General features: G+C 45.3%; 113 protein-coding genes, 1 tRNA gene and 1 pseudogene (2 of these 115 cut by a window edge). 38 read left to right on the top strand and 77 right to left on the bottom strand.

Going from position 1 to position 115,343, the window contains the following annotated elements; all coding sequences use genetic code 11:
- Window positions 1-60, bottom strand: the beginning of a protein-coding gene (gene tnpA, locus BM122_RS00760) for an IS200/IS605 family transposase (protein ID WP_074902752.1). Its footprint begins 372 nt before the window's first position; only the first 60 of its 432 coding nucleotides appear in the window; its start codon is at window positions 58-60; its stop codon lies beyond the left edge, outside the window.
- 788 nt (window positions 61-848) lie between these two features.
- Here tnpA and BM122_RS00750 point away from each other — a divergent pair.
- Complete coding sequence (locus BM122_RS00750; protein ID WP_074902748.1) at window positions 849-1,598, top strand: DUF2490 domain-containing protein; 750 nt, start codon at window positions 849-851, stop codon at window positions 1,596-1,598.
- Between the two features lie 93 nt (window positions 1,599-1,691).
- Here the strand turns inward: BM122_RS00750 and ychF are convergent, their stop codons facing one another.
- From ychF to minC, 10 genes are all read right to left on the bottom strand, one after another.
- Window positions 1,692-2,783, bottom strand: a complete 1,092-nt coding sequence (gene ychF, locus BM122_RS00745) for a redox-regulated ATPase YchF (RefSeq protein WP_074902747.1) — start codon at window positions 2,781-2,783, stop codon at window positions 1,692-1,694.
- Between the two features lie 66 nt (window positions 2,784-2,849).
- Window positions 2,850-3,422, bottom strand: a complete 573-nt coding sequence (gene pth / locus BM122_RS00740) for an aminoacyl-tRNA hydrolase (protein ID WP_074902746.1) — start codon at window positions 3,420-3,422, stop codon at window positions 2,850-2,852.
- Between the two features lie 151 nt (window positions 3,423-3,573).
- Complete coding sequence (locus BM122_RS00735; protein ID WP_074902745.1) at window positions 3,574-4,170, bottom strand: 50S ribosomal protein L25/general stress protein Ctc; 597 nt, start codon at window positions 4,168-4,170, stop codon at window positions 3,574-3,576.
- A 62-nt stretch (window positions 4,171-4,232) separates the two neighbouring features.
- The gene (locus tag BM122_RS00730; protein ID WP_074902744.1) at window positions 4,233-5,183 is read right to left on the bottom strand and encodes a ribose-phosphate pyrophosphokinase; all 951 of its coding nucleotides are present in this window, start codon (window positions 5,181-5,183) and stop codon (window positions 4,233-4,235) included.
- A 147-nt stretch (window positions 5,184-5,330) separates the two neighbouring features.
- Window positions 5,331-5,405: transfer RNA gene (locus BM122_RS00725), tRNA-Gln, on the bottom strand.
- 6 nt (window positions 5,406-5,411) lie between these two features.
- Complete coding sequence (gene ispE, locus BM122_RS00720; protein WP_074902743.1) at window positions 5,412-6,254, bottom strand: 4-(cytidine 5'-diphospho)-2-C-methyl-D-erythritol kinase; 843 nt, start codon at window positions 6,252-6,254, stop codon at window positions 5,412-5,414.
- Window positions 6,255-6,297: 43 nt separating this feature from the next.
- Window positions 6,298-6,870, bottom strand: a complete 573-nt coding sequence (gene lolB, locus BM122_RS00715; protein ID WP_074902742.1) for a lipoprotein insertase outer membrane protein LolB — start codon at window positions 6,868-6,870, stop codon at window positions 6,298-6,300.
- Window positions 6,871-7,272: 402 nt separating this feature from the next.
- The gene (gene minE, locus BM122_RS00710) at window positions 7,273-7,548 is read right to left on the bottom strand and encodes a cell division topological specificity factor MinE (protein WP_074902741.1); all 276 of its coding nucleotides are present in this window, start codon (window positions 7,546-7,548) and stop codon (window positions 7,273-7,275) included.
- Window positions 7,548-8,357 (bottom strand): septum site-determining protein MinD, encoded by an 810-nt coding sequence (minD, locus tag BM122_RS00705; protein ID WP_074902740.1) that lies wholly within the window; start codon window positions 8,355-8,357, stop codon window positions 7,548-7,550. Before minD ends, minE begins: the two co-directional genes overlap by 1 nt.
- 25 nt (window positions 8,358-8,382) lie before the next feature.
- Window positions 8,383-9,117, bottom strand: a complete 735-nt coding sequence (minC, locus tag BM122_RS00700) for a septum site-determining protein MinC (RefSeq protein ID WP_074902739.1) — start codon at window positions 9,115-9,117, stop codon at window positions 8,383-8,385.
- Window positions 9,118-9,715: 598 nt separating this feature from the next.
- On the opposite strand from minC, the gene BM122_RS00695 reads away from it, so the two are divergent.
- Window positions 9,716-10,270: a Slp family lipoprotein gene (locus tag BM122_RS00695; RefSeq protein ID WP_074902737.1), complete on the top strand. Its 555-nt coding sequence runs from the start codon at window positions 9,716-9,718 to the stop codon at window positions 10,268-10,270.
- Between the two features lie 226 nt (window positions 10,271-10,496).
- Here BM122_RS00695 and BM122_RS00690 read toward each other — a convergent pair whose 3' ends face one another.
- From BM122_RS00690 to gspG, 12 genes are all read right to left on the bottom strand, one after another.
- Window positions 10,497-12,215 carry a tetratricopeptide repeat protein gene (locus tag BM122_RS00690; RefSeq protein WP_074902848.1) on the bottom strand — a complete coding sequence of 573 codons (1,719 nt, stop codon included), beginning with the start codon at window positions 12,213-12,215 and terminating at the stop codon, window positions 10,497-10,499.
- Between the two features lie 372 nt (window positions 12,216-12,587).
- Window positions 12,588-13,232: a hypothetical protein gene (locus BM122_RS00685; protein ID WP_074902735.1), complete on the bottom strand. Its 645-nt coding sequence runs from the start codon at window positions 13,230-13,232 to the stop codon at window positions 12,588-12,590.
- Window positions 13,226-13,615, bottom strand: a complete 390-nt coding sequence (locus BM122_RS00680; RefSeq protein ID WP_074902733.1) for a type II secretion system protein — start codon at window positions 13,613-13,615, stop codon at window positions 13,226-13,228. Before BM122_RS00680 ends, BM122_RS00685 begins: the two co-directional genes overlap by 7 nt.
- Window positions 13,616-14,119 carry a type II secretion system protein gene (locus BM122_RS00675; protein ID WP_074902731.1) on the bottom strand — a complete coding sequence of 168 codons (504 nt, stop codon included), beginning with the start codon at window positions 14,117-14,119 and terminating at the stop codon, window positions 13,616-13,618.
- Window positions 14,120-14,123: 4 nt separating this feature from the next.
- Entirely contained in the window at window positions 14,124-16,409 is a 2,286-nt protein-coding gene (locus BM122_RS00670; protein ID WP_074902729.1) for a FecR domain-containing protein, read from the bottom strand.
- The gene (locus BM122_RS00665; RefSeq protein WP_074902727.1) at window positions 16,409-16,996 is read right to left on the bottom strand and encodes a hypothetical protein; all 588 of its coding nucleotides are present in this window, start codon (window positions 16,994-16,996) and stop codon (window positions 16,409-16,411) included. Before BM122_RS00665 ends, BM122_RS00670 begins: the two co-directional genes overlap by 1 nt.
- A 1-nt stretch (window position 16,997) precedes the next feature.
- Complete coding sequence (locus BM122_RS00660) at window positions 16,998-17,552, bottom strand: hypothetical protein (protein WP_074902725.1); 555 nt, start codon at window positions 17,550-17,552, stop codon at window positions 16,998-17,000.
- Window positions 17,540-18,070: a hypothetical protein gene (locus BM122_RS00655; protein ID WP_074902723.1), complete on the bottom strand. Its 531-nt coding sequence runs from the start codon at window positions 18,068-18,070 to the stop codon at window positions 17,540-17,542. Before BM122_RS00655 ends, BM122_RS00660 begins: the two co-directional genes overlap by 13 nt.
- Window positions 18,063-18,908, bottom strand: coding sequence for a hypothetical protein (locus tag BM122_RS00650; protein ID WP_074902721.1), 846 nt, complete (start codon window positions 18,906-18,908; stop codon window positions 18,063-18,065). The genes BM122_RS00655 and BM122_RS00650 overlap by 8 nt, the downstream gene beginning before the upstream one ends.
- Entirely contained in the window at window positions 18,889-20,535 is a 1,647-nt protein-coding gene (locus BM122_RS00645; protein WP_074902845.1) for a GspE/PulE family protein, read from the bottom strand. Before BM122_RS00645 ends, BM122_RS00650 begins: the two co-directional genes overlap by 20 nt.
- Before the next feature lie 41 nt (window positions 20,536-20,576).
- A complete protein-coding gene (locus BM122_RS00640) occupies window positions 20,577-21,761 on the bottom strand; it encodes a type II secretion system F family protein (RefSeq protein WP_074902719.1) in 1,185 nt (394 codons plus the stop codon).
- Between the two features lie 9 nt (window positions 21,762-21,770).
- Window positions 21,771-22,205: a type II secretion system major pseudopilin GspG gene (gene gspG / locus BM122_RS00635; RefSeq protein WP_074902717.1), complete on the bottom strand. Its 435-nt coding sequence runs from the start codon at window positions 22,203-22,205 to the stop codon at window positions 21,771-21,773.
- A gap of 604 nt (window positions 22,206-22,809) precedes the next feature.
- On the opposite strand from gspG, the gene BM122_RS00630 reads away from it, so the two are divergent.
- The 6 genes from BM122_RS00630 to BM122_RS00605 all read left to right on the top strand — a co-directional run bounded on the left by BM122_RS00630 (window position 22,810) and on the right by BM122_RS00605 (window position 27,623).
- Window positions 22,810-23,325 carry a hypothetical protein gene (locus BM122_RS00630; protein WP_074902715.1) on the top strand — a complete coding sequence of 172 codons (516 nt, stop codon included), beginning with the start codon at window positions 22,810-22,812 and terminating at the stop codon, window positions 23,323-23,325.
- Between the two features lie 76 nt (window positions 23,326-23,401).
- Window positions 23,402-23,848 (top strand): glycine zipper family protein, encoded by a 447-nt coding sequence (locus BM122_RS00625; protein WP_074902714.1) that lies wholly within the window; start codon window positions 23,402-23,404, stop codon window positions 23,846-23,848.
- A 166-nt stretch (window positions 23,849-24,014) separates the two neighbouring features.
- Window positions 24,015-25,067, top strand: a complete 1,053-nt coding sequence (locus tag BM122_RS00620; protein WP_074902712.1) for an Lnb N-terminal periplasmic domain-containing protein — start codon at window positions 24,015-24,017, stop codon at window positions 25,065-25,067.
- Between the two features lie 477 nt (window positions 25,068-25,544).
- Window positions 25,545-26,876 carry a hypothetical protein gene (locus tag BM122_RS00615; RefSeq protein WP_218151940.1) on the top strand — a complete coding sequence of 444 codons (1,332 nt, stop codon included), beginning with the start codon at window positions 25,545-25,547 and terminating at the stop codon, window positions 26,874-26,876.
- 31 nt (window positions 26,877-26,907) lie between these two features.
- Window positions 26,908-27,297, top strand: coding sequence for a Rap1a/Tai family immunity protein (locus tag BM122_RS00610; RefSeq protein WP_074902841.1), 390 nt, complete (start codon window positions 26,908-26,910; stop codon window positions 27,295-27,297).
- A 47-nt stretch (window positions 27,298-27,344) separates the two neighbouring features.
- On the top strand, window positions 27,345-27,623 hold the full coding sequence (locus BM122_RS00605) for a YMGG-like glycine zipper-containing protein (RefSeq protein ID WP_074902711.1): 279 nt from the start codon (window positions 27,345-27,347) through the stop codon (window positions 27,621-27,623).
- Window positions 27,624-27,627: 4 nt separating this feature from the next.
- On the opposite strand, the gene BM122_RS00600 is transcribed toward BM122_RS00605, so the two are convergent.
- From BM122_RS00600 to BM122_RS00525, 18 genes are all read right to left on the bottom strand, one after another.
- Window positions 27,628-28,119 (bottom strand): hypothetical protein, encoded by a 492-nt coding sequence (locus BM122_RS00600; protein ID WP_143083261.1) that lies wholly within the window; start codon window positions 28,117-28,119, stop codon window positions 27,628-27,630.
- A 296-nt stretch (window positions 28,120-28,415) separates the two neighbouring features.
- On the bottom strand, window positions 28,416-28,901 hold the full coding sequence (locus tag BM122_RS00595; RefSeq protein WP_074902708.1) for a hypothetical protein: 486 nt from the start codon (window positions 28,899-28,901) through the stop codon (window positions 28,416-28,418).
- A 6-nt stretch (window positions 28,902-28,907) separates the two neighbouring features.
- Entirely contained in the window at window positions 28,908-29,237 is a 330-nt protein-coding gene (locus BM122_RS00590; RefSeq protein WP_074902706.1) for a hypothetical protein, read from the bottom strand.
- A 244-nt stretch (window positions 29,238-29,481) separates the two neighbouring features.
- Window positions 29,482-29,820: a hypothetical protein gene (locus BM122_RS00585; RefSeq protein WP_074902704.1), complete on the bottom strand. Its 339-nt coding sequence runs from the start codon at window positions 29,818-29,820 to the stop codon at window positions 29,482-29,484.
- Between the two features lie 36 nt (window positions 29,821-29,856).
- Window positions 29,857-31,344 carry an alpha-amylase family protein gene (locus tag BM122_RS00580; RefSeq protein WP_074902702.1) on the bottom strand — a complete coding sequence of 496 codons (1,488 nt, stop codon included), beginning with the start codon at window positions 31,342-31,344 and terminating at the stop codon, window positions 29,857-29,859.
- Window positions 31,341-31,562: a hypothetical protein gene (locus tag BM122_RS23870; RefSeq protein ID WP_218151939.1), complete on the bottom strand. Its 222-nt coding sequence runs from the start codon at window positions 31,560-31,562 to the stop codon at window positions 31,341-31,343. The genes BM122_RS00580 and BM122_RS23870 overlap by 4 nt, the downstream gene beginning before the upstream one ends.
- Window positions 31,563-31,642: 80 nt before the next feature.
- Window positions 31,643-32,962 (bottom strand): MGH1-like glycoside hydrolase domain-containing protein, encoded by a 1,320-nt coding sequence (locus BM122_RS23865; RefSeq protein WP_218151938.1) that lies wholly within the window; start codon window positions 32,960-32,962, stop codon window positions 31,643-31,645.
- 32 nt (window positions 32,963-32,994) lie between these two features.
- Window positions 32,995-34,104, bottom strand: coding sequence for a hypothetical protein (locus BM122_RS23860; protein ID WP_218151937.1), 1,110 nt, complete (start codon window positions 34,102-34,104; stop codon window positions 32,995-32,997).
- A gap of 73 nt (window positions 34,105-34,177) precedes the next feature.
- On the bottom strand, window positions 34,178-35,239 hold the full coding sequence (locus BM122_RS00570) for a sulfotransferase family protein (protein ID WP_074902701.1): 1,062 nt from the start codon (window positions 35,237-35,239) through the stop codon (window positions 34,178-34,180).
- Window positions 35,240-35,592: 353 nt separating this feature from the next.
- Complete coding sequence (locus BM122_RS00565) at window positions 35,593-36,474, bottom strand: transporter (RefSeq protein ID WP_218151936.1); 882 nt, start codon at window positions 36,472-36,474, stop codon at window positions 35,593-35,595.
- A gap of 232 nt (window positions 36,475-36,706) precedes the next feature.
- The gene (locus BM122_RS00560; protein ID WP_074902697.1) at window positions 36,707-37,483 is read right to left on the bottom strand and encodes a hypothetical protein; all 777 of its coding nucleotides are present in this window, start codon (window positions 37,481-37,483) and stop codon (window positions 36,707-36,709) included.
- Window positions 37,480-38,346: a DUF2092 domain-containing protein gene (locus tag BM122_RS00555; RefSeq protein WP_218151935.1), complete on the bottom strand. Its 867-nt coding sequence runs from the start codon at window positions 38,344-38,346 to the stop codon at window positions 37,480-37,482. Before BM122_RS00555 ends, BM122_RS00560 begins: the two co-directional genes overlap by 4 nt.
- A 31-nt stretch (window positions 38,347-38,377) precedes the next feature.
- Window positions 38,378-38,962: a lipid-binding SYLF domain-containing protein gene (locus BM122_RS00550; RefSeq protein ID WP_074902695.1), complete on the bottom strand. Its 585-nt coding sequence runs from the start codon at window positions 38,960-38,962 to the stop codon at window positions 38,378-38,380.
- 571 nt (window positions 38,963-39,533) lie between these two features.
- Window positions 39,534-40,331: a bestrophin-like domain gene (locus BM122_RS00545; protein ID WP_074902693.1), complete on the bottom strand. Its 798-nt coding sequence runs from the start codon at window positions 40,329-40,331 to the stop codon at window positions 39,534-39,536.
- A gap of 131 nt (window positions 40,332-40,462) precedes the next feature.
- Window positions 40,463-41,251 carry a hypothetical protein gene (locus BM122_RS00540; protein ID WP_074902691.1) on the bottom strand — a complete coding sequence of 263 codons (789 nt, stop codon included), beginning with the start codon at window positions 41,249-41,251 and terminating at the stop codon, window positions 40,463-40,465.
- A 207-nt stretch (window positions 41,252-41,458) separates the two neighbouring features.
- The gene (locus BM122_RS00535) at window positions 41,459-42,247 is read right to left on the bottom strand and encodes a TapB family protein (protein WP_074902689.1); all 789 of its coding nucleotides are present in this window, start codon (window positions 42,245-42,247) and stop codon (window positions 41,459-41,461) included.
- Window positions 42,248-42,367: 120 nt separating this feature from the next.
- Complete coding sequence (locus BM122_RS00530) at window positions 42,368-42,661, bottom strand: hypothetical protein (RefSeq protein WP_074902688.1); 294 nt, start codon at window positions 42,659-42,661, stop codon at window positions 42,368-42,370.
- Window positions 42,662-42,853: 192 nt separating this feature from the next.
- Window positions 42,854-43,879, bottom strand: a complete 1,026-nt coding sequence (locus BM122_RS00525; protein ID WP_218151934.1) for a hypothetical protein — start codon at window positions 43,877-43,879, stop codon at window positions 42,854-42,856.
- 822 nt (window positions 43,880-44,701) lie between these two features.
- Between BM122_RS00525 and BM122_RS00520 the strand changes: the two genes are divergently transcribed.
- The gene (locus BM122_RS00520; protein WP_074902686.1) at window positions 44,702-45,412 is read left to right on the top strand and encodes a DUF3313 domain-containing protein; all 711 of its coding nucleotides are present in this window, start codon (window positions 44,702-44,704) and stop codon (window positions 45,410-45,412) included.
- A 29-nt stretch (window positions 45,413-45,441) separates the two neighbouring features.
- Window positions 45,442-45,750, top strand: a complete 309-nt coding sequence (locus tag BM122_RS00515; RefSeq protein WP_074902685.1) for an IS3 family transposase — start codon at window positions 45,442-45,444, stop codon at window positions 45,748-45,750.
- Window positions 45,751-45,951: 201 nt separating this feature from the next.
- Here BM122_RS00515 and pgi read toward each other — a convergent pair whose 3' ends face one another.
- The 13 genes from pgi to BM122_RS00450 all read right to left on the bottom strand — a co-directional run bounded on the left by pgi (window position 45,952) and on the right by BM122_RS00450 (window position 68,608).
- Window positions 45,952-47,607 carry a glucose-6-phosphate isomerase gene (gene pgi, locus BM122_RS00510; protein WP_074902683.1) on the bottom strand — a complete coding sequence of 552 codons (1,656 nt, stop codon included), beginning with the start codon at window positions 47,605-47,607 and terminating at the stop codon, window positions 45,952-45,954.
- A 338-nt stretch (window positions 47,608-47,945) separates the two neighbouring features.
- A complete protein-coding gene (gene pgm, locus BM122_RS00505; protein WP_074902682.1) occupies window positions 47,946-49,589 on the bottom strand; it encodes a phosphoglucomutase (alpha-D-glucose-1,6-bisphosphate-dependent) in 1,644 nt (547 codons plus the stop codon).
- 273 nt (window positions 49,590-49,862) lie between these two features.
- On the bottom strand, window positions 49,863-51,323 hold the full coding sequence (locus BM122_RS00500; protein WP_074902680.1) for an efflux transporter outer membrane subunit: 1,461 nt from the start codon (window positions 51,321-51,323) through the stop codon (window positions 49,863-49,865).
- Window position 51,324: 1 nt separating this feature from the next.
- Window positions 51,325-54,543, bottom strand: coding sequence for an efflux RND transporter permease subunit (locus tag BM122_RS00495; protein ID WP_074902679.1), 3,219 nt, complete (start codon window positions 54,541-54,543; stop codon window positions 51,325-51,327).
- A gap of 12 nt (window positions 54,544-54,555) precedes the next feature.
- Window positions 54,556-55,740 carry an efflux RND transporter periplasmic adaptor subunit gene (locus BM122_RS00490; protein ID WP_074902677.1) on the bottom strand — a complete coding sequence of 395 codons (1,185 nt, stop codon included), beginning with the start codon at window positions 55,738-55,740 and terminating at the stop codon, window positions 54,556-54,558.
- A gap of 145 nt (window positions 55,741-55,885) precedes the next feature.
- Window positions 55,886-56,734 (bottom strand): polyphosphate kinase 2, encoded by an 849-nt coding sequence (gene ppk2 / locus BM122_RS00485; protein WP_083398260.1) that lies wholly within the window; start codon window positions 56,732-56,734, stop codon window positions 55,886-55,888.
- 32 nt (window positions 56,735-56,766) lie between these two features.
- Window positions 56,767-58,479 (bottom strand): SulP family inorganic anion transporter, encoded by a 1,713-nt coding sequence (locus tag BM122_RS00480; protein ID WP_074902676.1) that lies wholly within the window; start codon window positions 58,477-58,479, stop codon window positions 56,767-56,769.
- Window positions 58,469-59,677: an acetate/propionate family kinase gene (locus BM122_RS00475; protein ID WP_074902674.1), complete on the bottom strand. Its 1,209-nt coding sequence runs from the start codon at window positions 59,675-59,677 to the stop codon at window positions 58,469-58,471. Before BM122_RS00475 ends, BM122_RS00480 begins: the two co-directional genes overlap by 11 nt.
- Window positions 59,674-61,842 carry a glycogen debranching protein GlgX gene (glgX, locus tag BM122_RS00470; protein ID WP_083398259.1) on the bottom strand — a complete coding sequence of 723 codons (2,169 nt, stop codon included), beginning with the start codon at window positions 61,840-61,842 and terminating at the stop codon, window positions 59,674-59,676. Before glgX ends, BM122_RS00475 begins: the two co-directional genes overlap by 4 nt.
- 11 nt (window positions 61,843-61,853) lie before the next feature.
- Window positions 61,854-64,373 (bottom strand): glycogen/starch/alpha-glucan phosphorylase, encoded by a 2,520-nt coding sequence (locus tag BM122_RS00465; protein ID WP_083398258.1) that lies wholly within the window; start codon window positions 64,371-64,373, stop codon window positions 61,854-61,856.
- Window positions 64,374-64,586: 213 nt separating this feature from the next.
- Complete coding sequence (locus BM122_RS00460) at window positions 64,587-65,360, bottom strand: LOG family protein (RefSeq protein WP_218151933.1); 774 nt, start codon at window positions 65,358-65,360, stop codon at window positions 64,587-64,589.
- Complete coding sequence (locus BM122_RS00455; protein WP_074902671.1) at window positions 65,348-67,744, bottom strand: phosphoketolase family protein; 2,397 nt, start codon at window positions 67,742-67,744, stop codon at window positions 65,348-65,350. The genes BM122_RS00460 and BM122_RS00455 overlap by 13 nt, the downstream gene beginning before the upstream one ends.
- Window positions 67,745-68,005: 261 nt before the next feature.
- On the bottom strand, window positions 68,006-68,608 hold the full coding sequence (locus BM122_RS00450) for a hypothetical protein (protein WP_074902670.1): 603 nt from the start codon (window positions 68,606-68,608) through the stop codon (window positions 68,006-68,008).
- Window positions 68,609-69,119: 511 nt separating this feature from the next.
- Between BM122_RS00450 and BM122_RS00445 the strand changes: the two genes are divergently transcribed.
- The 3 genes from BM122_RS00445 to BM122_RS00435 all read left to right on the top strand — a co-directional run bounded on the left by BM122_RS00445 (window position 69,120) and on the right by BM122_RS00435 (window position 71,532).
- A complete protein-coding gene (locus BM122_RS00445; protein WP_177198007.1) occupies window positions 69,120-69,971 on the top strand; it encodes a glycerophosphodiester phosphodiesterase in 852 nt (283 codons plus the stop codon).
- A gap of 251 nt (window positions 69,972-70,222) precedes the next feature.
- Entirely contained in the window at window positions 70,223-70,489 is a 267-nt protein-coding gene (locus tag BM122_RS00440; protein ID WP_074902665.1) for a hypothetical protein, read from the top strand.
- A 359-nt stretch (window positions 70,490-70,848) separates the two neighbouring features.
- The gene (locus tag BM122_RS00435; RefSeq protein ID WP_074902662.1) at window positions 70,849-71,532 is read left to right on the top strand and encodes a hypothetical protein; all 684 of its coding nucleotides are present in this window, start codon (window positions 70,849-70,851) and stop codon (window positions 71,530-71,532) included.
- Between the two features lie 48 nt (window positions 71,533-71,580).
- On the opposite strand, the gene BM122_RS00430 is transcribed toward BM122_RS00435, so the two are convergent.
- From BM122_RS00430 to lptC, 6 genes are all read right to left on the bottom strand, one after another.
- Window positions 71,581-72,687: an AI-2E family transporter gene (locus tag BM122_RS00430; RefSeq protein ID WP_083398257.1), complete on the bottom strand. Its 1,107-nt coding sequence runs from the start codon at window positions 72,685-72,687 to the stop codon at window positions 71,581-71,583.
- Window positions 72,688-72,714: 27 nt separating this feature from the next.
- On the bottom strand, window positions 72,715-73,737 hold the full coding sequence (locus tag BM122_RS00425) for a ketopantoate reductase family protein (protein WP_083398256.1): 1,023 nt from the start codon (window positions 73,735-73,737) through the stop codon (window positions 72,715-72,717).
- A 363-nt stretch (window positions 73,738-74,100) separates the two neighbouring features.
- Entirely contained in the window at window positions 74,101-75,558 is a 1,458-nt protein-coding gene (locus tag BM122_RS00420) for an RNA polymerase factor sigma-54 (RefSeq protein WP_074902655.1), read from the bottom strand.
- A 54-nt stretch (window positions 75,559-75,612) separates the two neighbouring features.
- Window positions 75,613-76,335, bottom strand: coding sequence for an LPS export ABC transporter ATP-binding protein (gene lptB / locus BM122_RS00415; RefSeq protein WP_074902651.1), 723 nt, complete (start codon window positions 76,333-76,335; stop codon window positions 75,613-75,615).
- A gap of 38 nt (window positions 76,336-76,373) precedes the next feature.
- On the bottom strand, window positions 76,374-76,928 hold the full coding sequence (gene lptA / locus BM122_RS00410; RefSeq protein WP_074902648.1) for a lipopolysaccharide transport periplasmic protein LptA: 555 nt from the start codon (window positions 76,926-76,928) through the stop codon (window positions 76,374-76,376).
- Complete coding sequence (gene lptC, locus BM122_RS00405; protein WP_256211812.1) at window positions 76,925-77,575, bottom strand: LPS export ABC transporter periplasmic protein LptC; 651 nt, start codon at window positions 77,573-77,575, stop codon at window positions 76,925-76,927. Before lptC ends, lptA begins: the two co-directional genes overlap by 4 nt.
- Window positions 77,576-77,938: 363 nt before the next feature.
- On the opposite strand from lptC, the gene nadA reads away from it, so the two are divergent.
- The 3 genes from nadA to clsB all read left to right on the top strand — a co-directional run bounded on the left by nadA (window position 77,939) and on the right by clsB (window position 81,024).
- On the top strand, window positions 77,939-79,039 hold the full coding sequence (gene nadA, locus BM122_RS00400) for a quinolinate synthase NadA (protein ID WP_074902643.1): 1,101 nt from the start codon (window positions 77,939-77,941) through the stop codon (window positions 79,037-79,039).
- A gap of 66 nt (window positions 79,040-79,105) precedes the next feature.
- The gene (locus BM122_RS00395; RefSeq protein WP_074902640.1) at window positions 79,106-79,858 is read left to right on the top strand and encodes an endonuclease/exonuclease/phosphatase family protein; all 753 of its coding nucleotides are present in this window, start codon (window positions 79,106-79,108) and stop codon (window positions 79,856-79,858) included.
- Window positions 79,855-81,024, top strand: a complete 1,170-nt coding sequence (gene clsB / locus BM122_RS00390) for a cardiolipin synthase ClsB (RefSeq protein WP_074902638.1) — start codon at window positions 79,855-79,857, stop codon at window positions 81,022-81,024. The genes BM122_RS00395 and clsB overlap by 4 nt, the downstream gene beginning before the upstream one ends.
- 186 nt (window positions 81,025-81,210) lie before the next feature.
- Here the strand turns inward: clsB and BM122_RS00385 are convergent, their stop codons facing one another.
- Window positions 81,211-81,987: a DUF3750 domain-containing protein gene (locus BM122_RS00385; protein WP_143083258.1), complete on the bottom strand. Its 777-nt coding sequence runs from the start codon at window positions 81,985-81,987 to the stop codon at window positions 81,211-81,213.
- Window positions 81,988-82,207: 220 nt separating this feature from the next.
- Entirely contained in the window at window positions 82,208-82,510 is a 303-nt protein-coding gene (locus BM122_RS00380; protein ID WP_074902632.1) for a DUF4389 domain-containing protein, read from the bottom strand.
- Window positions 82,511-82,892: 382 nt separating this feature from the next.
- On the opposite strand from BM122_RS00380, the gene BM122_RS23855 reads away from it, so the two are divergent.
- Window positions 82,893-83,408, top strand: coding sequence for a hypothetical protein (locus BM122_RS23855; RefSeq protein WP_218151932.1), 516 nt, complete (start codon window positions 82,893-82,895; stop codon window positions 83,406-83,408).
- Here the strand turns inward: BM122_RS23855 and BM122_RS24690 are convergent.
- Together BM122_RS24690 and BM122_RS23850 are read right to left on the bottom strand one after the other, a co-directional pair.
- A complete protein-coding gene (locus BM122_RS24690) occupies window positions 83,392-83,520 on the bottom strand; it encodes a hypothetical protein (protein ID WP_256211811.1) in 129 nt (42 codons plus the stop codon). The genes BM122_RS23855 and BM122_RS24690 overlap by 17 nt on opposite strands.
- A 90-nt stretch (window positions 83,521-83,610) precedes the next feature.
- Window positions 83,611-83,838, bottom strand: coding sequence for a hypothetical protein (locus BM122_RS23850; protein WP_218151931.1), 228 nt, complete (start codon window positions 83,836-83,838; stop codon window positions 83,611-83,613).
- A gap of 11 nt (window positions 83,839-83,849) precedes the next feature.
- Here BM122_RS23850 and BM122_RS00370 point away from each other — a divergent pair, with 11 nt between their 5' ends.
- The 6 genes from BM122_RS00370 (at window position 83,850) to BM122_RS23015 (ending at window position 86,292) form a co-directional block, all read left to right on the top strand.
- Window positions 83,850-84,458 carry a DNA methyltransferase gene (locus BM122_RS00370; RefSeq protein ID WP_074902630.1) on the top strand — a complete coding sequence of 203 codons (609 nt, stop codon included), beginning with the start codon at window positions 83,850-83,852 and terminating at the stop codon, window positions 84,456-84,458.
- A 373-nt stretch (window positions 84,459-84,831) separates the two neighbouring features.
- Window positions 84,832-85,068 (top strand): DNA methyltransferase, encoded by a 237-nt coding sequence (locus BM122_RS23845; RefSeq protein WP_218151930.1) that lies wholly within the window; start codon window positions 84,832-84,834, stop codon window positions 85,066-85,068.
- Window positions 85,069-85,104: 36 nt separating this feature from the next.
- Window positions 85,105-85,323, top strand: a complete 219-nt coding sequence (locus BM122_RS23840; RefSeq protein WP_218151929.1) for a hypothetical protein — start codon at window positions 85,105-85,107, stop codon at window positions 85,321-85,323.
- Between the two features lie 340 nt (window positions 85,324-85,663).
- Window positions 85,664-85,822, top strand: coding sequence for a hypothetical protein (locus tag BM122_RS23025; RefSeq protein WP_177198006.1), 159 nt, complete (start codon window positions 85,664-85,666; stop codon window positions 85,820-85,822).
- A gap of 3 nt (window positions 85,823-85,825) precedes the next feature.
- On the top strand, window positions 85,826-86,041 hold the full coding sequence (locus BM122_RS23020) for a hypothetical protein (protein ID WP_177198005.1): 216 nt from the start codon (window positions 85,826-85,828) through the stop codon (window positions 86,039-86,041).
- Window positions 86,038-86,292, top strand: coding sequence for a hypothetical protein (locus BM122_RS23015; RefSeq protein WP_177198004.1), 255 nt, complete (start codon window positions 86,038-86,040; stop codon window positions 86,290-86,292). Before BM122_RS23020 ends, BM122_RS23015 begins: the two co-directional genes overlap by 4 nt.
- A gap of 445 nt (window positions 86,293-86,737) precedes the next feature.
- Here the strand turns inward: BM122_RS23015 and ppc are convergent, their stop codons facing one another.
- Complete coding sequence (ppc, locus tag BM122_RS00355; RefSeq protein WP_074902626.1) at window positions 86,738-89,536, bottom strand: phosphoenolpyruvate carboxylase; 2,799 nt, start codon at window positions 89,534-89,536, stop codon at window positions 86,738-86,740.
- 122 nt (window positions 89,537-89,658) lie between these two features.
- On the opposite strand from ppc, the gene hemC reads away from it, so the two are divergent.
- From hemC to BM122_RS00335, 4 genes are read left to right on the top strand one after another with little or no spacing between them, the layout of a single operon-like run.
- Complete coding sequence (hemC, locus tag BM122_RS00350) at window positions 89,659-90,609, top strand: hydroxymethylbilane synthase (protein WP_074902621.1); 951 nt, start codon at window positions 89,659-89,661, stop codon at window positions 90,607-90,609.
- Between the two features lie 9 nt (window positions 90,610-90,618).
- Window positions 90,619-91,407, top strand: a complete 789-nt coding sequence (locus BM122_RS00345; protein ID WP_074902619.1) for a uroporphyrinogen-III synthase — start codon at window positions 90,619-90,621, stop codon at window positions 91,405-91,407.
- A 13-nt stretch (window positions 91,408-91,420) separates the two neighbouring features.
- Window positions 91,421-92,197 (top strand): uroporphyrinogen-III C-methyltransferase, encoded by a 777-nt coding sequence (locus BM122_RS00340; RefSeq protein ID WP_074902616.1) that lies wholly within the window; start codon window positions 91,421-91,423, stop codon window positions 92,195-92,197.
- Window positions 92,194-93,372, top strand: coding sequence for a heme biosynthesis protein HemY (locus BM122_RS00335; protein WP_074902613.1), 1,179 nt, complete (start codon window positions 92,194-92,196; stop codon window positions 93,370-93,372). Before BM122_RS00340 ends, BM122_RS00335 begins: the two co-directional genes overlap by 4 nt.
- Window positions 93,373-93,374: 2 nt before the next feature.
- Here BM122_RS00335 and BM122_RS00330 read toward each other — a convergent pair whose 3' ends face one another.
- Window positions 93,375-94,418, bottom strand: coding sequence for a CDP-6-deoxy-delta-3,4-glucoseen reductase (locus BM122_RS00330; protein ID WP_074902610.1), 1,044 nt, complete (start codon window positions 94,416-94,418; stop codon window positions 93,375-93,377).
- Window positions 94,419-94,462: 44 nt separating this feature from the next.
- Here BM122_RS00330 and BM122_RS00325 point away from each other — a divergent pair, with 44 nt between their 5' ends.
- The 6 genes from BM122_RS00325 to BM122_RS00300 all read left to right on the top strand — a co-directional run bounded on the left by BM122_RS00325 (window position 94,463) and on the right by BM122_RS00300 (window position 99,375).
- Window positions 94,463-95,380, top strand: coding sequence for an SDR family oxidoreductase (locus BM122_RS00325; protein WP_074902606.1), 918 nt, complete (start codon window positions 94,463-94,465; stop codon window positions 95,378-95,380).
- Between the two features lie 181 nt (window positions 95,381-95,561).
- Window positions 95,562-96,785, top strand: a complete 1,224-nt coding sequence (locus BM122_RS00320; protein WP_074902601.1) for a type II secretion system F family protein — start codon at window positions 95,562-95,564, stop codon at window positions 96,783-96,785.
- Window positions 96,786-96,817: 32 nt separating this feature from the next.
- Window positions 96,818-97,678, top strand: a complete 861-nt coding sequence (locus BM122_RS00315; RefSeq protein WP_074902599.1) for a prepilin peptidase — start codon at window positions 96,818-96,820, stop codon at window positions 97,676-97,678.
- Between the two features lie 3 nt (window positions 97,679-97,681).
- Window positions 97,682-98,302 (top strand): dephospho-CoA kinase, encoded by a 621-nt coding sequence (gene coaE, locus BM122_RS00310; RefSeq protein ID WP_074902598.1) that lies wholly within the window; start codon window positions 97,682-97,684, stop codon window positions 98,300-98,302.
- Between the two features lie 104 nt (window positions 98,303-98,406).
- The gene (gene zapD / locus BM122_RS00305) at window positions 98,407-99,162 is read left to right on the top strand and encodes a cell division protein ZapD (RefSeq protein ID WP_074902595.1); all 756 of its coding nucleotides are present in this window, start codon (window positions 98,407-98,409) and stop codon (window positions 99,160-99,162) included.
- Between the two features lie 12 nt (window positions 99,163-99,174).
- Entirely contained in the window at window positions 99,175-99,375 is a 201-nt protein-coding gene (locus BM122_RS00300; protein ID WP_074902593.1) for a DNA gyrase inhibitor YacG, read from the top strand.
- Between the two features lie 42 nt (window positions 99,376-99,417).
- Here the strand turns inward: BM122_RS00300 and BM122_RS00295 are convergent, their stop codons facing one another.
- Genes BM122_RS00295 through argJ form a run of 3 tightly spaced genes read right to left on the bottom strand, consistent with a single transcriptional unit; the run spans window position 99,418 to window position 102,511 of the window.
- Window positions 99,418-100,368 (bottom strand): Nudix family hydrolase, encoded by a 951-nt coding sequence (locus tag BM122_RS00295; protein WP_074902590.1) that lies wholly within the window; start codon window positions 100,366-100,368, stop codon window positions 99,418-99,420.
- Window positions 100,369-100,387: 19 nt separating this feature from the next.
- Window positions 100,388-101,275, bottom strand: a complete 888-nt coding sequence (locus BM122_RS00290; protein WP_074902587.1) for an ATP-binding protein — start codon at window positions 101,273-101,275, stop codon at window positions 100,388-100,390.
- A gap of 6 nt (window positions 101,276-101,281) precedes the next feature.
- A complete protein-coding gene (gene argJ, locus BM122_RS00285) occupies window positions 101,282-102,511 on the bottom strand; it encodes a bifunctional glutamate N-acetyltransferase/amino-acid acetyltransferase ArgJ (RefSeq protein WP_074902584.1) in 1,230 nt (409 codons plus the stop codon).
- Between the two features lie 238 nt (window positions 102,512-102,749).
- On the opposite strand from argJ, the gene BM122_RS00280 reads away from it, so the two are divergent.
- On the top strand, window positions 102,750-102,977 hold the full coding sequence (locus tag BM122_RS00280) for a sulfurtransferase TusA family protein (RefSeq protein ID WP_074902582.1): 228 nt from the start codon (window positions 102,750-102,752) through the stop codon (window positions 102,975-102,977).
- 321 nt (window positions 102,978-103,298) lie between these two features.
- Here the strand turns inward: BM122_RS00280 and pmbA are convergent, their stop codons facing one another.
- Window positions 103,299-104,657, bottom strand: a complete 1,359-nt coding sequence (gene pmbA, locus BM122_RS00275; RefSeq protein WP_074902579.1) for a metalloprotease PmbA — start codon at window positions 104,655-104,657, stop codon at window positions 103,299-103,301.
- Between the two features lie 128 nt (window positions 104,658-104,785).
- Here pmbA and yjgA point away from each other — a divergent pair, with 128 nt between their 5' ends.
- Window positions 104,786-105,310 (top strand): ribosome biogenesis factor YjgA, encoded by a 525-nt coding sequence (yjgA, locus tag BM122_RS00270; protein WP_074902577.1) that lies wholly within the window; start codon window positions 104,786-104,788, stop codon window positions 105,308-105,310.
- A 58-nt stretch (window positions 105,311-105,368) separates the two neighbouring features.
- Here the strand turns inward: yjgA and BM122_RS00265 are convergent, their stop codons facing one another.
- The 4 genes from BM122_RS00265 to cysK all read right to left on the bottom strand — a co-directional run bounded on the left by BM122_RS00265 (window position 105,369) and on the right by cysK (window position 109,345).
- On the bottom strand, window positions 105,369-106,376 hold the full coding sequence (locus BM122_RS00265) for a metal-dependent hydrolase (protein ID WP_074902826.1): 1,008 nt from the start codon (window positions 106,374-106,376) through the stop codon (window positions 105,369-105,371).
- Window positions 106,377-106,979: 603 nt separating this feature from the next.
- Window positions 106,980-107,396 carry a GlcG/HbpS family heme-binding protein gene (locus BM122_RS00260; protein ID WP_074902574.1) on the bottom strand — a complete coding sequence of 139 codons (417 nt, stop codon included), beginning with the start codon at window positions 107,394-107,396 and terminating at the stop codon, window positions 106,980-106,982.
- A gap of 21 nt (window positions 107,397-107,417) precedes the next feature.
- Window positions 107,418-108,368, bottom strand: a complete 951-nt coding sequence (epsC, locus tag BM122_RS00255) for a serine O-acetyltransferase EpsC (RefSeq protein ID WP_074902571.1) — start codon at window positions 108,366-108,368, stop codon at window positions 107,418-107,420.
- Complete coding sequence (gene cysK / locus BM122_RS00250; protein ID WP_074902568.1) at window positions 108,365-109,345, bottom strand: cysteine synthase A; 981 nt, start codon at window positions 109,343-109,345, stop codon at window positions 108,365-108,367. The genes epsC and cysK overlap by 4 nt, the downstream gene beginning before the upstream one ends.
- Before the next feature lie 528 nt (window positions 109,346-109,873).
- On the opposite strand from cysK, the gene BM122_RS25775 reads away from it, so the two are divergent.
- The 3 genes and pseudogenes from BM122_RS25775 (at window position 109,874) to BM122_RS00230 (ending at window position 112,548) form a co-directional block, all read left to right on the top strand.
- The gene (locus BM122_RS25775) at window positions 109,874-110,104 is read left to right on the top strand and encodes an MASE1 domain-containing protein (RefSeq protein WP_083398255.1); all 231 of its coding nucleotides are present in this window, start codon (window positions 109,874-109,876) and stop codon (window positions 110,102-110,104) included.
- Between the two features lie 40 nt (window positions 110,105-110,144).
- A pseudogene (locus BM122_RS00235) lies at window positions 110,145-111,696 on the top strand (IS3 family transposase).
- 3 nt (window positions 111,697-111,699) lie between these two features.
- Entirely contained in the window at window positions 111,700-112,548 is an 849-nt protein-coding gene (locus tag BM122_RS00230; protein WP_083398254.1) for an EAL domain-containing protein, read from the top strand.
- Between the two features lie 17 nt (window positions 112,549-112,565).
- On the opposite strand, the gene BM122_RS00225 is transcribed toward BM122_RS00230, so the two are convergent.
- The 3 genes in view from BM122_RS00225 to BM122_RS00215 are tightly spaced (at most 29 nt apart) and all read right to left on the bottom strand, a layout consistent with a single transcriptional unit that may run on beyond the window.
- Window positions 112,566-112,844, bottom strand: a complete 279-nt coding sequence (locus BM122_RS00225) for a metal-sensitive transcriptional regulator (RefSeq protein WP_074902824.1) — start codon at window positions 112,842-112,844, stop codon at window positions 112,566-112,568.
- Window positions 112,845-112,866: 22 nt separating this feature from the next.
- Entirely contained in the window at window positions 112,867-113,076 is a 210-nt protein-coding gene (locus BM122_RS00220) for a heavy-metal-associated domain-containing protein (RefSeq protein WP_074902559.1), read from the bottom strand.
- Between the two features lie 29 nt (window positions 113,077-113,105).
- Window positions 113,106-115,343 carry the 3' portion of a heavy metal translocating P-type ATPase gene (locus BM122_RS00215; RefSeq protein WP_074902557.1) on the bottom strand. It continues 156 nt past the right edge of the window, so only the last 2,238 of its 2,394 coding nucleotides appear in the window; its start codon lies off the right edge, out of view — the gene reads right to left on this strand; its stop codon occupies window positions 113,106-113,108.

The raw sequence follows: 115,343 nt of genomic DNA, 5'->3' as shown, positions 1-115,343 counted from the left end.
AAATACGATATGGTACTTACAGTCCCATGTTATATGCGTCAAACTCTGATAATCTCTCATTTGATTCTCCTAGCTCTTGATCAAGCTAAAAGAATCACGGTGACCGTATCACACGGTCAAACCTTTAATAGTCCCCCGGCATAGCCAGGGGATTACCTTATTTATTTATACTGTCTGCGGCTCGCCTTCGCGTCATTTTTGATTTAGAAATGGAATTATCACCATACCGCCGTCGAAGAAGTTGCTAGTCGACAAAGGATATGACAGCAAGGCATGACGAGAATAGCTTGCGTAAAGGGGAACAACGTCTGTCATTCTATATCGCAGATACAGGAAAATCGACTCGACTACAGCTATGACAAGACCATCTATAAACAGTGAAATATCATCGAACGCCCGTTTGGCAGAATGAAAAATTTCCGCCACATTGCCATCCACTTCGATAGCAACGCAAAAAACTTCCTTACTGCTTCCTGCATTGAGGCTACCGTAGAACTAAACACCTAACTAACTTTATCAGCCTTTATTAGTTGAATAATAAGCAAATTTTATATGTACTATAAAGTAAATTGCTGATTTAGTTGTTTTCTTGCAACAATACCCAATGGTTGTTAAGGCTTTTCTATCACTAGCGGCTTTTTTAACACTTTCTTGACATTTTCTATGGTAGGCTTCGCTCTCAAAGTCTCTACTTTGTAGCATCATATTGTTTAGGAACAAATATAAATTATCAAATTAAGTTACTAAATTTATTTTTTAATGCTCAACGTAATTTATTTTTGAGTGAAATTAATTTGTAAACACAAAGAAAATTAAAAAGTTTCTACCAACGAAGGAAGGGAAAAAATATGTTTAAAAAATTTAAGATTTTTACGGCATTCGCTGCATTCAGTATGCTATCGGCTCCCGCAATAGCTGAGGATGTCGTCACTGACTTCCAAACTTGGGGCCAAATTATGGCGAATGTAAATTTAGGTAATGTAACAGGTAATGAAAATCTGAAGAACTGGAGGCTCTGGCTCGAAGGCCAAGGGCGTTTTGGTAATGATTCTTCTCAATTTACTCAATCCCTTATCCGCCCCGGGATTGGCTATGCCCTTAATGATAAAGTGTCTATCTGGGCAGGTTATGCCTGGGCACCAACGGCCGAACCGATTTCTGGGGCACAAGGCCCTTTTGATGAGCACCGGATCTGGCAACAATTAATCTATGCAGATACATTCTCCTGGGGCAAATTTCAATGGCGCAGCCGTTTTGAGCAACGCTTTTTTGATCATGATGTTCCTGATCCTGGTAAAAACGATGTAGCCTACCGGTTTCGTCAATTAATAAAATTTGCGTTTCCCATGCAATTTATTTCACCCAATCTTAGTTTTATAGTACAGGATGAAATATTTATCGCGATGAATACGCCTCAAAAAGGATGGATTACCAATGGCTTTGATCAGAACAGGGGTTTTGTTGGGCTAGGTTGGAAATTCAATCAAATGGCTAACGCGGAAATTGGCTATATGAATCAATATATCAATAGACCACATAATGCCCGTCCAGATCAAATGATGCATATTCTGGGGGTCAATTTGTTTTTGACTTTCTAGTTAGCAAGATCTCTCCCCTTATGTTTGAATTACTCAAACATAAGGGGAATCGTATAAAATAATTTTCATTCTACGATAATGTAGAGAAGCAATTTATACATTGAAGCGGAAATGGATGACATCACCATCATTAACAACATATTCTTTACCCTCTAGGCGCATTTTCCCAGCCTCTTTAGCACCTTGCTCACCGTTATAAGCAACAAAGTCATCATAAGATATGACTTCGGCACGGATAAAGCCTCTTTCAAAGTCTGTATGAATCACACCGGCTGCTTGTGGAGCAGTATTTCCCTTGTGAATTGTCCATGCTCGTACCTCCTTGACACCGGCAGTGAAATAAGTCTGAAGCCCGAGTAGCTGATAAGCAGCACGAATCAAGCGATTTAAGCCCGGTTCTTCTAAATGAATATCAGCCAAAAATACGTGCTTGTCTTCATCAGACAGATCTGCAATTTCTGCTTCGAGGGACGCACAGATTGCTACAACAGGTGCTCCTTCCCGTGCCGCATATTCATGAATGCTTTGCAATAATGGATTATTTTCAAAACCATCATCCGTAACATTTGCAACATATATAACGGGCTTTGAGGTCAACAGGCACAATGGCTTTACTAGCGGCTGTTGCTCTTTCTCTAAAGCCAGACTACGCGCGGGCCGGCCTTGGTCAAGATGGGCATGTAATTTCTCCATTAGACTCACACACCGGATACTTTCCTTGTTGCCTGATTTAGCCAGCTTGGCTTCTCGTTGCAGTGCCTTCTCCACTGTGGCCATATCAGACAATGCAAGTTCAGTTTGAATGACTTCAATATCCGAAATGGGATCTACCTTTCCTGCCACATGAACCACATTGTCATCAGCAAAACAACGCACCATATGAACAATACCATCCGTTTCACGGATATTTGCCAGAAATTTGTTGCCTAGCCCCTCACCTTTAGAGGCACCCGCTACCAGACCAGCAATATCAACAAATTCAACAATAGCAGGTTGTACTTTCTGGGGTTTAACAATTTCACTCAGCTTTTTGAGGCGCAGATCGGGAACTTCGACAACGCCAACATTAGGATCAATCGTACAAAATGGGTAATTTTCAGCAGCAATACCTGCTTTGGTGAGTGCATTAAAAAGTGTTGATTTACCCACATTCGGGAGACCAACGATACCGCACTTCAGGCTCATAATCTGATTATTATTGAAATTCTAGTAAACGGGAAAATACACAAAATAAAAAGTATAGTTTTATCATTATTTTTGTTTTGTGTGCAATTTATGCATTGCAGCGGTATAGTCACCACTTGCAATGAGCGGCCAAATAACCAGACTTCGCTGTATAGCGTCATCAATCAATAAAGCTTCTTCTTTTCGAGGTGGGTGCAATACATAATCGACTACCTCATTTTTATTCCCTGGATGGCCGACCCCAATCCGCAGCCGCCAGAAATCTTGAGTGGCCAGACGTGCCATAATATCCTTCAAACCATTATGACCTCCTGCGCCTCCACCTAATTTTAATTTGACAGTTCCGGGGGGCAAATCCAGTTCGTCATGAACGACCAATAACTGGTCAGGAGAGATCTTATAAAAACGTGATAATGCTGCCACGGCCATTCCACTTGCATTCATGTATGTCTGCGGTTTAAGCAACCAGAACTGCTCATTATCAAGCATCATATTTGCACACAGACCATGGAACTTAACTTCAGATTTGAATGTGATGCGTAATTGCTCCGCCAAGCGACACAACCAGTGAAATCCAACATTATGTCGCGTAGCAGCGTATTTTTCTCCAGGATTACCCAGTCCCACAATGAGTTTCATTGTTTACTCGGTTTGATTGAACAACTATAACTTATCATCAATCCGGATACGTTCATCTGCGACTTCTTAATTTTGAAAAGGGAAATACAGAAGAGATTAGCTTATCCTGTATTTCCGATTTATACTGATATCTATTTGACGTATTTAAGAATTAACTCGCACTACTTTCTTCAGCCGCACCTCGCTGAACAATGAGGGTAGCCACCGGTAAATTATCACCTCTGATCAATGCAGGGATTTCCACATTTTCAGGCAATTGGAGGTCGCTTAGATGCAAGGTACTACCTGCAGCCATTTCTGACAAATCTACGGTAATATATTCAGGCAAATCTTGAGGAAAGCACGATATATCTACTTCAGTGAGTACATGGCTAACCATGCCCCCTGCTAGTTTTACTCCAGGTGAAAGCTCAGCATTAATGAAATGCAGCGGGACTTTCATGTGTATCTTTTTGTCTGTATCAATACGCTGAAAATCTACATGAAGTACCTGTGGTTTGTAAGGATGCATTTGTACATCGCGCAACAATACTTGCTCCTTGACACCATCCACCTTTAGCGATAAAACAGATGCGTGAAACGCTTCCAGTTTGAGCTTATGGAATAGATTATTATGGTCTAATTCGATAGATTGCGCAGCACCCTCTCCACCATAAACGACACCAGGAACTTTACCATCTACACGCAGGCGGCGGCTCGCACCTTTGCCCTGCAATGCACGTTTATTAGCATCAATTTCAATTTGCATTTCAATTCTCCAAAATAAGATTTATCCGCGACCAGATAAATCAAAAATAAAAATATCTTTATTTACTCCATAAACAATGAGCTCAATGAACTCTCATTACTTATGCGGACCAGGGACTCACCCAGTAAACTCGCGACACTTAGCTGACAAATTCGATCACATGCTTTGGCATTATCACGTAATGGAATCGTATCAGTAACCACTAATTTATCCAGTTTAGACTCTGAAATTCGCTCCACTGCCTTTCCAGAGAGCACTGCATGCGTAGAATAGGCAACTACACTCGCAGCACCTTCCTCTTTTAAAGCTCTGGCAGCTTCGCATAGCGTATTCGCCGTATCTACCATGTCATCTATGATGACACAAGTACGCCCCTCAACTTCGCCAATGATATTCATTACTATAGATTCATTCGGTTTAGGACGGCGCTTATCAATAATCGCAAGATCGCACTCTAAGCGTTTTGCCAAATGTCTCGCTCGTACCACTCCACCCACATCAGGCGATACGACGGTCAAGTCTTGATAATTATGTTTCCAAATATCGCCTAGCAATATAGGCATTCCGTAAATGTTATCCACGGGTATATCGAAAAACCCCTGGATCTGATCTGAGTGCAAATCCATTGTCAAAAGCCGGTCTATTCCAACAGTGGTAAGCATATTGGCTACTACTTTCGCTGTAATTGGCACACGTGCCGAACGCGGCCTTCTATCTTGGCGCGCATAACCAAAATATGGAATTGCAGCGGTAATGCGGCCTGCTGAAGCACGCTTTAAAGCATCTACAATGACCAATATTTCCATCAGGCTGTCATTGGTAGGGGCACAAGTAGATTGCAATACAAACACATCCTTGCCACGCACATTCTCAAGAAGCTCTACCATGATCTCGCCATCACTGAAACGAGAAACTGTTGCTCGTCCTAAATGGATATTGAGATACTTGACCACGTCCTGGGCCAGTTGTGGATTGGCTGTGCCAGTAAACACCATCAAGCTATCATAAGACATGGCTAATAGTTTCCTGCTATGAACTGGATACTGAAAAACACAGACCCCCCTGGTAATACAAAGCTTGCCACATAATTATAAATTTATATGCTCTGATTTAAACCAGAAAACCGGTTACTTGAAATCGCTTCTGATCATTATGAGTACTGGCTGGGGAGGTAGGGATCGAACCTACGAATGCCGGAATCAAAATCCGGTGCCTTACCACTTGGCGACTCCCCAAATTCATTACTCTTCTAAAAATTTTTGCAATGGATGATAAGTCAATCCCTTTGCAACGAAACCACTCATTCCATCGGGCAATTGCTGAAAAGCATCCTTCGCTGCCCGTTCGTTTGCAAATTCAGCAAATACACAAGCGCCCGAACCACTCATTGCGACCAATGTCGTGTTATTCAATTGCTTTAGCCACTGCAAGTATCTTGCCACAACTGGATACATCTGGCAAACCACTGTTTCAAGATCATTACGTCCTTGCCAGGGGGAAAAGGGCGGTATTGTGATAGGATTTGTATTCCGTGTCAATTCTTTGCTTGAAAAAATTTGTCCTGTTGAAACATGCACCGAGGGTGTTAACACCAAATACCAAGCTGGTGGTAAAGCGATCGATGAAAGCTTCTCGCCTACCCCTTCTGCAAAGGCGTTTTCACCATAGACAAATATTGGAACATCAGCACCCAACTCTAACCCTAATTCCATCAAGCGTGCCCTTTTCCAATTTAACCCCCATAAACGATTAAGTACGAGCAAGGTCGTTGCCGCATCGGAACTGCCTCCTCCTAATCCGCCACCCATCGGAATTCGTTTTTCCAGAAAAATTTCTACTCCAAGATTTATGTAACTTCTTTGCTGCAACAATTTAGCCGCTCGAACACACAAATTATTTTCTTCTGGCACGCCCGGAGTAGGGGTACGCAATTTAATGACAGAATCATCTCTTAAGACAAAACTCAGCTGATCCGAAAAATCTATAAACCTAAAAACTGTTTGCAACAGATGATACCCGTCTTTCCGGCGTCCCACCACATGCAGAAACAAATTAAGCTTGGCAGGTGCTAGAAAGGTTTGCATATTTCCTTGAATTCCCTATAATATTTTTAAGAAGAGTATACTATCAATCTTTTATATCCCAGTTATCAATAACCAGTTTCAGTTTCAGGTCTATACGGCTAAGTTCCAATATTCGCGGAAGATTATGATAGGCAGGAATAAGTTGCGAAAAATAATCCAAATAAGTAATTTTCCAGCCGTCTTGTCTGATTGTTACCGTCCGCCCATTCCTATCTAAGTCCTTTTCAGACATTGTGAATGGAAAATGAGTACCCTGTACCCAGAATTGTAATCCAGAAAGCGGTAATCGCCATCCCAAGATATCTTCTGTCAAATTTTCCACATTACTTGCATAATAAGTTTTTGGTTCTGAGGTAATAAGGCTCACACCTTCCGGACCTTGCTCAATCTGAGCAACAGTTTGTCCTAAGGGTGAAAATAGCATTATCTGATCGCTGATCTCCGTGTGCTGCCAGCGTACACCGCCTGAAAATCCCTGCTTATCTGCTTTGACTGAAACTCTCCCAACCAGATCAAAATTAGCAATTACTTCCTTTGAAATTCCTTCGCCAGGTTGAGTAATAATAGTAGTAGTAACGACCTCGCGGCTTTCGAATAATGCACAACCTGCAAGCATCGAAACTATACAAACCAGTAGCTTCCATACAAAAAATTCAATTTTTTTTCTTATGCTATTGACCAAGGGATATCAAACCTACTCTTTTTCACGTAACCAACAATTAGTCATCCACATTTCTGCTATGATCTATTTATTAATAATTGCTTCAAGACGGACATCATTGCATGATAACCAAGCAATTGTTTATTGGGCACCTCTAAAAATTCATATTTGCGTACATCCGCTTCGCGGATTGCCTGCTTACCCCGTTTCGTCACAATACTTCGTTGTTCACAAAAATTGTTTCCTTATACATCAGTTATATGCTGCGTCAACATTTTTTGTTCTCGCCTTGTCTTGTTTAGAACTCCGAATTTTTAAAGGCGCCCTATTGTTAATTAAGAGTCATTTTTCGATACTTCATGATGAATACTCTTGCTGCTTTGGAGTTTCTGGCAATACAATATTCAGCTCGAGCGTCTCTTGATTTTCATCCTGTTCAAATTTAACTGAAATAGCGTCTTGTTCGACTTTGACATATTTACGAATGACTGCCAGTAACTCTTCTTGCAATTGCGGAAGGTAAGAAGGCTTATTACGATAATAGCGTTCGTGCGCCACAAGAATTTGTAGCCTTTCTTTAGCAACAGTAGCTGTTTTGGATTTAGATGATCTAAAATAATCCAGTAGGCTCATTATTTTCCTCCAAAAAGCTTCCTGAGAAACCCTTTTTTACTGTCAATAAAACGATGAGGTCTTTTTTCCCCAAGATAGCGCGCCACCACGTCAGCATAAGCTTGGCCTGCATCACTTTTCTCATCCAAAATCACAGGCGTACCTGAATTAGAAGCATTTAGAACTGCTTTCGACTCTGGAATAATACCCAGCAAGTGCAAAGATAATATTTCTTGCACATCTTCCAGACTCAACATTTCTCCTGCTTCAACCCGATCTGGATCATAACGAGTTAATAATAAATACTCTTTGATGGGTTCCATCCCTAACTCTGCTCTCCGTGACTTGCTTGCCATAATCCCCAGCATTCGGTCCGAATCTCTAACAGAAGATACCTCTGGATTAGTAACGACAAAAGCATCATCCGCGAAGTACATCGCCAAATGAGCACCCTTTTCAATACCAGCGGGCGAGTCACACACGATATATTTAAAATCTTTAGAGAGCTCTTCTAACACTTTTTCTACTCCCTCTAAAGTTAAAGCATCTTTATCACGTGTTTGTGAAGCAGGCAGAATAAAAAGCGAATTACAGTGCTTATCGCGAATCAATGCCTGATTAAGATTTGCCTCCCCATTAATCACATTGATGAAATCATAGACAACCCGTCGCTCACAGCCCATAATAAGATCAAGATTGCGTAAACCCACATCAAAATCAATCACGACTGTTTTATGTCCTCTTTTTGCCAATCCCATGGCAATAGCAGCACTTGTGGTGGTCTTACCTACTCCCCCTTTGCCCGACGTTACGACAATAATTCTTGCCACTTAATTCTCCTTCGCTGAAAATATCCTATACTAATTCTTTTATTATTAAAGCATGATTCTGCAAATAGATCTGCACTGGTTTTTTTTCAACCGTTTCTTTCAGATCCTCACTTGTTTTATAATCTCCAGCTATTGAAATAAGCTCAGCTTGCAAATCAAAACAGAATATCCTTGCATTCGTATTACCTTGCACTCCTGCAAGCGCTCTACCTCTTAATGTATTGTAAACATGGATATTACCTTCAGCCATGATTTCAGCGCCCGCACTGACCTGAGCCAATATAATTAAATCGCCCGATACATAAATGCGTTGACCTGAACGAACAGGCTGAGTTATTAGCGTCGCTGCATTATTCACAACCACTTCCTTAACAATTGTTTGAGAAGTTGACACAGATGTTTTGGGTATTTCAGCAGCTATACTTTGCGTGTTATCTATTGGAATAAATATCGAGTTTGCTTGCTCATTCTGAAACTCATTTCCGCCTCGTATGCCTATAGGGAATAAGCCCATCTTACGAATAAGCTCCACTAATTTCACAACATCTATTTCATCATTATTATGGTTTAATTCATGCAAATCAAAGACAATGGGTGAATTTCTGAAGAAATCCGGTGCTTGAGATATTTTTTGTAGCAATCGTTGCTCAATGACAACTAAATCATTAGTGTACAAAACCAGGACCGGCACAAAAAAAGTACTACTTTTAATTTCCAGCACTGACTGGATTTCATACGTTTTTTCTGTATCTATTGACATCTGTTAAATCAGAGGGTTAATTTAATAGTAGAAGATATCATCGATATCAATTTATTTATTGACAATAATAATGCATTATACCTTTCAATCGAAAGGAACAAATATTTTTGCTCAGCATTTGAGCAAATTCACTTCCATAACCTACTTCTATCCCTACTTCTATCCTATTGCAACTAGGAAATTAATCTACTCATAACGCAATTCATTCAGTATAAAAGTCGCCTCTTTCCCTTGACAGGCTGTTGAAAAAGCATTCTAACTGGCTACAGCAGTATTAAAAAAACAGGCTCAAAATGATCATTTACTAGAGATAAACTCCGCTTTTTTTACCTATTTTTGCCTATTATCGATTATCTTGAATACGTTTTTTTCAAGAGACTGCTAAGCTAGAATTATCTATTTAGCTAATTGTCCAAAGGTTAATACCCCTATTTTATTCCATTTCCAAATTAAAAATGATGCGAAGGCGAGCCGCAGACAGTATCAATAATACGGCAAGGTGAAGCCGACAAAGTCAGTTTTAATTTGGAAATGGAATTAGGTTTTGATGAAGGCTCCATAAGCTTAAAAGACAAGCATACTTGATAAAGGAAAAATTATGAAATCGCGTTTATCCATCATCAGTTTATTTTTTGTGCTGAATGGGTGTACTAGCTTGCCACCTGCCGCCATAAGGAATATTCCCTTTGTTGATTTGTCCTACCAGACAGTAAATCAGGATATTAATGCTTATAAGGATGTCCCCATTCGTTGGGGTGGGGTGATCATCGACGTAGAAAATGAAAAAGATTTCAGTCTGGTGCAGATTTTATTTTATCCTCTGGATAAGAAAGGCTATCCACAAACAAGCAGAAATAATGAAGGTCGTTTTGTCATTGAGAGTAGTGATTTTCTCGATCCTGCTGTTTTTGCAAAAGATACTGAGATAACAGTCGCCGGAACAATCAAAGGTGATATTGAGCGCACCATTGGCAATAAAATCATAAAAGTGCCACTTATTTCAGCAACGGCAATCTATTTGTGGCCCAAAGATTACCGATATTATTATGGTCCAGGTAGGTACGGATATTACCCACCTTATCCTTATTTTGGTTATTACGGTTATCCCTTTTTCTACAGGGGATACTATTGGCCTCATCCTTACTGGTGGTAAAGAATTCTAGGCATATTTTTCGGCTAATTGCAATTTGTGCTTATTGATATTTCTTCTTTCACTTATAACAGCACTTTATCTTACTGCTTAAAATAAAATTTTCGCACTGATAAAGCTGGAGCACATTAAATACTTTATCGGTCATCATTGCCATAAAATTTATTTAGCAGATGATAAAAACCAAACAATGTGTAACTACTCATGAAATATTGCACCAAAAACAAGGCTACTGCATTAATCTTTTCATGGTATCCAATAATGTTTCATTCCCCGGATGGGCCTCAAGTGCAGAACGCCAGACCTTCTCAGCATCCTCTTTCGCCCCCTTAACCCAGAGCACCTCGCCCAAATGAGCGGCAATTTCTGGATCAGGGCGCGTAGCAAAAGCAAGATTCAAATAATTGAGACCTTCACTAAAATTTCCCATCCGATAATACACCCATCCGAGGCTATCCATAATATAAGGATCTTCAGGCGATAACTCAACCGCTTTTTTGATTAAAGCTAATGCTTCCGGCAAGCGCAATCCTCGTTCTGCTAGACTATAGCCTAATGCATTATAGGCATGCGCATTATCTGGCCTCAACTCGATCAGTTTGCGCAAATCTTTTTCTACGATATCAAATTTGCCAATTTTGTCTGCCGCCAAAGCCCGATCGTAAAGAAGGTCAGGCTGATCCGGAAATTTTTCCAAATTTTTGTCTAATAGCTTGAAAACTTCATAATGCGCATTAACCTCTCGTAATAATTGCGCCTCTGCCAAAACTAATTGGGCACGCTGCTGCTCATTCTCCGGTGTTAATTGATGTAAATGCTGGCGTGCGTGATCAATTCCTTTTTTCTTGAGTAGCAAAACTGCAATACGAATTTGAGCTGGCAAATACCGTTCTCCTCCACTTACTTGCTGATATGCTTTAAGAGCAGCGTCAGGGCGTTGAGTAACCTCATAAATTCGCGCTAAATTGAAATAGATATTATTAGAGTCTTCATAACCTAGCTCCAAAGCTTTCTTAAAATTTGCTTCAGCACTATCGAAATCATTTAATTCAAGAGATAATAAACCCACTGCAAGCGCGATGTCGGCATTAAACGGATTCTCCGTCATCAATTTCTGGAACTGATCGCGCGCTGAAATAAAATTTTTATCTGCCATCAGCATGCGAACATAAGCAATTCGCATATCATTGGCTTTAGGATATTTTGCGAGATAATTTTCATAAAAACTCATCGCTTCAGCATTAGCAATTTTCTGCAAAATCCGGCCTTGATGAATCGCGGCAATTTCCCAATCAGGACGTAGCTCCAAAGCTTTTTTCATTTCCTTAAGGGCAAGATCAAGCTGATTAGCATTCCATGCAGCCTGGGAAATTGCAAAATGTGCTTCCGGCAAATCAGAGTAAGGAATCGCAAGCTGTTGCAATAACTTCAATGCTGCTTTATTGTCATCATGACGTGACAGTAGTCTGCTCAAGTGCATAAAAGCCTTATCAACGGTACCTTTATCAGATGATAACAGTTTCACAAGATGAGGACGTGCCTTGTCAAGCTTGCCAGTACTCATAAACAAAGCTGCAGCCGCTTGACGTGCATTGATTGAATCTGGTTCCAGCTCAATCCATAAGGCTACAGCTTTCTCTGCTTCATCAGATTGACGGGCACGAAGCGCTACCTCTGTAGCACGTTCGGCAATACGTGGATCCCGTGTCTGTCTCGCAAGCTTAGAATATCGTTCAACAGCCACCTCAAGATTATCGCGTTGCAATGCTGTTTCAGCCAGCAAAAAATCAAATAATAACTCGCTCGTCAATTCTTGATGAGGTAATTTCAATTGCCCCTGTTGGTTTTGACTAGCCAGTTCCTCTGCTTGCAAATTTTCGACTTTTGGGATTTGAGTACATCCAGCTAGACCGAGTAAAAACAATATCCAATGCATACTAAAATTCATCTGAATTGAGCCAATAAAATCATTAAGACTAAAAAAAACCAAACCAGTTCTTATACTACGGCATATTTAAGAGTTCTCACAGTATAGCTAACGATCACAATGTATAGATGGATTTTTGATACCCCACACAACACATTAATTTATGCATTTAAAATTCGCTGTCATCTAATTCCATTTCTAAATCAAAACTGGCTTTATCGGCTTTACCTTACCGTATTATTTATACTGTCAAAGCAAGTCAGAGAGAACGCAGGAAAAAAATATCTGATAATAAGCGAGTTCTAGCACTCCACCTAATGCAGTAGCTCATTTACGTTAAAACATATTCAGTGTTTTCCTTGAAAAGATCTTGGAAGATTAATTACGCTATCATTAAGGATTTGGTGTAAATGGATTAGCACTATTTGCTGGCTGGTTCGGGGAAAGAGGATTAGAACCTGCTGTAGCCTTATCGCTAGCAAAAGGATTGGTAGAAGTAGGATTTTGCACACCTGATTTAGGGGTTTTTGATCGCTGTGAGTCTGCTCCGCCAGCCGCCCCACCCGCATGAACAAATTTCCAATCCTTATAACTCTTTGCTTCTGAAAATGCGGAATAATTTTCTGGAAAATTTGCTCGCTTGAGCGGGATCTTGTCCGATTTGCTATATACACCTGTAATTCCTGACCCAGCTTGCTCAATCAACCCCCAATCATGGCTATTGGTCATAGGGTCAAGGAAAACTTTTCTGAGATGACGTTTGACTACCAATGAACTCCTATCTTCGAGCAATTGCTCTAGTGATTCTGGATACCGTTTCGCTTTCCCACTTGAATTGAGGTAATACCCTTCAATAGCACGCCTGAATTGATCGCCCACATGGAGTAGTTCTATTTCTTTTTCTCGTTGGGATTCAATTTGCCACATTGGCCCAATGCCTGTCAGCACCACACCCGCAAGCGCAACTGCAAATAACGTCCAGAGATAGATATAACCTTCTTCTGCACAGGAATAATGAACGTGGTTCTTTCTCACCATTTATCGTAAAATGTTCCATCTAATGCCTGCTTATCAGAGCTACTGCGTATATCATACACACCTTCAACCTCCTCACCAGGCGGGGGAATTTCAATCCATGTTAAAGCACTATCGGTTATTGGATCAACTGGAATAGCACGAATATAACGCTCTTCCACCAATTGCTCCAGATTAAGCGGATAAACTCCCCTATCAGCATAGAATTTATCAATCGCATCACGCACGATGCTCAGATTTTGTCGCAATACAGCTTCTCTAGCCCGATCGACTGAATTGAAATATCTCGGGGCAACAATACTGAGTAAAGTAGCAATCACTGCCATGACAACCAATAACTCAATGAGTGTAAAACCGGCACGCCGGTATAAATTAGATATTCTCATTTACCACTGATTATAAGGTATCCCGTTCAGCCCCTTTTGACTAGAGCGTGAATAGATATCAAAAACATCGTCGCCTTCTTCCGGATTATCGGGTGGGCTCGCGTAACTACGCTTTCCCCACGTATCTGCCTCAGGTACATCCATATCTGAGTCTGCAAACATAGGATCACGGGGTAAACGTCGCAAAAAATAGATCATATTTTTTTTAGGATCCTTTATATTTGGCACACCTTCCACCAGATGTTCCAACTTGCGGGGATAACCTACCTCATCTGCTTTCTTTTCCACTCGTCCTTCATCCGCAGCCTGTTTATAAGCATCGATTGCAGTACGAATTTGCCGCAAGGCAAGACGTAATTCGTGTTCCTTCTCACGCTTAATGGCAATCTCACGTAACGGCATCACTGCAGTAGCCAAAATAGCGACTATAGCAACCACCACCATCAATTCGACCAGAGTAAATCCACGATAAGCTGTTATCAATCCTGAGCTTCGTTTTAGCATACTACTAATGGATCTCGACACTTATTGGAGGAGGCAAGCTCACTTCAACCGGGTTTCCTTTGTCGTCTTGTGCTGTCAAACTTTGAACAGCAATTTCAGCGGTCCCCGGATTTGGGCTGACTGCTTTGAAACGTAAGACTGTTGTCATCCCGCTTGGTTCTTCCCTACCCAACTTGATGGTACGAACTCCAGATTTTTCACCGCCATCTAGCGCTTCCAACAGGTCCTTATCGTATGTCAGATTAAGTTCGCTCACCAGATTCGTTTTCTGGGTAACCAGTCTCACCGTTGCGGTAAATTCTCGATCCATGGGCACTGTGGTCGGGGCTAACAAGGTAAGTGATGGAGAAGCACCACCAGCTTGTTGCGCAGCCGCTGCAGCAAATGGATTAGGAGCAGATTCAGCCGTTGGTGCTGCCGGCTGTGCTCCTCCAAAAACTGAAGGAGCACTTGACACAGGCCCGGAAGGAGCCAGGGCCAGGGATTGTGGTAATGTCTTACGAATAGACGTCTGCAATCTTCCAGCAGCATTGGCCGTGCCAGAATAAAACTCACTCTCCAGTTTGGTCGGTTGCGTAACATTACGTACAATGCGCGGGGTGATTAATAATATAATCTCCGTCTTTTGACGATTCAGATTTTGGTTACCGAACAGCCTGTTCAGGATCGGCGTATCGATCAATCCCGGTATCCCTCCCAAGCTTCTTTTATCATCGTCGTTAATCAAACCTGCCAATACATGTGTTTCACCATCATTTGAGGAAAGTAAAGTCTCTGCTGTCCGCGTTCCCACGACAGGAAATCGACTACCCGCAGTGGTGCCTGCTTCGAAACCCGTTATCGAACTTACTTCAAGCATAACCTTGATTGCCACTTCGTTATTCGGAGAAATAACAGGCTCAACTTCCAGCTTTAGTCCTACATCGATAAAAGTCACAGATTGAGATACGGTAGCCGCAGTCCCCGTGACATTGGAAGTGATGATAGGTTGTCTGCTACCAATCAGAATTTTAGCTTTCTCGCGATTCTTGACACGAATACGGGGATTGGCAAGCAGGTCATTAAAGGTAAGATCTTTTCTTAAATCAATCACGACCTGGTTGCTGACCGAGAAATTCTTTAAGCCAAAAGTAACCTGATCCAGTGTTGTTGTAGCAGCTGCGGCAATGGGATTACCGCTTGCGTCAGTGCCACCCGGGTTTGCAGTGTAAGTAATACTGCCTGGAAAATTAGGCCCAAGCTTGGCTACATTATTTCGGTTAACTTCCAGGACTTCCACATCAAGCATGACCTCTGGATCAGGAAAATCATTGATGGCAACCAGTCGTTCTACCAAGCGAATTGCTTCCAATGTATCGCGCATAACAAAAAGATTGAGCTTCTCGTTAACGTAAATATCCTTAGCTTTGACCAGTCCTCGGATCATTGATACCATCTGTTTGACATCGGTATTGACTACATGGAAACTGCGCACCACAAGCTCTTGATATTCTTTTTGTTTGGCTGGAGTATCCGGATAGATCAATAACGAATTGTCGTTCAATATTTTGTAAGCAAGCTGATTAGTGACTAACAGCAATTTTAAAACATCTTCAATTCTGTTATCGCGTACAAAAATAGATGTTTTCGATTCCTGCTGAACACTTTTATCAAATATAAAATTGATTCCTGCTGTGCGTGATATCAGCTCAAAAATTGTTTTCAAACTGGCATCGCGAAATTCCATTGTGATGGGTTTATCAAAAGTTGTCATTAATGCCAGTCCAGGTTCTTCAGCCCGGCTAAGGCGTTGATTGATCTCCCTAATTAATAGGCGCGCATCTCCATTCATCGGATTTTCCTGTAACACCGCGCGCACGGCCGCTTCAGCACCTTCCACATCATTTCGAGCGAGCGACTCTCTGGCTTGATTAATAAACAATTGTTGATGCCGATCCAGATACAGTGCCTCTAAACCTGCTTTGGCACGCTCGCTATTGGGGTTAATTCCCTGCACATGGCGGTATTGCTGTTCAGCAACATCATAATTCCCCGCTGCTCGCGCATTTTCTGCCTCATTGAGTATTTGATTGGCGATTGCCTCGCGTTGTCGTGTCAGTACTGTACGAATTTCTTTGTTATCAGGCTCTTCATAAGCTGACTGCTCAAGTTTTTTCAAGCCTGCATCAAGTTGACCTTGCGCAATCAGTTGCTGACCTTCTAAAAATGCCGAATTTCTGGTAGCTAATTGCGCACAACTCATTAATAGTGTCAGCAGCAAAACAATGAAGAAAAATCTGACTGATTTCATTAAAACTTTCCAGGATTATTGTTATTAATAAGAAGTGTTTGTTTGATGCCCAATGGTAGATAAGTAAATTCGATTACGTCATCATTAATCCGATCGACTCGATAATTTTTCTCGATATGCCCCCCTACTTTTGCTACATAGTAAGTATCTCCCATGGAAAGAAATATGCTTGTCCTCTTTCCTTCCATAATTTTGCCGATATATTTAAATTGCAAAGGCGGCGCTGCGGGAGGAGGCGCACGAACAGGCGCAGGCTTGGCAGCTTGGTTGGAGCTGCCGGAACTACCAAATGGAGATTGAGAGAGATCAGCACGGGGCTGCTTCGGTTCCCAGGAAGCAGAAGCAAAGATATCATCCGCTTCAGCACTGAATTTTCGCTGCCCCAATTGATCAACTTTTAGATGACCCATGTCATTTTTTCTGCCAGCTACATTTACACTTTTGGATGCAGGCTTAGTGGGTAGAATGGGTTGAACGGTCTCTTCTATGTCAGCATCATTCTCCTCGAGCCATATCACTGCAAAGAGTGTTGCTACGAGGGCAACGCCCAGAATCAACCTGCGAATATTGGTTGTCTGTTTTTCCATTTCAGCCGTGCAGATATAGATTCATGCTAAGTCGGACATCCAGTTTGCCCGATTTAATATCTTCACGTTTGAGCGCTATATCAACCAATGCCAGTGCGGGGATGGTTTCCAGCACATCGGCAATGAAAGCGCGAATTTGCGGATAGCTGCCATGAACAGGCAGAACCATTTCATAGCGAGCCAGTTTTGAATTCTGCTCCTGCATCAACCGATAGTCACTGCGACTCAGCTCAACCTTGTGTTTTTTAGCAATCCTGTCTAATTCCTTGATCCAGTAAGGCGATGAATCGATACTCGGAAAAAAATCATAAAAAACCTGTAACGCCTGATTATCATCTAACTTTGAGCCTACGGCAGCTTCAACCTGCGTTCGTTGCTGCATTGATACGACTTGTTCCTTGAGTTTATCGATTTCCTCTTTTTGTGGCAAAACAGCTGCCCAGAAAAAGACGATCGAAAGTGTAAACAATCCCAAGCCTATTTTTCCGATTAAACTAAGTCGCGCTATTTGCCAGCGTATTTGAATCCGCAGTCTTTCTAGGGTCAATCGATCCATGTGGTGATCAGAGAAAAAGCAATTGGTCGATGGGGATTCTCTTGCTTCACTTTATAATTGATTACATATGCATTTTCAAAAACTTCTTCTCGCTCAATTGCTTCGACAAAATCCGTTAATGCCACTAAATTTCTCGCTTCACCCGCGACGCGTATCGCTCGATTGGCTACATTCGGTTGCACAGATAATAATGCAATTTCTTTATTTACTGCATATTCTAAGGAATCAAATAACGCTTCCCAAGGCAAATTGATTTGTTGCAAAACTTCCTTTGCCTGGTTAAGCTCCTTTTGTGTTTCTTGAGTAATTCGGGCAACCGCCGTTCTGGGTGTCTTTTTATGCTGTTGTTGTTGCTCAAGACGATCGATACGTGTTTCCCAATGCGCAGTTTCTTCCATGACTAATTTCAGCTGATAAAAGCATGCAATAAAAATCATGGAACCTAATCCCAGCAAAATATAATCGATATAACGCGCTTGTTGCGTTATATAAGGAAATTTCAGTTTCAGGTCATGCATACCCTGCCTCACTATCCGCTACACTAACAGAAGGAAAGTGAAGTGGTACCGGTATTTTCTCAGTGGGTAAATAGGCAAATTGCCATCCTTTATCAGTTGGTAAACTCAAATCCGGATGTTCAGGTGAAAGCAGATACACCTGCTCAATGGGTTCTCGATAGCCGGAATTAATAGCCTCTTGCTCAAGTGCAGCAATTAACTCGGTTTCAATTGAATGCACTACGCGCTGATTTCGTATTCCCTTCCACTCGCTGTTGGAAAATAAAGTCATACACAGCCGCTCTCGCTCGATGACTACAAACCAGAATCGCTTATCATTAAACGAGTTACACCATTGATCGAAAGCAGCTGTCAGATAGGGTTCTATTCGTTTTAATTTAATGCGATGACGAGAGGCCAGTGCTTCAAACTCATTGTATAAATCACGGCTGATCGCGGCGCACAGTGTCCCTTGATAGGGATCCTCATCACTTATACTCACGACCCAACCATCGACTCGTTCTCCGTAGACTTCTCGCATGCGAAAATTGGCATAAGCAAATAACTCGGACGGGCCAGTAATTTCTTGCTGAGGTGAAACCACAACATAACGTACAAAATGATTTGAAAGTGTAATGATCAGCTCAGCCCCCTTCAAATCTGATGCAATATTCTCTTTTTCAATCATTTGTTCAAGCTGTTGTAAGGATTTCTTCCACATGGCGGCATCCTGTGGAGCTCCATATACTTCTGAAATTCTAGGCGATTGTCTGGATTTTATGCCCCGGAACGTTCTCACCATATCCACACGTCCAGGCGCAAAAAAAACCTGAATCCGGTCACGCCACAATAGTGACACGATTAGCCTCCTGCAAACTCGTCTGTCCTGCTTTAACCATCTCAAGTGCAGCTTCACGCAAAAAACGGGTACCATTCTGTTTAGCTGCTTCTTTGATGCGGCGAATCGTAGCCTGCGCAATAATTAATTCACGAATCTCATCATTTAACAGCAATATCTCGGCAATCGCACTCCGTCCACGATAACCACTTCCTCGACATTGGCCACATCCTTTGCTGAACCGGAAATTATAATGTTTTACTTCTTCTAGAGGAATGCCGGATTCCGCAATCAATTGATCCGCAGGGTGCTCATCAACGATGCATTGAGGACATAACAAACGAACCAATCTTTGTGCGACAATGCCGTTCAGGGCTGAAACAAAACTATAGGGATCCACTCCCATATGGGAGAACCTTCCGATCACATCAAATACATTATTGGCGTGCACTGTGGTAAAAACAAGGTGACCGGTTAATGCAGCCTGTATCGCAATCTGGGCTGTTTCGGCATCACGGATTTCTCCTACCATAATTTTGTCTGGGTCATGCCGTAAAATTGAGCGCAATCCTCGCGCAAAGGTAAGACCTTTTTTTTCATTGACCGGAATCTGAAGAACTCCGGGCAGCTGATATTCGATGGGATCTTCAATCGTGATAATTTTGTCATCACCACGATTGACTTCCGAAATTGCGGCATAAAGTGAAGTTGTCTTGCCGCTTCCTGTAGGTCCGGTCACCAGCAGCATGCCATAAGGCTCCGAGCTCAACCGGCGAATACTCGTAATAGCTGTCTGATTGAATCCAAGCTGATTCAATGTCAAACCTTCAACATGATCCGTAAGCGCCTCTCGATCCAGGATCCGCAATACCGCGTCTTCACCAAAAATACTCGGCATAATCGATACCCGAAAATCAATCTCTCGTCCTTGAATGGAAACTTTGAAGCGACCATCCTGAGGAATTCGGCGCTCTGCAATATCGAGATCAGACATAACCTTGATACGCGAAATCACTTGCTCGGCTAAATCATGACCTTGCATCACACCAATTGTGGTCAATACACCATCAATCCGATATTTTATCGCTAATGTCCCCTGCATCGTTTCCAGATGAATATCGCTTGCCATTGATTTATGGGCATCATATAAGGTGGAGTGTACCAGCCTCACCACCTTACTCGTACCTTCATGGATCGTCTTTAACGACAAATCTTCGATACCTGCCTGCGCCATTCCCTGCTGCTCCGCTGGCAACACATTATCCATCGCCCGCATACTCTTTTCTTGCTGAGAGAAAAATGCTGATAGATCAGCTGGGTGCACTAAATACCATGTCGCACCTACCGCAATATATTCATCTGCCCAAGCATGTAAATTTGGTAAAAATGGATTGGCTACCGCAAGTAAGTACTCTTGATTTTTATGAAATAAGGCGCATTCCTGTTTGACAGCTTCTGCAAACGGTAAAATGTCAAAAGCAGGATGCAATTTGTGCAAATCTTCCATCTGGATCACTGGCATCTGCAGGAGCTGGCCCAATTCGACCATTAGCTCACTGGATGAGTAACCATATACTTCCTCTAATACCTTAATGACAGACGTTTTTTGAGCTAAAGCCTGTTGGCGCGCATGGCCAAGCTGATGCATATCGATAGATGGCTTTGTAAGAGCCTGAGAATTCGCTTCAATCAATTGATACTTCCTGCCAACTCAAAAATAGGCATATACATTAAAATAATGATACCACCAATAACTGTGCCTATTACTGCCATCAATAGCGGCTCGATCAACTTAGTTGTCCACTCGACCCAACGAGCGATTTCTTCATCATGAAAACCACCAATCCGCTCCATCATGTCCCCCATGAGCCCGGTTCGCTCACCTACTCGCAACATCCGACTTCCTACTGGTGTCGTCAGTTCTGCTATTTGCATTGCGCTGGAGATGGTTTTACCTTCACGGATATGGGTAGCTGCTGCGATGACCCTTGGTCGGAAATGAGGTTGTAAAAGATTGCTCACCATTTCCAATGCTTTTGTGATCGGAATGCCACCTCGCAATAACATCCCCAGTGTTTTATAAAACCGGGCGAGTTGATAAATCCGCATACGTTCACCGATTGCGGGAATTTTCCATAACAACTGCATTAAACGCGCTCGAAACATAGGTCGGGTGAAGCTGTAGATAGCGAGAGCCAGACTAGCGCTAAAGATCCCCGCTATCATCCAGCCACTTTCGTGCACCAAGCGTCCCCATTTGATCAGCATAACGGACAGCCAGGGCAAATCTGTACCAATATCCTCATAGATGGCACTGAATTTAGGCACGACAAAAAGCAGCAAAAAAACGGCTACCAGCAATCCAACTACCAACAGCAAAACAGGGTATATTGATGCGCCCACCAGCTTTTTACGCGCCATATCCATTTGCGTCTGATAGGTAATATACCGCGTCAAGGCTTCAGGTAAATCACCCGTCCGTTCACTCGCCCTAACCGTGGCAATATACAACGCAGGAAATATCTGAGAATAAGTCTCCAAGGCTTGCGAAAAGGTCATACCTTCATACAGGCGCGCAAGAATTTCCTGGATAATCTTGCGTACGCCAGCATCCTCTTCTTTCTCAATAAGTGTCTCGATACTTTCTACCAGACTAAGGCCTGCTGTTAAAAGAGAGAGAAGCTCCTGACTGAAGTGGGTGAGAGGAAAACGTGTTCTGGATTTAGGAAACCAACCCGCAAAGTTCCGTTGCACACTCAGCACCATCCCGCCTTGGGCCGCAATCTGCTGTCGAGCTTCCTGTTCGTTAGCAGCATCCAGTTCGAAAGATACTGTGCCTTGTTTAGCAAGAATCGCTTTTACAGTATAACGCATTGATTCTTTTTACCAATTGGCAATATCGGCAGCATCACCTGTACCGCCTGGCTGCCCATCTTTTCCTAATGAAAATAGATCAAACTCTGCACGCTCACCCGGATACATGTATTGGTATGGCTTTCCCCAAGGATCAGGCGGAGGTGCTTTACCAAGATAAGGACCTTGCCATTTTATCTCATTACCAGGTCGTGTCACGAGTGCATTTAATCCTTGCTCAGTAGTGGGATAGCTGCCCACATCCAGACGATATTGATGCAAGGCTTTTTCAAGCGAATCAATTTGTGCTTGCGCCATTTTGACTTCTGACTTCCCTACCTGTGAGAAATATTTGGGACCAACATAGGCAGCCAGCAAGCCTATGATGACCATTACTACCAGTAACTCAAGCAGTGTAAACCCACGAATACCACGTTTACGCGAACTTTTATAGTAATACTCCATTTTTAACCTCTCGACTAAAGTTACTATTTTGATTTGTTATAAAGGTAACCAGTGCAAACAAAGACAATGATATGCCATTTAGCATCAATACTGCACGAAAGACAAAGTGTATTCTAGAAATATTTAAATCAGATTTTTCATTAGAAAATGTTAGGGTAAGAAATAAATGTGAATTTAATTAAAACATCTAATCCTTTTGACCTTAACCCATCACCATTTCTCGGCTTAATATTTTTTTAGAATATATAAAGATCATTATTCATTATGTCAATTTTAGTGAATCACATCATAATGAAAAATGATTAGAGACATAAAAGAAGTATTGTCTTGCAATTTGCCGTGGTTCGTACCGGCATCTCGACAGAATGGCATAATTAACTGATCTGCAAGCATAAGATGCACAACTACTATCTGGGTTATTTAAGTAATCTGAGTGAGTGATCATCTGTTCCATTAATAACTCAAAACTTTTTAAAAATGATACCACACTGAACTCAAACTGAAGGTAGGTGTCTACTTTTACTGACAATCCTTGATCGCCAAAAAACATATTCAATACAAAGTTCGGCTCTACTAACTTCAATTTCTAAGAAGGGAAAAGAATATGAACAAGAAATATTTAGCCAACCTGTTGTATCTGACTGTATTGATCTTTTTCGTAATGCTTACGCTACCCTCGTACGCTGACAAAAAAAATAGCGATGAAAACAGTGTAGCTACCAATATGGAAGAACTGCGTGATGAGATCACTGCGAATAAAAAATTAGTCGTTACCAACAATATGAGCCTGACCGATGGAGAAGCCAAAGTATTCTGGCCTGTCTACGATGCCTACCAGAAAGATTTACATGAGATCAATTTGCGACTGGCAAGATTGATAGATGACTATGCCGTAGCCTTTAATAAAGGTGCGATCTCAAATGAAAAGGCGACTCAGCTGATTGATGAAGCCATTGCCATCGAAATGGAGGAAGCTAACCTAAAGCGGAGATACATTCCCAAACTTAGCGCCGTCCTTCCTGGTGCAAAGGTTGCACGTTACCTACAGATCGAAAACAAAATTCGTGCCATCGTACGGTATGAACTTGCAGAAGCCATTCCATTAGTTTTAGCAGAATAAAGAAAAGATGCTGGAATATTCAAGTTTCAAGTCATCTTTTGAATCAATTTTAAGTTAATCCTAGGAGGCAAGAAATATGCTCCAGAAATTTATAGCATTAACAGCAATGGGTGCATTTCTTGCCAGTACACCGGCGAGTGCACAATTAACCATTTATCCCGCAAAGGGACAATCCGTAGAACAACAGCAGATAGATGAAGGTGAGTGCTACAATTGGGCCAAGGGCCAATCAGGCTATGATCCTATGCAAGCCAGCCAGTATGCAGCGTCCGGGCAGCAGAGGCTTGGTGGCGAACGAATAGGAGGGGCTGCTCGTGGAGCAGCAGGTGGTGCTGCAATTGGCGCCATTGCTGGGGATGCTGGCAAAGGTGCTGCAATAGGCGCAGTCAGTGGAACGATGTTAGGAGGAGTAAGGCAACGCCAGAAGCGTGCGAGTAATGATCAGGCTGCGGCACAGCAACAACAGCACTTTCAGCGTGCCTATGCTGCCTGCTTTGAAGGCCGGGGTTATACGTTAAAATAAAAAATGTACTACTTCCCTTTCCAGATCAAAAATGACGTGAAGGCGAGCCGCAGACTGTATAAATAATACAGCAAGGTGAAGCCAACAAAGTCAGTTTTGGTCTAGAAATGGAATAACTTGTGACGTATATTCATAGCTATTAAATCATGCCGACAGGCTTCACCTAATGAGGAGCACCCGAACCCCAGTTACCTACATTGTAAGTTGGATATTGCTCGGTTTGCTGACAATAGCAACTGGTAGCTGGGGTGTTCTTGCTCTTGCATTTTCAGGTCCGTACAGCGATATGGTACGCAGCATCCTGGCCGTAGCCTTTGGGATTACATCGTTATCAACTTTAATCGCATTAAGCTTTCGGCACTGGCGCTGGCAAGCATTTGCCAGTTATTGTGCGTTATTCTTAATATTATTAATATGGTGGAGCAGTATTTCACCCTCCAATGAGCGCAACTGGCAAACGGATGTCGCAGTGCTGCCATACGCTACCATCGGAGGCAATCTCATTACGGTACACAACATTCGTAACTTTAATTACCGCAGCGAAACTGAGTATACCCCCGGATACTATGACAAACGTTTCGACTTAAACAAACTGGAGGCAGTGGATATCGTTGCCTCTTATTGGATGGGACCTGCCATAGCCCATATATTCTTGAGCTTCGCCTTTGCCGGAGAGAATTATCTCGCCATATCCATCGAAACACGCAAGGAGAAAAATGAAGATTATTCCTCTATCAAAGGCTTCTTCCGACAATATGAGCTTATCTACGTGGTCGCTGATGAACGCGACATTATAAGGTTACGCACCAACTATCGTGAAAATCCACCAGAAAACACTTACATTTATCGAGTAAATGGGCCCATCGAAAATGGTCGCCGCTTATTCCTTGAATATATGCGTAGAATCAACGAATTAAAAACTAAGCCTGAGTTTTACAACACGCTCACGACCAACTGTACGACCAGTATCTGGCTGAATAATCGCGTCAATCCACCGCAGCTACCTTTCAACTGGAAGATTCTGGCAAGCGGTTACCTACCGCAATTGTTATATGAACACGGTAAATTAAAAACTGACGGCCTGGCTTTTCCTGAATTACAACAGCGCTCTTATATCAATGCCCGGGCACAGGCAGGTGATGATGCTGTGGATTTTTCGCGTCTTATTCGAGCGAAGGATATAAATATTCCAACAAATCTTCCAACCACGACACCTTAAATCCCAAATGAAATGAATAGATAAGCGCTGACTGTGTGCAATTTATGACCAATGACACAACTTACCAGAACTTTACACATTGAGCGCTCCTTCTCCTTCAGTGCCTTCTGCCCCTAAACCGCCCGTAAACAAATATACACATTTAAACCTTAAACGCTTGGCATAAACAATCCAAAAATATTTTTAATTTCTTGTCATAAGGATCGTTTTTACGTGTTAGCACGTATATTTTTAACTCGCGGATTTTAATAAGCTATAGCAGTATCAGAATCGAATAAAAGGAAAAAAAGTTTATTCTCCTGTCACTTCATGCTGAAAAGGCAAGCGGTATGTTTTTTTCAGGTGCTTACTGCTGAGATTGACTTTTTTTTATTCAAAGAACTAGGAGTAAGTAGCTTGCCATTATGCGGCATGAGCGAAGCCGAATGGCCTTAATCAAGTGTCCATTTTTGTTCAATTACAACTAATCATACAATCATGATGACAAGTGCTTATTATCTGAGCAAAAAAAATAGAGGGTTAATTTTCTTTCTCTCAATCACCTTTTTCTTATCGGGTTGTGTCAGCAGCATCAGCAAAGGTGTGACACAAGCTCTTCTAGAAAAAGCTGAAGCTGAAGATACTCGCATCTGCATAGTTGAGGGCATGCCTTTTGAAGGGATTAAACCACACCTCATCAACTCTCAGGGAGAGACCAAAGTCGCGATGGTGCATGGTGTAGGGGATCATATACCAGGCTATTCCACCGAATTCTTGAATAAACTAGCCAAAGAATTAAATTTAAACAGTCGTGTGGGCGATTCCAAGAATATCACTTTGGTTTCACCCTTATATCCTGACAAAACTTTGGGTAATTTGCGCGCAACCCAACTGCTGAATGAAGCTACCGGTGAGAAGCTGACGTTTTATGAACTTGCCTGGTCGAGGCTTTCTCTTCCAGAGAAAGCGCTGCTGAGATTTGACACCTCAGGAGAAATTGATTTTCGCAGAGCCACAATCAATCGTAGGCTAAAGGAATTCACTAATGATACCACGCCCGATCCTATTATCTATTTAGGAAGCATCAGGGAACATATTCTGGCAGCATTCGCACAATCATTCTGTTGGATGGCAATACATTATTGGCAAGATCTTCCGAAGGAAGGAGAACATGTCTGCCGAGGCTTGGGCGATGCACATGTCGACAAAATAGAGCGCGATGATTATGTCGTGATTTCACATAGTCTCGGTAGCCGTATCACCATTGATGGTTTCCAGCGTATTGCCGATATGCTGGAACATCCGGAAAAGTATGCTAGTTTAGGATCAGACGAAGAGTTTAAATCAATGGTTGTTTCAGCAGCAACCTCCAAAGCAATAGCAGCACTCCGTGAAAAACATATCCCCGTCTTCATGCTATCCAATCAGCTTCCACTCCTGCAATTAGGCAGAGAACTTCCTGAGGTGGTGGGACAGAAAGCAGCCTATTGTAAACCTGAAGGTGCGCATTACTTGCAGCGTATGCTCACTGACACATCCATTATTGCTTTCAGTGATCCCAATGATTTATTAAGTTATGGCATACCCAATCAGTTCAGCGAAAAATATCTGGATTCGCGATTGTGCCCAAGCATTACCAACGTCACAATCAACGTGGCCAAAATTATTGATGCCTTTGACATCAAAGGCTTTGCTAATCCACTTGAAGCCCATGTGGGATATTTCATTGATGATCGAGTGGTCGCACTGATTGCCAATGGCATCGGCAATCCGCATACCTCGCCGCTTATTAAAGAAAGATGTGAATTTACCAAAATAGGCGATAAGTGAATGAATTATTTAACCCATGAAGGAAAATATTATGCATCTTACTATTTGTCAAAAATGCCTTATCGCACTTATTATTGCAGGCTGCCTGGCAATACAGGCTCAGGCTGCCACAAAAGATAATTTTCTGGCAAGGAATGCGGAGGATATCATCGAGTTATGTACGGCATCGCCATCAGATTCTCTTTACAAAGAAGCTATCCACTTCTGCCATGGCTACCTGGTGGGTGTTTATCAGTATCAGCAAGATTTTTACAGTAACCCTGGACTTAGCCCTTTGGTTTGCCCGCCTGATCCTAAGCCTTCACGCAACCAAGCCATAGCAAATTATGTCGAATGGATGAAAGCCCATCCAGAATACCTGAAGGAGCGGGCTGTTGATACCGTAATGAAATACTTGATAGAAAAATTTCCATGTGCATAGTAGCGGTTACTGCTCATTTCAATCGATACTTTTCCAGGAGCGATACCATGAAAAAAATTTTTTGTTTAATCATTGCAGCAGTCGTCGCAATGGGTATAACTGGATGTGCAGGCATGACTCAGTCAGAACAGAGAATGATGACTGGAACAGCCGGAGGCGCAGCAACCGGCGCTGTAATTGGCGCAATAGCAGGTAATGCAGGAATGGGGGCTGCCATTGGCGCAGGCGCGGGCTTGTTAGGGGGTTACGTTTACGATAAACACAAACAATCTGAGGAACGTGCCTACCAAAGAGGTTATCAGCAAGGGCAGCAGCAAAGGAGGTAGCGTTCTAGTATATTCCTTTGTTGACCATGACGAGCCGGTCACCCTGGACAGCAAAGTGCTTTATAACGGTGAGCGTCGGGCAGCACATCGGCTCTTGTGGACCATGTGTCGTCATCACAACCGTAATGTGATCGCGCTCAATTGCTAATGAATGCACCTTTACCCGATCGCCCAGAAGAACAGTGTCAGTATTCGTCCAACCTTGCACACTTTCAACACTTTCAATTAACAGTGCAAGTTCGTAGAACGTACCCGATCCACCCAAAGTTGTGGTTGCTACGACTGCGCCCACCATTTTGCCGTTCACTACTCCGAATACCCGCTTATCGGTAAGTTTCACAACTACTTCAGACACAGTATCTGGTGCAGCTGATGCACGAAATTCGCCCTGAGTAAGGGTCACGGGTCCAATCTGATATACCTTCGATTTGAAGGTAATCGATTCGAGGTTTGCAGCAGACACATCGACCTGTTTGGCATTAAAGCGGTCAAGCACATTTTCATCCTTGATTTGATGGCACTCCACACCCTCTAGGCCAGTTGACAGATAAGATGCTTGACCTAGAAGTACGATGGAAAATATCGCAACCCAGCCCAATGTAGATTTTGGAATTTTTTAGGGAGTCGCATGTAATCTCCTCAATCGTTGTTTTATATTTCCACATTTATTGAGTGTCACCGGATTATGCGTCAGTCTAAACAAAAAACGCACAAAAAATGCGTAAAAAGATATACAAATGAATACGCCGTCCCCGTGTCGAGAGGATAATAGCTCCTAACTACATTCTTACCTTACTCATCTCGCTTGTTTTTCTCTTGGATCAAACTGTCAAGAAAATGATTCAGACGACTATATTCCGATGACGTTTTTTTAGTCAGCAAGTCTGCTAACATACCACCGAATGCGGCTCGAGCAGCGTCTTTGATAAACATGGGCTCCAGGCTCGCCGTTTCGTCTACCACGACAGATTCGGCTGCGGAGGACCATACAGGTTCACCGCTGATGGTGTCCCATAGTTGCAGGGAAAGTCTCATGACAGCAGAACGGGTCTGCAAGATCACGAATGGAGTAACCGGCGCATCCAAACGGTCTGTCATAGTTTGTGAAATGTATGCCAATCTGGGCTGAAGTACGTACCGTGCCTCTATACTCTTCCCGATTTTTTGAAGTAATTCCCGATTCAGGATATGACTTTGATCAATGCCCTGGCGCAAGCGGGTATACTCTTCTGTCAGGCCGTGACGATTAATCAGGGCGATTGTTTGCTGTTCATCCATTATCTTCTAAGTTGGAGCGATTTTTTTAATGGATTCGGCAAGATATAGGCTCAATACGGCTTCATCGCCCCGAGAGGATGTCGACGCTAAGGGTGTGAACAGTGCCACCACTTCCCCTTCCAAGCCTGTTGGATTCGAGGAGGAAGAAAATAGCGTCGATGTGGTGCGTACTACCCATCTAGGCTGGACGCTTCCACACCCTGCCATAAAAAGTATGAGAAGGATCAGCCCTGCTACCCTAATCTTTGTCTGGAAACTAAAGATGTGAGCCATATCATCAATGCCTCCACCGCGGATGAATGCTGATCGTTGTAGACCATAGTGAACTTTATTCATCCATTATCTTCAATAGATCAAGTCTGCAAAAGATTAATTTTGCACTTATTTTGCACTTATCCAGTTTGCCCAACAACCCATTCAGATTGTGACACCGCTTCGCTCATAAAATCTAGCTAAATTCATTAGCTCGGTTGACCTTGACCTATTTTTTCTTTACGAGCAAAGTAAAAATAAGCGCCCACCACAAAGAAATTAGTGATCACCGCGATAATATTCCAAAGGATGACAGGTCATGAAAGGATCAACAACCCGTAGTAAACCCATAAAATTGGAAAGTACCCATAATGGCGGCCATCCTCGGATTCATGCCTTTGCTTGACCTTCGTTTAAGCATCCCGATCAAATCCGGCAAAGCGGCAAAAGTTGTTCCTAATCCTGCTAGAAAACCGACAACTTCTGATCTGTAAAAACCCGGGAATAACAAGCTATCCACATCACGTATGGCAAATTCTCCGCAGCCCGTAAGAATGATCACGCTGAAAAAGAAACAAAGCAAATGGCCTCTGTTGGGAGAAGTCCTATCCACCTCCGCTTTAGAGGACACTGAATCTTGCCACAAACCCGATTTATGCTTTTCCATTCATTCCTCCGTCGTTATATCCGCTGTCTCCCGAATTCAACTCGACCAATTACGCTCACAGTGGAAAAGGTGATAACCCCATGGTGCTAATTCTACGTACAAATCTGATACTAGAAGTTCATCACCCGACCGATCAAATACCCTTGTCTGCAACGGCTCGCTCAACTGCCAGGGATGTCCGACGAGATCCGTCCACGGTAATCTCACCCTCGCCTTAGAATGGTTTGCTGAGAGATTAACGACAATCAGGTGGCGATCAGTATTTTTTTGCCAGCACCAGGCGACCACATTCAAATAGCTATCATTGTCCGGCCAGCCCATTCTCTCACACAGTCTCCACTCTCCCTCGTGGAAATCTTTACTACGAAGGGCTTCAAGCAATGAATAGTAGAATTGCTGAAGATTCTGATCCGGGGTCTCATCGGGACGGCGGCGCAGAAACACGGGTAGTCTTACACAGCGTCCCTCGAATTGTCCTTCATGAAACAGCCTGGCACCAGGCAATGTCGCAAACGTTACCGCAGCAACCCGTGCTTGCTGATCAGTGAATGTCGCAGCAGCACGCAGTTCGTCGTTGTTCTCAATAAAGCGAACGAGTTTTTCCTGATAGGGCAGATCGGCACAGAGATGCAGGTACACGCTCTCGGCAGTACCATGCTCAATGCGATCGTAAAGACGTTTGTCGTAGCAATAGTTGAAACCTTGCTGCTGCAGCATCCATTCCCTATCCCAGTAAGCCTCGGCAATAAACACGAACTGTGGATGCTTCTTTTTGACAGCTGGAATCACTTGCAGCCAATAATCAACTTCCGGAACTCGACCCGCGCGATCACCCCATGTTCGGTGGAAAATAGTATTCATCAGCAACATGGCCATGTCGCAGCGCACGCCATCGCATTGATCTGCAATATCACACATTGTTGCAATGACAACATCGCGCAGGCCAGCTTCGAACGCATTCAGTTGAAGCACATCTTTCCAGGCGGAAAAGTATGGGTCACGCCCACAAGCATACACATGGCTGTTGACGGGCACAAATGAGTGAGGATCACGTATCAGATCTTCCTGAGTTCCTTGAATGAAGTATTCAGGGTGCATAAGTGCCCATAAGTGATCATGAGCAACATGATTCGGCACAAAGTCGAGAATTAAACGTATTCCTCGCTCAGCGAGTTTGCTTCTGGCAATCATTAATCCTTCCGGCCCTCCCAAGTGTTGATCCACCCAATAGCGCCGCACGCAATAAGGTGATCCAACGTTGTCCTCCGGCACAAAATCAGGGAGCGCCCGGCGAAAATCTGCAAGTAGACCCTCGTTCCGCATCGAAATGGCAATGCCAGCAGGACTTCGTTCCCACACGCCCATCAGCCAGACCGCATCGAATCCGAATGAAGCCATCTGATCCCACTCGCTATCAGGAACTGACGCGAGTGTATACTGTCGTGCCGACTTACAGGCCAACTCACCTAGCCACACCCAAGTGTTGATTTCATAGATCAACGGGTACTTCGGCCAGGCATTCATACATCGCTTTGCTTGAACAAAGCCTGCCTACCCGATTCCAGGAACCGTTCAGCGTCAAGCAGCCCGAACAACTGGATAGTCTTCGCTACCAGCCCGGTCCAGCCGGTCTGGTGGCTCGCGCCCAATCCCGCACCATTATCACCATGAAAATACTCGTAGAACAGAATGTAATCACGCCAGTGCGGATCCGTCTGAAATTTTTCGGTACTCCCATACACCGGACGATTGCCTTGTTCATTCCTGAGGAAGATACAGGCGAGTCGATCGGCGATCTCTTTGCTCACCTCAAACAGATTCATCAGCTTGTCAGAGCCAGTGGGGCATTCGATTTTGAAGTTGTCACCGTAGTATATAGGTAGAAGTTCAGCAGCGCGCGGATGATGAGCACATTCACCGGCATCCAGACCGGCCCCCGCCAGTTGGAGTTGCCACCGAACATACCGGTGTTTGACTCAGCCGGCAGGTATTCTACCCGATACTCCTGGCCATTCACGTGGAACACATACGGGTGCTGCTCATGGAACTTGGAGAGTGAACGGATGCCATAGGGACTTAGAAACTCATTCTCGTCAAGCATCTTAGTTAGGATCCGGCGCAGCCGCTCCGGACTGAGCAGCGCGAGCAGTCCCCGCTCAGCCACGCCAAAGTGCCCCGGACCTGTAGGATGAATAGTCTCCAGAAGCTCGGGCATCCGGCGAAAGCGTTCCAGCAAGCTAGCAAACGCCCGCGGAATACGCTCCCGTTGCCACTTCTCGACCACCGTGGTAGCGCACAGAGGCAGGAGCCCCACCATCGAGCGCACCTTGAGCCGCGTGGCACTGCCGTCTGGTAGCCGCAGCAGGTCGTAGTAGAAGCCATCCTTCTCGTCCCACATCCCCTCTTGACCGGGTCGGTTCATGGCGGCGCCGATATAGTAAAAGTGCTCTGCGAACTTGGGGACCATTTCCTCGTAAGCTGGGTCGTAGGCGGCGAGCTCAATCGCTAGCTCAGCCATGTTCTGGCTGAATAGTGCCATCCACGCCGTGCCGTCCGCCTGCTCCAAGTGACCGCCCGTGGGCAGCGGTGCACTGCGGTCGAAGATACCGATGTTGTCGAGACCGAGAAAACCGCCTTCGAACACGTTCTTACCAAAACGATCCTTGCGTTTCATCCACCAGGTAAAGTTCAGCAGCAGCTTATTGAACGCCGATTTGAGAAAATCCACGTCTGTCTGGCCGCCGTGCAGGGCCTGCTCAGTGCGATGCAAGAACAGCTTTGCAAAGGCGTGGACTGGAGGATTCACATCACTGAAGTTCCACTCGTACGCGGGCACCTGGCCGCTGGGGTGCAAGTAGACGCCTTTGAGCATCAGCTTCATTTGCTCCTTGGCGAAATCCGGGTCTACGATCGAGAGCGGGAGCGTGTGGAAGGCCAGATCCCAGGCCGCATACCAGGGATATTCCCACTTGTCCGGCATGGAGATGACGTCTTCGTTCAACATGTGGAACCACTCGGAGTTCCGGGCGTTTCGATATCCAGTATGTAGGGGATTGGAGTTGTGTTCGTCCAGCCAATTGTCGCCATCAAAGAAGAAAAATTGCTTACTCCACAGCATGCCGGCAATAGCCTGGCGCATCATGTTGGCAGCATCCTTACTCACTGAAGGCGGTGTCACAGACTGATAAAATTTATCCGCTTCTTTAAGCCTCTCAGCAAAGACTGCATCAAAATCCTTACCAAAGGGTGGTTGCTTTGTTCCTGAGCAATTTTAGACAGCTGCAGGCGGATCACTACGGTCTGACCAGCACCCACATTAAAGTAATAGTGCGCTGCGACCTTAGTACCTTGCTTCGCGGGATTGACCGCCTCTTGCTGGCCTTGCACCACGTAGTTGTTGATGCCATCTTTTACGTATGGACTCTCGTTTTGATATCCAGGGAAGAGTCGTTTATTGTTCGTGGTATTATCGGTGAATAGTAGCGGCACCTCGCCTTCACAAGAAAAGATGAATTCCCCCAACAACGGATGCCTCGCTTCGACCGCGCTCACACCCAAAGCCACCTTGTTTTGCTTAATATTTGGTTTCTCAGGAGATCGGTTAGATGGCGCAATCCACGACGCCCAATCGTTGCGGAACCACAGTGTCGGCAGAAGGTGCAGTTCGGACGCATCGGGTCCCCGGTTGACTGCAGTGATCTTCACCAGGATATCTTCTGCACCGGCCTTGGCATACTCTACAAAAACATCGAAGTAGCGGTCGTCATTGAAAATACCTGAGTCGATCAATTCGTACTCGAACTCGCTCCGAGAACGGTGACAATTCGTCTCTACCAGATCAGCGTAGGGATAGGCCGCCTGGGGATATTTGTAGAGATATTTCATGTACGAGTGCGTCGGCGTGCTGTCGAGATAAAAGTAGTACTCTTTCACATCCTCACCATGGTTGCCCTCGCTGTTGGTGAGACCGAACAAGCGTTCCTTCAGGATAGGATCCTTTCCATTCCAGAGAGCCAGACTGAAGCAAAGCCGCTGTTTGTCATCAGAAATTCCTGCAATACCATCCTCTCCCCAGCGGTAGGCGCGTGAGCGAGCATGATCATGAGTAAAGAAATTCCAGGCGTCCCCTCCTTCACTATAGTCCTCGCGCACAGTACCCCATTGACGATCCGAAAGATATGGACCCCACTTTTTCCATGGTATGCCTTCAGACCCTTCCGTTTGGCCATATCGTCCGGATTCATCCAATCGCCTCTTTTCAGGATTATTTTTCTGCATTGACATCTGATTCTCCGCTTTATCAAGCTATACCGATAACTTAGCCAGGTTACTCAAGCCACGAGTATTGCCTATGCTATTATTCCAACTTCGGAGAAAACTTACAGCGCTGGTAGCCTACCTTTGTCGAAACAGATATCGCCTTCTTCCAATAGGGCAGCAAGCGATAGGTCACATAATCTTTTTTTGTGTCGAGCCAGGAACTCAAATCCCGGTTGATTAGACTGGACAGAAGCTGAATGTCACCTTGCAGCGATTTGCGCACGATAGCAGCCATACGAGGAGACAGCTGCGCCGGCGATTCCTTGATTATATTCCAAGCAGTTAATCGACTGATCAGGCCGCGACGCTTTGAATTATCCTGATTGTAATGGTACAGGCGACGCTGCAGGGTATCGATTACTTTTCCATGACGCATCACTGGCAGATAAAGTAACCGCTGCAGCCAGCGATACCGATACATACGGCTTTGGTATTTCCGCTCAAAGCGGGTCTGTCCGTCGTAATCGACGTGAAGGAACTCCAGGGCACGCTGGTAGACGCCAAGCGGGTCAGCCACGAGATCATCGAAAACGATCACATGCGTTCGTTCGCGTTCTGTGATGGCGTAGAGTTGCTGCATTTGTGCACCAAATTTTGCGATTTCACTATATGCCAGCAACCGAGCATCAAGACATAGCTTGGGGACAAGCTCCCCACGTGCTCGCGTCGACTGAAGCGCCCACGCTTTCTCAAAATCTGGTTCATCCTCTTGCAGCAGATATCGCAATCGCTGATGATACGATGGTAGCATCGCAAGCGGATTGCGCACTAAAACGATAAACCGTGCATTAGGGTTGAATTGCTGAATCCGTTTGATAGCTTCGGGCTGATAGAGGTACGTCACGGTACCCTCACCCACGGCGCGACAACCAGCAGTAAAATGAGCGAAATAGCGATCTAGATAATTCCGCTGCAATTCTTTCTCGGATAAATCATTATCAAGTTGATTAAAGAAATAAGTTTCTTTTGGCTGCGAAAAGCATATCTGCGGGTTTCGTGCGAGATATCGGCACAATGATGTCGTACCGCAGCGTGGTGCACCTACAACGAAGAAATCAGGAAAGCGTGAATGTTGGGTCTTCTGCCGATAAGTTTGCATCACTGCGCCCCTCTTTACTGAAAAATGATATGTGATTAGATTATTCAAATATGCTGATTGAGAGAATACGTATGAACACGTAGGAATAATCTATATAAAGAGTCCCAAAATTATTTTGGTCCAAATCACATACTTTAGTTTTCTTATGAAAACAGTATTAGCGATCCCATTCCACACAATAATTTCTAAATTTTCTATGGATATACTTCTTTGCATCCAGAATCAATACAGTATTGCCAGCGCTGAGTTCAAATATGTTTTTGATGCTTAGTATTGCGTCACTTATCCTTGGCAGATAGCTGCAGTGTAAGGCTTTCAAGGAAGTTCCCCATAAATCATGACTCTCCGACGTCTCAATGAATATTCCCACCAAAACGGTATTGCCAGTTAATTCCAACTGCGTTGAAATCGCTGCCTGTACGAACTGCGACGCCCGTATTGAAAAAAAGTTTGACCGAGTTATGCCGACTCACAGGCAGCGAAAGCGTCACACCCGCGCGTGAGTTTTCTAGCTTGCCACCACTTTTCACCCCATCCACAATAGTCTGCCCACCAGTGAAAAAGGTACCGTCCACCGCAAACCAGATACCATTACCAAAACTGTAGATAATGTGTCCCTGCAGGGAATAAACAGGCTCCTGTTCACGCACTCTGCTACCAAGAAAATCATTGTTTGCTGTATAAAACTGGATGCTTCCGGCAAGTTCCAATATAAAAGGCCCCAAACTCTTCGAAATGCCAATTTCCGGTCTGATCGACCAGCGGTTGTTGCCGATATTAAGAAGCTTGTCTTCATTGTACTGCCCGCTGGGCGCGGTTACTTCTACGCTGGCGCCAATAACCGTATCTTGCCGATAATTTGCAAAATCTTTCATAGAAAGTGCCGGTGCGCCAAAGAAATTGACTGCAAAGCGGAATCTTGTATCAGCTGGCCCAAATACTTCCCGATCGCGAAATTGCTCCTTAACTGTGGCACTGCCCGATGCCCAAGAGAGCGGCTGCACCACATCGAATTTTGCTGATTTACCAAAGAAATCCAAGGAGCGAGCATAAGCAAAAAACGTAGAATGGATTTCAACCTTGGTATTCTCAATTGGCAGGGTTGGATCGGTACCTACACCGCCTCCGATAAAGTTATAACCAGTAACCAGAAAATTCAGTCCTACTGGCGCGTTGGTATAAGTGCGCGGCTCGATGACCTGCCCTTTAGCACCTAAAGCCATCAGAGCAAGCATCGCCGCCACAAATCGAGTTAACCTCAGACTTTCAAACCTATAAAGCCTACTCATCCGAGTCTTTACCAATATATTGAAAACAGCGCGACCAGAGGTCTTCAAGGCAATGGACTGCGCCAGTTTTTAATTTAATTACCCCAAAGACCGGGGCAATACCCCGTCCCAGTAAAGATGTGATCTTCCAATATATTTAATCTACTTAATTAAAGCAGCAGCCTCTTCCACCCATTGTTTAATAAGGTGCTGCTACAGGCACATACGAAACGCCACTTCCCCCATAAGCCTGCGTGTACCAGGTTGAACCACATTGATAGTAGGTCACTCCCTGTACCACAGTCGTATAAGGAGAACAGGGTAAACTAGCGTAACCCGACGAAGGAGGGGCACTGTAAACGACAGTGGAAGATGGCGTGGTTGTTGACTGCCCCGCTGCATACCCGACCACCCCGCCCACCACTGCAGCACCAATCGCCAAAGCTGCGACTTCTCCATCATCCCAGTCGTCATCATCATAGTGGTCATGGTAGTGATCATCATAATAGCGCCCCGCATAACTCTCCCTTGTGTCCGCTCTGGCTTGAGTTCGTTCCGTCCGTTCCCCCGCTCGTTCAGTCCGTTCACCCGCCCGCGCAGTTCGTTCCTGCTGGCGGATATCAGTACGTTCTGTATAGCCTTCCTGGCGTCCTTCCCGGGTCTCTGCCCGGCCCGTCGCCCTTGTCTGCGCAGCTTGCGATCGGCTGGCTGTTCTCGATGCAGAGGCTGCTGGAGCGCCAGATCTTGCTGCTGCACCTCGGGATGAGCTGTACGAGAAGCTGCCGCTTGCGGCAGCACCACTGCGGGAAAAACCACCACCGGCTGCCCTCGCGCCGCCACCGCCCGCCCTTGCACCACTGGCAGACGCTCTTCCACCTCCCCCGCCTAAACGGGCGGAGGCCTCATGCACGGTGCCGATAAAAAAAATGAATGCGACCGTGATAATTGGAATAAACAAGTAAGGTTTGGTATTCATTTTTGTTCTCCTGTTTCTGCTGGGCTAGCTGACCCTTCAAACACAGTTTTAGGCAATTGAGCGACAAAGGCAATCTTCCGTACCTCCTTAGGTGGGGTAAATGCAAAGAGGGCATTTTTGACTTTAGGATTCAGATTCCAATCGGAGAATTTCGCCCGGTAATAGGGTTGACCTTCTACATTCTTGTAAGTCAACACGATCTGAAGTGGCAACGGGTTAGCCCCTTCGGTAATCCACACTTGATAATCGACCGTTTCAGTGCGCCCTGCTACATGATGAACGGGTTTCCCATCCATAACCGTCTCTTCAACATAGTCGAGTGTTTGAGTGCGGCGATCAAGTTCTTCCGGGAGCCGTGTCGTCAAGAGCAGAGCGAGTGGCAATCTCATGCCGAGATCTCTAAGGAAATACATAACTGCTTCATCAATTCCGCCGATTTTGGTTGCCTGGGCATAAACATTCTCTGACGGAGTAAACACAGTGATGTGCCTGCCGTCATACAGGACAAGATGTTTCTCTCCATCACTATGCTCCGCTTCTATGTGCAACCCGTTAGGGCGGCTCACGATGACTTTCCGGTTCTCACCAAATTCAATCTTTTGACCGGATTCTTGTTGCACTTCATAGCTGGATTTGATGTTAACGCTGAATTTCTGTGCCTTTGCCAGAAATTCAGCCATGCGAGTAAGCGCATCCTTGGCTGTTGCTTGCTCCTTGACTATTTGTGAGCTTGTGGATGACATCCTTGAAAATTCTGATTCCTCCGATGATTGCTTCTGTGCCCAAGCCACTGGCGCAATCAGGATCATCAAATACAACAATGACAATGCTGTCCCTATTCTCATTTGTCTTTTGTTCTGCATGATTCTTCTCCATTAGTCAACATCAAGCTGCTCAAGGTGTAATCCTGCTGATTTTTGACCCCTGCAAACCCAAGCCGGCCATTAAACCTTGCTGCCCATAGATGAATGCATAGACATCATCTTTAAGCGTCGTAGTCGTTAATGTTCTGGCCAATCCAGCATCTACGATGACAACACTCGGACCTATGCCGACCTCAAATCCCGCGCTATTTTCGAGATAATTAAGCGCCTCATTATTCATGAAAAACATTGCATAACTAAATGACTGCACTCCTGCTTGTAACCCGTATGAGGCGGCAACAATATTATAGTAACCAGCTGTCGTTCTTCCTTTACGCATGGCGCCTTTCCCATACTGAGCCCCTGCGATAAACCCTGCCTTGAGAATATGCGGAAATACCAGAATTCCTTTCGCGCGCGCCGCTAGATCTCTCGCCTCAGGCGTCGTTTGAAAAAGCTGCGCCAAAGCAATATCGACTTCACGATCTATTTCAGCTGCAACACTAGATTGCTGACTGTCCATTCTAGCTTGCTTACCACCAGTAGATTCACACCCTACTAACATTAATACTGAAACTGTGATCAAAATTAAGTAAATCGTTAAGTTAACTCTCATGGTGATTCTCCTGTCGATTTTGATTTGGCTTTCTTGTTGACTTTTTTGATTTGACTATCTTTCTCCATGTCGCAGTCCTGATCAGACTCTCGGTAATAACTCAGGCAAAAACTCCTGTGAGTTAGACATGCTGCGTATAAGCTCGACTTCGGCTACAAACTTGACGTTAAAATTAAATAAATGCCTTGATATATAGAAAAGACCCAAAAAGCTTGTTATTACACACTATATTTTAAAAGATTACCCAAATTTAATAATTAAAAGAATACGTATAAATACGTAGGAAACTTCATTGCCAAATAATCAAAAAAAGATTCATGTATTTTTAAAAGGAGAATGAATCTACAAAGTAATTCTATTTCTCAATCAGAACTTACTTTGTCGGCTTCACCTTGCCGTATTATTTATACTGTTTGCTGCTCGCCTTAGCGTCATTTTTAACTCGGAAATAGAATTACCTGCTACCGATACATACTATCTGTTGATTTGATTGGCTTTGCGCCTGCGCTGTGATAACAAATAACCATCTGTAGCCTTGGGCAATTCTTATGGCATGCATTGCTATTCAAATTTATTCCATACTTTTTCTTAGGTCTACCAGTACCCGATCCACCGAATCTACCCGGATCAGTCCTAAGCGAGGGTATTCGATATCGAGGATCACATAGACCGTGATCGCGACGATTGCGGCGAATACCACCATATGAGTTAAGCTATGCTTCGCGATGCCTGCTGTTGTATAGCCAGCCAATCCCGCGCTGATCAATGCCAAGCTAAATAGCATCACGTAGATAATTGTCGGGGAGTGCATCTCTAACGCCACAGCAGTACGTTGCATAGCGATATCGAACATTTCATTCAACGCTGTTAACAACAGATTGGTCGTTGGCACAGAACCTGTTGCTTCGCAGGCTTTTACAGCTGCAGACCAAATTTCGCCTTGCAGCATATTCGCGCGAACCAAAGCTGCTTCCGAGGCCTTCAGATCGGGTAATTTCTGATAAATCTCCATGCGGGCATCCAGGTATTGCCGGAACAAAGCGCGCAGTGCCGGCTGCGTCTCAACTCTCAATAGATCAAGGCGGAGATAAGCTGTCCCGATGGCATTTGCCTCAGTGATTACCATCTCTTTCCGGTAATCAAACCGTGAAATGGCTCCGGAAAAGGTAAAAGCAATAAGTAATCCTAACAATCCAAAAATGGCACCGTCGAGTAGCCCCGCGGAAGTATGTTCACTCTCCGTTGCCAGAAGCCATCGAACACCTATATATCGACCAATCCCAAAAACAAGCAGCAGGCCAATGAATAACCCTAGTGCAGAGAAACCAGAAACATGAGCAATGTCAGTAGCAAAATGAACGAAATCCATCTCTTAATGTACCCGACATAATATAATTTTCAATCCCCATTTCCCGTAAATATAGTCGTATAAGGCAAAACCTATAAACCAAAGCATATCGTCATACACCGTTGTGGATCATATGGTTACAAGATAACCTCTCAGGATTTTGGCTTGTCAACCAGCACTTTCGCAATTTTCCTCTCTTTGTTATAGAGGAGCATGGCTGAAACCTCCATCTGCTCAATGGCTGCAATCATGCCGACATCTGCCGCAAAAAATCTATACTGTGTATCATCAAGTGATGCAGGGCCTATTTTTCCTTTGAAAGTCCACTTAATTAGAACGCCCTCGAAACTGCCTGCCGGTACTGTGACTTTATAGGCTCCGACATAGCGATAACCGATGTTCAGTATTCCTGTATGGATTTGTTTGTCCGGGTTACTCAATTTGAAAATCTTCATTCCAACTTGCATGTTGCGCTCTTCGCCCGGAGCCAGCCCTTGCAGTATAAAAGGTTCGGCAGGCGAATATTGTGTAAAAACGCCTTCATCATTATCGGTAACACCCGTGACAACGTAATCGCCATCCGCCTGTTCAAGGATATTAAAAATGAATCTGGCTCCTGTATCATATCGCCAGGCACTCTTGCTGGAGTCCTGTTTCAGCAAGGTAGGTCGATGGTGCTCGATGTTACCTGTATCCGGCCCGCTCACGAGGCGGTAGTGTCGAATACCAGTGTTCAGATTCAGATACCGGCTAGTATCAACAAGTGTCGGTGCGAGAATAGCTTGCCCGACAACGCCCTTTCCCAGATATTTCTCAATTGCAAGACGATCCTGCTTTTCCAAAGGAATGAGTGAGTCATCCTCCGCGGATTGAGCGAAATCGCCCAGAAGCGTAAGAATCATAAATACAAACAAAGAAGACCACTGTATAGTTGTTTTCATTGGTTTAACTCCTGGTTGAAAGGCCAAAAAATCCCTAGTGATTAATTCGATCATTCTTTACCATTCGCTGATTAAAATTCACACATACCTTTTTTTCACAGCTGCTTTAAATTAAATGAACACTGAATAACCCTAGTGCAGAAAAACTACAAACATGAGCAATGTCAGTAGCAAAGTGAATGAAATCCATTTCTTAAAATAACCTTCTTAGGATTTTGGCTTATCAATCAGCACTTTCGCAACTTTCCTCTGTTTATTATAGAGGAGAGTAGCTGAAACCTTCATTTTCTCAATTGCTGCAACCATACCAACATCTGCCGCAAAAAATCTATACTGAGTATCATTAAGTGAGGCAGGACCCACTTTTCCATTGAAAGTCCATTTAATTAGAACGGCATCGAAACTGCCTGCCGGTACTGTGACTTTATACGCACCGACGTAGCGGTAGCCGATATCCAGTATACCCGTATGAATTTGTTTGTCTGGGTTGCTTAATTCGAAAACCTTCATTTCGGTTTGTATATTGCGCTCCTCGCCCGGAGTCAGCCCTTGCAGCATAAAAGGTTTGTTAGGCGAGTATTGTATAAAAACACCTTCCTCGTTATCGGTAACTCCAGTGACAACGTAATCTCCATCCTCCTTGCCAAGAATATAATAGATGAATCTAGCTCCTGTATCATATCGCCAGGTAGTCTTACTGGCGTTCTGTTTCAGCAATGCAGGTCGATGATGCTCGATGTTACCTGTATCCCGCCCACTCACGAGTCGGTAGTTTCGATTGCCAGCGCTCAGATTCAGATACCGGCTAGTATCAACCAGTGCCAAGGCAGGGATAGCTTGCCCGACAACTTCCTTTCCCAGATATTTCTCAATCGCAAGACGATCCTGCTCTCCCAATGGAATGAGCAAACTATTCTCCGCTGAGTGAGCAAAATTTCCCAGAAGCATAAGGATCATAAATACAAACAGAGAAGACCACTGTATCGTTGCTTTCATTGATTTAACTCCTGGTTGATAGGCCAAAAATGCCTGGTGATGAATTCGATCATCGTTTGCCCTTCGCTGATTACAATTCACAAACACTTCTTTTTTACGGTTTCGTCAAACCAATTGAAGCTAGGTAGGGGGTGATGATTTTTCCTCATTGAGGAGCGCCCGCTCAGTAATCTCTTTATAAAGATGCACCGCCTGTGCGTATACTTCTTGATATTCCGCATGCCGCTCAACGAGAGGTTTAATCTCTTCAGCTCGCTCAGTCAAAGTTAGTTGGAGAAAGTCGATATCCCTCTGTGACAATTGCTCTCCGCGGTCAACCCTTTCCTTGATTTCAAGTGCTCTTGGTAGTGTCTGCGTGGTAAATCTCTCCAAAAGCGCCATCGCGACGCCAAGGTCTTTCTCATTCTCGCTCATGTTCTCCTCCTGATAATGCATTTAAAAATATCACTTTAGTGTCCTAGCAGGAAAAACCGTTGTGCCCAAATCATATGAAACGTTGCTCCGACCAATACCTCAGTTAAAGGTGCAACGTTCTCCCTTCATTTTTTACAGCCAAAACGCGCACACCGATATGGACAGTTTTACAACATGCAACCAACGTCACCCTTAAAGGTAGCGCTTCGCTTCTTGCCAGATATTCGCTGGCTCAGGTATATCTCTTCGTGCAATATGTCCCAACAGGACAATTCTTCGTTCTCCCGTCCCTGAAAAAATCTCAGTTAAAACAATTTCTTTGGATGGTGCTGTTGAGTAATCTTGAATCTTGATACCCATGGAATCAAGGTGCAACCTGATCTCACGAGATGCAAGCCATGCTGCAGGATGGCTCAAAGTATCGACAACGCTTGCCAGACTCTCTTCCAAACCAAGATGATCGGTATGGAATTGTCCAAGCTCCCGCTCAATTGCCTCAATCTCCGCTTCCAAGGTGGCTAAATCAGAATGCTGCTGTTCGTGATCTGTCAACATCAGATCGAGTCCCCAATTTCCTGCTTTCATGGTATTAAGCTTTTGTTGCAAGAGATGCCATTGATGATCCAATTCCCTCCGTTTGCTCCGCTCGCGCGCAATACGCTCCAGCGCCTTTTCGATCAGGAAATCGAAGGCGCGTTTCTTAAGCTCCCGGCGGGTATCCATCTCATTGCTGGTGGGTCCAAGATAACGATGATGGGAAAAATTAACGGTCACTTGCATCACATCACGGCGCAGGCTGTCACCCACAAGTTCCACCCCGAATCCCTTGCGCTCCTCCATATCCATACTCAGTAGCCCAAAAATCTGCTCGGGAAGAGGGTCAGTCAAATCTGTCAGGTAGTTCCGTAGCGTCTTGAAACTTCCCAAAACTTCGCGCAGATGATCTGTCGAAACAAAGAATGTACGCAAAAGCGGATCAACACCAAATGCCCGTGGACTGATTTCTATTGGCGCAGGCAAGGTATCTACGAGCGCGATCACGTGAGCAACAGTGGATTCAACGGGCTGACGAAGGCGTTTTCGATACTGCCCAATGGCACGGATACGCTGATCCGTACCTTCTACTGCGCGCTCGATGGCTTGCTCAATCAACTCTTCAGACAAACCTTTCTGCTGCCCGGATATGCCTGTGAAAAGCGAACTCAGAAAACGCAACATAGGCCGCCTGCTTATAAAGTTGTCGCTGTTGATAGAAAAATTAAATACTCATTTTTAACCACTCATGCTTCATACATAGATTATTAGAATACGCAAGTTAAAAAAATACGTGCTAACACGTAAGAATAAAAACGATCCTCCACCCACCCAAATATTTCACCAGGCAAGCTTGTACATAATGCAAGAGATAATGAGCGGGCGTTTCCAGACAGATTGATGCAAATTCAATTGGTACCGTTAGCCTTCGGGGGCACTGATAGGAGATTTGCGACGTCTTTCTGCCTTACTTCGCATTTATAGTTGCGGATATTGGGTTAGTGCGAAATACGTAAATCTACTCGTAACGCTCCTCACCATCACCCCGCGTCTTAGCAAAATATTCAAGTCAAATGGAATACTTTATTCGATTAGTAAACGTATTCATATTACTTAACGTGAGTTCAATATAAGGAGCCCGCCACCGCAGCTTAAACCCTTTACAAAAATCGTCAATTGCATAAAAAATCGCCGTATCCATTGGAATCTGACTCCTCTAGTGATGAAATTCTTTTCCAAAATCGCTTTATCATAAGGAATTTAGATTCCTTTTACACCTTTTTAATGTCGAACTCATATTACTTATTTGACTTAGAGGGAGAAGTTATGCAGAAGTGCTTATATAGATTACTCAGCAACGGCCGGATACCTGAGTATGAGTGTCTATTACATCAGGATTGACCGTGCTGGTTATAATCAGATTGCTTTATCTACGCAAGCTGTATAGGATTATCTGGTGTCGTGGAAGATGGGCCCTTATTCTAAGTTTTTTAGGAGACTGCGATCATGATCATACAACGAGCAATATTGATTGGAGTATGCGCGGCAATGCTTACGGCATGTGCCACTACTGAACAGGCAGGAGGATTTGGAAAGGCTGAACCATCCGGATTTTTGAATGATTATTCAATGCTCCGTCCTGCAGCAAATGAAACCGAGGCGTCGCTGGTTTATTTTACGCCGGATAAAACCAAATTCAAATCTTACACAAAAATCTTGTTGGAGCCAGTACAAGTCTGGCGTGGAGAAAAATCGAGCGCCAAAAATATCGATATGGAAGATGCAAACCATTTGTCGCAATTTCTCTGGTCGCGTGTCGATGAAGAATTGCGCAAGGATTATACCATGGTTCAGCAAGCCGGCCCCGGAGTGTTGAGGATTCGCATCAGCATCACGGAAGCTGGAAAAGGAATCCCGGTACTAGACAACCTCACAGCAATGCATCCAGGCTCACTTATTGTGTCCAAAGGAAAGAAAACGCTCAGTGGAACGGAAAGCTTAGTCGGCAAATCTTCCATCGAAATGGAGGCAACAGATAGCCAAACTGGCGAATTGCTGGGTGCTGGCGTTGATCGCCGTGGAGGAGGTAAATACGCCTGGAAATCATTGAACCGGTGGGAAGATGTCGAGCAAGCTTTTACTTATTGGGCGAAGAAAATCCGATGGCGTGCTTGCACAATGCGTGGCGATGCTATATGTGAAAAGCCCGAGGATTAATCCTTTAGGGTTGAAATTCAGGCATTAAAGTGCTTGTGAAGGGAGTTCTTATCACTTACTTATGGGTAAATCATAACAACCGGTTCAAAAAAATATATGAAACGCGAGAAGCTCTGCCGGACTGTCGTCAGCCGGTGGGGCTTTTATTTTGCTACCGTGCAGCCGCATGCCATGGCATAGTCGATACGCAGAGGAAAAACCCAGGCACTCATTCTGCTAAAAACGATATACAAGTATATATTGCTTACTATAATGTCTATCGCATTCATACAGCCATTGGGAATATGTCACCAATAGAATTTGAGGAAAATCTTATTCCATTCCCAAATCAAAAATGACGCGAAGGCGAACCGCAGACAGTATAAATAATACGGCAAGATGAAGCCGACAAAGTCAGTTTTGATTTAGAAATGGAATTAGTAAAGTATCCGGTTTTATTTGACCACTACATCATAAGAAATTCAGGTTCCTTTTTTACTTTCTTATATCGAACTCACGTTAGTTTTTTTACTTTAATATTCCAGCCCTTGCGACCAAATTCATGCGGAGATTCCTTTGGAGTTTCGATAGCGACGAATCAGTTGGTTGGTTGAACTGTCATGCCCGAGTGCAGGTTCTACCTTACTTTCAAGTTCCGGGATAATACGCTGAGCTAGTACCTTGCCCAATTCCACCCCCCACTGGTCGAATGGATTGATTCTCCAAATTGCACCCTGGGTAAAGACTGAGTGTTCGTAGAGCGCAACAAGCTTGCCGAGCACCTCCGGTGTGAGTCGCTGGGCAAGAATAGTATTGGACGGACGATTACCCTCGAAAATCCGATGCGGTATTAGCCAATCAGGTGTGCCTTCGGCCTTGACTTGTTCAATAGTCTTGCCGAAAGCCAAGGCTTCTGACTGGGCAAAGACATTCGACAGCAGTATATCGTGATGCCTTCCAAGCGGGTTGAGTGTTTCAATGAAGGCGATGAAATCACAAGGGATAAGGCTGGTTCCTTGGTGAAGCAATTGGTAGAACGAATGCTGACCGTTGGTACCCGGTTCGCCCCAATAGATTGGGCTCGTGTTATAGCTAACACGGGATCCATTCAGCGTAGTCTGCTTGCCATTGCTTTCCATCGTCAATTGCTGCAGATAGGCAGGAAACCGTTTCAAATACTGCTCATAAGGCAATACGGCAACCGCCTGAGTACCGAAGAAATCAGTGTACCACACGGTGAGTAAGCCCATCAGTACCGGCAAATTGCTTTCAAACGGGGCTGTTCGAAAATGCTCGTCCATTTGATGAAAACCCCTGAGCATGATTCGAAAGTTAACTTGCCCGATAGCCAACATCGTCGACAGACCGATAGCTGAAGTCATGGAATAACGCCCTCCAACCCAATCCCAAAACTCGAACATCTGCGCCGTATCAATGCCGAATTTGGCCACTTCCGCAGCATTCGTGGAAACGGCGACAAAATGCTTGGCGATTGACTGGGTGTCCCCACCGAAAGCAGCGAGCAGCCACTCTCGAGCCGTATGTGCGTTGGTCATGGTCTCTAATGTGGTAAACGTCTTGGAAGAAACAATGAAAAGCGTTTCCGTTGGATCGAGATCGTGCACTGCTTCCGTAAAATCGGTGCTGTCGATATTCGATACGAAGCGAAATGTCATAGCCCGTTCGCTGTAATACTTCAAGGCCTCATAAGCCATCACGGGCCCTAAATCAGAACCGCCGATACCAATGTTAACCACGTTACGAATACGTTTGCCGGTATGCCCCTTCCATTCACCGCTCCGCACGCGATCAGAAAAATCGGCCATCTTGTCGAGTACGGCATGTACCAGGGGAACTACATTCACACCGTCTACGATGACAGAAGCTTCCCTCGGAGCGCGTAGCGCGACGTGCAGCACAGCCCGATTCTCCGTGATGTTGATCTTCTCACCGCAGAACATTGCGTCAATCCGCTGGCGAAGTCCGCATTCCTTGGCCAATTGCAGTAGCAGCTTGAGCGTTTCATCGGTAATGAGATTCTTTGAATAATCAAGGTAAAGACCCACCGCCTCAGCTGTCATGCGTTCACCACGTTGAGGGTCATCTGCAAAGAGCGTTCGTAGATGGAGGCGACGAACCTGTTCGTAATGAACTGCCAAGGCTTTCCATGCATTACGTTCATTGAGGGGTAGTATGTTTTCTGTCCTATTTGTCATTATGATAGTTCCTTTAATTTGCCTTTTAAATAACAACGCAAATCAAAGTGATCGCGTTTATTCGCTCATTCAGGATATAACGGACTTCATTTCTTCTCCCATGAATTAGCAACTCAAACATCAAATTCGTGGTGTGCACAAGCAGCAAGAAACTTGAAATGTATCAAGCAGCCTTGCTCGTATTCCATTTCTAAATCTAAACTGACTTTGCCGGCTTCACCTTGCCGTATTATTTATACTGTCTGCGGCTCGCCTTCGCGTCATTTTTGATTTGGAATTGAAATTATGTACTAGATTTTAAAGGATGCTCAGCCAGAACATGCTGCATCAAAAAATTTCTATGCAATACTTACTGCATCGCTCACGATTTTTTGAGCTTCTAGCAGGATTGCCTTTAAATGATTTTCGTCCTTAAAGCTTTCTGCATAGATTTTGTAAATGTTCTCGGTACCAGAGGGACGAGCTGCAAACCAACCGTTGTCAGTCATGACCTTGAGACCACCGATAGGAGCGTTATTACCCGGTGCAGTCGTCAGCTTCATTCTGATGAGATCGCCGGCAAGCTTTGGCGCTGCAACCGCATCAGGTGACAGTTTTGCTAGCTTTGTCTTTTGCTCGGGCGTCGCAGGAGCGTCGATACGCGTATAGTACAGTTGGCCGAATTCGGCCTGTAGTTCCTCATAATGCTCGCCCGGGTCCTTGCTCGTGCGTGCGGTCATCTCAGCCGCCAGCAAATCCATGATCAGACCATCCTTGTCAGTGGTCCACACCGTGCCGTCATGCCGCAGAAAACTCGCTCCGGCACTTTCTTCACCTCCGAAACAGAGCGAACCGCTGAGTAACCCAGGAACAAACCATTTAAAACCCACCGGCGTCTCGTATAGCTCATAACCCAGCTTATTAACCACTCGATCAATCATACTGCTGCTGACCAGCGTCTTGCCCACAGCTACCTGGTCAGACCATTTTCTATGTGTCAATAAGTAGCGAATCGCTACTGCCTGGTAGTGGTTGGCATTCATCAATCCCGTGGACGGAACCACCACACCATGCCGATCAGCATCTGGGTCGTTTGCAAAGGCGATGCGATATCGATCTTTGAGGTCCACGAGCCGTGCCATAGCGTATGAGCTGGAAGGATCCATCCGAATCTTGCCATCGTGATCGACCGTCATAAAAGAAAACGTTGGATCAATCGTTGGATTGACCACATCAATGTCCAAGTGATAAACGGCATTGATGGGTTCCCAGTAAGGTTCAGCGGCGCCTCCGAGCGGATCGGCAGCCAACTTAAGGCCAGCAGCACGGATAGCCTCCATATCGACAACATTGCGCAGATCTTCGACATAAGGCATCACAAAGTCATCCTGATACGTTGTACTCGCCTGCATAGCGGATGCATAAGTTATCCGTTTCACACCGACATTGCCTTGACGCAATAGCGTATTAGCCCTCTGCTCGATCCATTTTGTTACTTCAACGTCAGCGGGACCACCATTGGGTGGGTTGTACTTGATACCACCATCTTCTGGCGGATTGTGCGAGGGGGTAATACCAATGCCATCAGCGAGATGTTCTTTATGGTCCCGGTTATATACAAGAATCGCCCGCGAGATCACCGGAGTCGGGGTAACCCCATCGTTTTTCTGGATTATCGTTGTTACGCCGTTGGCTGCCAGTACCTCCAGTGCGGTACGCTGAGCTGGACCCGACAAGGCATGCGTATCCTTCCCCATGTAGAGCGGGCCGTCGATACCTTGACCTTGCCGGTAGTCACAAATAGCCTGCGTGATAGCCACAACGTGCGCTTCAGTAAATGATCCATGCAGTGATGAACCGCGATGTCCGCTTGTACCAAAACTGACTAACTGGGTGCTATCCACCAGATCAGGCCGGCGCTCATAGTACTCACGCTCAAGTCTTGTTAAATCGATGAGCATCTCTTTTGTAGCCGGTTTACCTGCAGCTGGTGAAATCGTCATGACTCCTCTCCTTTGGTAATGTTCTATCTAAAAACTGTATACAAATCATCTTTTTCATGTTGATCGCATATTCCGTTATCGTATAGTAACTGGAAAATTCACAATATAGAGAAAAATAAATAGCCTTTTTCATCAGAAATATAACCGCTTGGTACTAAAATTGGTTGTCATAGGTACTAATAAACCAAAATTCTATGATTTATTTGGTATAAGATGAGTCAGTCTCCTCTCAATTCCAGAATTTCAATCACAGAATGTTATTAAATCTCTCCTCTAGGGGGCCAATAAATTTCCTTCTAGTACCGGTTGCACTCCCTTTAGCCGGGGTTTCGGCGCGAACTGCTCAGCTTCATCGACCCAACCACCGCCTGTTGCCTTGTAGACATTCACGAGCTCGGTGTAACGATCAGCCTTCGAGCGCACTGCAGCAAGTTCTACATCGAAAAGCAGATTCTCCGCGAAGAGTACCTCAAGATAACTCGCATAACCATTGTCGAATTTGGCCCAAGAAAGGCGAGCATATTCTTTAAGCGCCATGACGCGTTTTGCCTGAGCCTCTGCTTCCTCCCGTTTCTTCACTGCACCGATGAGTGCATCATTCGTCTCGCGAAAAGCGTTGAGAATGGTTGCCTGATAAAAAGCAATCGCTTCGCGCTGGACGGCTTCAGCGGTTCTCACCTGCCCCGTAATGGCACCAAAAGTAAAGAGAGGTCCTACGAGCCCGGCAGCGACCGACCAAGTGCTGGCCGGTCCCGTGAGAAAATTACCGAATGCGGTGCTTGCTGAGCCAAGCATGCCCGTGAGTGAGATGGTCGGATAATATAACGACTTTGCCACTCCGACATTTGCGTTGGTGGCGACGAGATTTTGTTCCGCCTCCAGAATATCGGGTCGACGTTCGAGCAATGTTGAAGGCAAATCAGGTGGAACTGTCGGAGCAATGAGTTCATCGATGGTGTTGCCGCGCGGGATAGCTTCAGGGTTACGGCCAAGCAAGATTGAGATAAGATTCTCCTGCGCAACAATCTGTTGCTCGATGCCCGGAATTGTGGCAAGTGCAAGCTGGTATTGCGATTGTATCTGGGAGAGTTCCGTCTGTGACACCACACCCCATTGGTAGCGGAGTTCAAAGATCCGCATCGTCTCAGCGTAGTTCGCTGCGCTGGCGCGGGCAATCTCAAGCTGTCGGTCAAGCGCACGCAGGCCGATGTAACTTGCGGCCACACTTGTCACAACTGAAAGAATCACCCCCCTGCGACCTTGCTCGCTTGCGAATATTTGTGCCTGGGCTGCCTCACTCTGGCGTCGAATGCGTCCGAACAGATCGGTCTGCCAGGACGCATTAAGGGCCCCTCGATAAAGCGTAAAATAAGGGTCGTTACCGGGTGGAAGAACGGCCAACTTTTCCGTAGCACGATTTTGGCTAATGCTTGCGCTGTAGCCAATCTGTGGAAAAAACTGCGCGCGGGTAGTATTCAACACACCGATAAACTGATCTACCCGAGCAGCCGCTGCCTGGATATCGCGGTTTTCATTCAACGCCGTTTCGATCAGTGCATTCAGGGCAGGATCGCCAAATTGGGTCCACCATCCGAAATTCGTAACTTCCGCTGCTTGCGGATAATCAACCCGCCATTTTTCTGGCGTCTCAATGACTGGGCGCCGATAGTCGGGTCCCACCACACATGCGCTGAGGAGTGCAACTGCAAACAAGGGGAGAATGATGTTGTGCATTTTACTTATCCTCCCGTTTTGCAGATGATCTTTCTTCGGAAACATGAGCAGGAGCAGGAACTGGCACGAGCACATTCTCATCCTTGTCATCCTGTCCATCGCTAATCTCTTTCTTGCTGGCAAACTTTGCGCTCATCGATTCCAGCAACCAGAAAAACAGCGGCACGAAGAAAATTGCAATCAATGTAGAAGCGAGCATTCCTCCAATCACCCCGGTGCCGATTGCACGTAGACTGTTTGCGCCGGGTCCGGTCGCGATCGCAAGCGGAACACAGCCGAGAATAAAAGCAAAGGATGTCATTACAATCGCACGCAATCGAAGCCCAGCAGCCTCAATAGCGGCCTCTCGTGCTGGCATACCGTGCCGGACGCGTTCGATGGCAAACTCACAGATCAGAATCGCATTTTTTGCAGACAAGCCGACCAGCGTTACCAGACCGACCTGGAAATAAACGTCGTTCTCGAGTCCTAGCAGCCAAGTCAGCAGCAGTGCGCCCAGTACCGCGAAAGGAACTGTGAGCACCACTGCAATAGGAAGCGTCCACTTCTCAAACTGTGCAGCGAGTAGCAAAAACACTACGATGAGGCCAAAGATGAAAGCCGATGAGGAAGTGCCACCCGCGCCTTTCTCCTGTAATGCTTGCCCTGCCCAGGAATAAGCAAAGTCACCAGGCAGTGTTTCGTGCGCCACTTCTTCCATTACCCGGATCGCGTCTCCTGAGCTATAACCTGGAGCTTGGCTACCGGTAATCTTTACTGCTGGGAAAGCATTGAAGCGTGTCATCAGCTTCGGTGAAACCACATAGCGGGTCGTAATCAACGCCGACAGCGGCACATTAGCACCACTCGATGAGCGCACGAACACTTTGCTGAAATCCTCCGGCTTCGCCCGGTAATCCGCGTCCGCCTGGATAATAACAAACCACACGCGGCTGAACAGCGAGAACTGCCCAGCCACCTGGGAACCGAAATAAGCCTGCATCGTATTGAAGACATCGGCTACGTGCACACCCAGTACTTCGGCCTTGTTACGATCGAGATCGACGAAGAGCTGTTGGCTGTTTGCGCTAAACGTCGTGTTCACTGTCTGCAATTCTTTGCGCTCACGCGCTTTTGCAAGAAATGCTTTGAGCGCAGCGTCCGTCGCGCGCGGATCACCTGATCCGCGGTTTAGGATATAGAACTCGAAGCCCCCAGTCGTACCCAGGCCAGGAATGGAGGGCGGATTTACCGCAAAGGCTTTACCATCCTTGAGTACCGCGAATTGTGCATTAAGCCGTTTTAATGTATCGAACGACAGTAGACTTGCATCCTTGCGTTCCTCAAAAGGTTTCAACAGACCAAACATGAGTATAGCGCTGTTGTTCTGCTGACTGTCAACAAAGCTGAAGCCGTTTATCGTACCGACATCCTGTACTGCAGGATCCTGGAGTACAATCTGCTCCAGTTCCTGACTGAAGCGACTCGTGACATTCAAACTCGCTGCATCGGAAACCTGAGCGAGCACGAAGAAATAACCCTGGTCCTCATCCGGCACAAAGCTTGCCGGCAAAATACGAAACATCGCCAGAATGCCGATCACCACAGCACCAAACATGATGAGTGAAACTGGCCATAGTTGTATGACGCGGGCAACTCTACCTAGAAATCCCTTCTGGAGAGACCCAAAGGCATTTTCAAATCCCTGAAAAAACCGGTTTTTCTTGCCGTGATGTGCCTTGATAATAATTGCGGCTAACGCTGGTGACAAGGTCAGCGCCATGATGCCCGAGATCACCATCGAGATTGCAATAGTAATCGCGAACTGCTTGTACAGCAGACCAGTCACTCCACCGAGAAATGCAACTGGCAGAAAAACTGCAAGCAAAACCAGCACGATCGAGATCAGTGCCCCCGCAATCTCCGTCATTGCCTCCTTTGCAGCTGCCAATGGCGCAAGCCCTTTCTTCGTAATGTTTACCTCGACATTCTCGACCACCACGATGGCATCATCCACTACCAGACCGATTGCCAGGATCATACCAAACATAGTGAGCATGTTGATCGAAAATCCGAACAGGTACATACCGACAAAGGTACCCACGATCGACACCGGTACTGCCAGGATGGGTATCACAGTCGCCCGTAGCGATTGCAGGAAGACAAATACTACCAACACCACCAACACTACCGCTTCGAAGAAGGTATGCACCACCTTGTCGATCGAGTAAAGCGTGAACTGGCTCGTATCCAGTACAATCTTGTAATCCAGGCCAGTGGGAAATTTTGCTTTCAGTTCCTCCATCTTCTCGCGCACACCTTTTGCAGTTTCAACTGCGTTCGCACCTGGCTGCTGATAGACGCCGATAGTTGTTGCCGTTTTGCCGTTCATACGACTCGGCATAGAATAATCCCGTTGGGAGAGTTCTACTCGCCCAATATCCTTGATACGTACGATAGCGGCGCCTTCTTTTGCAGTCCGCACGATGATGTTCTCGAATTCTTCAGGCTTAGTGAGCAGCCCCTGTGCTGTTACGACATACTGCTGCTCCACTGAAGGCGGCATCGGTGAGGCACCGAGCTGACCAATACCAAAGGTCTGGTTTTGACTCTGGATCGCGTTGCTCACCTCGCTCACCGTAATGCCAAGTTGAGCCATGCGGTCAGGACGTAGCCACACGCGCATCGCGATATCGGGCAGGCCGAATGTCTTCGCACGATTCGCCCCGGGCACGCGCTTCAATTCGTCGAGCACATAAAGATTGGTATAGTTGGCGATATAGGCAGCATCGTAGCGTTCATCCGGCGAATAAACTGAGACCACCATCATGATGCTAGGCGATTTCTTGTCTACCGTGATTCCCTGCTCGACCACCACTTGCGGCAGCTGGGGCATCGCCTGGCTCAGGCGGTTCTGCACGTTGACCTGATTGATATCCGGATCGCTGCCCTGATTGAACACGACGACAATCTGGACGTTACCGCTGGAGGAACTGGTTGAATAAAAATAGAGTAAATTGTCCAATCCGTTCAACTGCGCCTCAATGGGCGCTGCCACGTTGTTCGCGATCACCTCGGCGGTGGCGCCAGGGTAGCGCGCGTCGATCGTTACCTGTGGAGGCGCCATGTCAGGATACTGCTCGATGGGTGAAACAGACATTGCCACCGCGCCCGCAAGCACAATCAGGATCGAAATAACTGCTGAGAGAATCGGCCGATCGATAAAAAAGTGAGTAAACATGAAATCACCCGCCTAATTCTGTGCGGCCATATCAGGCTTGGCTGCTGCTGCTTTATCATTATCGACTGCTGGCTCCACGATCTTGACCGGCTGACCGGGCACCACCTTGAGCATGCCTTCTACCACAAGCTGGTCGCCGGCCTGCAGTCCGCTCAGGATCACAATGTCTTTTTCGCCCTCATAGTCACCCACGACTACTGGCCGCACTTCTGCTGTACCGTCCGGCTTAATCACGTATACGATGTGACCATTCGACCCTTGCTGCACCGAAAGCTGTGGTATCACGACTGCATCTGGTCGCAGCCCACCCTTCACGTATGCTGTTACAAACATGCCTGGACGGAGTTCCCTATTAGGATTTGGCAGCACTGCGCGCACCATGAAAGAACCGGTATCCTGACTGAACGATGGATCGGCAAAGTTAATCCTTCCTCTTTCCGCAAATGGTTTCCCATCAGGAAGAACAAGCTCCACCTCGTAATCTTGGCTCTTGGGCTGAATAATCGATCCTTTTTGACTTTCCTCGCGAATGCGAGCCATCTGATTCTGCGAAACACTGAACGTGACCCACATCGGATCAATCGCAGCGACATAGGTGAGTTTAGCAGTCTCCGCCATCGCATTCACATACGTACCTTCACGCTGGAGTGAACGGCTTGCCAGACCCGTCACTGGAGCACGGATGGTGGTATAGCCAAGGTTGAGTTCAGCCTCCTTTACTTTCGCGCTTGCAGCGAACACAGCCGCCTTCGCTGCATCAAATTCTCCCTGTGCTCGATCCAGATCAGCCTGCGAAAGCGCGTTCTGTTCAGTAAGCGGCTTTACACGCTTAAGATTGGCACCAGCTGTCTTAAACCTCGCCTGCTGCGCTTGCAGTACTCCGCGAGCAGCTTCTAACTCAGCTTTAAATGGCTTTTGGTCGAGTTGAAACAGCAATTGCCCCTCTTTCACCAAATCACCTTCCTGATAAGCAATGCGGTCGAGAAAACCCGAAATACGGGCAACGATATCTACCTGGCGCGAACTTTCGGTCTGCGCGACGAAGCTAGGGGTATAGGGAATATCCCGCGGGGTCACAGTTACCACGGTCACTTCAGGTGCCGGCCGCTGCTGTGGGGCGGATGCTTCTTTGGAGCAGCCGCTTTGTATGAGGAAAGCAGCGAGAACAAAAAAAACAATCAGAACGCGTATGTACATAAGAAAGCTCCTTGAGATCGTCGTTTGACGCACCGAGAATTCAAAATGATGTACAGAAACCGGATGCTCTCTTTTAATCATTTATGATGTTTAAATAGATTATTAAAATATGCTAATTAAAAGAATACGTATAAACACGTAGCTCTCAGTAAATCTCCTGAATCCAGCGACGATTCGCCATAGTTGCTTCATCGTCATAGGCGTCCTTTGTAATGCGTTTAGGCAATTTAACTTTCTTATGAGCTATGGGTTCGTAAGGGATTTGTTTCAGTAGATGTGCAATTAAATTCAGGCGCGCACACTTTTTGTCGTCAGAACGCACGATGTGCCAAGGTGCAAAATCCGTATCAGTGGCTGCCAGCATCTGATCACGCGCACGTGAATAGTCATACCAGCGCTCACGTGAAGGCAAATCCATCGGTGACAGTTTCCACTGACGCACGGGATCATCTATGCGTGCGTGAAAGCGACGCTCCTGTTCTTCATCACCAACCTCCAGCCAGTACTTGAGCAGATAGATGCCATTATCCACAATTTGCTTCTCGATGAATGGGCACAGTTCCAGAAAACGGCGATGCTGGGCTTCGGTACAAAAACCCATCACATGTTCGACACCGGCACGGTTATACCAACTGCGATCAAAAATGACAATCTCACCTGCTGCTGGAAAATGCGCCATATAGCGCTGGATATACATCTGCGATTTTTCGCGGTCGGAAGGAGCTGGCAAAGCGACCACCCTGAATACGCGCGGACTCACACGTTCTGTAATCGCCTTGATGGTGCCTCCTTTGCCTGCCGCATCGCGCCCCTCAAACACGAGAATGATGCGTTGTCCTGTAGCGATTACCCAATCCTGCACAGAACATAATTCCGCCTGCAATTTGAGCAGAATCTTTTCATAATCCTTGCGTTTGATCTTGTTCTTGTTAGGTTTCTTGCCAGGTATGTCCGTACGCTGTTCTGGAGATTCATGAGTATGTGCTTTTTTCATGCTTAATCATTCCTTTCAGTGATGGTTAACTGTTATCGGTCATTTTGAACACCGTGAACACAGTTATGCGCTTGCGCTTCTCTTGCCAGAAGAGTTTCAACTGCAGAGTGGACGGAATAGAAAATATTTTCTGCACCAATTTTCTTACCCAGCCCCATTGGTTGCCCGTACTTACGCATATACAGCTTCGGTCGCGCAACGGCTAGACGCACACCACGGTTCTGTAGCTCGATAATCAGATCATCGATAGCCTGTGCCCCGGTAATGTCAAGTTGGCTAATGGATTCAGCGTTGAGCACGAACCAGCGTGGTTTGGGTTCAGCACTGTCTACCAATGACAGTACCCGCGCCTTGAAGTAATCGGCATTAAAAAATAGCAACGGTGCATCGAAGCGGTAGATCATCATTCCAGGCACCGGCCGAGCATCTTCCGACAGACTGATGTCATTGTAGCCAACCACGCCTGGGACAATACCCAGCAGCGTATCTGCCGGTCGATAAATCTTGATGAGTACATTGAGCAGCGCCAGCGTGATCGCAAGCACTACACCCGGTAGCACACCAATGGCGAGCACTCCAACTGTCGTCAGCAGGGACAAACTGAACTCGAAGTGGTCGATCACGCGTAAGCGGCGTATACCAGCAATATCCAGCAGGCCCCAAGCAGAGAAAATCAGCACAGCAGCTAGAGCAGGAATAGGCAGATGTCCCAGCGGTTGCGTTAAGAATAGCACGATCCCGGCTGTAGCCAATGCAGCGACCACCGATACCAGTTGAGTCTTGCCGCCGCTTGCATCATTGACTGCCGTACGTGAGTCAGCGCCGGTGACCGCAAATCCGCCGCAGAGACCCGATGCCATGTTAGCAAAGCCGATCGCGCGCATCTCCTGATCGGCATTGATACCATAACCATTGCGCGCAGCAAAGCTCCTCGCAGTAAGCATGCCACTAGTAAAGCAGACGATAACCAGACCGACTGCGCTTATAAAAATGCCCTGTACACCTTCATAACCCAGTCCCGGAAGCGAGAATGACGGCAAGCCGGATGGAACCTCACCGACCAGTTTGACCGAGCCCATATCTGACCCCAACAGAAATACGGTCAGGCCAGCAACCAGCAGCGCGATCAGTGCTGCTGGCGCACGGGGGAGATAGTGTTGGATCAGAATCAGCAGCACCAACGTAGCACACCCTACACCCAAACTGTAGCCATCCATTTCGCCGAGGCGTCCAGCCAGTTCCATCAGCGAGGGTCCAAAATCCAGGTTTGCCACCGCAATGCCGAGCAACTTGCCCAGTTGTCCGGCAATAATGCTGAGCGCAATACCGTTGAGAAAACCGATCAAAATCGGGCGCGAGAAGAAATTCACGATAAAACCCATATGGGTCATGCCACCAAAGACCATCAGTAGGCCTGCCGTGAGCGCCATGCCAGCCGAGAGCTTCAGGTAATAATCCAGATCGCCGCCCGCTATCGGCAGCAGCAATGCAGCAATCATCGCACAAGTGGCCGCATCTGGCCCGATCATGAGTTGTCGCGACGAACCAAACAAAGCATAGATCAGCACGGGCAGTATGCTCGCATAAAGACCAACCTCAGGCGGAAAACCTGCCAAATTGGCATAGGCGATCGCTGTAGGCACTTGTACTGCAGTGACCGAGAGTCCAGCGACCACATCATGCGTCAACCATTCTTTGCGATATTGGCGTAGATCGCGCAGCAGAGGTATCCAGTCACTCAACATATTCACCCTTTCTACTGTTTATCAGCCCCAGTGTATGGCGTGCGATCATCAATTCTTCATTAGTAGGTATCGCCCAGACTGAAACCCTGCTGTCCGCCGACGAGATGCACGGGCCACCGCGCTCATTGGCGGCGGTATCGACCGACACACCCAACCAGGCACAAGCTTGCAGAATGCGCGCACGGATCACCGGTGAATGCTCGCCAATCCCGGCTGTGAACACTATACCATCCACTCCTCCGAGCACCGCGGTGAGCGCACCGATCTGTTTGGCGGTGTAATACACGAAATACTCAACTGCCAATTGCGCGCGTGAATCGTGACTTTCTAGCAAGATGCGCATATCGCTGCTGATGCCAGACAATCCAAGCAATCCCGACTCTTTGTACAGCAGCTTTTCCATTTCGACACCTGATAAGCCACACTGATTGGCGAGATGCAGCAATACGCCTGGATCAAGCGCACCCGGCCGCGTCCCCATCGGTACGCCATCGAGTGGTGAAAAACCCATAGTCGAATCGATACTTTTGCCGGCTTGCAGGGCACACAAGCTTGCCCCACTGCCAAGATGGGCCACGATCACCCGTCCTTTAGAAATCTCGGGGGCAATCTTCGGCAATATGAGCGCGATATACTCGTATGACAGGCCGTGGAAACCATAGCGTCTCACTCCGGATTCATAGTATTTCCAGGGCAATGCATAAAGATCAGCAACCTGCGGATGGGTGCGGTGAAATGCCGTATCGAAACACGCAACCTGCGGTACCTGCGGTTGCCTTTCGCGTATCGCACGGATCGCTGCCAGATTGTGGGGCTGATGCAAAGGAGCGAGCGGAATCAACTGTTCCAACGTCGTGAATACCTCGGAATTAACCAACACAGGATGGGAAAATTGGGTGCCGCCATGGACCACCCGATGCCCCACGGCGAATAGCAACTCATGTTGCAAGTGCTCACGCAGCCAGGTGCCGACGAGCGTGATGGCGTCTGCCACTGTAGCAGCTTCCGAAGTTGTAAAATCGGATTCAACCAGCAGCGCTCCTGTGCCATCTTTTGCCTTCAGACACGGACGAGTACCGATACCATCCATCTGCCCGCGTACTACCGCTTGCAAATTTCCAGCGCCATTCACACGAAACACCGAAAATTTCAGACTGGATGAACCTGCATTGATCACCAGAATGATACTGTTGCTCATGCACGTGCCTCGAGCACGACCACACTATGCGGACCGACTGGATAGAGTTCCGCACCCACCGGCATCTGATTCTCGCGAACAAAGATATCCGCAGGCGCTGATTGGGCTGTGTCGATTGCCAGATGCCAGCATCGGGAACGCAAGGATGGCAAAGGTGCACCCAATGGCTGATCCGACATATTCAGTACTACGTGCAGGTCCTCTTCGTCCTCACGCTGACCGGCGATGGTGAAAGCCAGAATACGCGCTTGCGAATCATGCCAGAGTGGCTCATGGAGCCTTCTTCCGTGCCAAGTAATATCAGCCCTATCGCGGCCAGGCACGAGTGAGCCAGTAAAGAAGCGATTGCTAGTCAGGCTGGGATGCCGCCGGCGCAGCGCAATCAATTCGCGTGTGTAACGCAGCATATCGGCATTGTGCTCCGTAAGTCGCCAATCAAACCAGCTGAGATCATTATCCTGACAATAAGCATTATTGTTACCATGCTGGGTGCGCAGCACTTCGTCGCCGGCTAGCAGCATAGGTACACCACGTGATAGCATGAGAATGGCCAGTAAATTTTTCGCCTGCTGCAAGCGTAGCTTGAGTACTGCTGGATCGACGCTCTCGCCCTCAACCCCGCAGTTCCAGCTTAAATTGTCGTTGCTGCCATCACGATTATCCTCCCCATTAGCTTCATTATGTTTGCTGTTATAGCTCACCAAATCATAAAGGGTAAATCCATCGTGGCAGGTAATAAAATTGATGCTGTTGGTCGGCTTACGCTCGTCGCGAGCGTAGAGATCGGCACTACCAGAAATGCGTGTCGCCACTTCACCCACGAGCCCGGGATCACCGCGTACAAAGCGCCGCATCACATCCCTGTATTGACCGTTCCATTCAGACCAGGCCATGCCGGGAAAAGCACCCACGTGATATAAACCGGCTGCATCCCAAGCCTCGGCGATCAACGGAACCTGGGAGAGTATGCGCGAGGACTCGATCGCCCAGGGCAAGGGTGGGTTAGCTAGCGGTAAACCATTGTCACCGCGTGCAAAAACACTGGCAAGATCAAAACGGAATCCATCCACCCCCAGTATTTCCACCCAATATTCCAGACAGTGCACGATAAATGCCGTTACCATCGGATGATTACAATTCACGGTGTTGCCGCAGCCAGTAAAATCGAGGTAGCGACGCCGGTCACTGACATCGAGATGGTAAAAAATGTCATTGGCAAGCCCCCGGAAATGAATCACAGGTCCAGTTTCTCCATCCTCTGCCGTGTGGTTGAACACCACATCCAATAGCACACGGATATTAGCTGCATGCAATGCATCGACCAAGTCGCGAAACTCTCGCGTGACACGTACTGGATCGATACAATAACCAGGATGTGGCGCCCAGAAACTGTGCGTGCTGTAACCCCAATAATTGCGCAGCCCACGAGCTGCAACGCCAGGCTGAACATCCTGCGTGTCGAACGCCATCACTGGCAGAAGCTCGACGTGAGTGACCCCAAGTGCCTGCAGATAGGGAATCTTTTCCTTGAGTGCAGCAAAAGTGCCAGGGTAAGCTACTGCGGCGGAAGGATGACGAGTGAAACCACCCACGTGCAGCTCATAAATTATCGCCCCTTCCAAGTCGGGCTCCTTCCAGCGCGGCATTGCACCAGTTGAGATTCCTGGGAGTGGCTCGACAACAATCCCCCGCAAGCTTCTCGCCTCACTGTCCTGCTCACTGCAGACAGGTTTGCGGTTCCATAGCGTATCACTCACCGCCTTTGCCCAAGGATCGAGCAATTCTTTATTGGGGTAGAAACGCCGTCCAGTCGCAGCGGTATCGCTGGGACCGTCCATACGCCAAGTGTAATACGTCTCGGCTGGCAAATCCTCGACGAACACATGCCAGAAAAAGAAACTGCGATTAAGTTCTGGATCGAGAAGAATCACCTGAAATGGCATTGAACTATCCGCAGCTGCATACAACAGCAGCTCCGCCCGTTTTGCATGTCGACTGAAGATACAGAAATTCACACCTTCCGCACTGACAGTCGCACCGGGCGGAAATCGGCTTCCTGGTCTAACCGTAAATGGTGGGGAAATCTTGACGTGAATTGGTGAGACCAAATTGGTTTCGCCTGCGTTGCTCTTCCCTTGTGTGCTTCCTTTACCTTGTGGCAACATAACGACCAGCCTTATAATTTCACCGTCGCTGGCTGTACATTCCAGATTTCATCACAGTATTCACGGATTGCGCGATCGGAGGAGAATTTGCCACTGCGTGCGGTATTGAGAATAGACATGCGTGTCCAGTTTTCCTTATCCTGCCATGCAGCACTTACTCGCTCCTGGCACGCGACATAGGCGGCATAATCAGCCAGCACCAGGAACGGATCGGAATAGGTCAGGTTGTTGACTACAGAACGGAATACTTCGGCATCACCGCGGGAAAAATATCCGCTGTTGATAAGTTCCAGCACTGTACGCAATTCAGAATTGCTGGCAATGCAGTCAGTTGGGTGATACCCTTCGCGCTTAATATGCTCCACCTCCTCGGTAGTCAGGCCAAACAGGAAAAAATTCTCTGCACCGACCTCCTCGCGTATTTCCACGTTGGCACCATCGAGAGTACCAATGGTGAGCGCGCCGTTGAGCATGAATTTCATGTTGCCGGTGCCGGAAGCTTCTTTACCGGCAGTGGAAATCTGTTCTGACAGATCGGCAGCCGGATAAATGAGCTGAGCGTTCTGGACGTTAAAATTAGGCACAAAAGCTACCTTCATGCGTGTATTCACATCCGGATCAGCATTAATTGTCTCGGCCACACCATTGATGAGCTTGATAATACGCTTGGCCATGAAATAGCCGGGTGCGGCTTTACCGCCAAAAATAAAAGCGCGCGGGGAAATGTTGAGCCCTGGATTCTCTTTTAGGCGACGGTAAAGCGTGACGATATGCAACACGTTTAAATGCTGTCTCTTGTACTCATGAATGCGCTTGACCTGAATGTCAAACAGCCAAGTGGGATCAAGCTCGATGTCGGTATGTGCTAGGATGTAGTCAGCTAAGCGCTTCTTATTAGCCTCTTTGATTGCACGCCACTTGCGCCGGAAAGCGGCATCATCGGCCTTGGCTTCCAGTTGGTGCAGCTGCTCCATATTCACTGGCCATTGCTCGCCAAGTGCCTCATTGAGCAAGGCGCGTAATCCCGGGTTAGCGAGTGCCAGGAAACGGCGTGGTGTAACACCATTCGTTTTATTGCTGAAGCGTTCAGGCCACATCTCGTAGAAATCCTTTAACACACTGGCCTTGAGCAAATCAGAGTGCAGTGCAGCGACACCGTTAATGGCATGGCTGCCGACAGCGGCGAGATGTGCCATGCGAACGCACTTCTCGCCCTCTTCGCCGATCAAGGACATCCTTGCCACACGCGCTTCATCCCCTGAAAAACGCGCACGCACCTCATCGAGAAAACGACGGTTAATTTCGTAGATGATTTCCAGATGACGCGGCAGCAACGCCTGGAACATCGGCAATGGCCATGTTTCCAATGCCTCGGGTAACAGCGTGTGGTTCGTGTAACCAAAAGTCTGAACGGTGATAGCCCAGGCCTTATCCCAGTCCAGCCGCCGTTCATCCACCAGCAAGCGCATTAGTTCAACCACCCCGATGGAGGGATGCGTGTCATTGAGTTGCACAGCATAACGTTCTGCAAAATTCTCCACGGGTACGCCTGAGAGAGACAAGATATGAAGCATATTCTGCAGCGAACAGGAAACGAAGAAATATTGTTGACCCAAGCGTAGGTGCTTGCCGATCTGCGGCTCGTCGTTAGGATAAAGTACCTTGGTTACTGTTTCGGAAATTATCTTGTCCTCTACCGCCTGGTAGTAATCACCCGTATTGAAAGCCTGAAAGTCGAAAGATTCTACTGCTTCGGCACTCCACAACCGCAAGGTGTTGCAGTTGTTAACACCATAGCCTTGAGTTGGCGTGTCGTAGGCAGTGCCCTTTACCACTCGATATGGCATCCAGCGCACGCGATCGTTTCCCGCTTCATCGCGATAATATTCGGTGTGGCCACCCCAATTGACATAGTGAGCAACTTCTGGCTTTGCGATCTCCCACGGGTTGCCATAGCGCAACCATTTATCTGTTATCTCCGCCTGCCAGCCATCATGAATCTCCTGGTCAAAGATGCCGAATTCATAGCGAATACCATAGCCAACAGCCGGACGTTGCAAAGTTGCCAGCGAATCGAGATAACAAGCGGCGAGTCTTCCCAGACCGCCATTGCCCAATCCCGGCTCCTCCTCACACTCAAGGACGATGTCGAGGTCCTGGCCGAGTTCAGCCAGTGCAGCGCGGGCCTCTTGCTCAATGCCGAGATTTAATAGGTTATTGCCTAGATGCGGCCCCATGAGAAATTCCGCTGAGAGATAACAGACGATTTTGCGTTTGAGATCGAAATTAGTTTGTAGGGTGTTCAGCCAGCGGTGCTGCATGCGATCACGTACTGCCAGCGCGAGCGCATAATAATAATCATGTAATGTCGTGGCCACCGGTGGGTGACCGATGGAATAGCGCAGATGATCGGTCACGGCTTGTTTGAGCGCAGCGACCTGCATACCAGAGCGAACATCCACGTCTGTAAGACCCGTGGTGGTAACTGGGGGGGCAATTTTTATTTGTTTCGGGGGTGGTTTGCTGTCCATGATGGTGGATTCCTTTTATAGTCATTTTGATTCCATTTCTACATCAAAACTGATTTTGTCAGCTTCACCTTGCCGTATTATTGATATTGCCCGCTGCTGCCTGCGCGTCATTTTTGATTTGGAAATGGAATGAGATTTGCTCGCTTCCGGCCATTCTTATTCCGTTACAAAATTCTTCTCAATAAGCATGTATCCATTCGACTACTTCAGTGTTCAATTTTTAGCAGTCTTACTTTCAGCGTACTCGGCTAGCCAGCGTGCATGGTGTTCTCGGATGATGGTAATTGCCTCATCAGCGGTATCCACGCAGCACGGTATCTTCATGTCTTCGGCGTTAGCCAATTCGAATCCCTGGCGCAACATCATCTTCGTCGCCCAGTCGACCAGTCCTCGCCACATCGGACCGGTAAAAATCAGCGGCGTATCATGCAGATGCCTCACCTGCAACAGTTGCCAAATCATTGTCGACTCAAGCACCGTGCCAATACCACCCGGTGCGACAATATAAGCATCGGACAGCAGGACGAAGTGTTGCAAGCGGGTAAAAAATGTCTGATGCTCGAAAGCCTCCGCAACGAATGGATTGACCTCTTGCTCAAACGGCAGCTTCACACGAATGCCAATGTTATGTACTCGCTCCGGCGCTTTGGCTGCTTCCGCACCTTCGTTGGCCGCCTGCATCAAACCTGGCCCCCCACCTGTCACAATATCGCAGCCCATGGCTGCCAGTGCCTCTGCCATGCGCTTAACCTCTTTATATACCCAGTGACCAGGTTGAGTGCGGGCCGAACCAAAAATCGTGACGCGATAGCGCTCGCGCCTGGAAGGTCGTAAACGCGTGAGATTGTTTACCGCTGCCCATAGCCCAAAAATCGTCTCAACAAGGATGCGCTTCACCGCCTCCTCGTCAGCCAGGCTGACAGTTGTCGCATTTGTAATGGATGAAGAAGATTGCTTACTCATGTTACTTGGCCTCAATGAGGCCATACCCAGTTGGTGAACTCATCCTTGTCAGTACCATGCTCATGCGCATAGGCCAGATTGAGGATGATCTGATTTTTCATCTGCTCCTTTAGATGCGCCGCCTTGGCAGCAAGCCCAGGAACCCGATCGATGACATCGATCACCAGCGTAAAACGGTCGGCCTGATTCAAAATCGCAAGTTCTAGCGGGGTATTGATGTTGCCACGCTCTTTATAGCCGCGCACATGCAGGTTTTCGTGATTCTTAAAGCGATAAGCGAGTTTGTGAATCAACCAAGGATAACCGTGGAAATTAAAAATCACTGGTTTGTTGGTCGTGAAAAGGCTGTCAAACTCGCGATCGGTTGAGCCGCATGGGTGTTCCGTTATCGGTTGCATTTTGTAGAGATCCACCACGTTGACAAAGCGTACTTTCAGATCAGGAAGATGTTCACGCAACAAAGCCGTTGCGGCAAGCGCCTCCTGAGTAGCTACGTCTCCGCAGGATGCCATCACCACATCCGGCTCCACCCCTTCATCGTTGCTGGCACGACCCCAAATCCCAACACCCTTGGCGCAATGCACAATCGCCTCCTCAATGGTGGTGAATTGCAAATGCTTCTGCTTGTCGGCAACAATCACATTGATGCAATCGGTTGAGCGCAAGCACTGATCCGCAATTACCAGCAGGGTATTCGCATCGGGCGGTAAATAAATACGCGTGACGCTTGGGCTCTTGTTGGTCACCAGATCGATAAAACCGGGATCCTGATGCGAAAAGCCGTTATGATCCTGACGCCAGACGGTGGAGGATAGTAGAATATTCTGTGACGCCACCGGTGCGCGCCATGGGACATGGTTCTTCGAAATATCCAGCCATTTAGCGTGCTGATTAAACATGGAATCGATGACATGAGCGAAAGCTTCGTAGGTATGGAAAAAACCATGCCGGCCGGAAAGAAGATAACCTTCCAACCAGCCAATCAGCGTGTGTTCGGAAAGCATTTCCATCACCCGTCCATCGCGGGACAATTCACCACCATCTGCATCCTCTGGCAACAATTCCTCCATCCAAACCTTCTTGCTCACCTCGTAGATCGACTGCAGGCGGTTGGATGCTGTCTCATCGGGGCCAAATACACGGAAATTAGTCATGTTATTGCGCATCACATCGCGCAAAAACTCTCCAAGTGGTTTGGTGTTCTCATACAGTACTTTACCAGCCTCCTTGACTTCGACTGCATAGTTACGGAAATCCGGCAGTTTAAGATCTTTGCGCAACAGACCACCGTTGGCATGGAGGTTGGCGCTCATGCGCCTATGTCCCTGTGGAGCGAGCGCACGCAGCTCTGGTATGAGCCGGCCGTTTGCGTCGAATAGTTCTTCAGATTTATAACTCTTCAACCAGTCTTCCAGCAGCTTTAAATGCGCGGGATTGGTGCGCACATCCGAGAAAGGCACCTGATGCGAGCGCCACGATCCTTCAGCCTTGTGACCATTGATCTCTTTGGGCCCAGTCCAGCCCTTGGGTGTACGCAAAACGATCATAGGCCAGCTCGGCAGCTCAGCCTTACCACTCTCGCGCGCTGACTTCTGGATAGCGCGAATCTCGGCGATAACCGTATCGAGCGTCTGCGCCATTATCTGGTGCATGGAATCAGGATCATCGCCTTCAACAAAATAGGGGGTATATCCATAGCCGTGAAAAAGTGCTGCCAGCCGGTCAGGACTGATGCGTGCAAGAATGGTCGGATTAGCAATTTTATAGCCATTGAGATTCAGAATCGGCAGTACGGCACCGTCGCGGATCGGGTTAATAAACTTGTTTGAATGCCAAGCGGTAGCAAGTGGGCCTGTCTCAGCCTCGCCATCACCCACTACGCAGGCAACGATGAGGTCGGGATTATCCAGGCATGCACCATAAGCATGGGATAGGCTATAACCCAATTCGCCACCTTCGTGAATGGAACCGGGGGTTTCCGGAGTCACGTGCGAACCGATTTTCCCAGGAAAGGAGAATTGTTTCAAGAACTTGCGTAACCCCTCTGCGTCTTCACTCTTATCGGGATAAACCTCGGAATAAGTACCTTCTAGATAGGTAGGCCCGATAACGCCCGGCGCCCCATGTCCAGGCCCGGCCATAAAAATCATGTCGAGATCGTCGCGCTTGATGACTCGATTAAGGTGCAACCAGACAAACGATAGCGCCGGGCTCGCACCCCAATGTCCGAGCAGTCGATGCTTGACATGATCGATCTTGAGCGGTTCCTTGAGTAGTGGATTGTCTCGCAGATAAATCATGCCTACTGAGAGATAGTTGCAGGCGCGCCACCAAGCATTCATCGCGCGCAACTCTTCTGTACTGAGTGGATTGCTGGCAGTTGTAGGCTTTTGTGCGGTGTAGTTCATCATCAGCACTCCTTTTTAATAAAGCGAAGGGATATTATGAAAATCCTATCTAAATATCCTTGCAAAAAAAATACGTGTGAACACGTAGGAATAACTGAAGTCCCCAAGTTTACTGGAGACTCCGCTCCTCAAGAGAATGGAGCTATGAATCAATCAATAAGATACTCACCTAAGGTTGGCGAACAAGCTGTCCCATGATTATGAGATAGTTGTTTTTTTATTCAGGCTGCTGCTATTTATTTGGCTTACGAGTTAATTTTATTAACGGAGAGGCAGAGGAGAAACTAGATCTGTGCTTTTATGAGTGAATACAAACAATGCGGTGTATGCATTGAAGAAAGTGTCAGCAATAAACGGTGAAGATGACGCAACAAATCGATTAGATGGCAACTCAAAAATATCAAAATAGAAATTTGCGTATCCAGTCTGGTATTCAGCTTTATAGATCGCTAATTCAGGCAGTGAAATAGGTATTAAAGAAGCTTGAATTGGAGGGATTCCAACGAAAGTATTTCCCAATTCAGTTCCCAGCGAATTTATCACTATATTAATACGATAGGTAGCATTTTCTGCACTTCCTTGAACCATGTAGCCATGTTGTCCCAACCACCCAGCAACCACGCCTAGTATAAAATCTTTATCCAGACTTATTCCGGAAATATCAAGCTTGACATTTGCACCCTGCGGAATAGGCAAAGCCGATTCGGGTCGCTTGGAAAGACTGCGCATCACTGCTTCACTGATTAGTAACTGCTCGGTCGCCGTCCTAAGAGAATTTGTCATTTTCTGGGTAGTTGAACAGGCTGAAAGCAAATAAACTAATGCCGCGACTAAACAAATTACTTTAACCATTTTCTTCATCATGGCGCTTCGTTCCTTATTATTCGTTGATCCTTGATCTTCAGCTGATCCATTGTATCAATGAGATCATAATCATATCATTAGGGTAATCTTGAGTGTTTTAGGCAGGTTAAATGAATGTTAAACTCAATACTTTCCTACTTATCTATTAATAAGATATCGAAAAAACGAAAGTAAACAAATACATGCAAGTACGTAAATATAATCTTTATTAAAAAGCGATCAGCAAATTCTTTTCTAACTTAATCTATACTTCAAATCAGTAATCAGTAGATTATGTACTTAATGTGATGACCCATTGCATCATGCCTCTAATTTTGAAATCAGCAGGAATTTTTGCGGATCTGATTAATGATGAAGACTCTACCAGTTTAACTTTACAGCAGTAAAGTAGCGCATTGTCCAGATTCCGTAGATGGAGTCCGGTATTTATGATCACGCTGCTAATTAGAGTACAGGCCTTGCTTATCCACTCGATTTAAAAAGAGCATAAAAAATGAAAAGAGGAATACTGATGGGTGCTTTTTTAATTTCATTTCTTGAGTCTGCCTATGCACTTGAAGTGCAAGGGCACCGAGGTGCTCGTTGGATGCGACCAGAAAATACTCTCCCAGCCTTTGAGTATGCGCTGCAAGTGGGTGTAGACACCTTGGAGTTAGATACCCTCATAACTAAAGATGACCAAGTAGTCGTTCATCATGATCCGGCATTAAACCCCAATATTTGCCTGGATCCTAGAGGAAAGAAACTTACAGCCCAAATTCTCATTCGTTCACTGACATTAAAGGAGTTAAAAGGGTATGACTGCGGTTCATTGGTCAACCCCAGCTTTCCTCAGCAAATAGCTCAACCAAAAACACCTATTCCAACCCTCGATGAGGTATTTGAAATGGTTGAGAAATCAAAGCTTCACACCGCAAAAAAAGTGCATTTCAATATTGAAATAAAAAGTGAAGAGACTCACCCTGAATATTCGCCGTCACCCGACAAATTTGTAAAGCTTGTGTTGGCGGTTGTAAAAAAACACAACCTCATGAATCGAGTGATTTTGCAATCGTTTGATTTACGCACGTTAAAAATCGCACGTCAATTAGAACCTAAGCTACCTCTCTCTATTTTAATTGAAGATAGGCCCGCAGAAGCAGGCGCTCTAGTAAAGTTAATGAAAGCCTATCAGGCACAAATTCTTTCGCCAAATTATGAGTGGCTGACGGCTCAAGATGTGGCAGAGATCCACGAAATGGAAGCCCGCGTGATTCCCTGGACTCCCAACACAAAGGAAGATTGGCAATCTATAATTAAAAAAGGGGTGGATGGTATTATCACTGACAATCCCAAAAAACTTCTTGATTTTCTTAAACGATGAATGTGTCAATATAACCTTTTACTCCTTCAAACTTATAACATAAGTGTTTGCACGTATTTTTTTAACTAGCCTTTTTCGATAAGCTTCTAAAGTGTCAAAGTTTAATAAAAGTATACTTTTTCTAAAACTATACGGATAGATCGAATGAATACTTAGAGATATCCTGATGAGTGTACGGTCGAATATAGCTGGTATTAATGGTTTATCTGGACAGCTAGCGTGATGTTTATCTCATATCAAGGAGCAGGAATATGAATCGAAAAACTGGTTTTCAGCTTGTTGCATTGAGTTTGTCAATTACATCAGCAATATTGATAGTACCGATAACAAGTTACGCAACCGAACAAGGCGAGCAACGTCGGCAAGCAAGAGAGATAAGACAGGAAGGACGTCAGCAAGCAAGAGAAACCAAGGCGGAATGCCGTGCAGGAGATGAGAAGAGTCGACCAGAATGTCGGCAGGATAAGCGAGAAACCAAGCAGGATGCGCGTGAGAAAGGACGGGAAATCAAGTACTAACAGTAGAAAATACTTGATCAATTAATCTATAAAAGCAAAGCGGAGGCTGGCTTTATCCGGGATAAACTCAACATAGTACAAAAATAATAAGTAGTACTATGTTGGTCTTCCAAAATTAGCGTTACTTGTTTAGCCACCAGTGGGTCTCTGCTTCGACTATTTGAATTACCCAAGTTTTATTACACGATGAATTTGCCGAGCAATAGATTAAAAAGCGCTTAACGCCCAGAATTATAATTCTCAGTGTGCATTGGACAGAGAAAAAACGCAACCCTGTATTGTTTTGCACTAGCTAAAACCTACTCTGACCGTCCATCTGCGAAGGTCAGTTATTGCAATATGCTTCCTAGAGTTAAATCATGGAGCAAGAAAAAACCCTCACTGATAATCGTTTGAAGACCCCACGCGCAGCCGCCGTTGCGGGTATTTTGTTTTCCATGCTGTATATTACTAGCCTCGTTCTCTTTCGAGTTTCGGTGCCAGCAGATCCGCATGATGCTGGAGCATGGCTGGCAGGGGGCTGGAAGGCCGTCAATCTGGCATTGTATCTGCTGCCATTCGCAGGCATTGCCTTTTTATGGTTCATCGGCGTGCTGCGGGATCGAATTGGAATCTATGAAGACCGCTTTTTCTCGACTGTATTCTTCGGCAGCGGCTTGCTGTTTCTAGCCATGCTATTTGCTTCTGGAGCAGTTGCGGCAGGCATCCTGATCAGCTACAGCATAACACCCGACAAATTCGTTGAATCGGGCATTTACACATTTGGACGCACCGTGGTATATCAGATCGTCAACGTTTATGCCGTGAAAATGGCGGGGGTGTTTATGATCTCAATCTGTACAGTCGCTGTCCGTACCAAGATTTTCCCACAGTGGATTGCGCTTCTCGGCTATGCAATGGCGCTACTACTGCTACTGAGCACTGGGTATTTTTACTGGACACCGCTGGCATTTCCCTTATGGGTGCTGCTGGTCAGCACATATATTTTGTTCACAAACCTGAGGAACAAACCGGACACGACTTCCCCATCGCTTAAGTCATAATGGCCTGCAAGAAGAGATTGCGAGATTGCGCTGCTTTGCTGTACAGGTCTAGTGAGACATTGATTTCATGTTCAACCAGACCTGAAACAACTTATAACCCAACGCAAGGACGATAGCGCCGACGAACAATCCGACAATACCAGACATCAGCAGGCCGCCGATAGCCCCCAAAAAGATCACTGCCATAGGCACACCGACACCACGTCCCAGCAGTAACGGTTTTAACACATTATCCAACAGCATAATCATCGCATTCCAAATTAGGAATATCACCGCGGTAAGCGTATCACCGGTTGCAAAAACGTAGATGATAGCTGGAACAACAATAATCCCTACCCCGATCTGTACTACGGCCAAAATCAGGCACAATAACGCCCATATTCCAGCAGCGGGCACGCCGGCAAAGATAAAACCAAGGCCTGCCAACAATGCTTGAATAACAGCAACACCCAATACGCCGCGAGCAACACTACGAATCGTAGCTTCGGCTAGATTGGCGAAGTCATCGCCGCGCTCCCCTACTAATCGCCTGGATATGCTATGGGCGAGCTGATAACTGCTCTCGGAATAAGCCAATAAGATACCAGCAATCACAAACGCAGCAATAAATATGATTATTCCCATACCCGCGCTAGCAGCAGCATTGATCAACCAGACACCGGCTGCTCTGAGTTGAGGTTGCACCAGCTTCAAGGCTTCAATCAAATTCGTTGAGGCAAGATCCCACATTTTCGCGATGGGCTCACCAATAAGAGGCCAATTCCTGATAGCTTCCGGTGTCGGTGGAATAATGACTTCCCCATGGAGAAATTGCTCTGCCAGCGTTACCACGTTTTGCACCAGCAGTTTTGTCAACATGACAGTAGGCACCATTAATAGCACCAACAACGCAGTGATAAGCAGCGTTGCTGCGATTACGCGTCGATTGCCAAGTAAATTGCGCAACATGAGAAAAAGAGGATGAATCGCCACTGCAATAATGATTCCCCACACCAATGGGATAATAAACGGCTGCAATATTTGAAAACACCATACCAGCACAATCGCCAGTACTCCGAGCCGTATGACTATTTCCGCCACTTTACTGGACAAATCAGTTTCCGCTACTTTACTGGGCAAATTATCGTGTGGGGGTGGTACGAAATTTGAAGTCATTATGAGTTTCCTCCTGGGGTGTTTTAATCAGTTAAAAACACCTTCTGGTAAACTATCGGCCAAATATTGTAAATATTTTCGATGGGGTTTCAAACCTTCAGAAGTGATCTGCTCAAAAAGCGCTAATACAGCACGGTTTAATGGACAGGGGAAAGTCTCCCCCGCCAGTCGGATCAGATAACCGTTATAGGCCTCTATTTCCGTGCGACAGCAATGGGCTGAAATATCTGGAGCCATTGAACAATAGGTACCACGTAGTGATGGTCGGAAAAACATGGCCATAAATCTACTTAAAGCGGTAATGCGTAGAATGAGGGAAACGGTATCAGGATGAAATGGTCCAATGCGAGCAAGTTCAATGTGTGCATGCTTGAGAATGGCATAATTTTCGTGCAGCATACCAAAAAAGAGCTTTTTAGCTAACTGATCAGTCAATAATGATCCATTATCGATGCCAGCCACAGCCGCAAGCGGAGAAATGGCGGCATTGTACATAAGCTTGGTCGCTTTGTAAGGTCGAATATCTTTAACCAATTCAACAGGAAATAATTTAGCTTTTCCCAGTGCTTTAGCCAATGATACTATTTCATCCCATTCCCTAGCAGTGACAGATCGACGTGCCCCAATGTAGAGGCTACCCGGTCTTGTAATTCGAGTTTCGGAACGATCGCGCAGACATTCGGATACAAAAGAGGCAATCCCTTCGCAAGCATGATTGCGCCGCTCTAGACCCACATCAAAGCCATTTTGAATCGGTACCAGAAAAGCATCGTCAGGCAGACGTGCGAGTACTTCTGGATTATTATAGGTTTTAGTGCAGAGCAAAATAAAACCTTCCTTTGGCACAACCCAATCATCAAAAGCCATAAAAGGTACAGCTTGTGTTCCTATTCCAACTACCGTTACACCATTCTTTTTACCTTCAGCTACTTTGTTAGGATGGCTATCAACCAATATTACGGCATACCCCTCCCGTGACAAGGCCCAACCAACCGCTGCGCCAATACCTCCAATCCCTAAGATGTGAATGGGTTTATTAAGTAAATTCATCAACTCTATTGTAAATATAAATCCGAAAAATAATATTCAAGGTAAATAGTACACAAGCTAAACACAATAATTCCAACTAAAATCCACTAGTTTTTATTCCATCTCTAGATCACAACTGACTTTGTCGGCTTCATCTTGCCGTATTATTTATCCTGTCTGCGGTACGCCTTCGCGTCAATTTGATTTGGAAATGGAATTAAACACTTTCTCATGATTGCGAGAGCTCAAATTAATAAAGCCGATGAAATCCAGATGATATATGGAATAGAGAATCGCCAATGAAATACTTCACTAACGGTAAAGTTGATTTTGCAATTACAAGAGAGTACTTATGTTTTCTAAGAATCAATATTTTTGAGGCTATTAAAACCCTTTACGAAGATTAGCTGGGGGAATTTGCATTGATTCACGGTATTTTGCAACAGTGCGGCGTGCAACAATAATCCCCTGCTCAGCCAGAATCTCGGAAATCCGATTATCAGTAAGCGGCTTTTTCTGATCCTCACCTTGTATCAATTGTTTGATTAAGGTACGAATTGCAATAGCAGAGCAGGCCCCGCCGCTATCGGTTGCGACATGGCTTCCAAAGAAATACTTGAGTTCAAATATGCCTTGTGGTGTATGCATAAATTTTTGTGTGGTAACACGTGACACGGTAGATTCATGCAAATTTAGAGCTTCTGCAATTTCCCGCATGACAAGCGGACGCATTGCAACTGCGCCATGCTCAAAAAAAGCTTGCTGGTGCTCTACTATGATAGTGGATACTCGAAAAATCGTTTCAGAACGTTGTTGAATATTCTTAAGTATCCATTTGGCTTCATTAAGCTGACTCATTAACATTTGAGTCGAATCATTTCGATCACGCTTTAATATATCAGCATAAAATTGATTAATACTAAGACGAGGAATTGATTCAGGGTTGAGTTTGGCTATCCATGTTCCCTTAAGCTTAGTCACAATTACGTCAGGTATGACATAACGCGAGACAGTTGAATTGAACGTACTACCAGGTTTGGGATTTAATTGAGTAATAAGTTGCTGCACGGAACGCAGGCATTCATCATCACAATGCAACAATTTCTTAATCTGTTTAAAATCTTTTGAAGCAAGTGTCTCAAGATCGTGCTCCACAAGCAAAAGCGCCTCTTGACGACAAGGAGTTTCTTCAGGAAGTGTTTGTAGCTGCAAAAGTAGACACTCTCGCAAATTGCGTGCACCTAAACCGGGTGGATCCAATTGCTGCAAATATTTAAGCGCTGTCTGCAAGTCAGCCAGATGAATGTCCAACTCCGCTGGCAACATCTCAAATAAATCTTGCAGGTCCTGCGCAAGGTAACCATCATCATCCAGACTTTCGATTAACATCCTCACGATTTGACGGTCACGCTCGTTGATCTGGCTCAAGCTGATCTGCATAATGAGATGTTCACGCAAAGTGGGAGGATTGATCATCTGTTGGGTAAAATCCCATTCATCTTCCTCGCTTTCTCGATGACTGGAAAAGATTTCATAATCACCAAGCCAATAGGTCTCTTCATTTGAAGATAAAATCAATTCATCATCCTTCTCTTGATGTTGCGCGCCATTCAACTCAATGGACGAAGTCCTATCTAAGGGTAACGAGAGCGAGAAATCTTCTGCAAGAACCTGTTCATAATCAGTCTTATCGCTTAATTCCAGCAGAGGATTATTCTGCAACATACGCTCTATTTCCTGATTTAACTCAATGGTAGAAAGTTGCAGCAATTTAATTGACTGTTGCAACTGTGGCGTAAGCTTAAGACTGGAAGTTAATTTAAGATGAAGAGTAGGTTTCATAGTTCTGAGAAAGCAGCGGTCTCCTATCTGGCTTCATGAATCGAATATTCATAATTAAAGTCGGAAGTGCTCTCCCAAATAAACTTCCCTTACCCGCTCATTATCTATGATTTCGCTAGGTTTACCGCTGGCAAGTACGGTCCCTTCGCTGATAATATAGGCGCGATCACAAATTCCTAATGTTTCTCTCACATTATGATCAGTGATCAACACGCCAATCCCACGTTCTTTGAGAAAGCCAATCACTCTCTGGATATCCATGACTGCGATTGGATCTACACCTGCAAAGGGTTCATCCAAAAGAATAAAACTTGGTTTTGTGGCCAAAGCACGCGCAATCTCTACACGCCGCCTCTCACCACCCGATAGGCTAATTCCCAGATTCTCCCGCAGATGAGTAATATGCAAATCTTGCAACAAATGATCTAGTCGTTGCCGAGTCTCAGCAGCATTAAAATTCTGCAACTCCAGTACTGCCAGGATATTATCTTCAACCGAGAGGCGTCGAAAAATGGAAGCTTCCTGAGGCAAATAACTCAAGCCCAGGCGCGCACGCTGATGAATCGGCATATTGCTCAAGTCACGGTCATCCAAATGAATTTCACCATTGCCTATTGGTATCAGCCCCACTACCATATAAAAACAAGTGGTTTTGCCCGCTCCATTAGGACCAAGCAAACCAACAACTTCGCCACTACCGATAGAAAAGGATACATCCCGGACTACTGTACGAGATTTATAGCTCTTCATCAAATGATCGGCTCTAAGTACGCTCATAGTATTTTCCGAGATATCTATGCCGGTAGCACAAAAAACTATTCTCCAGTATCTGTTGTTTGGGGAGACTTTGTTTTAGGCTGAATAATCACCCTCACTCTGTTTTCTGATTTTTCTTGAGCTTTTTTCTCCTTGCGGCTTATAACTTCGAAGAAATCCCGCATAATATCATAAGAAATATAGTCACCATGCACTTCATCCTCCCCCCGCTTTAACTGCGCCTTGCCAAATAACTCGATTTTATTGGTTTTTTCATCATATTCTACGCGTTGACTCCAACCCTCAATATATTCGTCAACACTATCACGTCTCTCCCGGAAACTGACAAGATCTCCGTAACCGGTCACATAATGGAAGCTTTTGAGATCCTCTTTTATGATCACCTTATCTGCTCGAATGATACGCGTTCCCTGAGTGAAAATAACGTTACCTATAAACGTGCTTATGCGAAAGTTATCCTTACGTTTATAGTCTTCGACTGTAGCACTATCTGATTCTATCTGAATCGGTTTATTACGATCAGCACGTTCTGCCAGAATGTGTTCCGAGAACAGTGTGCTAATAATCAAAAAGACGAAAAAAAATACATTCATTTTTTACGATGGTTCAGTTGGGTCAGCGGCTTTTTATTCGAAGATCGATCAGTACTCTGATGTATTTTGTTCACTTGCACTTTCACCCTTGATTTCAGATCGATTTGTTCTGTTCGATCATTCAGCTCCATCCCTACCGCATTTACGATCATATTCATCTTTACCAGCGTTACAGGCTGATCTGTTTTTGCAATTTCAGCATCAGGGATCAGATGCAGAAATTCGGTACGCATTGTCACCCTATCTAAGTCTTTTTCTCTAATAATGAATACGTTTTCCTTGAGATAGATATCTTTACCGTCATCAAACTCAGCATAATCAGCACTTATACGTACCAACGGTTTATCCGGTTGCAAACGGGCAAAATCAACCTGTTCATAATAAGACATATCTCCTGCCGGATAATGAGTCATCACATCTGCGGAAAAAAAAAGCTGAAGTGCTTTATCATAAGCTACTTGGACACCCGAAAGATTTTCAATAATAAAGTCAGGTTGATGATTTGAATCGTCATCTTCACGGGTTCTAGGATATTGAATCGCTTGATCCAGCCATAATGTTAACAATGCAAGTATCCCCAAAAGAGCAATAGGGCCTGGAAGTAGACGATGGATCATCTCACGATACCACTTTTTTTTCCATGACAATCTCCTTTGCCTATTACTGAAACAGTAATGAACAAAATAACGAGAAAATTGTCTGGAAATAATAATTTATATTCGTTAGCCACAAAAAGCTTAACCGTTTTATGCAGAACACTTTTAGTTTTATCCAGCAAAGGGGTCATCCAAGCGCTTAAAATTAATTTGGCTGGATAATTATATCAAAGTCACACTCTAATCAACCAAACAGTCAAAAATGCTGTTTTTTATTGTTGGTAAGTGTTCTTTAGATAGAAAAAAGCATCAAGGATACTATTTGAGATTTTTATGCTTTATGCTCTTTAAACTTGAATCCCTGCCACAATATGATTATGTTAATACATTTCCTAATCAAATTTTGAAATAACCATGCCCGCAAACGCTATCGACTTTGAAAACTTCGAACTATTGCAGGATGAAACCTGTGCTCAACGTATTACTGCTGCCAAAGAAAAATTAGGGAAACATGCTGTTATCCTGGCGCATCATTATCAACGAGCAGATGTCTATCGGCATGCAGATCTGACGGGAGATTCTTTAAAACTGTCTTATCTCGCGGCAAAAACGGATGCTGATTATCTGGTTTTTTGTGGCGTGCATTTTATGGCAGAAGTTGCAGACATCCTCTCAAGCGCGGAGCAGATTGCTATTCTGCCTGATCTCGCAGCGGGTTGTTCAATGGCTGATATGGCTAATCTCTCCAAAGTAGAAAGAGCTTGGCGTGAATTAGCTGAAATACTTGATCCAGATGAAGTCATCACACCTGTAACCTACATCAATTCGAGTGCTGATTTAAAAGCTTTTTGTGGAGAGCATGGCGGCATTGTCTGTACCTCCAGTAATGCCACTAAAATTCTGCAATGGTCGTTTGCCCAGCGGGAAAAAGTATTATTTTTTCCTGATCAGCATCTAGGACGCTGGAGTGGCTACAAATTGGACCTCCCTCTCGAACAAATGCCTGTTTGGGATTTTGATGAGCCCATGGGTGGATTGACCGAAGAGCAAATCAAAAAAGCCAAGATCTTGCTATGGAAAGGGCATTGCTCAGTGCATCAGATGTTCCAGCCACAACATATCCTGCGATTTCGCAATCAATATCCTGAAGGTTTAGTCATTTCGCACCCAGAATGCAGTTTTGAAGTTTGCAAAGCTTCAGATTATGTCGGCTCCACTGAATTCATTATTAATACCATTCGTGAAGCCAAAGCAGGAACACGCTGGTTGGTGGGTACCGAATTGAATCTGGTTGGACGTATTGCTGAAGAATTCAAATCTCAGGAAAAAATTATTCAGTTCATGTCACCCATGGTGTGCATGTGTTCAACCATGGCACGAATTGATCCTCAGCATTTGGCATGGTCATTGGAAAATCTGGTAGCAGGTAATGTAGTCAACCAAATCAAGGTACCGGTTCATGAAGCAAAACTTGCCAGATTGACACTTGAAAGGATGCTCGCTGTTTCAAAGTAGTAAGATACGATATATTGAATGCGTCAGGGTTATAACTTTGTGATTTGCAATTTCTTATAGTTGTCTATGATCGATAAACTGCATATTGCCACCTACAATATCCACAAGGGCTTCTCCTATTTCAATCATCGCTTGGTATTGCACGAACTGCGCGATCAGTTGCGCGCGCTCGGCACTGACATCATCTTTTTACAAGAAGTGGTCGGGGAACACAGCAAGCATGCATCCCGCTTTGTAAGCTGGCCAAATATCTCCCAGCATGAGTTTTTGGCAGATTCAGTATGGCAGGATTTTGCTTACGGCAAGAATGCGGTATACGACGAAGGTCATCATGGCAATGCCATTCTCAGCCGTTTTCCTATTGTAAGCTGGGAGAACGAAGACATTTCGTCTCATCGTTTTGAGAACCGTGGCTTACTCCACTGTGAACTCAGTATTCCTGGTTGGCAGGAAACACTGCACTGTATTTGTGTTCATCTGGGATTATTCAGGCGCGGCCAGCGCAGGCAGCTCGAAGCAATGGAGAAGCGTATCAAGCAACTCGTACCACCTCATGCTCCACTAGTAATTGCCGGAGATTTCAATGACTGGCACGGAACAGCCAGCCGCATCCTGATGAAGCACTTGGAACTTACCGAGGTTTTTGAACAGACGCACGGTAAAACAGCCCGCAGCTTCCCCTCCATCTTTCCGTTATTACGTCTTGATCGTATCTATGTTCGTGGCTTTCAGGTAAAAAATGTCTGTATCCATCAAAGCCATCCTTGGACGAAAATTTCCGATCATGCAGCCTTGTCAGCCAATATTGTGCGTGTATGAAGTTACCCAAGTTTATCAAAGGTAACCGGCTAACACTCTTACATAATGGAGCAGAATATTTCCCAGAACTGGAAAGCGCAATTGATGAGGCTAATAAAGAAATACATCTCCAGACTTATATTTTCAAATACGACCTGACAGGCATCAGCATTGCCAACGCACTCAAGCGTGCTGCCCAGCGTGGTGTTGCCGTTCACCTGTTGATAGATGGTTTTGGCTCACTCAAGTTTCCCCAAAAAGCAATAGAGAACTTAATTGCTGCAGGTGTTCAAGTGATGCATTACCGAAAAGAAGTTTTTTCTTTCCGGTTCAGGCGTCATCGATTACGCCGTATGCATCGCAAGCTAGTCGTCATCGATGCCCGCATCGCTTTTGTGGGAGGAATCAACATCATCAATGACCATCAAAAACCTGGCCAAGCTGTACCCCGTTTTGACTATGCAGTAAAAATAGAAGGCCCCTTACTCACTACCATTCATTCTAGCGCCAAACGTTTATGGATGCTGGTCGCCTGGGCGCACTTCAAAAAACGCTGGATTACTCATCTCGAATTGCAACCTATTACGAAACCAGTTGGTAACGAACGTGCAGCATTTGTCATCCGCGACAATTTTCGCCATCGCCGTGACATTGAGCGCTCTTATCTCAAAGCGATCGCTAATGCTTACAATGAGATCATTATCGCCAATGCATACTTTCTTCCTGGCAGAAATTTTCGGCAAGCCCTTATCCATGCAGCCCGTCGGGGTGTATCGGTTATTCTGCTGCTGCAAGGAAAAATCGAGTATCGCATACAGTATCATGCATCACGCGCTTTATACGATAATTTGCTGGATGCCGGCATCAAGATTTATGAATATCAAAAAAGCTTCTTACATGCCAAGGTAGCCGTCATTGATCAGTACTGGTCAACGATCGGTTCTTCCAACATCGATCCTTTGAGTCTTTTAATGGCGCAAGAAGCGAATGTCATGGTCCTCGATCAGGCATTTGCCATGGAACTGAGAACCACGCTGCAATTAGCGATGGAAGATTCCAAGCCTGTATCAAAAATCTATTGGGGGAAGCAATCCTGGATTAACCGATCCTTGAATTGGATAAGCTATTACATTGTGCGAATTTTGCAAGGAGTGCTAGGCTACAGCCAGGAAAGGACACGTGTCTGAGACTTGTACGCCAGCACTTGTTATTCCATTTCCAAACCAAAAATGAAGCGAAGGTGAGCTGCATACAGTATAAATAATACGGCAAGGTTAAGCCGACAAAGTCAGTTTTGATTTAGAAATGGAATGATGCTGACGTCATGAGTAGTGCAAGTATAATTCAGAGGTACCTTCACCGGCTACACAAGACTATTCTAATTGCTGAGCAGAAACAGCGAGTCTGTCTTGTTCGCTCAGCTCTATCCGTCCAATGAGTGGTAACTTAATCGCAATCGGACTGTGAGAGAAACCAAATGTCAGCCCAAGTAAATTGACTTCAAACCCTTCAACTTGACTGACGATGACCCCCAATAACCCAAATAAAGACCATTGCCAACCGCCACCACTGGGGGCAACCGCAGTCATGCTACTTCCAAGATAATCTTTGCCAATAGCCGTGGGAGGTAAGTCTAGCGCCAGCTCTGGTACAGCGCGCGCGATCCAGGCAGTAAAGGTATTTGAATTTGGGCCTGGCCACATGGTGTACTCGCGCGCGTAGGGATAGCTCAATGCTGCTTCTTCAATACGGTTAATTAATGCATCCACGCCATCTCCTCGCTTCTCAGCCAGCAGGATGGGCATATTTCCAAACCAGCGTCTGTCTGGTCGTTGCTGATGAATTGATACTGATGAACCACCTCGGCGCAAATACCAGCCAATGACTTCATAGACTGTATAAGTTCGGGCTAACGATGGTTTTACCGCAATCCAGGTATGAATACCAAAATAACCTCGCCAACCATAAGCACGCGCACCATAAACTTGTATGATCGCTTCCGCAGTTTGTTCAGGATCGGGCGCCAGCCCTACAGGTTCGCGGCTCGCAGTTTGCCAGCCTGCATTAACATGCTCTGTGACAAAATGAATTCCTAAAGTCGTTGTAAGAACAACAAGCAGAAAAAGCCTGACGACAGTCGCTAATTTCATTTTCATTCTAAAAATAAAAGAAAATATTGAGATAATTTAATCAGTCTCAACACAAATAAACGATACCGTTACTCATGTTCAGCTACGGTATCAGATTATTAAAACAGCATAGAGTTCTGACAGCACAGATTTTTCTTTTTCACATAATGGATGGTTTCCTGATATTAAATGGTTGCAGTTATTTTCATTGATCTCTTCTTCAGTAGCTCACCCCTATCCGTTATTGATCATCTTCAATATATTGGGTCTTTTCGCTTGGCCAGACACTAAATGGAAAAGGTAATTGCTCACTATTAAAGGTAAGAAAAGTAATGATCTGATAGACATAGGCTGCCAGATTCTGGCTGAATTTGAGTAACTGCACATTAGTATGGCCTGACAGGACAATGGAAATAAACTGAAACAGCATCACCAGAATAATGACAAATTCCATTAAGCCATAGACGAAAATGAACAACAGCATATAAAGCCCGCGCATCCATGTCTCAGTTTTTTGCAATCGTTGTTTAATTTCTTCTTTCATACATCCTCCTCGCAATAGCATTCAATTTAGGGTGAATCCTACTTCTTTTTATATATGAATTATAAATGGTTCTATCATCGCATTGATTATGCTCCCAAACCAAGTATTTATGCAGCTAGCAACCCATTACAAAGACAGACAAGCTTATTTGATAAGTTTTTGCAGCCAATCTCCGGAGCTCAACTGATACGCTGTATAGCAACATGGAAACAACCGACTATAATGATGCCACTCTTCGTAATCCGCCCTAAAATGCGATGATTTGCTCATTCAACTGCTCAATAAACCTTTTATCAGTAAATTTATTGCTGAAAGCATGTAGCACAAGGCTTTATCTTATGTTAAACGATACCTGCTTCAGGCTGTAAAACCATCACAAAATATGTCCAACCCCTTTTTTGATCAGCCCATCCTAAATTCTCCCTACGAGTATCCTTGTCGACATTGGGAGCTGGATTCCTCGGGCCAGCCAACGCAACGCATCGTTGAAAACCGTCGACCTGCGGAATTCATTACGCCCATCCCCAAATCCAAAAAGCAGAAGACGGCACCGGTGCAACAAGATCTCATCTTCGATGAAGGGAAAGGGCTTTCTTCCGAGAAACAGCAGCAGTATGATCCCACTTCCATCATCAACGAAATCCGCAAACTTGTGGATACCTGGCATTCCTTGCCCTCAAGTCAATGGCAAGTTACTCTGGAAACCATGCGACTTCTTCAACATTGGCGGCGCTATGACTTTAGTTGGATTCGACCGTTTTTCTGCCAGATAGAAGCCGTCGAGACCACGATCTGGCTAACTGAGGTCGCTTCGCTTTCCGTTGCTGGCAAACGCATCCTCGAGCACCTGATGAGCGCCAATCGGAATACCAACCCGGAATTCAGCGGCTTGCATTGAAGTTAGCTACCGTCGCAGGTAAAACCACTGTCATAGCCATGCTCATCGCCTGGCAGACAATCAATGCGATGCGTCGCCCTGCAAATAAACGCTTTACACGTGGTTTCCTCATTGTAGCGCCCGGGCTCACCATCAAGGACCGTCTGCGCGTGTTACTGCCCAATGACCCGGATAGTTACTACGCGAGCCGGGAGCTGGTGCATCATGATTTTCTGGAGGATATTAAACGGCCAAGATCGTCATCACCAACTATCATGCTTTCAAGCTGCGTGAGCGTGTGGCACTTTCCAAAGGCAACTGCGCCCTGCTGCAAGGCCGCACTGGCAGCGATCTCCAGACCACTGAAAACGAAGGCCAGATGATCCAGCGCGTCATGCCTGAACTCATGAGCATGAAAAACATCCTCATTCTCAATGATGAAGCGCATCACTGATCGAAGATTTGCTCAAAGAAACCAAAGCGCACGAGCATGTAACACAGCCCGAACAATTCGACTTGTTTTCCGACTTCAACGGCATCCCTGACGGCGCCGATAAGACCGAATTCTACCAGCACGAACAAAACTGGACTAACCGCATGATTCTCGGTGATTCACTGCAAGTAATGGCAAGCCTCGCGGAGCGCGAAGGACTGCGCGGAAAGTTGCAGTGCATCTATTTCGACCCGCCCTACGGCATCAAATTCAACAGCAACTTCCAGTGGAGCACCACGAGTCGCGACGTGAAAGACGGTAATGCTGCACACATCACGCGCAAACCCGAACAGGTCAAGGCATTTCGCGATACCTGGCGCGATGGTATTCATTCCTATCTGACTTATCTGTGCGATCGGCTCACTGTGGCACACGATTTGTTGACTGATTCAGGCTCGATCTTTGTACAGATTGGCGATGAGAATGTGCATCGGGTACGAATGATGATGGATGAGGTGTTTGAGGAAGATAATTTCATCGGCCTTATAACTTTCAAGAAACGCATTATCAAGAAAGCGATTACACAGCCAATATCGCTGATTATTTGTTGCTGTATGCAAAGAAAAAATCGGACATAAAATTTAGAAAGTCCTAGAAGCCTGCAAGCCTTCTGGAAGTCGATTACTCAAAATACACAAAAGCATGGAATGCCGCTGGTAAAGTTGAAACGATCCCGAAAGAATGGCGTGCTTCACCGGACAAAATTCCTCAGGATTGGCGTCCTTTTAGGGATGACATCACGCTTACTCAGGATAGTGGAGGTGAAGCAGAGAACAAAGCATGGCATGTATATGGTACAGACTTCTTTCCAGGCCTTGGCCGACATTGGCGCACGCATCATCCAGTGGGTCTTCAACGATTGTATTTTGCTGGCCATGTAAAACCAGGCGACAAGAGACCATTTTATATCGAAGGCTATGACGACTCTCCTTCTGTTAATACTCAAAACATTTGGACAGAGGGATTACGGGAGCTCAATATAAAGTTTACGTAGTGCAGACAAACGTACGCGTGCTTCAGGCATGCCTCTTAATGGCTAGTGATCCCGGCGATCTGGTGCTTGACCCGACCTGCGGTTCCGGCACCACCGCTTATATGGCCGAACAATGGGGTCGCCGCTGGACCACGATCGACACTTCGCGCGTTGCTTTGGCACTGGCGCGTGCACGCATCATGGGTGCGCGTTAATCCTATTATCTGTTAACCGATAGCCCAGAGGGACAGTTGAAAGAAACAGAAATCACGCGCACCTTACCTTCTAGCAAACCCACCTACGGCAGCATTCGCCACGGCTTCATTTATCAGCGCGTGACGCATATCACGCTGAAATCCATTGCCAACAATGCCGAAATTGACATCATTTGGGACAAATACCAGGAAAAACTGGAACCGCTGCGTGCGCAGTTGAATAAGGTGTTGGGCACAACACGAGAAGAATGGTAAATTCCACGCGACCTCTCCAAAGTCGTTCCAGCAAAGCCTGTCCCGGAGTGCCTTCATCCGGGGGCCGGAATCCAGCAAGCCGACAAAGACTGGGCCCCGGCCTCCGCCGGGGCGACGGAAGAAGCGGAAGCCTTACATGTCCAGTGGTGGCAAACGCGCATCGCCCGGCAGAGGGAAATCGATGCTTCTATTGCTGCCAAGACTGAGTATGAATATCTCTACGACAAGCCATACGAGGGCAAAAAGAAGGTGCGCGTGGCCGGTCCATTTACCGTAGAAAGTCTGAGTCCCACTGCGTGCTGGGGGTGGATGAGAAGATGAGCTGATCGATCCGTACAAAATGGCACAACCGGATGCCGACTATGCGACTGGCTATAGCTTCGAGCAGATGATCCTGGAAAACCTCAAACCGCAGGCGGCAGCAAGCGTACAAGGAAGACCGCATTACTTTCACTACCATTATCGGCTGGCCGGGCAACTATATTTGCGCCGAAGGTAATACATGGAAGGTGTGGCAGGTGAATTGCGCAAAAAGCGTGCGGTTATTTTCATCGGCCCCGAGTTCGGTACCGTTTCCCGCCCTGATCTGGTCGATGCTGCGCACGAAGCAGGTGATGCCGGCTTTGATGTGCTCATTGCCTGCGCCTTCAACTACGAGGCGCAGGCCAGCGAGTTCCACAAGCTGGGCCGCATCCCGATATCCTTAAGGCGCGCATGAATGCTGATCTGCACATGGCCGGCGAACTCAAGGCCACCGGCAAGGGCAATCTGTTCGTCATTTTCGGCGAGCCCGACATCGAAATCCTCAGTGAAGAAAATGGTACTATCCGCGTGAAAGTAAACGGAGTAGATGTGTTTGACCCTAGTACGGGTGAATCCGCAGTGATGGCGCCGAAGGCATTGCCTGCTGGTTTATTGATACCGACTATAACGGCGAAAGCTTTTTCGTTCGCCATGCTGACTTCCTAGGCCAGAACGATCCGTACAAAGCGCTCAAGACCACCTTGAAAGCCGAGATCAACGAAGAATTGTGGACTACCCCCAATAGCGACCGCTCGCGGCCTTTTTCCAAGCCTCAGTCAGGCCGTATTGCAGTGAAGGTGATCAACCACTTGGACGATGAAGTGATGAAGGTGTTCAAGGTAGGATGAAGTGGGACCGGCTTGAACCGTTCAAGTATTTCGTTGAGCAGCAGCCAGGTGAGGCGACTGGTTATATTCACAAGGGTTCACAAAGATGATAGCGCCCCAATGGTGTCTCGATAGCGCCCTTGTAAAACTTTGATACGATCCCTCTCCAGCCGATCCGCGCAAAAGGGCTACCTCCCCTAAAATACACGCTCCAACCCATCTACAGCCTCCAACCGTATGCAAAATATTGTCATAACATTCTTATATCCGTTTGGCTGCCTGACTTAACCGCTATTTCTCAGTCCTGCTGCGACGCCATTTATCGTAAGATGAATGGAGCGATGTACCTGATCCACATCATCACCCGCACGATAACGACGCAGCAACTCAATTTGTAAATGGTTAAGCGGATCGATATAAGGCGTACGAATACGAATGCTGCGCGCTAAGGTAGGATTCTCCTGCAGCAATTCTGTATGCCCTGTTATTGCAAATAACCATTTTACGCTACGTTCCCATTCTGCTTGGATGCGCCCAAAGATATGGTTACGCAATGGGGCATCCGTGACTAACTCAGCGTAGCGTGATGCAATCCCCATATCGGTTTTTGCCAACACCATGTCCATATTGGATAACAAGGTTTGCAAAAATGGCCATTTTTCATGCATTTCTTGTAATAATTTTAATCCTGCCTCCTCCCCTTGCGCTTGTTGAACGAATGCTTCAACCGCTGAACCAAAACCATACCACCCTGGCAGCATGGTACGATTAAGACTCCAGCTGAATACCCAGGGAATAGCTCGTAAATCTTCAATTCGATCAGAAGGTTTGCGGGAAGAAGGCCGGCTACCAATGTGCAACCCAGCAATTTCCCGAATCGGGGTGGATTCCTGAAAAAATTGTTTGAAACCTGGCGTTTCATATACCAGATTTCGATAGACTGCAAATGCAGTGGATGAGAGCGTTTCCATTACCTGGTAATAGCGCGCAGCATTTTCCTGGATGGCATCATGACTTAGCAATGTCGCCTCAATCGTTGCGGCCACCAATGTTTCAAGATTGCGGCGTCCTATTTCAGGATCCGTATATTTGCTCGCCACAACCTCTCCCTGTTCGGTTAATCGTATCTGCCCATTCACACTTTTCGGTGGTTGAGCCATAATTCCTTGATAGCTGGGGCCCCCACCCCGTCCAACCGTCCCTCCGCGTCCGTGAAACAAGCGTAGTTCCACCTTATGCTTGGCAAAAATTTTCGCCAATTCAATTTCAGCTTTGTATATTTCCCAGTTGGAAGTAAGAAATCCCCCATCTTTATTACTATCCGAATAACCGAGCATGACTTCCTGTACATTGCCACGAGAATCCAGCAATTTACGATAGTATGGCAATGAAAGTAATTCATCCATGATGGTGCTGCAACTGCGTAAATCCTCAATGGTTTCAAATAAAGGAATAATATTCAGACCCAACTGCGGATTCTCGCCAGCCTGGAGCAAACCAGCCTCTTTCAATAATAGCGCGACCTCCAGGATATTGATGACACCTGTTGTCATGGAAATAATGTAATTTGGCAGCGCAGCATGACCAAAGCGGCGCTGGATTTCTGCTGCCATTTGCAAAATTCGCAATTCACTTTGTGTTGGTTCGGAGTAGCTCAAATAGGGGGAATGAAGGAGTCGCAAACTACTGATTTCTGCCAATAGCCATTTCATACGCTCACTCGCCGACAGCTCGAGATAATTATCCCGACGAGTACCGCGCGCAAATAACTCCGCAACAACCTGCTCATGCACTTTACTGTGCTGCCGCATATCGAGTGAGGCCAAGTGGAATCCAAATACATCCACTGCTCGCCGTAAATTGCGCAATGCTCCGCGCGCGAGCCAATCTGATCTGTGCTGCTTGAGTGAATTGATCACGATATCAAGATCATGAACAAACTCTGCGCTGTCGGCATAAGGTTCGGTTGGATTGACCTGCTCTCGTTGCATCACGGCAAGACCCCGTTGCCGACTGGTGGCAGCCAAACGCGCATAAATGCCGAGAAAGGCTCGTCGATATGGCTCATCAATGCGGCTCGCAGGAATATCTGGCGAAGCAGCCGCTAATTGCTCAAGTTCCTCACTGACATGGATCAGGCGCTCAGCCAGACTCATGGTTCGCCCAATCTTACTGACTTCGTCCATATAAAAATCAAATACGAGCGTGGCTTGACGCTCTGCCGCATGCAGCATGACCTGATGCGTCACAAAAGGATTGCCATCCCGGTCACCGCCTATCCAACTACCAATACGCAAAAAAGAGGCTACCTGGGGAGCCTCTTTACCCTTATGGCGCTCCAGCAAATCCTCGATCTTGGCATAGATATAAGGCACTTGGCTCAGGAAAGTATAAGTATAATAAATAAGGCCATTCTCAATTTCATCATGAACGGTAAGACGTACCGACCGCAGCATACGGGTTTGCCATAAAATCTGAATGGCAGCACGCAACGCTTCTTCATTGTGACGCAATTCGTTAGGAGTGAGCTGGATACGGTCGCGTTCCTGCAATAAGCGCTGAATAGTCAATTGACAATCAAGTATGCTCCTACGCTGAACTTCGGTAGGATGAGCCGTCAATACCGGCGAGATCATCGCTTTAGCAAAAAAATCATCCAAGCTCGCGTTATCTATGCCACTTGCCAGCACACGTTCCAGTGCGAGCGTAACACTGCCGGGCTGAGGTGAAGATCCTTGACGCAGATGAGCTCGTCGCCGACGGTTATGATGCAGATCCTCCGCAATATTGGAAAGCAGTGAAAAATAACTAAAGGCACGCACGACGGCGATCGTCGCCTTATTGCTTAATCGATTCAAGATTGCGTCAAGCTCTTGCCGCGCTTTGGGATCTTGTTCACGACGAAAGCGAACTGCCGTTTGACGAATGGTTTCGACTAATTCAAACGTTGCATCTCCTTCCTGCTCTCGCAAAGTATCCCCCAGCATGCGCCCAAGCATACGAATGTCCTCACGCAAAGGCTTATCCTTTTCCTCGCTCATATTGTTGTCAGAATAAACGCTTACACCAGCGTCAGAACTCATCTCAATGTATCTCCCATCTAATAAAATTCTAGTAATTCACGTATGCTATAGTCCATACCATGATCGATCATGCTACAATAATTCGTTTCTGAAAGTTTCGTAATCTTTTCATATTATAATTAATGTCAAATTCATTTACTTCCCCTTCTAAAATTACCATTGCCTCTCGTGAAAGCCTCCTTGCCATGTGGCAAGCAAATTTTATTCGGGATAAATTACGTGAATTATACCCGCAAACCGAAATCAACATACTTGGCATGACCACACAAGGCGATCAAATTCTTGATATTTCTCTTTCAAAAATTGGCGGTAAGGGATTATTTATCAAGGAACTCGAGCAAGCACTGGAAGATGGTCGTGCAGATATTGCCGTTCACTCGATGAAAGATGTACCGATGAATATGCCACCAGGATTCATGCTGGCTGCTATCACTGAACGTGAAGATCCTCGTGATGCGTTTGTTTCAAACAAATATACTCATCTTGATGAATTGCCAGCAGGCAGCATCATCGGAACTTCCAGTCTGAGACGCGAATCCCAGTTACGCGCGCGATATCCCTATTTTCAAGTCCAACCCTTGCGTGGAAATGTTCAAACCCGCTTGCGAAAGCTGGATGAGGGTCAATTTGCTGCCATCATTTTAGCAGCAGCCGGACTGAAGCGCCTGGAACTGGCTTATCGCATTAGTTCACTAATCGAACCTGAAATAAGCTTACCTGCAGTTGGGCAAGGTGCACTTGGCATAGAATGCCGCAATGATCAAGCTGATTTGGCATTATTGATGCAACCTTTACATCACGCTGAAACAGCCTATTGTGTTGAAGCAGAGCGAGCGATGAGCCGAGTATTGGGAGGAAGTTGCCAAGTACCCCTGGGAGGTTTTGCAGAAATCGCGGATGATGTACTTACCTTACGTGGTTTTGTAGCCAATCCTGATGGAACGAACATGGTAAATGATGAATTAAGCGGCAAGCCAGAAGATGGCGTTTCGCTTGGTCAACGATTAGCAGAGAGCCTCAGGAAACAAGGTGCTGATGAAATTTTAGCAACCTTAGTGCAATCCCATGATTGAAGGTGTAACTTGCCAGAAACGCAGCCACTAGCAGGGCTATACGTTTTAGTCACACGCCCGGCACATCAGGCCGCCCATCTGATCAATGAAATCAAGAAGAGGGGAGGCAATCCGGTATTATTTCCTGTTCTGGAGATATCTGCCACAAATAATCCTCAGCCTCTTCTTAAGGTTATTGATCATCTCGATGAATTTGATTTGGCCATTTTCGTTAGCCCAAATGCGGTTGATAAAGCAATCCCCTTGATCCAGGCTCGCAGAACATTCCCACCCAACCTGAAAATTGCTGTAGTGGGGGAAGGAAGCGCTAATAAGCTCAGACAGTACGGAATAAATGACGTCATCGTGCCCTCCAGCCGCTATGACAGCGAAGCCTTGCTCGAAGTACCGGAATTACAGCAAGTGTTAAATAAAAATATTGTTATTTTCCGCGGGAATGATGGACGAAAATTATTGGGTGAGACCTTGATTCAACGAGGCGCTCATTTAGAATATATTGAATGCTATCGCCGTGACAAGCCTAAAATAAACGTATCGCCACTGTTGGACAGTTGGTCAAATGATGCATTACATGCCGTTACAGTAACAAGCAGTGAAGGACTGCATAATTTATTTGACATGATAGGTAAAGTTGGCCAACAATTACTTAAAAAAACCCCTTTGTTCACTGCGCATGAACGCATTGCCTATGTTGCAAAAGAACTTGGCCTTACCAATATACACGTTACTGCTGCTGGAGATGATGGATTAGTACAAGGATTGCTGGAATATTTTCTATCAATTAAAAATCAAGCATAGCTTCTCGACAATCATGAATAGAGAGATTAAAACTGCTCCACCCAAATCATCACATCTGAGTATTTTAGTTCTATTTTTTATTATTTTTGTAATCATTGCTTTTTTGGCATGGCAATGGGCAGATAGGCGAGGTCAGATTACTGATATTCAACGATCCATAGCTGAATATTTAACTAATGTTGATTTTTTGGGCAAGAAACCACGCCAGCTTATCTCTAAAGTGCAAATTGCTCAACAAGAAACTCAACAACAGCTTAATGAACTACGTGCAACAGCGATTACTTCTCCCGAGCAACGAGAAGCACTGGAAAAACTCTCCAATTTGCTCGAGAAGATTGATGCATTACCTTTAGCGATGGATGCTCATTTAATTAAAGTTGATCTTCCATTTAAACGATTCGCATCAGAAGATAATCATTGCTATAAATTCATTAATGATATTCAGCGAGATCTTCAGCAATTAATAGTTATTCAGAAGGTTGATAGTCCGGAAATTGTTTTGCTATCCCCTTCTCAACGCGAACTTCTACAAGAAAAGATAAAGCTACAATTGTTATTGGCGCAAGTTTCCCTGCTTTCTCACGATCAAACAAATTTCCAAACAAGCCTAGAAACTGCAAAAGAATTGATCAATCGCCACTATGACAAACAAACAGAATCTGTTACTGATCTACTTAATCAATTAGATCAAATACATAATTATACAATTGATAAGGCCCTATCAAATGTTTCACAACGTCATGATATTGTGCATATTTATCAGATTAAACGTGATGAGGAGAGTAAATGAAACTGGTGCTCTGGATATTAGCTCTATTTGCTGCGGCAGTGGCTGTTGTGATTGCCGCTCAATATAACAACGGCTCTGTATTAATGATCGTGCCACCTTACAGGATCGAGCTTACGATTAATATTTTTATCATTTCATTGATTGCTGCTTTCTTTATTTTCTATCTGTTAGTCAGATTGATAGCAAGAATATTGGGATTGAATAGACACTTACATCATAAAAAAATTAGGGAATCGATGCTTGCTGCTGTGAAAACATTTTTGGAGGAGCAATATGATAAAGCAGAGAAAGCGGCAGCAGCAGTATTAAAGCTAAAAAGCCCTCCTGTTATTAGCGCGATTAATGCTGCTATTGCAGCGCGCGCAGCTCATCGCCAAGGAAACTATTCACAACGTGACCATTATCTAAATATTGCGGAACAAAAAGCTCCTCAAGAAAAAGCGTTAAGGCTGGTCACCCAAGCAGAATTATTACTTGAAGAGGGACGTCATGAAGAAGCGTTAAATGCCTTACAATCCCTTTACTCAATGGGTGGGCTACAAAGCACAGCTGTGCTTCAATTGGAATTAAAAGCGCAGCAGATGGCCCACAATTGGGATAAAGTTTTAGAGTTGACGGATATTCTTGAAAAACGCTATCCCGTTGACAGGGCATTAATCGAACAAATCAAGCATCATGCTCATGTAGAGAATATTAAGAAATATGGTTCGGATTTAGAATTACTTAATAAATACTGGAACAAATTATATCCAGGAGAAAAACTTGATAGCAGACTGGCTGCAGTAGCAGCTCGTGCTTATATGGCATTGAATGAGGTATCAACCGCTCAAAAAATTATTGAACAAAGCATTGATACCAAGTTAGATCCAGAATTGATTACACTTTATGCTAATTGCATGGATGGCAGTGTGAGCTGGCAAATCCAGCGAGCGGAAGGTTGGCTAAGAAAGCATCCTAACAATGCTGAATTATTACTCACACTAGGAAAATTATGTACTTACTGTGAACTATGGGGTAAAGCGCAAAATTATCTCGAGGCAAGCTTGTCAATTGAACCAAGCCGTGCCGCTCATCTTGCTTTAGCGCAATTATTCGAAAAACTGGATAAACCTGAGCTGGCTGCAGATCATTACCATAAAGGATTAGGGTTTACATTAAAGAAATTGAATACTTAAATTTATTCGACAGGATTGCTTGTCGAAGGAGAAAATATATCAGAGAAGAAATTTTCGGCTCGCATATTTTTAAATTGTGTAAAATCTTGATAAGCAGCTTTAATCATAAGCGGTGAGCCACAAGCATAAACTTGGTAGTCTGCCAAGCTCTCAAAATCCTCAAGAACTGCTCTATGCACCAATCCAGATCTGCCAGTCCAGTTATCTGTCGGTAGTGCATCTGACAGTACTGGGATAAAAGTAAAATTTTTATGCTGCTGCTCCCATTCCTTTGCTAATTTTTCTAGATAAAGATCTGCCTTCGTACGCACCCCCCAGTAAAGTATCATTTTTCTGTTGTGCTTGTGAATGTTCTCAGTATAAAAAATATGCTCGAGTATGCTTTTTACAGGAGCAAAGCCAGTACCACTAGCAAGAAAAATAATGGGATTATTAACAGAATTATTGCGCAGAACAAAAGAGCCCAAGGGGCCTTCGAAACGAAGAATATCTCTCTCTTTCATATGCGAGAAAACGTGTTCCGAAAATACGCCCCCAGGATATTTACGTGCATGAATCTGCAAAAATTCATCATCATGGGGCGCATTTGCCAACGAAAAACTTCGACGCTTTCCATCTTTCAAGAGAATATCGATATATTGACCTGGAAGAAATTGCAATCGTTCGTTCGTGGGTAATTTCAAGTATATGATCATAACATCAGGTGCAACGCGTTCTAGTCTATGCACGCGACTTGGCATTATCCTGATTTTAATATCCTTAATAGCATCTACTTCACGGCATTCGATAATCAAATCAGATAAAGGCTTAGCACAGCAAAACAACGCCACACCATGCTGCTTCTCAGTATCTGTAAGCGTTTCTTGATTATATCTTCCGTAATCAACTCTACCTTGCATGATTTTTCCCTTGCATGCCCCACATGAACCGTTACGACAACCGTAAGGAAGTGAGCATCCTTGTCGCAATGCAGCTTCAAGTATCGTTTCGTGAGGTTCTACAGTAAAAATATGATCACTCGGCTTAATAATGATTTGATACGACATTTTCTCGTGAATAAATGAAAAAACTATTGATAAAATAAGTAATAATGAAAAAAACGCTTTTGATTATAGGATGTGGCGACATCGCCTTACGGGTAGCGCCGCTGCTGCGTAAACGTTACCGACTTCTAGGTTTGTGTCGAAAACCGGAAAATTCCTGTAAATTACGTACCCACAACATCATACCCATAGATGGTGACCTTGATCAGCCAGACAGTCTCGATAGACTTGCGGGAATGGCACACGCGATACTCCATTTAGCTCCACCGCCCGGTTATGGTTTAAAAGATTCACGCACCACCCATCTGTTAGCAACTCTGCATCGGCGAACATTAGCAAAAAGAAGAATACTACCACAACGGCTAATCTATATCAGTACCAGTGGAGTCTATGGCGATTGCAAAGGTGAATGGGTAAGCGAAAACCATCCACTCCATCCTATTAATGAGCGCGCATGGCGACGCGTTGATGCAGAAAGACAAATTAGAAATTGGGGGGTACGCAATGACGTGCAAGTTTCCATTATTCGCGTACCTGGAATTTATGCGGCTGATCGCTTGCCTCTTGCACGTCTACGGCAAGGTACACCCGCACTTTTAGCAGATGAAGACAGCTATACCAACCATATTCATGCAGATGATCTTGCACGTATCATTGTCGCAACCCTTCATTATGGAAAACCAGGCAGAATTTATCATGCAAGTGATGATTCACATTTAAAAATGGGCGATTATTTTGATCTGGTGGCCGATCATTTTAGTTTGCCACACCCACCAAGAATTCCTCGCTTCCAAGCAAATAAATATATATCGCCTAGCCTGATGTCATTCATGAATGAATCGCGCCGCTTAACAAACACCCGCCTTAAACAAGAACTACATATCAAACTACTTTATCCTACTATTAGTAGCGGTATTGCCAAGGCATATTTACAACGTGAATCTGACGAATATTTACAGGGTTAAAAACCATTTTCTCCACGATTAGAATCTAAATTAATCATTCATAATTGCTGTTAAATTCCAAAATTTGACCTGTTTTTGATGAAATCAGTCAACTCAGCAATCCTAAATTTTTATGGAATTACCCTAAAAAAACTGCTTCTTTTAAGATAATTAATAATATCGAGATAACAAGGAGGTTAGTATGTCGGCTGTGATAGGACGTCCAGATAAGAAAATCAAAGAAATTAGCTTCTCATGGGAAGGTAAAGACAGATCTGGCAAAGTAGTGAAAGGGGAAATGCGCGCAGCAGGGACTATCGTTATCACATCAACTCTACGCCGCCAAGGCATCCGGGTCACAAAAGTTACTAAAACCAAAACGAAGGGAACAATTAGGGATAAAGACATTACTTTGTTTACGCGTCAACTTGCCACCATGATGAAATCCGGCGTTCCCTTGTTACAAGCCTTCGATATCGTAGGCAAGGGGCATAGCAACCGGGCGGTTGCTAAATTGTTGATGGATATAAAAATGGATATTGAAACCGGGAGTAGTCTGGCAAATGCTTTTCGAAAATATCCGCTCTACTTTGATGCCTTGTTTTGTAATCTTGTGGCAGCAGGAGAAGCCGCGGGTATCCTTGATGATTTGTTGGATCGCTTAGCAACTTATAAGGAAAAAATTCAAGCGATTAAAGGAAAAATTAAATCCGCACTATTTTACCCCATATCCATTATAGTAGTTGCCTTTATCATCACAGCAGTCATTATGATTTTTGTCATTCCTGCCTTCAAAGAATTATTCCAGAATTTTGGCGCGGATCTCCCAGCGCCGACGTTAATGATTATGGCCATTTCGGATTTCTTTGTCGATTATTGGTGGGCAATATTTGGCGGAATAGGATTGGGTCTTTATACTTTCTTTTATGTATGGAAACGTTCAACTGCTATGCAACGTCTTATGGACCGGCTTGTATTGAAGTTACCTATTTTTGGAGATGTTATCAGGAAAGCGACTGTGGCACGCTGGTCTCGCACGCTTTCCACCATGTTTGCTGCAGGCGTTCCACTTGTTGAAGCAATGGACTCAGTTGCAGGCGCTGCAGGGAATCACATTTATTTTGATGCGACTAAAAAAATTCAGATAGAAGTAAGTACAGGGAGTAGCTTAGTAGATGCGATGACGCAGACCAATGTATTTTCTAACATGGTTCTACAAATGGTAGCCATTGGAGAAGAATCTGGTTCTCTGGATTCCATGTTAAGTAAAATCGCAGATTTTTTTGAAGCAGAGGTAGATAATGCGGTGGAAGCACTCTCAAGCCTGATGGAACCCGTGATCATGGTAGTCCTTGGCACCCTCATCGGGGGCATGGTAGTCGCTATGTACTTACCTATCTTCAAAATGGGCCAAGTCGTTGGCTAATTCCTGCTTATAACCAATCTGATAAACAATACATGACATTAATCGAGTCTCTTCAGCATACATCGGCAATTTTTATCGCTTTTACCACCCTCATTGGAATAATGGTGGGTAGTTTTTTGAATGTAGTCATTCACCGACTTCCCAGAATGATGGAGCGAGCATGGCATCAACAATGTGCTGAATTACGGGGAGAGAATATTCATAATTTACCGGTTTTCAATCTTGTCATCCCTCGCTCTACTTGCCCTCGGTGTGAGCATAGAATTACCGCACTCGAAAATATTCCCATCATCAGTTATTTATTCCTGAAAGGATATTGTTCACAATGCAATACGCGTATTTCCCTGCGCTACCCCATTATCGAAGGGTTGACAGGTATTATGAGCGGTTTTACGGCATGGCATTTTGGATTTGGCTTGACTGCTATCGCCGCCTTGTTATTTATTTGGGCAATGATTGCACTTACCTTCATAGATTTTGACAGTCAATTATTACCCGATGCGATTACATTACCTTTACTCTGGATGGGGCTTTTATTTAATTTGGATAACGGTTTTATTGAAATTCGATCAGCTATCATAGGCACAGTTGCCGGTTACCTTGTTCTATGGACTATTTATTGGGGATTCAAACTGACTACTGGCAAAGAAGGAATGGGTTACGGTGATTTCAAGTTACTTGCCGCAATTGGTGCGTGGCTAGGCTGGCAAATGTTACCATTAGTTATTCTATTTTCCTCATTTGTAGGAGGAGCCATCAGTATCATATTAATCATTACAAAGAAATTTCAGAGAAATACTACCATTCCATTTGGCCCCTATCTTGCCGGAGGAGGTTTGATTGCCTTATTCTGGGGGAATAAGATTAATCACGCTTATCTTGGTTTATTCTAGTGCATGCCTTTGATCATCGGTTTAACCGGAGGAATTGGTTGTGGTAAATCTACGGCTACAAAATATTTTGCTGCCCATGGTATTGACATCATTGATACGGACGAAATCGCACATGAATTAACATTACCTGGAGGCAAAGCAATGAGCCTCATCAAGAAAACATTTGGCACAATCTTTATTAGCAAAGATGGGTCTCTAGACCGGGGTAAAATGCGTGAGCTGGTGTTCTCAAATCCAATTTTCAAGAATAAACTGGAAGCTATCCTGCATCCGCTTATCTACCAGGAAGTAGTACGTCGTATTCGTTTAGCGACTTCTGCTTATATTCTCATTATTGTGCCATTACTGTTGGAGGCAAAGGCTTTTCATGAACTAGTCCATCGAATTCTGGTCATTGATTGTACGGAACAATTGCAAATTTCACGTACCATTGCTCGCAGCAAGTTGGACGAACAAGAAATACACGCTATTATGGCAACACAAGTTTCACGAAAAGAACGTCTAACACAAGCGGATGACATCATTATCAATGATCAAGATCTTGATCATCTGCATAAACAAATTGAAATACTCCACCTAAAATACCTTGCATTATCAAGGAATAAATTGAATAAACCTGTTTAATTAATCTTATTGGTAATGGCTTAAGAATCAAACTTTCTACAGAAATGATGATCGATAGCGTATGATTCTATTATGCTATTATTACTCTCAGTAACATAATTACCGTGATTTGCTACGAACACCCACTTAATGAACGTATTCGCACTTTGTTGCGACTTGAAGATTTATTTAACAAAGTTGATTTCTTTTTAGCACGCGCCACACCCATTGAACATCATGCGGCGCTTGTCGCGTTATTTGAAATTCTGGATGTAACCGGGCGTGCCGATATTAAATCGGATTTGCTGCAAGAGCTAGAACGACAAAGAGGCTTGTTGGAAGGTTTACGCAAGAATCCGGAAATCTCTGAAGAAGCATTAAATCGTATCCTCAATGACATTACGGTTGCATTCCGAGATTTACTTAATGTCTCAGGCCGAATAGGTGGGCATCTACGTGATAATGAATGGTTAATGAACATCAAACAACGTATGAGTTTCCCAGGCGGAGCATGTGAATTTGATTTACCATCTTATCATTACTGGCTAAGTATAGCGCCTGAAGTGCGTCATCATGATTTTAGCGAATGGATCACTCCTTTATTGCCTATACGCAGTAGTTCTAACATCATATTAAAGCTATTGAGAAATAGCGGAAGAATTTTTCGTTATACCGCTTACCAAGGCTTATTTCAACAGACTGATTCGGGTCACTTAGCGCAGCTACTGCGCCTGAAAATTGAGAAAGAAATTCCGTGTGTACCTGAAATTAGTGCTAATAAATATGCACTTAATATTCGTTTTATCCCGTTTGGACCAGATCAGAAAATGAATGTCTACGAGGAAGATATTGATTTTGAGTTAGCTTATTGTAATTTGTAATTCTCTAAAGTAATGAAACAAACGATTGTTAATTGCCCTCAATGTGGCAAATCAGTAACCTGGAGCACAACAAACCGTTACCGCCCTTTCTGCTCTGAGCGTTGCAAAATGCACGATCTAGCGCAATGGGCAACAGAATCTTATCGTGTATCAGAGGCTAAGCAGGAAGAAGAAGACGGGGTTTTTAACAAGAAATCTGATACTTTTAGTTAATTCTGCAATTTTATAGTCGCGAATAAACTCAAATTATGACGTTCATTTACTTAGCCAAGGATCTCGTAGCATGGCGATACCATGACCCCCCTGTTGCAGGGCAATAGCCAAATCCGTCTGCACTAAGCCACCCAGCGCATAAACAGGTAAAGAACAATCGCGTATCAATGAAGAGAATTTTTGCCAGCCTAACGCAGTTAATCCTGGGTGGCTTACAGTGGGCAAGACGGGTCCTAACACCACAAAATCCACACCGATGCGCTCTGCCTGATAAAGTTCCTCAGCATTATGGCAAGAAGCTCCACACCAATTTACATCAGGTCGGCTAGTGAGCGACATTAACTGTGCAGAAGTTAAATGCACACCATCCGCACCTAATTCCTGAGATAGCAAGATATCGCTATTGATGACCACCTTAGCCTCGAAAGTACGCGCGCGTTGAATAATTTCGCTTGCTAACCAGCAAAACCGATCTCTTGTCAGTGTCTTTTCACGAATCTGAAGAAACTTCAAGCCTTGCTGCAAAGCCTGCTCAAGCTTGTGTAGCATAGCTTCTTCACCCAACTCTGATGCATTGGTGATCGCATAGATAGATGGTAAAGCAAGTCCACGAACCACCGGAAAGTTAGCCGGCAACAAAGGGGTGACTGACAAATTATCGACCATTTGCCAAGATAACAACTGATTCTCGCACCCAAATGGTTCCCCAGACCAATCAACCACCCGGTAAAAATGCAAACGAACCGTGGCATGCGCATAAGTAAATACTCGTTTAATCCAAGGATAAGCTTGCTTAATCTGGATGCCGAGCTCTTCTTGCAACTCCCGGTCAAGTGCTTGCAAGGCAGATTCCCCCGCTTCGATTTTCCCACCGGGAAATTCCCAATAACCAGCATAAGGCTTTCCTTCCGGTCTGCTTGTTAGCAGAAAATGATCATCTGATCGAATGATGACTGCCGCAGCCACTTCAACTAATGGAGTAGAATGAGCCATGAAATTGCTTACCTACAAATTACATTGAGTTATTTTGGGAAAGCTGATGAAGCTTACGTTTGCCAGCCCAATCTCGTGCGAATTGCCAAGCTACTCGACCGCTTCGTGAACCACGCGTAAGAGCCCATTGCAACGCTTCTTCTCTTGCTGATGCAGCCATTTTTCTGATACCGTAAAAAGCAAGCCAGTAACGAACAATCTCCAAATATTGTGCTTGATCGAAAGGATAAAATGAAAGCCATATGCCAAAACGCTCTGATAATGAAATCTTTTCCTCAATCGTCTCATTGGGATGAATATCTCCATCCACATGGCGCGTCTCAAGATTATCCCGCATAGCTTCAGGCATCAAGTGTCGACGATTGGAAGTCGCATAAATAAGTACATTATCAGATGCCATCTCAATTGAACCATCCAAAACAACTTTTAGTGCCTTATAACCTGGTTCATCGCTTTCAAATGACAAATCATCGCAGTACAAAATAAAACGCTCTGGTCGCTGAAAAACTTGCTCAACAATATCATGCAAATCGATAAGATCGTGTTTTTCTACTTCGATGAGCCGCAACCCCTTGTTTGCGTATTTGTTCAATAACGCTTTCACCAAAGAAGATTTTCCGGTACCACGCGCGCCAGTCAATAAAACATTATTAGCGGGATAGCCCAAGACAAACTGATACGTATTTTGATCGATCAACTGCTTTTGTTGATCAATGCCATATAATGCATCAAGTACAATGTTATGCGGGTGGGTAACTGGTTGGAGGTACCCAGTATTTGCTTGCTTGCGCCATCGGAATGCTACCGCAGAATCAAGATCGGTATTGGGCCGCTTAGCGGGAAGCACGGCTTCGATACGGTTAAGCAGCTCATCCAAGCGATCGTAGAATAAATCAAGCTTATTCATAACAAATCAGCTGCGATAATCTGCGTTGATTTTCACATAGTCGTAAGAAAAATCACACGTCCATATACTAGTTGCCACCACACCACGATTTAATATCACTCGCACTGTAATCTCAGCTTGTTTCATGACGCGCTGCCCCTCCTCCTCACAGTAGTTTTTTGCTCTACCACCCTGTTCTGCGACTAAAACTTCATTCAAGTAAAGCTGAATATTGTTAACATCGAGATCATCTATACCGGCATACCCAATCGCAGCAAGTATTCTCCCTAAATTAGGGTCAGATGCAAAGAAAGCTGTCTTGACTAATGGCGAATGAGCAATTGCATAAGCGACCTGTGAACATTCTTCCAGTGTGTTACCTTTTTCTACCTGCACTGTAATAAATTTAGTTGCACCTTCACCATCTCGTACAATCATCTGAGCCAACTTCACAGCTACTTCCGTCATGGCATTTTGCAGCAAGCCAAACTCCGGGCTTTCCCGATCAATACTCTGCGAGTGATTGGCCTTGCCAGTTGCTATCAATAGCAAAGCATCATTGGTGGAGGTATCACCATCCACCGTAATACGGTTAAAAGAATGATCCGCAACATGGCGCACCATCTCCTGTAATAACGATTGAGATATCTTGGCATCCGTGGCGATATATCCCAGCATGGTTGCCATATTCGGGTGAATCATGCCCGAACCCTTGGCTATACCCGTTATCGTAATAGTGGTGCCATTGATTTGAATCTGACTGGAAACACCTTTAGGAACAATATCGGTCGTCATAATCGCTTGTGCGGCAGCAAACCAGTTATCACATTTAAGTTCGCTCATGGCTCGAGGCAAACCCTCAATAATTCTGTCAACAGGTAATGGTTCCATGATGACGCCTGTGGAAAACGGTAATATTTGCTGGGGCTCGCAGCTAAGTAGCTTAGCCAGTGCAGTACAAGTCGCTCGTGCATGGGCGATACCTTCTTCTCCCGTACCAGCATTAGCGTTACCAGTATTAATAACCAATGCACGAATTGAGCTGGCCGCAGAGAGATGTGCCTTCGCCACTACGACTGGTGCAGCACAAAAGCGATTCTTGGTAAAAACACCCGCTACTTTTACATTTTCATCAAGCGCAATCACCAAGAGATCTTTCCGATCAGGTCGTTTAATTCCTGCTTCAGTCATACCCAGAGATATGCCCTGAATCGGTAACAATTGTTGAGGTAACAAGGGAGGAATATTAACTGGCATATAATAAGATGATTAAGAAATGCGTTATCGTAACTTATCTTGAGCTGGAGGTTCCAACAATCTGAAATCAGGTTATTTCATTTCCAAATCAAAAATGGCGCAAAGACGAGACGCAGACAGTATAAATAATAGGCAAGGTGAAGCCGACAAAGTCAGTTTTAATTTAGAAATGGAATTACTTGGTACCTTATGTCATGGCCGGTAAAATTAAGTAAAAGTCTTATAAAAAAGGAGAAGTATGAATTTTGACAAGGAACTTGATGTACGCGGATTAGTCTGTCCATTACCCATACTACGCACCAAAAAATCTTTGACAGATATGACTCGCGGACAAATACTAAAAATCGTCGCTACCGATCCTGCTTCTCTCATTGATTTTCAAGTCTTTGCCGAACAAACGGGTAACCAGCTATTGTCCTCAGCTGAAACGAGCGGTGAATTTTTATTTTACTTAAAAAAGAAATAACCATTTCAATCGGGGCATTAAAAATAAGGTTGAAAATTCAACGCTCATCAATTTTTAGTGATCTTCCATATTCCATTTGGCTCAAAAACCACAATTGGAGAGTGTAGCGTATGATAGTCCAGGCGCGAGACTTAGCGCAATGAGGCCGCAGCATCGTTCCCTGCGCGGGAAGCAACGCCACATTCATGCCTAGAGCGACATAGGGTATGCTTGATATGCTTCGACGCGGCTTCACCATTCTGGTAGACAAGAAAATTTCAAAAATACCTCTATATGCCATGGGCTTAACTACTCAAACAAGAAGTCAACTGATTGTTAGGTTTAATGCCCTGCAACTGTCATACGCTCTATCAGCAGCGACCCACATTGCTTAGAGCCACGAACAATCCTATCGCACCCCACCCCTACTATTCCACGCAGCATTTCCTTTAAATTGCCAGCAATAGTAATTTCCTCAACTGGGTAACATAGCTCTCCGTTTTCCACCCAGAAACCGGTAGCACCTCGTGAATAATCTCCTGTTACCCCATTCACACCCTGACCGAGTAATTCTGTTACTAACAATCCTCTGTTCATTTTCTTGAGTAAATCAGGAAACGACAGCGGTGTGGCGTTTTCTACTATCAGATTATGATTGCCTCCTGCATTGCCAGTCGTATGCAAGCCGAGCTTACGTGCCGAATAGCTACCGAGAAAATAACCTTGCACAATTCCGTTCTCAACCACGTTTCGTTCCTGCGTTGCGACGCCTTCATCATCAAACGCACAGCTCGCTAGTCCTTTCTTAATATGCGGCATTTCACGTATTCGAATATCTGGCGAGAATACCTGCTTCCCAAGGCTATCCAGCAAAAAGGATGATTTACGATAAAGGCTGGCTCCGCTAACAGCTTGAGTAAAATGTCCAATCAGACTCGAGGCAACTGGCGCTTCAAACAATACAGGGACTTCACAGGTCGCAATTTTTTTCGCTCCCAAACGAGCGACAGTGCGCTTTCCCGCTTTTTTACCCACATCATTGATAGATTCTAGATCAGCTGCATCACGCGCCACGGTGTACCAATAATCACGCTGCATTGCATCATGCTCTGTTGCAATGACCGCACAACTAATACTATGCCGGGAAATAGGATACCCCGCTGTAAACCCATGGCTATTCGCGTATACGAACTGTGATGTATTCATGGATACAGTCGCTCCTTCCGAGTTGCTAATGCGCTTATCGATTGAATACGCCGCTGCTTCGCAGCCTTGCGCAAGCTCAATCGCTTGTTCGACTGACAATCCCCACGGATGATATAAATCAAGATCAGGAAATGAAGTGGCCAGCAACTTCGCGTCAGCCAGTCCTGCGCAATCATCTGCAGCCGTATGTCGTGCAATAGAAAGTGCAGCTGTTACTGTATCACCGATGGCTTGTGGAGAAAAATCTGAGGTACTTGCATGACCACGTTTTTGGCCAATGTAGACTGTCACAGACAATCCTTTGTCTCGAGTGTGCTCAATAGTTTCCACAGTACCCTGTCGAACTGTGACATTCAAACCACAACCATCAGATACATTGGCTTCACATGCGCTGGCACCCCCTTTCCGGGCATGATCCAAAATATCACGTGCAATCTGCTGAAGCGTTCCAAAAGGATAAGAGAAATGTTGAGATGACGAGATATCATTATTCATATAAATTAGCTTGATAAAAATCAACTCACAACGAAGTCAATATAATTGTTTTAAAGTAAATTTAATAAAATTAGCGCTCAAAGAGCGATATGATAACAGCTTCTCGTTATTGCATTACATAGCTAGCCATGCAAAATAACATAAAACATGATGCTGACCAGGAATCTTCGCTCAGTAAAACACGGCGCAAACGTGCCATGCATGCGTTGCAGGATATCGGTGAGCAGTTGGTTGCGCTTGATCTCCAACAAATAGCTGAACTTGGTTTACCAGAAATACTCCAGGACGCCATCTTTGAGGCTAAACGTATCACCAAGCATGAAGCGCATCGTCGCCAGCTCCAATATATTGGCAAGCTGATGCGAAAAATTGACGTAGCCCCTATTCAGGAGAAAATTAATTCTGGACGAAGTTCAAGCATACACCATACTGCATGGTTACATCTTTTGGAACGATGGCGCGAGCGTCTGCTAGCAGATGAGACAGCTTTTACTGAATTTGGACAGCAATATCCGAACGCTGATTTACAACGTTTACGAATACTCGTTCGCAATACCACCAAAGAAAAACTTGCAGGAAAACCTCCTAAAAACTTCCGGGCCCTATTTCAGGAATTACGCAGCATCATTTCTGAAAAAACACCTTCAAATTGATGCCAAAAGATAAACGGAAATAATCGCACATCAGTGATTTCACTCCATCCTTAATCCCTTAATCGACAGATTCACCCAGCAGGTAAGCTAGAAATTTCTGACGTGTTTCTTTGGAAGTGTCCCGGAATAATTGATACAGTGCATGTTGATCAGGATCTTGTAGATTCATTTCTATCCCCCATAACGGTGCAATGGTCGTAGGTAAATTTGAGTAACGCACGTCAATCAGAAGATCAGGACGATCAGGCTGAATAGCAACAAAACCAGCAGAAAAAATGGTAAAACGCGAAATATCCTTCGCCAAGGTTGATTCCTTAGGCAGATGATTCAGAAACTGATCAATCTTAAATTTTTTGATTGATTCTCCTGGATAGATGCGAGGTTGCGCAAATAGGCCAACCCGAATCGCATCGACATAGAACTCTCCTTCGGTTTCATAAATCGAACGCCACAATACCAAATTGGCTAAAGTCGGTTTAACCAGCAATTGCTCTGCAACATGACCCCTGGAAGCAGCCAAGGCTGCAGCAGCTGCTTCTGCGCGTTGGAGCTGCACCCAACCAAGCACAAGATAAAAAGTTGCGATAATTAAGCCAATTTTCGCAACCATGACTGCTTTCTTCTTGTAGGTAAAAATGACTGCGACTAGTAGTATCAAAGTAAAAACGGGATCAATGACAGAAACAATATTAAGCGCAACTCGTTCCTCATTCACTGGCCAAAATAAATGAGTACCGTAGCTGGTTAACGCATCTAGCACGCCACTTAAGCTATAACCCAAAAAGCAGAACAAGTATAAGCGTGAAAAAGATAACTGCTTCCGGAGAAATGGCCACAGAATAAGTGCTGCAATCAGGCCACCGAATGGAACAAAGAAGATGGAATGTGTAAAATGGCGATGAAATTCCACAGTTAATAAGGGATCATTCGCTGACTGAATCAGAATATCCGCATCTGCAAGTAGCCCAGCGAAAAATCCAATGCCTGTAGCTAAACGCGCTTCATTTTGTCGCGTACCTGACTGAGCAAGACTGGCACCCAACAATCCTTGAGTAAGTAGATCCATATTTAACAAATATTTACAAAAAAACGGTTGGCTAGTTTATCTCATTTGATTGATCAACGACCGTTGAACTGAAAATTACACAGCCCCTACTATTCTTTAAAAAGAATTTATCAATAAAATATATCCACACATTCCCTGCTCTTAATGGCAATGACTCGCAATGTAATTCCATTTCCAAATCAAAAATAACACGAAGGTGAGCCGCAGACAGTATAAATAATACGGCAAAGTGAAGCCAAAAAAGTCAGTTTTGATTTAGAAATGGAATAAAAGCTGAGGAACAAGCGCTCCGGAGATAGATTTACGCAAAACCAATCGTATCGCCCGCCTTCACAGGTATTAGCAAAATATCCGTGTTAAAAGGGTATTAAGCAGGGTTTTACTGAAACGAGCGCAGTCACGGATAAGTTTAGGGTATTATTTTGAGGAACAGTATGCATAGTAAACTCTTTGCAAGCCATTTCTCTACATTTTCAGGTCGTTTGATTGTCAGAGAATAGAATAATAGATTATACGAGTCAAAAATCCTATCACAATCTGATAAAAAAATATTTAATTAATAATCAATTGCCTACACACCATTCCCTCTGTGAAAATTACAGATTAAAAAGAATCTGAATTAAGTGTATCGATTCCCGCTTGCGCAATTTGTGCATCTTGATGAGATCTTACGCCACTCACACCGATCGCACCCACAAATTGACTACTGAGTACAATAGGCAGTCCGCCTTCTATGGGTACTGCCCCAGGTAAATTTAAATAACGCACATGCCCTTGATTGACTTGCTCCTCCAGTATTTTAGTTGATCTTCGAAAAGCAATGGCTGATCTGGCTTTTTGTATAGCAACTTCAATACTGCCATATTGCGTATTATCCAACCGCACCAAGTAAAGTAAATGCCCTCCTTCATCAACAATAGAAATAACTACTGGCCAATTATTGCGCTTGGCCTCCGCTTCTGCTGCTGCAGCGATCTCTTTGGCGTCTTCAAGTGTCAAAAAAAGTTTGCTATTTGCCATTTCCATCTCTCAAATATAATCCTATATCCCCGCCCCACCTTCGAATGTTTCATGACGCATCTGTGCTTGGGTAATATGGCTGCCAGCTGGCACGCTGCGTGTCAGCCAAACATTCCCACCAATTATTGAGCCACGCCCGATAATGATACGTCCCAAGATAGTAGCCCCCGCATAAATCACAACATCATCCTCGACGATGGGATGCCGTGGTATGCCTTTCACCAACGCTCCGTGCTCATCTACCGGAAATCGTTTTGCACCTAAAGTAACAGCCTGATACAACCGCACATTACGGCCTATAATGGCAGTCTCTCCAATGACTACCCCTGTGCCATGATCAATAAAAAAACTGCCACCAATCTGAGCACCTGGATGTATTTCTACCCCAGTCATTGAGTGTGCTATTTCTGAAATCATGCGCGCAATCAGTGGCACACCGAGTCGGCACAACTCATGCGCTAGCCGATAGTAGGTAATGGCCATAATGCCCGGATAACATACCAATACTTCATCAACGCTGTGCGCTGCCGGATCACCTTCGTAGGCTGCAACAATGTCGCTTTCCAGTAAACTGCGAATCGCAGGTAAACGCTTGGCAAATGCTTGCGTGATATCTATTGCCCGTTCACGATCTTCGTCACTCAGGTTTTCCAAACCTGAGCTAAAATGTAATTCATGCTGTATTTGTACCAGTAACGTGCGCAGAGTAGTATTCAGTGTGTGTCCCACATAATGATCAACTCCCTCATCCGCAAGATCGGCCGGACCCAAACGATTCGGAAACATCGCCGCACTCAAGCCCTCTGCAACACCTACCAGAATTTTGCGTAAAGGAAGCTTCGGAGGCCTCCGATGCCTTTGTCGGTTTTCCAGCGATGCCAATCGCAGAGTACGTAATTCTCCAACGATTGGATCAATCTCAAGATAGGTACTTCTTAACTGGAGATCGCTGACTCTATTGACGTTAGTCACTCTATATTTAACCCCTGTTCATTAAACATACCTTCAAAAAGTATACTGCTTAGATAACGTTCACCAGAATCTGGCAAAATGACAACGATCGTTTTGCCTACATTTTCTGGGCGCTTGGCATGTCGTACAGCTGCTGCAACGGCAGCACCACAGGAAATCCCAGAAAGTATTCCTTCTTCCCGAGCGAGTCGACGAGCATACAGGACAGCATCCTCGTTACTAATCTGTTCGACTTCATCCACCAAGGAAAGATCAAGGTTATCCGGAACAAATCCAGCGCCAATTCCTTGAATCTTGTGTGGCCCAGGCGTTAAAGGCTGACCTGACCGCTGCTGAGTAATGACAGGACTTGCGGCCGGTTCGACTGCAACTGACGTAATTACCTTCCCTTTGACTTGTTTTATATAGCGGGAAACACCTGTCATCGTGCCACCCGTTCCTATTCCTGCAACAAAAATATCGATTGCACCCTCAGTATCCTGCCAGATCTCAGGGCCTGTCGTTTGTTCGTGTATTGCTGGATTGGCCGGATTCTTAAATTGTTGTAATAAAACAAAACGATCAGGATCTGCAGCAACAATTTCATTAGCCTTTGCAATAGCACCGCCCATACCACGCTGGCCTTCTGTCAGAACCAGCTTGGCGCCAAAAGCGACAAGTAATTTTCGGCGTTCGATACTCATGGTTTCCGGCATTGTCAAGGTCAATGGAATACCTCGTGCAGCCGCAACAAATGCCAAAGCAATGCCCGTATTACCACTTGTTGGTTCAACTAATTCTTTACCAGGGCCGAGTAATCCTCGTCGCTCGGCATCATCGACCATTGCAACTCCAATACGGCATTTGACTGAATATGCCGGATTACGTCCCTCTATCTTGGCCAGTACTGTTGCTGCTGCACCATCAATAATATGATTAAGTCGAACTAACGGTGTTCTTCCAATCGATTTTGAATTGTCTTGGTACCAATTTGACATGAGACATTCCTTTCTTTATCGCCATACTGGCGGATCATCGTTGATTATTTTAAGAAAAATTAAAGAATTAACAATTATTTATCACTCTACTATTTTAACCGGCATTGCTCATTTTATTACAGCACATCTATGATTAATCAAAGGATTTATATGACATATAATCAAGCTCAAATAATATAATCAAACTTCAATCAATTAGTATTGAATATAAAGGATGGCATGTTCATGGCAAGCAGTAAAGGAATACAAGCAAGGGCTAAAGCAATCTGCATAACAATATGTCACCAGCTGATGGAACTATTTAGCGCATATATAAAAAGTAGTTCTCAATCTACCTCACAAATATCTGATGATTACCCTACTCCTAATCGCAGTTAAATTTAGGATGAAACTGCACTTACTAAGCTCTTCTAAGTCTTCATGATACGAATTATAGCGCTAACGACAGCTTATTTTATAGCCGGAAAGCTGGGACTAAGCATGTCCTTCATTGGTTCTAACATTACCTTGTTCTAGCCACCCACCGGCATTGCACTAGCAGCCGTCTTGATATGGGGACCTTCATGCTGGTTTGGCATTTTTCTCGGTGCGTTCTTAATTAACTTAACTACGGGCGAACCCGCCTTTTCCACTGCATTAGAGATCGCAATAGGCAATACTCTTGCTCCGGCATTCGGGGCGCTGATGCTTAAAAGAACCATAGGATCTCAAAACTTTTTTAGACGAGGTCCCTATGTGTCAGGATACCTTTCGCCTTAATTGAAGCCTAGAAACTTGAAGGGCGAAGTGAGAGGAGAAGATGCAAAAGAGTTATTCGAAAGAATTTAAGGAATCAGTAATCAAGAAGATGATGCCACCGAATGCGGTATCTGTTCCACAATTGTGTAAAGAAACAGGCGTATCTGATGTTACGCTGTGCAAATGGAGAAAAGAATACAGGAACAGAGGAATCGCAGTGCCGGGAGATAACAGTAAAGCAGATGACTGGATAGCAGAAGATAAGCTGGCGGTTGTCATAGAAACAGCTGGTTTTAATAGCGCACAACTGAGTGAGTATTGCCGCAGTAGGGGGCTGTACCCAGAACAGATTGATCAATGGAAAACGGCAGCACTGTTAGGGTATCAACGCCATGCCCAGGCTGAGAAAGAAAAGAATCGCTATCGTCAGGAAGAGCGGAAGCAGATAAAGCATCTGGAATCTGAACTCAGACGCAAAGAAAAAGCACTGGCAGAAACAGCCGCGCTGCTGGTGCTGTCAAAAAAGTGCGAAGCCATCTGGGGGGTGAGCGAGGAAGATTGATATCCGCGCAGGATCGTCAGATGGCCATAAAATTAATAACAGAAGCAGTAAATCAAGGTGTACGGCAACGATTGTCCTGTGAGGTAATCGGCATCAACAGTCGCACGCTACAATACTGGCATAGCATTGGCCTGACAGATCGTCGGCAAACAGTCAAGAAAACCCCTACCAACAAACTCAGTGCGCAGGAAAGAAAGCATATTCGATGTTTGTAACAGTAAAGCATTCTGCAGCCAGACACCCAAACAGATTATACCTGCCTTAGCAGACAAAGCTATTTATCTGGCGTCAGAAAGCAGTTTCTATCGTATTTTACGTGCTGCTGGTCAATTACATCACCGAGGTCGTACAGCCAATCCAGCCACGACAAAGAAACCGACAGCTTATATTGCAGATGGGCCCAATCAAGTGTGGTCATGGGATATTACCTATCTGGCCAGCACGCTTAAAGGCGTATTCTTTTACCTCTATCTGTTCATGGATATCTATAGCCGTAAAATTGTAGGCTGGGAAGTCTATGAGAATGAATCATCGGAACAAGCTGCTGATGTCTTGCGAAAGACCCGGCTGACTGAGGCGTTACCTGTGAAACATAAGGTCGTATTACAGCAAGACTAATGGCAGACCGATGAAAGGAGCCACCATGCTGGCAACAATGCAGAAGCTAGGTGTTGTCGCATCATTCAGCCGCCCGTCGGTGAGTAACGATAATCCGTATTCAGAGGCATTGTTCAAAACTTTGAAATATACACCGGCTTATCCATCCAAATCCTTTGAAAGTCTTGACGAGGCACGCCAGTGGGTGCTGCATTCTGTTGACTGGTATAACTACTGTCATCGTCATAGCGACATAAAATATGTGACGCCAGCACAGCGCCATCATGGTAATGATGTGACTATTCTTGAACAGCGAAAACGCCTCTATGAGGAAGCAAAAAAGAAACATCCGGAACGTTGGTCGGGTGAAACCAGAAACTGGTCACACGAATCAACAGTCAGTCTTAATCCCGGTAATGCGCAACCAGAAACTAAGATGAAAAGAGTGGCCTAAATAATGCATTCAGGCGAAAATTATGTTGACACCTACCGAGCCAAGAATCAAGGTAAAAATACCTGGATCATCTATGATCCTATATATGATAATTCTGAAGCCACGTTAAGCCGAATAACTTGGCATAACCGGATAAAACAAGCTCTTGATCAAAATTTGTTCGAAATTCATTTCCAAGGTGTATATGAAACCAACCGGAATACCCTGACGCATTTAGAATCACTCATCAGGATGCGGAACTCAAATGGTTCCGATAATTTGATAATGCCGGGTCAATTCATACCAGTTGCAGAGAAAAATGGACAAATAGTCCACATAGACCAATGGGTAATAAAACGCAGTATCGAGTTACTTAGCCAAAATCCAACTATGCCACCGGTAGCAATTAATATTTCAGGCCGCACGTTTAGTGATCCAGCTATCCCAAACTATATCCATAATTTGCTGAACAAATTTAATGTGGATCCCCGACGCCTCCTTATAGAACTGACCGAAACTGTAGCGGTATCAGACATCCAGGATGCCCAACGCTTTATTGAAGCAATTCAACACACTGGTTGCTGGGTTTGTCTGGACGATTTTGGGAGTGGTTTTTCCACTTTTGGCTATCTGAAATATCTGGACGTAGAAATAATAAAAATAGATGGCTTATTTATTCGCGATCTTCCTAAAAACCGGGATAATCAGATTATCGTTAAAGCTATGGTAGAAGTAGCACACGGACTCGGAAAGATGACAGTAGCAGAATTTGTTGAAGATGCTGCTACACTGAGCATGATCAAAAGTATGGGCATTGATCTTGCACAGGGATATTACTTTGGGCGCCCGACAGTACAAATTCCCAACAAATAACAAAATTGACAGTCTTCTTATCGTGCAAACTTACGCACCACAGCCATAAGCTCATCAATAGCAGCATCACCGTTGCCTGATTGAATGGCCGACTGCATACAACCCCGCGTATGGTTTTCAAGTAATTGCATTGCCACAGCATCCAGCGCAGACTGTAGCGCTGAAACCTGATTCAGGATATCGACGCAATAGCGGTCCTCCACGATCATTTTCGCTACACCGCGTACCTGACCTTCAATGCGGTTAAGACGCTTTATTAACGCTTCCTTATTAGGCTGTATCACGTGATCAGGCACGTGGCATAACTCTCTTTTATTATTAGATAAAGGCTTCAAAACCTGCTTCCTCGATGGCTTGTTTAAACTGATCGATTCCGGTAATAGTTGCATCATACTGAATGGTAACCTGTGCATCCTCCAGTGAAACTTCCGTACTCATCACGCCAGGAATCTGTTCCAGCACATTTTTAATACTTTTAACACAACCCATACAGGTCATACCTTTGATGTGGATGATGGTGGTTTGCATCTAATGGCTCCTCTTTGTTATTAGTTAATCTAGGTACCTGGCTGCCATCGCTTAAGCAGCAGTGAATTACTAACAACCGATACCGAACTCATCGCCATGGCGGCTCCTGCGATAATCGGGTTGAGCATGCCGATGGCGGCCAAGGGAATGCCTAGCACATTATAGATAAAGGCGAAGAACAAATTCTGGCGGATTTTGCCCAAAGTCGCACGGGAAAGCGCAATTGCATCGGCCACGCTCATCAAATCATTATGCATCAACGTAATGTCCGCTGCTTCAATCGCCACATCAGAGCCTGCACCAATGGCAAAACTCACGTCAGCCGCAGCCAGCGCAGGGGCATCGTTAATGCCGTCCCCCACCATACCGGTAAATTGTCCGCGTGCTTTTATTCTGGCCACTTCGGCTGCTTTGTCTTGGGGCAACACTTCGGCGCGATAATGGGTAATGCCTGCTTGTTTGGCAATGGCAGCAGCGGTTTCAGCATTATCACCAGTCAACATGATAACTTCAATACCCATTGCCTGTAATCGCCTAACCGCCTGCGCTGACGTACTCCGTAACCGATCGGCAATCGCGAGATAACCAAGCATTCGATATACTCCTTCGAACTGAGCAGCCATTCCAATCACGGTCTTGCTTTCAGCCTGAAGCACTGTCAAGTGAGATGGTTCAATGGTTACGCCATGCGCTTGCAGAAATTTTGGCGAGCCCAATAAATATTCAACACCACCAATCTGAGCCTTGACGCCACTTCCAGTCACTGATGTAAAATTACTCATCGTATGAGGCCGTATAGCCCTGCTGGCTGTATACTCGAGCACGGCTTTTGCGAGCGGATGCTCTGACCCTTGTTCCAGGGTAGCAGCGATCTGTAACAATGCTTGTTCAGTGACCGAACCTACCGGAATGACGTCGGTCACAACAGGTTTCCCTTCCGTGAGAGTGCCTGTCTTGTCTACGATTAAAACCTGAATTTTCTCCGCATGCTCGAGTGCGGCAGCATTTTTCACAAGAACACCCATTTGAGCACCACGCCCGGTGCCTACCATAATGGCTGTAGGTGTTGCTAATCCCAATGCGCATGGGCATGCAATGACTAGCACTGCCACTGCATTGATCAGCGACAATACGAAATTTTCTGTCAACCACCACGTTAATACTAGGGTCAAGAGGCTGATGACCACAACCACCGGCACAAATATCCCTGAAATGGCATCGGCCATACGCTGGATCGGGGCCTTAGAGCCCTGTGCTTCCTCTACTAAACGAATAATGGCAGCAAGCTGCGTATGCGCTCCCACACTAGTCGCACGGCATCTCAATAATCCTTGTTGATTCTGCGTGGCTGCAAATACTTTGGCACCAGCCTGCTTAGTTACCGGCAGACTTTCTCCCGTCAGCATTGCTTCGTTCACACTGGATATACCTTCAATCACGACACCATCTACAGGCAAATTCTCGCCGGGTCGCACAATAAAAACGTCACCTACTTTAAGAGTATCGACGTCGACTTCGACAATTTCACCCTCACGCTCAATCCGTGCGATTTTAGGTTGGAGCTTAATCAATTCTTCAATAGCGGCAGAAGTTTTGCTTTTTGCGCGAGCCTCCATCAGCTTACCTAATAGCACCAGAGTAATGATGGCAGCACTTGCCTCGAAATAAACATGCTGATCCAATGCGAAAAGAATAACAATTGTACTGAAAAAATAAGCCATGCTGGTGCCCAATACGATCAACACATCCATATTTGCTCCACCACCCCGTAAGGCATGCCAGGCGCCAATGTAAAAACGTCTTCCCATCCAGAATTGAACAGGTGTTGCCAATACCCACTGCAACCAGCGTGGCAGCAGATCAGCATGATCTTCTGTCAACATAACACCCATTTGCAGCATAAATGGTAAGGTCAGTGCAGCAGACAACCAGAAGGTACGAAGTTCTGCCTGATAAGCTGCCAGTCGCCTGGCTTTCTCTTCATTGCGACTTGCTTCGCTGATCTGACTCGCACCATAGCCTGCCTTGACAACAGCTGCAATCAAATTATCCACCGTTGTCACAGCTGGGTTAAAGCTGACATGAGCAATTTCTGTCGCCAGATTAACAGTGGCTGTAACACCAGGGATTTTATTCAACGCTTGTTCGATGCGCCCACTGCATGCCGCGCACGTCATCCCACTGATTCGCAGTTGCACAGTCGGAGGAATAACATGAAAACCAGCTTCCTCAATCGAGTGAATCAGATCCTCAGCATGCGTTGCGGC

Source organism: Nitrosomonas communis (assembly GCF_900114745.1).
Classification (GTDB): Bacteria; Pseudomonadota; Gammaproteobacteria; order Burkholderiales; family Nitrosomonadaceae; genus Nitrosomonas; species Nitrosomonas communis_A.
Note: the sequence above shows the minus strand (reverse complement) of the source record. Positions and strands in the feature narration are given on the sequence as shown.

Excerpts from the sequence above, each read along its gene's own strand:
- BM122_RS00695 (WP_074902737.1), top strand. The coding sequence starts at position 9,716 with ATGAAATCGCGTTTATCCATCATCAGTTTATTTTTTGTGCTGAATGGG.
- BM122_RS00315 (WP_074902599.1), top strand. The coding sequence starts at position 96,818 with ATGACATTAATCGAGTCTCTTCAGCATACATCGGCAATTTTTATCGCT.
- BM122_RS00480 (WP_074902676.1), bottom strand. The coding sequence starts at position 58,479 with ATGTTGAGTGACTGGATACCTCTGCTGCGCGATCTACGCCAATATCGC.
- BM122_RS00530 (WP_074902688.1), bottom strand. The coding sequence starts at position 42,661 with ATGAGCGAGAATGAGAAAGACCTTGGCGTCGCGATGGCGCTTTTGGAG.
- BM122_RS00670 (WP_074902729.1), bottom strand. The coding sequence starts at position 16,409 with ATGAAATCAGTCAGATTTTTCTTCATTGTTTTGCTGCTGACACTATTA.
- pgm (WP_074902682.1), bottom strand. The coding sequence starts at position 49,589 with ATGACGATTTCACCAGCTGCAGGTAAACCGGCTACAAAAGAGATGCTC.
- BM122_RS23015 (WP_177198004.1), top strand. The coding sequence starts at position 86,038 with ATGAATGCTGATCTGCACATGGCCGGCGAACTCAAGGCCACCGGCAAG.
- BM122_RS00615 (WP_218151940.1), top strand. The coding sequence starts at position 25,545 with ATGATGACAAGTGCTTATTATCTGAGCAAAAAAAATAGAGGGTTAATT.
- coaE (WP_074902598.1), top strand. The coding sequence starts at position 97,682 with ATGCCTTTGATCATCGGTTTAACCGGAGGAATTGGTTGTGGTAAATCT.
- BM122_RS00610 (WP_074902841.1), top strand. The coding sequence starts at position 26,908 with ATGCATCTTACTATTTGTCAAAAATGCCTTATCGCACTTATTATTGCA.
- gspG (WP_074902717.1), bottom strand. The coding sequence starts at position 22,205 with ATGGAGTATTACTATAAAAGTTCGCGTAAACGTGGTATTCGTGGGTTT.
- BM122_RS00455 (WP_074902671.1), bottom strand. The coding sequence starts at position 67,744 with ATGAACTACACCGCACAAAAGCCTACAACTGCCAGCAATCCACTCAGT.
- BM122_RS00440 (WP_074902665.1), top strand. The coding sequence starts at position 70,223 with ATGAATCGAAAAACTGGTTTTCAGCTTGTTGCATTGAGTTTGTCAATT.
- BM122_RS00420 (WP_074902655.1), bottom strand. The coding sequence starts at position 75,558 with ATGAAACCTACTCTTCATCTTAAATTAACTTCCAGTCTTAAGCTTACG.
- pgi (WP_074902683.1), bottom strand. The coding sequence starts at position 47,607 with ATGACAAATAGGACAGAAAACATACTACCCCTCAATGAACGTAATGCA.
- BM122_RS23025 (WP_177198006.1), top strand. The coding sequence starts at position 85,664 with ATGGCACAACCGGATGCCGACTATGCGACTGGCTATAGCTTCGAGCAG.
- nadA (WP_074902643.1), top strand. The coding sequence starts at position 77,939 with ATGCCCGCAAACGCTATCGACTTTGAAAACTTCGAACTATTGCAGGAT.
- BM122_RS00680 (WP_074902733.1), bottom strand. The coding sequence starts at position 13,615 with ATGAGAATATCTAATTTATACCGGCGTGCCGGTTTTACACTCATTGAG.
- BM122_RS00300 (WP_074902593.1), top strand. The coding sequence starts at position 99,175 with ATGAAACAAACGATTGTTAATTGCCCTCAATGTGGCAAATCAGTAACC.
- BM122_RS00280 (WP_074902582.1), top strand. The coding sequence starts at position 102,750 with ATGAATTTTGACAAGGAACTTGATGTACGCGGATTAGTCTGTCCATTA.
- BM122_RS00385 (WP_143083258.1), bottom strand. The coding sequence starts at position 81,987 with ATGAAATTAGCGACTGTCGTCAGGCTTTTTCTGCTTGTTGTTCTTACA.
- BM122_RS00620 (WP_074902712.1), top strand. The coding sequence starts at position 24,015 with ATGAGGAGCACCCGAACCCCAGTTACCTACATTGTAAGTTGGATATTG.
- BM122_RS00495 (WP_074902679.1), bottom strand. The coding sequence starts at position 54,543 with ATGTTTACTCACTTTTTTATCGATCGGCCGATTCTCTCAGCAGTTATT.
- BM122_RS00540 (WP_074902691.1), bottom strand. The coding sequence starts at position 41,251 with ATGAAAACAACTATACAGTGGTCTTCTTTGTTTGTATTTATGATTCTT.
- BM122_RS00325 (WP_074902606.1), top strand. The coding sequence starts at position 94,463 with ATGAAAAAAACGCTTTTGATTATAGGATGTGGCGACATCGCCTTACGG.
- BM122_RS00490 (WP_074902677.1), bottom strand. The coding sequence starts at position 55,740 with ATGTACATACGCGTTCTGATTGTTTTTTTTGTTCTCGCTGCTTTCCTC.
- BM122_RS23020 (WP_177198005.1), top strand. The coding sequence starts at position 85,826 with ATGGAAGGTGTGGCAGGTGAATTGCGCAAAAAGCGTGCGGTTATTTTC.
- BM122_RS00580 (WP_074902702.1), bottom strand. The coding sequence starts at position 31,344 with ATGAATGCCTGGCCGAAGTACCCGTTGATCTATGAAATCAACACTTGG.
- BM122_RS00340 (WP_074902616.1), top strand. The coding sequence starts at position 91,421 with ATGAATAGAGAGATTAAAACTGCTCCACCCAAATCATCACATCTGAGT.
- lptA (WP_074902648.1), bottom strand. The coding sequence starts at position 76,928 with ATGAATGTATTTTTTTTCGTCTTTTTGATTATTAGCACACTGTTCTCG.
- ispE (WP_074902743.1), bottom strand. The coding sequence starts at position 6,254 with ATGCAAACCTTTCTAGCACCTGCCAAGCTTAATTTGTTTCTGCATGTG.
- BM122_RS00425 (WP_083398256.1), bottom strand. The coding sequence starts at position 73,737 with ATGAATTTACTTAATAAACCCATTCACATCTTAGGGATTGGAGGTATT.
- BM122_RS00230 (WP_083398254.1), top strand. The coding sequence starts at position 111,700 with ATGCATTCAGGCGAAAATTATGTTGACACCTACCGAGCCAAGAATCAA.
- BM122_RS00290 (WP_074902587.1), bottom strand. The coding sequence starts at position 101,275 with ATGAATAAGCTTGATTTATTCTACGATCGCTTGGATGAGCTGCTTAAC.
- BM122_RS00260 (WP_074902574.1), bottom strand. The coding sequence starts at position 107,396 with ATGGCAAATAGCAAACTTTTTTTGACACTTGAAGACGCCAAAGAGATC.
- BM122_RS00595 (WP_074902708.1), bottom strand. The coding sequence starts at position 28,901 with ATGGATGAACAGCAAACAATCGCCCTGATTAATCGTCACGGCCTGACA.
- argJ (WP_074902584.1), bottom strand. The coding sequence starts at position 102,511 with ATGCCAGTTAATATTCCTCCCTTGTTACCTCAACAATTGTTACCGATT.
- BM122_RS00675 (WP_074902731.1), bottom strand. The coding sequence starts at position 14,119 with ATGCTAAAACGAAGCTCAGGATTGATAACAGCTTATCGTGGATTTACT.
- pth (WP_074902746.1), bottom strand. The coding sequence starts at position 3,422 with ATGAAACTCATTGTGGGACTGGGTAATCCTGGAGAAAAATACGCTGCT.
- BM122_RS00560 (WP_074902697.1), bottom strand. The coding sequence starts at position 37,483 with ATGAATACCAAACCTTACTTGTTTATTCCAATTATCACGGTCGCATTC.
- clsB (WP_074902638.1), top strand. The coding sequence starts at position 79,855 with ATGAAGTTACCCAAGTTTATCAAAGGTAACCGGCTAACACTCTTACAT.
- BM122_RS00435 (WP_074902662.1), top strand. The coding sequence starts at position 70,849 with ATGGAGCAAGAAAAAACCCTCACTGATAATCGTTTGAAGACCCCACGC.
- BM122_RS00430 (WP_083398257.1), bottom strand. The coding sequence starts at position 72,687 with ATGACTTCAAATTTCGTACCACCCCCACACGATAATTTGCCCAGTAAA.
- BM122_RS00655 (WP_074902723.1), bottom strand. The coding sequence starts at position 18,070 with ATGCATGACCTGAAACTGAAATTTCCTTATATAACGCAACAAGCGCGT.
- BM122_RS23855 (WP_218151932.1), top strand. The coding sequence starts at position 82,893 with ATGTCCAACCCCTTTTTTGATCAGCCCATCCTAAATTCTCCCTACGAG.
- BM122_RS00585 (WP_074902704.1), bottom strand. The coding sequence starts at position 29,820 with ATGGAAAAGCATAAATCGGGTTTGTGGCAAGATTCAGTGTCCTCTAAA.
- BM122_RS00475 (WP_074902674.1), bottom strand. The coding sequence starts at position 59,677 with ATGAGCAACAGTATCATTCTGGTGATCAATGCAGGTTCATCCAGTCTG.
- ychF (WP_074902747.1), bottom strand. The coding sequence starts at position 2,783 with ATGAGCCTGAAGTGCGGTATCGTTGGTCTCCCGAATGTGGGTAAATCA.
- ppk2 (WP_083398260.1), bottom strand. The coding sequence starts at position 56,734 with ATGAAAAAAGCACATACTCATGAATCTCCAGAACAGCGTACGGACATA.
- BM122_RS00660 (WP_074902725.1), bottom strand. The coding sequence starts at position 17,552 with ATGGATCGATTGACCCTAGAAAGACTGCGGATTCAAATACGCTGGCAA.
- minC (WP_074902739.1), bottom strand. The coding sequence starts at position 9,117 with ATGTCAATAGATACAGAAAAAACGTATGAAATCCAGTCAGTGCTGGAA.
- lptB (WP_074902651.1), bottom strand. The coding sequence starts at position 76,335 with ATGAGCGTACTTAGAGCCGATCATTTGATGAAGAGCTATAAATCTCGT.
- yjgA (WP_074902577.1), top strand. The coding sequence starts at position 104,786 with ATGCAAAATAACATAAAACATGATGCTGACCAGGAATCTTCGCTCAGT.
- BM122_RS00265 (WP_074902826.1), bottom strand. The coding sequence starts at position 106,376 with ATGGATCTACTTACTCAAGGATTGTTGGGTGCCAGTCTTGCTCAGTCA.
- pmbA (WP_074902579.1), bottom strand. The coding sequence starts at position 104,657 with ATGAATAATGATATCTCGTCATCTCAACATTTCTCTTATCCTTTTGGA.
- BM122_RS00555 (WP_218151935.1), bottom strand. The coding sequence starts at position 38,346 with ATGCAGAACAAAAGACAAATGAGAATAGGGACAGCATTGTCATTGTTG.
- cysK (WP_074902568.1), bottom strand. The coding sequence starts at position 109,345 with ATGTCAAATTGGTACCAAGACAATTCAAAATCGATTGGAAGAACACCG.
- BM122_RS00465 (WP_083398258.1), bottom strand. The coding sequence starts at position 64,373 with ATGGACAGCAAACCACCCCCGAAACAAATAAAAATTGCCCCCCCAGTT.
- BM122_RS00685 (WP_074902735.1), bottom strand. The coding sequence starts at position 13,232 with ATGGTGAGAAAGAACCACGTTCATTATTCCTGTGCAGAAGAAGGTTAT.
- BM122_RS00545 (WP_074902693.1), bottom strand. The coding sequence starts at position 40,331 with ATGGATTTCGTTCATTTTGCTACTGACATTGCTCATGTTTCTGGTTTC.
- BM122_RS00750 (WP_074902748.1), top strand. The coding sequence starts at position 849 with ATGTTTAAAAAATTTAAGATTTTTACGGCATTCGCTGCATTCAGTATG.
- BM122_RS00570 (WP_074902701.1), bottom strand. The coding sequence starts at position 35,239 with ATGCAAACTTATCGGCAGAAGACCCAACATTCACGCTTTCCTGATTTC.
- BM122_RS00665 (WP_074902727.1), bottom strand. The coding sequence starts at position 16,996 with ATGGAAAAACAGACAACCAATATTCGCAGGTTGATTCTGGGCGTTGCC.
- BM122_RS00640 (WP_074902719.1), bottom strand. The coding sequence starts at position 21,761 with ATGCGTTATACTGTAAAAGCGATTCTTGCTAAACAAGGCACAGTATCT.
- BM122_RS00395 (WP_074902640.1), top strand. The coding sequence starts at position 79,106 with ATGATCGATAAACTGCATATTGCCACCTACAATATCCACAAGGGCTTC.
- ppc (WP_074902626.1), bottom strand. The coding sequence starts at position 89,536 with ATGAGTTCTGACGCTGGTGTAAGCGTTTATTCTGACAACAATATGAGC.
- BM122_RS00730 (WP_074902744.1), bottom strand. The coding sequence starts at position 5,183 with ATGTCTTATGATAGCTTGATGGTGTTTACTGGCACAGCCAATCCACAA.
- BM122_RS00550 (WP_074902695.1), bottom strand. The coding sequence starts at position 38,962 with ATGAGAGTTAACTTAACGATTTACTTAATTTTGATCACAGTTTCAGTA.
- glgX (WP_083398259.1), bottom strand. The coding sequence starts at position 61,842 with ATGTTGCCACAAGGTAAAGGAAGCACACAAGGGAAGAGCAACGCAGGC.
- BM122_RS00295 (WP_074902590.1), bottom strand. The coding sequence starts at position 100,368 with ATGGCTCATTCTACTCCATTAGTTGAAGTGGCTGCGGCAGTCATCATT.
- hemC (WP_074902621.1), top strand. The coding sequence starts at position 89,659 with ATGTCAAATTCATTTACTTCCCCTTCTAAAATTACCATTGCCTCTCGT.
- BM122_RS00330 (WP_074902610.1), bottom strand. The coding sequence starts at position 94,418 with ATGTCGTATCAAATCATTATTAAGCCGAGTGATCATATTTTTACTGTA.
- BM122_RS00500 (WP_074902680.1), bottom strand. The coding sequence starts at position 51,323 with ATGCACAACATCATTCTCCCCTTGTTTGCAGTTGCACTCCTCAGCGCA.
- BM122_RS00630 (WP_074902715.1), top strand. The coding sequence starts at position 22,810 with ATGAACAAGAAATATTTAGCCAACCTGTTGTATCTGACTGTATTGATC.
- BM122_RS00335 (WP_074902613.1), top strand. The coding sequence starts at position 92,194 with ATGAAACTGGTGCTCTGGATATTAGCTCTATTTGCTGCGGCAGTGGCT.
- BM122_RS00605 (WP_074902711.1), top strand. The coding sequence starts at position 27,345 with ATGAAAAAAATTTTTTGTTTAATCATTGCAGCAGTCGTCGCAATGGGT.
- BM122_RS00525 (WP_218151934.1), bottom strand. The coding sequence starts at position 43,879 with ATGTTGCGTTTTCTGAGTTCGCTTTTCACAGGCATATCCGGGCAGCAG.
- BM122_RS00735 (WP_074902745.1), bottom strand. The coding sequence starts at position 4,170 with ATGCAAATTGAAATTGATGCTAATAAACGTGCATTGCAGGGCAAAGGT.
- BM122_RS00565 (WP_218151936.1), bottom strand. The coding sequence starts at position 36,474 with ATGCTTGCTCTGATGGCTTTAGGTGCTAAAGGGCAGGTCATCGAGCCG.
- minE (WP_074902741.1), bottom strand. The coding sequence starts at position 7,548 with ATGAGCCTACTGGATTATTTTAGATCATCTAAATCCAAAACAGCTACT.
- BM122_RS00445 (WP_177198007.1), top strand. The coding sequence starts at position 69,120 with ATGGGTGCTTTTTTAATTTCATTTCTTGAGTCTGCCTATGCACTTGAA.
- BM122_RS24690 (WP_256211811.1), bottom strand. The coding sequence starts at position 83,520 with ATGAGGAAACCACGTGTAAAGCGTTTATTTGCAGGGCGACGCATCGCA.
- BM122_RS00625 (WP_074902714.1), top strand. The coding sequence starts at position 23,402 with ATGCTCCAGAAATTTATAGCATTAACAGCAATGGGTGCATTTCTTGCC.
- BM122_RS00690 (WP_074902848.1), bottom strand. The coding sequence starts at position 12,215 with ATGAATTTTAGTATGCATTGGATATTGTTTTTACTCGGTCTAGCTGGA.
- BM122_RS00520 (WP_074902686.1), top strand. The coding sequence starts at position 44,702 with ATGATCATACAACGAGCAATATTGATTGGAGTATGCGCGGCAATGCTT.
- BM122_RS23860 (WP_218151937.1), bottom strand. The coding sequence starts at position 34,104 with ATGTCAATGCAGAAAAATAATCCTGAAAAGAGGCGATTGGATGAATCC.
- lolB (WP_074902742.1), bottom strand. The coding sequence starts at position 6,870 with ATGCTTGCAGGTTGTGCATTATTCGAAAGCCGCGAGGTCGTTACTACT.
- BM122_RS00380 (WP_074902632.1), bottom strand. The coding sequence starts at position 82,510 with ATGAAAGAAGAAATTAAACAACGATTGCAAAAAACTGAGACATGGATG.
- BM122_RS00590 (WP_074902706.1), bottom strand. The coding sequence starts at position 29,237 with ATGAATAAAGTTCACTATGGTCTACAACGATCAGCATTCATCCGCGGT.
- BM122_RS00535 (WP_074902689.1), bottom strand. The coding sequence starts at position 42,247 with ATGAAAGCAACGATACAGTGGTCTTCTCTGTTTGTATTTATGATCCTT.
- BM122_RS00220 (WP_074902559.1), bottom strand. The coding sequence starts at position 113,076 with ATGCAAACCACCATCATCCACATCAAAGGTATGACCTGTATGGGTTGT.
- BM122_RS00320 (WP_074902601.1), top strand. The coding sequence starts at position 95,562 with ATGTCGGCTGTGATAGGACGTCCAGATAAGAAAATCAAAGAAATTAGC.
- BM122_RS23865 (WP_218151938.1), bottom strand. The coding sequence starts at position 32,962 with ATGATGCGCCAGGCTATTGCCGGCATGCTGTGGAGTAAGCAATTTTTC.
- BM122_RS00460 (WP_218151933.1), bottom strand. The coding sequence starts at position 65,360 with ATGGCCTCATTGAGGCCAAGTAACATGAGTAAGCAATCTTCTTCATCC.
- BM122_RS00645 (WP_074902845.1), bottom strand. The coding sequence starts at position 20,535 with ATGCATCAGCTTGGCCATGCGCGCCAACAGGCTTTAGCTCAAAAAACG.
- BM122_RS00450 (WP_074902670.1), bottom strand. The coding sequence starts at position 68,608 with ATGATGAAGAAAATGGTTAAAGTAATTTGTTTAGTCGCGGCATTAGTT.